This window comes from Salinisphaera orenii subsp. orenii MK-B5, from assembly GCF_003788635.1.
GTDB classification, from domain to species: Bacteria; Pseudomonadota; Gammaproteobacteria; order Nevskiales; family Salinisphaeraceae; genus Salinisphaera; species Salinisphaera orenii.
In genome coordinates, this window is the sequence record NZ_AYKH01000040.1 from 57,437 (window position 1) to 166,709 (window position 109,273).

General features: G+C 68.5%; 109 protein-coding genes (2 of these 109 cut by a window edge). 51 read left to right on the top strand and 58 right to left on the bottom strand.

Translation table 11 applies throughout. The annotated features are described in order from the left end of the window. The 3 genes from SAOR_RS13235 to SAOR_RS13245 all read left to right on the top strand — a co-directional run. Positions 1-165 carry the 3' portion of a DUF3015 family protein gene (locus tag SAOR_RS13235; protein ID WP_123631851.1) on the top strand. 222 nt of this gene lie to the left of the window's left edge, so only the last 165 of its 387 coding nucleotides appear in the window; the start codon falls outside the window, past its left edge; the stop codon is at positions 163-165. A gap of 201 nt (positions 166-366) precedes the next feature. Continuing rightward, positions 367-1,296 (top strand): histone deacetylase family protein, encoded by a 930-nt coding sequence (locus tag SAOR_RS13240; protein ID WP_123631852.1) that lies wholly within the window; start codon positions 367-369, stop codon positions 1,294-1,296. Between the two features lie 62 nt (positions 1,297-1,358). Beyond that, complete coding sequence (locus SAOR_RS13245) at positions 1,359-1,778, top strand: hypothetical protein (RefSeq protein WP_123631853.1); 420 nt, start codon at positions 1,359-1,361, stop codon at positions 1,776-1,778. Between the two features lie 12 nt (positions 1,779-1,790). On the opposite strand, the gene SAOR_RS13250 is transcribed toward SAOR_RS13245, so the two are convergent. Both SAOR_RS13250 and SAOR_RS13255 read right to left on the bottom strand, forming a co-directional pair. After that, a complete protein-coding gene (locus SAOR_RS13250; RefSeq protein WP_123631854.1) occupies positions 1,791-3,785 on the bottom strand; it encodes a TRAP transporter permease in 1,995 nt (664 codons plus the stop codon). Positions 3,786-3,888: 103 nt separating this feature from the next. After that, entirely contained in the window at positions 3,889-5,046 is a 1,158-nt protein-coding gene (locus SAOR_RS13255; protein ID WP_123631855.1) for a TAXI family TRAP transporter solute-binding subunit, read from the bottom strand. Positions 5,047-5,489: 443 nt separating this feature from the next. Between SAOR_RS13255 and SAOR_RS13260 the strand changes: the two genes are divergently transcribed. Beyond that, positions 5,490-5,771 (top strand): ComEA family DNA-binding protein, encoded by a 282-nt coding sequence (locus SAOR_RS13260; protein ID WP_123631856.1) that lies wholly within the window; start codon positions 5,490-5,492, stop codon positions 5,769-5,771. 57 nt (positions 5,772-5,828) lie between these two features. Here SAOR_RS13260 and SAOR_RS13265 read toward each other — a convergent pair whose 3' ends face one another. Both SAOR_RS13265 and SAOR_RS13270 read right to left on the bottom strand, forming a co-directional pair. Beyond that, positions 5,829-6,494: a glutathione S-transferase gene (locus tag SAOR_RS13265; RefSeq protein WP_123631857.1), complete on the bottom strand. Its 666-nt coding sequence runs from the start codon at positions 6,492-6,494 to the stop codon at positions 5,829-5,831. A 71-nt stretch (positions 6,495-6,565) separates the two neighbouring features. Further along, positions 6,566-6,886, bottom strand: coding sequence for a DUF3634 family protein (locus SAOR_RS13270; protein ID WP_185015687.1), 321 nt, complete (start codon positions 6,884-6,886; stop codon positions 6,566-6,568). Between SAOR_RS13270 and SAOR_RS13275 the strand changes: the two genes are divergently transcribed. After that, positions 6,885-7,298, top strand: coding sequence for an RNA-binding S4 domain-containing protein (locus tag SAOR_RS13275; RefSeq protein ID WP_123631859.1), 414 nt, complete (start codon positions 6,885-6,887; stop codon positions 7,296-7,298). The two genes, SAOR_RS13270 and SAOR_RS13275, sit on opposite strands and share 2 nt — an antisense overlap. A gap of 6 nt (positions 7,299-7,304) precedes the next feature. Here the strand turns inward: SAOR_RS13275 and SAOR_RS17225 are convergent, their stop codons facing one another. Continuing rightward, a complete protein-coding gene (locus SAOR_RS17225) occupies positions 7,305-7,826 on the bottom strand; it encodes a pilin (RefSeq protein ID WP_123631860.1) in 522 nt (173 codons plus the stop codon). 167 nt (positions 7,827-7,993) lie between these two features. Here SAOR_RS17225 and SAOR_RS16845 point away from each other — a divergent pair, with 167 nt between their 5' ends. Beyond that, on the top strand, positions 7,994-8,473 hold the full coding sequence (locus SAOR_RS16845; RefSeq protein WP_185015688.1) for a hypothetical protein: 480 nt from the start codon (positions 7,994-7,996) through the stop codon (positions 8,471-8,473). A gap of 10 nt (positions 8,474-8,483) precedes the next feature. Here SAOR_RS16845 and SAOR_RS13290 read toward each other — a convergent pair whose 3' ends face one another. Then, positions 8,484-9,773 carry an MgtC/SapB family protein gene (locus SAOR_RS13290; RefSeq protein WP_185015689.1) on the bottom strand — a complete coding sequence of 430 codons (1,290 nt, stop codon included), beginning with the start codon at positions 9,771-9,773 and terminating at the stop codon, positions 8,484-8,486. Between the two features lie 112 nt (positions 9,774-9,885). Between SAOR_RS13290 and SAOR_RS13295 the strand changes: the two genes are divergently transcribed. Then, positions 9,886-10,695 carry a crotonase/enoyl-CoA hydratase family protein gene (locus SAOR_RS13295; RefSeq protein ID WP_123631862.1) on the top strand — a complete coding sequence of 270 codons (810 nt, stop codon included), beginning with the start codon at positions 9,886-9,888 and terminating at the stop codon, positions 10,693-10,695. Positions 10,696-10,723: 28 nt separating this feature from the next. Next, complete coding sequence (locus SAOR_RS13300) at positions 10,724-11,755, top strand: sodium:calcium antiporter (RefSeq protein ID WP_245965478.1); 1,032 nt, start codon at positions 10,724-10,726, stop codon at positions 11,753-11,755. Between the two features lie 3 nt (positions 11,756-11,758). Here the strand turns inward: SAOR_RS13300 and SAOR_RS13305 are convergent, their stop codons facing one another. Continuing rightward, the gene (locus SAOR_RS13305; protein WP_123631864.1) at positions 11,759-12,319 is read right to left on the bottom strand and encodes a phosphoribosyltransferase family protein; all 561 of its coding nucleotides are present in this window, start codon (positions 12,317-12,319) and stop codon (positions 11,759-11,761) included. A gap of 149 nt (positions 12,320-12,468) precedes the next feature. On the opposite strand from SAOR_RS13305, the gene SAOR_RS13310 reads away from it, so the two are divergent. The 3 genes from SAOR_RS13310 to SAOR_RS13320 all read left to right on the top strand — a co-directional run bounded on the left by SAOR_RS13310 (position 12,469) and on the right by SAOR_RS13320 (position 15,488). Beyond that, positions 12,469-13,593, top strand: a complete 1,125-nt coding sequence (locus SAOR_RS13310) for a zinc-dependent alcohol dehydrogenase family protein (RefSeq protein ID WP_123589530.1) — start codon at positions 12,469-12,471, stop codon at positions 13,591-13,593. 170 nt (positions 13,594-13,763) lie between these two features. After that, complete coding sequence (locus SAOR_RS13315) at positions 13,764-14,216, top strand: plastocyanin/azurin family copper-binding protein (protein ID WP_185015690.1); 453 nt, start codon at positions 13,764-13,766, stop codon at positions 14,214-14,216. Between the two features lie 156 nt (positions 14,217-14,372). Continuing rightward, entirely contained in the window at positions 14,373-15,488 is a 1,116-nt protein-coding gene (locus tag SAOR_RS13320; protein ID WP_123631866.1) for an alkene reductase, read from the top strand. A gap of 730 nt (positions 15,489-16,218) precedes the next feature. Here the strand turns inward: SAOR_RS13320 and SAOR_RS13325 are convergent. Further along, a complete protein-coding gene (locus SAOR_RS13325; RefSeq protein WP_123631867.1) occupies positions 16,219-17,091 on the bottom strand; it encodes an AEC family transporter in 873 nt (290 codons plus the stop codon). A gap of 133 nt (positions 17,092-17,224) precedes the next feature. On the opposite strand from SAOR_RS13325, the gene hmuQ reads away from it, so the two are divergent. Next, positions 17,225-17,527, top strand: coding sequence for a heme-degrading protein HmuQ (gene hmuQ / locus SAOR_RS13330; RefSeq protein ID WP_123589525.1), 303 nt, complete (start codon positions 17,225-17,227; stop codon positions 17,525-17,527). Positions 17,528-17,913: 386 nt separating this feature from the next. On the opposite strand, the gene SAOR_RS13335 is transcribed toward hmuQ, so the two are convergent. Then, positions 17,914-18,702, bottom strand: a complete 789-nt coding sequence (locus tag SAOR_RS13335) for a DeoR/GlpR family DNA-binding transcription regulator (RefSeq protein ID WP_123631868.1) — start codon at positions 18,700-18,702, stop codon at positions 17,914-17,916. Positions 18,703-18,937: 235 nt separating this feature from the next. On the opposite strand from SAOR_RS13335, the gene SAOR_RS13340 reads away from it, so the two are divergent. Genes SAOR_RS13340 through fabG form a run of 3 tightly spaced genes read left to right on the top strand, consistent with a single transcriptional unit; the run spans position 18,938 to position 22,081 of the window. Further along, positions 18,938-20,002 carry a phosphotransferase enzyme family protein gene (locus SAOR_RS13340; protein ID WP_123631869.1) on the top strand — a complete coding sequence of 355 codons (1,065 nt, stop codon included), beginning with the start codon at positions 18,938-18,940 and terminating at the stop codon, positions 20,000-20,002. Between the two features lie 25 nt (positions 20,003-20,027). Beyond that, complete coding sequence (locus tag SAOR_RS13345; protein WP_123631870.1) at positions 20,028-21,281, top strand: class-III pyridoxal-phosphate-dependent aminotransferase; 1,254 nt, start codon at positions 20,028-20,030, stop codon at positions 21,279-21,281. A 26-nt stretch (positions 21,282-21,307) separates the two neighbouring features. Further along, positions 21,308-22,081 (top strand): 3-oxoacyl-ACP reductase FabG, encoded by a 774-nt coding sequence (fabG, locus tag SAOR_RS13350; RefSeq protein ID WP_123631871.1) that lies wholly within the window; start codon positions 21,308-21,310, stop codon positions 22,079-22,081. Positions 22,082-22,361: 280 nt separating this feature from the next. Here the strand turns inward: fabG and SAOR_RS13355 are convergent, their stop codons facing one another. The 5 genes from SAOR_RS13355 to SAOR_RS13375 all read right to left on the bottom strand — a co-directional run bounded on the left by SAOR_RS13355 (position 22,362) and on the right by SAOR_RS13375 (position 27,220). Further along, on the bottom strand, positions 22,362-23,282 hold the full coding sequence (locus SAOR_RS13355; RefSeq protein WP_123631872.1) for a DNA ligase: 921 nt from the start codon (positions 23,280-23,282) through the stop codon (positions 22,362-22,364). Positions 23,283-24,125: 843 nt separating this feature from the next. Then, positions 24,126-25,163: a proline racemase family protein gene (locus SAOR_RS13360; RefSeq protein WP_123631873.1), complete on the bottom strand. Its 1,038-nt coding sequence runs from the start codon at positions 25,161-25,163 to the stop codon at positions 24,126-24,128. A gap of 177 nt (positions 25,164-25,340) precedes the next feature. Beyond that, positions 25,341-26,498 carry an alcohol dehydrogenase catalytic domain-containing protein gene (locus SAOR_RS13365; RefSeq protein ID WP_123631874.1) on the bottom strand — a complete coding sequence of 386 codons (1,158 nt, stop codon included), beginning with the start codon at positions 26,496-26,498 and terminating at the stop codon, positions 25,341-25,343. Positions 26,499-26,614: 116 nt separating this feature from the next. Continuing rightward, complete coding sequence (locus SAOR_RS13370) at positions 26,615-26,965, bottom strand: hypothetical protein (protein ID WP_123631875.1); 351 nt, start codon at positions 26,963-26,965, stop codon at positions 26,615-26,617. A 63-nt stretch (positions 26,966-27,028) separates the two neighbouring features. Next, positions 27,029-27,220 (bottom strand): hypothetical protein, encoded by a 192-nt coding sequence (locus SAOR_RS13375; RefSeq protein WP_123631876.1) that lies wholly within the window; start codon positions 27,218-27,220, stop codon positions 27,029-27,031. A 287-nt stretch (positions 27,221-27,507) separates the two neighbouring features. Here SAOR_RS13375 and SAOR_RS13380 point away from each other — a divergent pair, with 287 nt between their 5' ends. The 3 genes from SAOR_RS13380 to SAOR_RS13390 are packed head-to-tail and all read left to right on the top strand — an operon-like array spanning position 27,508 to position 30,035. Beyond that, positions 27,508-28,731 carry a Tm-1-like ATP-binding domain-containing protein gene (locus SAOR_RS13380; RefSeq protein ID WP_123631877.1) on the top strand — a complete coding sequence of 408 codons (1,224 nt, stop codon included), beginning with the start codon at positions 27,508-27,510 and terminating at the stop codon, positions 28,729-28,731. Between the two features lie 5 nt (positions 28,732-28,736). Further along, positions 28,737-29,570, top strand: coding sequence for a phosphoenolpyruvate hydrolase family protein (locus SAOR_RS13385; RefSeq protein WP_123631878.1), 834 nt, complete (start codon positions 28,737-28,739; stop codon positions 29,568-29,570). 21 nt (positions 29,571-29,591) lie between these two features. Next, positions 29,592-30,035 (top strand): SRPBCC family protein, encoded by a 444-nt coding sequence (locus tag SAOR_RS13390; RefSeq protein ID WP_123631879.1) that lies wholly within the window; start codon positions 29,592-29,594, stop codon positions 30,033-30,035. A 202-nt stretch (positions 30,036-30,237) separates the two neighbouring features. Here the strand turns inward: SAOR_RS13390 and SAOR_RS13395 are convergent, their stop codons facing one another. Next, entirely contained in the window at positions 30,238-31,404 is a 1,167-nt protein-coding gene (locus tag SAOR_RS13395; protein ID WP_185015691.1) for an MFS transporter, read from the bottom strand. Positions 31,405-31,629: 225 nt separating this feature from the next. Between SAOR_RS13395 and SAOR_RS13400 the strand changes: the two genes are divergently transcribed. Together SAOR_RS13400 and yghU are read left to right on the top strand one after the other, a co-directional pair. Continuing rightward, on the top strand, positions 31,630-32,805 hold the full coding sequence (locus tag SAOR_RS13400) for a PQQ-dependent sugar dehydrogenase (protein ID WP_123631881.1): 1,176 nt from the start codon (positions 31,630-31,632) through the stop codon (positions 32,803-32,805). Between the two features lie 487 nt (positions 32,806-33,292). After that, a complete protein-coding gene (yghU, locus tag SAOR_RS13405) occupies positions 33,293-34,165 on the top strand; it encodes a glutathione-dependent disulfide-bond oxidoreductase (protein ID WP_123631882.1) in 873 nt (290 codons plus the stop codon). Positions 34,166-34,334: 169 nt separating this feature from the next. On the opposite strand, the gene SAOR_RS13410 is transcribed toward yghU, so the two are convergent. The 4 genes from SAOR_RS13410 to SAOR_RS13425 form a co-directional block, all read right to left on the bottom strand. After that, positions 34,335-34,925, bottom strand: coding sequence for a hypothetical protein (locus SAOR_RS13410; RefSeq protein ID WP_148077387.1), 591 nt, complete (start codon positions 34,923-34,925; stop codon positions 34,335-34,337). A 673-nt stretch (positions 34,926-35,598) separates the two neighbouring features. Beyond that, complete coding sequence (locus tag SAOR_RS13415; protein ID WP_185015692.1) at positions 35,599-36,066, bottom strand: cupin domain-containing protein; 468 nt, start codon at positions 36,064-36,066, stop codon at positions 35,599-35,601. Positions 36,067-36,481: 415 nt separating this feature from the next. Further along, the gene (locus SAOR_RS13420) at positions 36,482-37,120 is read right to left on the bottom strand and encodes a pseudouridine synthase (RefSeq protein ID WP_123631885.1); all 639 of its coding nucleotides are present in this window, start codon (positions 37,118-37,120) and stop codon (positions 36,482-36,484) included. Positions 37,121-37,382: 262 nt separating this feature from the next. Beyond that, entirely contained in the window at positions 37,383-38,282 is a 900-nt protein-coding gene (locus SAOR_RS13425; RefSeq protein WP_123631886.1) for a LysR substrate-binding domain-containing protein, read from the bottom strand. Between the two features lie 87 nt (positions 38,283-38,369). Here SAOR_RS13425 and SAOR_RS13430 point away from each other — a divergent pair, with 87 nt between their 5' ends. Next, complete coding sequence (locus SAOR_RS13430) at positions 38,370-39,308, top strand: DMT family transporter (protein ID WP_123631887.1); 939 nt, start codon at positions 38,370-38,372, stop codon at positions 39,306-39,308. 129 nt (positions 39,309-39,437) lie between these two features. Here SAOR_RS13430 and SAOR_RS13435 read toward each other — a convergent pair whose 3' ends face one another. From SAOR_RS13435 to msrB, 3 genes are all read right to left on the bottom strand, one after another. Next, on the bottom strand, positions 39,438-40,598 hold the full coding sequence (locus SAOR_RS13435; protein WP_123631888.1) for a baeRF3 domain-containing protein: 1,161 nt from the start codon (positions 40,596-40,598) through the stop codon (positions 39,438-39,440). 538 nt (positions 40,599-41,136) lie between these two features. After that, a complete protein-coding gene (gene msrA, locus SAOR_RS13440; protein ID WP_123589505.1) occupies positions 41,137-41,664 on the bottom strand; it encodes a peptide-methionine (S)-S-oxide reductase MsrA in 528 nt (175 codons plus the stop codon). After that, positions 41,664-42,110 (bottom strand): peptide-methionine (R)-S-oxide reductase MsrB, encoded by a 447-nt coding sequence (msrB, locus tag SAOR_RS13445; protein WP_123631889.1) that lies wholly within the window; start codon positions 42,108-42,110, stop codon positions 41,664-41,666. The genes msrA and msrB overlap by 1 nt, the downstream gene beginning before the upstream one ends. Positions 42,111-42,325: 215 nt before the next feature. On the opposite strand from msrB, the gene SAOR_RS13450 reads away from it, so the two are divergent. Continuing rightward, a complete protein-coding gene (locus SAOR_RS13450; RefSeq protein WP_123631890.1) occupies positions 42,326-42,922 on the top strand; it encodes a hypothetical protein in 597 nt (198 codons plus the stop codon). Here the strand turns inward: SAOR_RS13450 and SAOR_RS13455 are convergent. The 7 genes from SAOR_RS13455 to SAOR_RS13480 all read right to left on the bottom strand — a co-directional run bounded on the left by SAOR_RS13455 (position 42,919) and on the right by SAOR_RS13480 (position 50,020). Continuing rightward, positions 42,919-44,031: a hypothetical protein gene (locus SAOR_RS13455; protein ID WP_123631891.1), complete on the bottom strand. Its 1,113-nt coding sequence runs from the start codon at positions 44,029-44,031 to the stop codon at positions 42,919-42,921. The genes SAOR_RS13450 and SAOR_RS13455 overlap by 4 nt on opposite strands. After that, complete coding sequence (locus tag SAOR_RS13460; RefSeq protein WP_123631892.1) at positions 44,028-45,104, bottom strand: hypothetical protein; 1,077 nt, start codon at positions 45,102-45,104, stop codon at positions 44,028-44,030. The genes SAOR_RS13455 and SAOR_RS13460 overlap by 4 nt, the downstream gene beginning before the upstream one ends. Before the next feature lie 55 nt (positions 45,105-45,159). After that, positions 45,160-45,897 carry a hypothetical protein gene (locus SAOR_RS13465; protein WP_123631893.1) on the bottom strand — a complete coding sequence of 246 codons (738 nt, stop codon included), beginning with the start codon at positions 45,895-45,897 and terminating at the stop codon, positions 45,160-45,162. 277 nt (positions 45,898-46,174) lie between these two features. Further along, positions 46,175-46,861, bottom strand: a complete 687-nt coding sequence (locus tag SAOR_RS13470) for a YceH family protein (protein WP_184947113.1) — start codon at positions 46,859-46,861, stop codon at positions 46,175-46,177. Between the two features lie 128 nt (positions 46,862-46,989). Then, a complete protein-coding gene (locus SAOR_RS13475; RefSeq protein WP_123631894.1) occupies positions 46,990-48,588 on the bottom strand; it encodes a sodium:solute symporter family protein in 1,599 nt (532 codons plus the stop codon). A gap of 9 nt (positions 48,589-48,597) precedes the next feature. Next, positions 48,598-48,747 carry a hypothetical protein gene (locus SAOR_RS16850; RefSeq protein ID WP_185015693.1) on the bottom strand — a complete coding sequence of 50 codons (150 nt, stop codon included), beginning with the start codon at positions 48,745-48,747 and terminating at the stop codon, positions 48,598-48,600. A 52-nt stretch (positions 48,748-48,799) separates the two neighbouring features. Next, on the bottom strand, positions 48,800-50,020 hold the full coding sequence (locus SAOR_RS13480; protein WP_123631895.1) for a Zn-dependent hydrolase: 1,221 nt from the start codon (positions 50,018-50,020) through the stop codon (positions 48,800-48,802). Between the two features lie 191 nt (positions 50,021-50,211). Here SAOR_RS13480 and SAOR_RS13485 point away from each other — a divergent pair, with 191 nt between their 5' ends. Beyond that, positions 50,212-51,183 carry a LysR family transcriptional regulator gene (locus SAOR_RS13485; protein WP_123631896.1) on the top strand — a complete coding sequence of 324 codons (972 nt, stop codon included), beginning with the start codon at positions 50,212-50,214 and terminating at the stop codon, positions 51,181-51,183. A gap of 18 nt (positions 51,184-51,201) precedes the next feature. Here SAOR_RS13485 and SAOR_RS13490 read toward each other — a convergent pair whose 3' ends face one another. Beyond that, on the bottom strand, positions 51,202-51,552 hold the full coding sequence (locus tag SAOR_RS13490; RefSeq protein WP_123631897.1) for a TraR/DksA family transcriptional regulator: 351 nt from the start codon (positions 51,550-51,552) through the stop codon (positions 51,202-51,204). A 114-nt stretch (positions 51,553-51,666) separates the two neighbouring features. Between SAOR_RS13490 and SAOR_RS13495 the strand changes: the two genes are divergently transcribed. Further along, a complete protein-coding gene (locus tag SAOR_RS13495; protein WP_123631898.1) occupies positions 51,667-52,254 on the top strand; it encodes a histidine phosphatase family protein in 588 nt (195 codons plus the stop codon). An 85-nt stretch (positions 52,255-52,339) separates the two neighbouring features. Here SAOR_RS13495 and sbcB read toward each other — a convergent pair whose 3' ends face one another. The 3 genes from sbcB to SAOR_RS13510 all read right to left on the bottom strand — a co-directional run bounded on the left by sbcB (position 52,340) and on the right by SAOR_RS13510 (position 57,290). Continuing rightward, entirely contained in the window at positions 52,340-53,782 is a 1,443-nt protein-coding gene (sbcB, locus tag SAOR_RS13500) for an exodeoxyribonuclease I (RefSeq protein WP_123631899.1), read from the bottom strand. After that, positions 53,779-55,701: an ABC-F family ATP-binding cassette domain-containing protein gene (locus SAOR_RS13505; protein ID WP_123631900.1), complete on the bottom strand. Its 1,923-nt coding sequence runs from the start codon at positions 55,699-55,701 to the stop codon at positions 53,779-53,781. Before SAOR_RS13505 ends, sbcB begins: the two co-directional genes overlap by 4 nt. 266 nt (positions 55,702-55,967) lie before the next feature. Further along, positions 55,968-57,290: a DEAD/DEAH box helicase gene (locus SAOR_RS13510; protein WP_123631901.1), complete on the bottom strand. Its 1,323-nt coding sequence runs from the start codon at positions 57,288-57,290 to the stop codon at positions 55,968-55,970. Between the two features lie 302 nt (positions 57,291-57,592). Between SAOR_RS13510 and SAOR_RS13515 the strand changes: the two genes are divergently transcribed. Together SAOR_RS13515 and moaB are read left to right on the top strand one after the other, a co-directional pair. After that, positions 57,593-58,681: a CNNM domain-containing protein gene (locus tag SAOR_RS13515; RefSeq protein ID WP_123631902.1), complete on the top strand. Its 1,089-nt coding sequence runs from the start codon at positions 57,593-57,595 to the stop codon at positions 58,679-58,681. 219 nt (positions 58,682-58,900) lie between these two features. Next, on the top strand, positions 58,901-59,416 hold the full coding sequence (gene moaB / locus SAOR_RS13520) for a molybdenum cofactor biosynthesis protein B (protein WP_123631903.1): 516 nt from the start codon (positions 58,901-58,903) through the stop codon (positions 59,414-59,416). A gap of 766 nt (positions 59,417-60,182) precedes the next feature. On the opposite strand, the gene SAOR_RS13525 is transcribed toward moaB, so the two are convergent. Further along, the gene (locus SAOR_RS13525) at positions 60,183-61,151 is read right to left on the bottom strand and encodes a LysR substrate-binding domain-containing protein (protein WP_123631904.1); all 969 of its coding nucleotides are present in this window, start codon (positions 61,149-61,151) and stop codon (positions 60,183-60,185) included. Between the two features lie 168 nt (positions 61,152-61,319). On the opposite strand from SAOR_RS13525, the gene SAOR_RS13530 reads away from it, so the two are divergent. The 7 genes from SAOR_RS13530 (at position 61,320) to SAOR_RS13560 (ending at position 71,658) form a co-directional block, all read left to right on the top strand. After that, on the top strand, positions 61,320-62,471 hold the full coding sequence (locus SAOR_RS13530; RefSeq protein ID WP_123631905.1) for an acyl-CoA dehydrogenase family protein: 1,152 nt from the start codon (positions 61,320-61,322) through the stop codon (positions 62,469-62,471). Then, positions 62,468-63,550, top strand: a complete 1,083-nt coding sequence (locus SAOR_RS17230; protein WP_123631906.1) for an acyl-CoA dehydrogenase family protein — start codon at positions 62,468-62,470, stop codon at positions 63,548-63,550. The genes SAOR_RS13530 and SAOR_RS17230 overlap by 4 nt, the downstream gene beginning before the upstream one ends. 1 nt (position 63,551) lies before the next feature. Next, positions 63,552-65,711, top strand: a complete 2,160-nt coding sequence (locus tag SAOR_RS13540) for an acetate--CoA ligase family protein (protein ID WP_221179998.1) — start codon at positions 63,552-63,554, stop codon at positions 65,709-65,711. Between the two features lie 12 nt (positions 65,712-65,723). Beyond that, positions 65,724-66,461, top strand: coding sequence for an enoyl-CoA hydratase/isomerase family protein (locus tag SAOR_RS13545; protein WP_123631907.1), 738 nt, complete (start codon positions 65,724-65,726; stop codon positions 66,459-66,461). 79 nt (positions 66,462-66,540) lie between these two features. After that, positions 66,541-67,698 (top strand): TAXI family TRAP transporter solute-binding subunit, encoded by a 1,158-nt coding sequence (locus SAOR_RS13550; protein ID WP_123631908.1) that lies wholly within the window; start codon positions 66,541-66,543, stop codon positions 67,696-67,698. Positions 67,699-67,840: 142 nt separating this feature from the next. Next, a complete protein-coding gene (locus tag SAOR_RS13555; protein ID WP_123631909.1) occupies positions 67,841-69,967 on the top strand; it encodes an acetate--CoA ligase family protein in 2,127 nt (708 codons plus the stop codon). 188 nt (positions 69,968-70,155) lie between these two features. Continuing rightward, positions 70,156-71,658, top strand: a complete 1,503-nt coding sequence (locus SAOR_RS13560) for an OprO/OprP family phosphate-selective porin (RefSeq protein WP_123631910.1) — start codon at positions 70,156-70,158, stop codon at positions 71,656-71,658. Between the two features lie 96 nt (positions 71,659-71,754). Here SAOR_RS13560 and ppa read toward each other — a convergent pair whose 3' ends face one another. Together ppa and SAOR_RS13570 are read right to left on the bottom strand one after the other, a co-directional pair. Next, positions 71,755-72,288: an inorganic diphosphatase gene (ppa, locus tag SAOR_RS13565; protein WP_123631911.1), complete on the bottom strand. Its 534-nt coding sequence runs from the start codon at positions 72,286-72,288 to the stop codon at positions 71,755-71,757. Between the two features lie 93 nt (positions 72,289-72,381). Continuing rightward, positions 72,382-73,644: a 6-phosphofructokinase gene (locus tag SAOR_RS13570; RefSeq protein ID WP_123631912.1), complete on the bottom strand. Its 1,263-nt coding sequence runs from the start codon at positions 73,642-73,644 to the stop codon at positions 72,382-72,384. 170 nt (positions 73,645-73,814) lie between these two features. On the opposite strand from SAOR_RS13570, the gene SAOR_RS13575 reads away from it, so the two are divergent. After that, complete coding sequence (locus SAOR_RS13575) at positions 73,815-74,381, top strand: adenylate kinase (protein WP_123631913.1); 567 nt, start codon at positions 73,815-73,817, stop codon at positions 74,379-74,381. Between the two features lie 10 nt (positions 74,382-74,391). On the opposite strand, the gene rnd is transcribed toward SAOR_RS13575, so the two are convergent. Next, the gene (gene rnd, locus SAOR_RS13580) at positions 74,392-75,561 is read right to left on the bottom strand and encodes a ribonuclease D (protein ID WP_185015694.1); all 1,170 of its coding nucleotides are present in this window, start codon (positions 75,559-75,561) and stop codon (positions 74,392-74,394) included. Positions 75,562-75,576: 15 nt separating this feature from the next. Between rnd and SAOR_RS16855 the strand changes: the two genes are divergently transcribed. Together SAOR_RS16855 and mpl are read left to right on the top strand one after the other, a co-directional pair. Then, entirely contained in the window at positions 75,577-76,107 is a 531-nt protein-coding gene (locus tag SAOR_RS16855) for a hypothetical protein (protein ID WP_185015695.1), read from the top strand. A 5-nt stretch (positions 76,108-76,112) separates the two neighbouring features. Then, positions 76,113-77,456 (top strand): UDP-N-acetylmuramate:L-alanyl-gamma-D-glutamyl-meso-diaminopimelate ligase, encoded by a 1,344-nt coding sequence (mpl, locus tag SAOR_RS13585; RefSeq protein ID WP_123631915.1) that lies wholly within the window; start codon positions 76,113-76,115, stop codon positions 77,454-77,456. 371 nt (positions 77,457-77,827) lie between these two features. On the opposite strand, the gene SAOR_RS13590 is transcribed toward mpl, so the two are convergent. The 4 genes from SAOR_RS13590 to SAOR_RS13605 all read right to left on the bottom strand — a co-directional run bounded on the left by SAOR_RS13590 (position 77,828) and on the right by SAOR_RS13605 (position 81,852). Continuing rightward, the gene (locus SAOR_RS13590) at positions 77,828-78,235 is read right to left on the bottom strand and encodes an EF-hand domain-containing protein (protein ID WP_123631916.1); all 408 of its coding nucleotides are present in this window, start codon (positions 78,233-78,235) and stop codon (positions 77,828-77,830) included. A 164-nt stretch (positions 78,236-78,399) separates the two neighbouring features. After that, the gene (locus SAOR_RS13595; RefSeq protein WP_123631917.1) at positions 78,400-79,758 is read right to left on the bottom strand and encodes a sigma 54-interacting transcriptional regulator; all 1,359 of its coding nucleotides are present in this window, start codon (positions 79,756-79,758) and stop codon (positions 78,400-78,402) included. Continuing rightward, complete coding sequence (locus tag SAOR_RS13600; protein WP_123631918.1) at positions 79,758-80,309, bottom strand: hypothetical protein; 552 nt, start codon at positions 80,307-80,309, stop codon at positions 79,758-79,760. Before SAOR_RS13600 ends, SAOR_RS13595 begins: the two co-directional genes overlap by 1 nt. After that, positions 80,299-81,852: a HAMP domain-containing sensor histidine kinase gene (locus SAOR_RS13605; protein ID WP_123631919.1), complete on the bottom strand. Its 1,554-nt coding sequence runs from the start codon at positions 81,850-81,852 to the stop codon at positions 80,299-80,301. Before SAOR_RS13605 ends, SAOR_RS13600 begins: the two co-directional genes overlap by 11 nt. Before the next feature lie 30 nt (positions 81,853-81,882). On the opposite strand from SAOR_RS13605, the gene pmbA reads away from it, so the two are divergent. From pmbA to SAOR_RS13620, 3 genes are all read left to right on the top strand, one after another. After that, positions 81,883-83,250, top strand: a complete 1,368-nt coding sequence (gene pmbA / locus SAOR_RS13610) for a metalloprotease PmbA (RefSeq protein WP_123631920.1) — start codon at positions 81,883-81,885, stop codon at positions 83,248-83,250. 1 nt (position 83,251) lies between these two features. Beyond that, positions 83,252-83,482 (top strand): nitronate monooxygenase, encoded by a 231-nt coding sequence (locus tag SAOR_RS13615; RefSeq protein WP_123631921.1) that lies wholly within the window; start codon positions 83,252-83,254, stop codon positions 83,480-83,482. A 179-nt stretch (positions 83,483-83,661) separates the two neighbouring features. Then, positions 83,662-84,489, top strand: a complete 828-nt coding sequence (locus tag SAOR_RS13620) for an NAD(P)H-dependent flavin oxidoreductase (protein WP_281273453.1) — start codon at positions 83,662-83,664, stop codon at positions 84,487-84,489. Positions 84,490-85,028: 539 nt separating this feature from the next. Here the strand turns inward: SAOR_RS13620 and mgtE are convergent. The 14 genes from mgtE to SAOR_RS13690 all read right to left on the bottom strand — a co-directional run bounded on the left by mgtE (position 85,029) and on the right by SAOR_RS13690 (position 96,609). Then, positions 85,029-86,396 (bottom strand): magnesium transporter, encoded by a 1,368-nt coding sequence (mgtE, locus tag SAOR_RS13625; protein ID WP_123589472.1) that lies wholly within the window; start codon positions 86,394-86,396, stop codon positions 85,029-85,031. Between the two features lie 111 nt (positions 86,397-86,507). Continuing rightward, positions 86,508-88,247, bottom strand: a complete 1,740-nt coding sequence (gene ptsP, locus SAOR_RS13630; protein WP_123589471.1) for a phosphoenolpyruvate--protein phosphotransferase — start codon at positions 88,245-88,247, stop codon at positions 86,508-86,510. Positions 88,248-88,290: 43 nt separating this feature from the next. Then, positions 88,291-88,560 carry an HPr family phosphocarrier protein gene (locus SAOR_RS13635; protein ID WP_123589470.1) on the bottom strand — a complete coding sequence of 90 codons (270 nt, stop codon included), beginning with the start codon at positions 88,558-88,560 and terminating at the stop codon, positions 88,291-88,293. Positions 88,561-88,593: 33 nt separating this feature from the next. Beyond that, on the bottom strand, positions 88,594-88,995 hold the full coding sequence (locus SAOR_RS13640) for a PTS sugar transporter subunit IIA (RefSeq protein ID WP_123589469.1): 402 nt from the start codon (positions 88,993-88,995) through the stop codon (positions 88,594-88,596). A 45-nt stretch (positions 88,996-89,040) separates the two neighbouring features. Further along, positions 89,041-89,898 (bottom strand): RNase adapter RapZ, encoded by an 858-nt coding sequence (gene rapZ / locus SAOR_RS13645; RefSeq protein ID WP_123631923.1) that lies wholly within the window; start codon positions 89,896-89,898, stop codon positions 89,041-89,043. 31 nt (positions 89,899-89,929) lie between these two features. Further along, the gene (gene hprK, locus SAOR_RS13650; RefSeq protein WP_185015697.1) at positions 89,930-90,973 is read right to left on the bottom strand and encodes an HPr(Ser) kinase/phosphatase; all 1,044 of its coding nucleotides are present in this window, start codon (positions 90,971-90,973) and stop codon (positions 89,930-89,932) included. Positions 90,974-90,986: 13 nt separating this feature from the next. Next, positions 90,987-91,451: a PTS sugar transporter subunit IIA gene (locus SAOR_RS13655; protein ID WP_123589466.1), complete on the bottom strand. Its 465-nt coding sequence runs from the start codon at positions 91,449-91,451 to the stop codon at positions 90,987-90,989. Between the two features lie 30 nt (positions 91,452-91,481). Then, a complete protein-coding gene (hpf, locus tag SAOR_RS13660; protein WP_123589465.1) occupies positions 91,482-91,808 on the bottom strand; it encodes a ribosome hibernation-promoting factor, HPF/YfiA family in 327 nt (108 codons plus the stop codon). A gap of 30 nt (positions 91,809-91,838) precedes the next feature. Further along, entirely contained in the window at positions 91,839-93,299 is a 1,461-nt protein-coding gene (locus SAOR_RS13665) for an RNA polymerase factor sigma-54 (RefSeq protein ID WP_123589464.1), read from the bottom strand. Beyond that, positions 93,296-94,045 carry an LPS export ABC transporter ATP-binding protein gene (gene lptB / locus SAOR_RS13670; RefSeq protein WP_123631951.1) on the bottom strand — a complete coding sequence of 250 codons (750 nt, stop codon included), beginning with the start codon at positions 94,043-94,045 and terminating at the stop codon, positions 93,296-93,298. Before lptB ends, SAOR_RS13665 begins: the two co-directional genes overlap by 4 nt. A gap of 11 nt (positions 94,046-94,056) precedes the next feature. Further along, complete coding sequence (gene lptA / locus SAOR_RS13675) at positions 94,057-94,587, bottom strand: lipopolysaccharide transport periplasmic protein LptA (RefSeq protein WP_123589463.1); 531 nt, start codon at positions 94,585-94,587, stop codon at positions 94,057-94,059. After that, positions 94,559-95,113 (bottom strand): LPS export ABC transporter periplasmic protein LptC, encoded by a 555-nt coding sequence (gene lptC / locus SAOR_RS13680; RefSeq protein ID WP_123631925.1) that lies wholly within the window; start codon positions 95,111-95,113, stop codon positions 94,559-94,561. Before lptC ends, lptA begins: the two co-directional genes overlap by 29 nt. A 12-nt stretch (positions 95,114-95,125) precedes the next feature. Then, positions 95,126-95,635: a KdsC family phosphatase gene (locus tag SAOR_RS13685; protein WP_123631926.1), complete on the bottom strand. Its 510-nt coding sequence runs from the start codon at positions 95,633-95,635 to the stop codon at positions 95,126-95,128. Continuing rightward, complete coding sequence (locus SAOR_RS13690) at positions 95,632-96,609, bottom strand: KpsF/GutQ family sugar-phosphate isomerase (protein ID WP_123589460.1); 978 nt, start codon at positions 96,607-96,609, stop codon at positions 95,632-95,634. Before SAOR_RS13690 ends, SAOR_RS13685 begins: the two co-directional genes overlap by 4 nt. A 135-nt stretch (positions 96,610-96,744) precedes the next feature. Here SAOR_RS13690 and SAOR_RS13695 point away from each other — a divergent pair, with 135 nt between their 5' ends. From SAOR_RS13695 to SAOR_RS13745, 11 genes are all read left to right on the top strand, one after another. Then, entirely contained in the window at positions 96,745-97,689 is a 945-nt protein-coding gene (locus SAOR_RS13695) for an ABC transporter ATP-binding protein (protein WP_123631927.1), read from the top strand. Beyond that, on the top strand, positions 97,686-98,447 hold the full coding sequence (locus SAOR_RS13700; RefSeq protein ID WP_123589459.1) for an ABC transporter permease: 762 nt from the start codon (positions 97,686-97,688) through the stop codon (positions 98,445-98,447). Before SAOR_RS13695 ends, SAOR_RS13700 begins: the two co-directional genes overlap by 4 nt. A gap of 67 nt (positions 98,448-98,514) precedes the next feature. Further along, complete coding sequence (locus tag SAOR_RS13705; protein ID WP_123589458.1) at positions 98,515-98,757, top strand: BolA family protein; 243 nt, start codon at positions 98,515-98,517, stop codon at positions 98,755-98,757. A gap of 25 nt (positions 98,758-98,782) precedes the next feature. Continuing rightward, a complete protein-coding gene (gene murA / locus SAOR_RS13710) occupies positions 98,783-100,075 on the top strand; it encodes a UDP-N-acetylglucosamine 1-carboxyvinyltransferase (RefSeq protein WP_123589587.1) in 1,293 nt (430 codons plus the stop codon). Next, a complete protein-coding gene (hisG, locus tag SAOR_RS13715; RefSeq protein WP_123631928.1) occupies positions 100,072-100,716 on the top strand; it encodes an ATP phosphoribosyltransferase in 645 nt (214 codons plus the stop codon). The genes murA and hisG overlap by 4 nt, the downstream gene beginning before the upstream one ends. Continuing rightward, entirely contained in the window at positions 100,716-102,017 is a 1,302-nt protein-coding gene (gene hisD / locus SAOR_RS13720) for a histidinol dehydrogenase (protein WP_123631929.1), read from the top strand. The genes hisG and hisD overlap by 1 nt, the downstream gene beginning before the upstream one ends. Before the next feature lie 129 nt (positions 102,018-102,146). Then, entirely contained in the window at positions 102,147-102,749 is a 603-nt protein-coding gene (gene petA, locus SAOR_RS13725) for a ubiquinol-cytochrome c reductase iron-sulfur subunit (protein ID WP_123631930.1), read from the top strand. After that, on the top strand, positions 102,749-103,963 hold the full coding sequence (locus SAOR_RS13730; RefSeq protein WP_123631931.1) for a cytochrome b: 1,215 nt from the start codon (positions 102,749-102,751) through the stop codon (positions 103,961-103,963). The genes petA and SAOR_RS13730 overlap by 1 nt, the downstream gene beginning before the upstream one ends. Beyond that, the gene (locus SAOR_RS13735; RefSeq protein ID WP_123631932.1) at positions 103,960-104,703 is read left to right on the top strand and encodes a cytochrome c1; all 744 of its coding nucleotides are present in this window, start codon (positions 103,960-103,962) and stop codon (positions 104,701-104,703) included. The genes SAOR_RS13730 and SAOR_RS13735 overlap by 4 nt, the downstream gene beginning before the upstream one ends. Before the next feature lie 19 nt (positions 104,704-104,722). Beyond that, on the top strand, positions 104,723-105,352 hold the full coding sequence (locus SAOR_RS13740; protein WP_123631933.1) for a glutathione S-transferase N-terminal domain-containing protein: 630 nt from the start codon (positions 104,723-104,725) through the stop codon (positions 105,350-105,352). A gap of 25 nt (positions 105,353-105,377) precedes the next feature. Beyond that, entirely contained in the window at positions 105,378-105,797 is a 420-nt protein-coding gene (locus SAOR_RS13745; protein ID WP_123631952.1) for a ClpXP protease specificity-enhancing factor, read from the top strand. A 58-nt stretch (positions 105,798-105,855) separates the two neighbouring features. Here SAOR_RS13745 and SAOR_RS13750 read toward each other — a convergent pair whose 3' ends face one another. Genes SAOR_RS13750 through SAOR_RS13760 form a run of 3 tightly spaced genes read right to left on the bottom strand, consistent with a single transcriptional unit; the run spans position 105,856 to position 108,708 of the window. Then, on the bottom strand, positions 105,856-106,461 hold the full coding sequence (locus tag SAOR_RS13750; RefSeq protein WP_123631934.1) for a phosphoheptose isomerase: 606 nt from the start codon (positions 106,459-106,461) through the stop codon (positions 105,856-105,858). Continuing rightward, the gene (locus tag SAOR_RS13755; protein WP_221180001.1) at positions 106,451-106,804 is read right to left on the bottom strand and encodes a YraN family protein; all 354 of its coding nucleotides are present in this window, start codon (positions 106,802-106,804) and stop codon (positions 106,451-106,453) included. Before SAOR_RS13755 ends, SAOR_RS13750 begins: the two co-directional genes overlap by 11 nt. Next, positions 106,792-108,708 carry a penicillin-binding protein activator gene (locus tag SAOR_RS13760; RefSeq protein ID WP_123631936.1) on the bottom strand — a complete coding sequence of 639 codons (1,917 nt, stop codon included), beginning with the start codon at positions 108,706-108,708 and terminating at the stop codon, positions 106,792-106,794. The genes SAOR_RS13755 and SAOR_RS13760 overlap by 13 nt, the downstream gene beginning before the upstream one ends. A 94-nt stretch (positions 108,709-108,802) precedes the next feature. Here SAOR_RS13760 and rsmI point away from each other — a divergent pair, with 94 nt between their 5' ends. Continuing rightward, positions 108,803-109,273 carry the 5' portion of a 16S rRNA (cytidine(1402)-2'-O)-methyltransferase gene (rsmI, locus tag SAOR_RS13765; RefSeq protein ID WP_123631937.1) on the top strand. Its footprint extends 372 nt past the window's final position, so the window shows 471 of its 843 coding nt (coding positions 1-471); the start codon lies at positions 108,803-108,805; its stop codon lies beyond the right edge, outside the window.

Here is a 109,273-nt window from a genome sequence, read left to right on the forward strand (position 1 = left end):
GAAGCCGCCACCGGTGGCGGCGAGAACATCGATTCGCTCGCGGCCCTGCTCGGCGAGGACGATGCGAGCGATCTGGGCGCCTGGATGCAGGCCAATTACGCGGAACTCTATGGCCGCGATGCCGGTGAGCAGAATCCGGTCGATCGGATCGTGGCGGCGCGTTGATCGCTGGCGTGCGCTAGTGCGCAAGGGCGTCGCCTCGTTCCGGGGCGGCGCTTTTTTTTTTGTCGATGACCGGGAAAGCGGCGTTGTCGGGCTCGACACGGGCCGAGTGTTGCAATCCCGCAGGCCGTAGTGTTCGATGCAACGAATGTTATCCGCGAGGTCGGCGCCCGTCGCCGGCCTCGCCCCATCGGACTCTGCTGCATGACCACCGCGTATTTCAGTCACGAGGACTGCGCCCGCCACGACATGGGCGGCGGGCATCCGGAATCGCCCGGCCGGCTCGAGGCCGTCGAGAAGGGTCTCGGTGTCGTCGGCGTCGATCAACGGGTGCAGCGGCGCGTGCCCGAACCGGCGCCGTTCGAGGCCATCCGCCGCGTTCATACGGACGCTTACGTGGACGGTATCGTCGCGGCTGCTCCGGACAGTGGTATGCGTCGACTCGACGGCGATACCGCCATGAACGCCTACAGCCTGTCGGCGGCCCGGCACGCGGCCGGTGCGGTGATCGATGCCGCCGACGCCGTCATGGCGGGCGAGGTCGCCAATGCCTTCTGTGCGGTTCGCCCGCCCGGCCACCACGCCGAGCGCGACCGGGCGATGGGCTTCTGCCTGTTCGACAGCATTGCGGTGGGCGCGGCCCATGCGCTGGCGGTGCACGGTCTGTCGCGCGTGGCGATTCTGGATTTCGATGTCCACCACGGCAACGGCACCGAAGACGTGTTCACCGACGAGCCGCGGGTGCTGTTCTGCTCGAGCTACCAGAATCCGCTGTTTCCGTTCACCTCGGACACCTCGATTCCCGGGCGCCTCATCAAGACGCCGCTGCGCCCCGGGACCGGCGGTCAGGTGTTCCGGCGGGCGATCGAGCGCGACTGGCTGCCGGCGCTGGATGCCTTCCGCCCCGAGATGATCTTCGTGTCGGCGGGTTTCGATGCCCACCGCTCGGACCCGCTGGCCGACCTGCAGCTCGAGGCCGAGGATTTCGCCTGGGTGACCGAACGCATCTGTGAAGCGGCCGATCGCCACTGCGACGGACGCGTGGTGAGCACACTGGAGGGCGGTTACGCCCTGGATGCACTCGCCGCGAGCGCGGCCGTGCACGTGGAGGGTCTATGCGATGCAGGCGAGTGACGGGCCGCCCGGCGATGGCCGGGCGCCTGGACGGCGGTAGGCGCGTCGTTCGCGGCTGTCTCTTGGGTACTCTGGCCCTCGCCATCGCGGGCGCGGCGCCGATCGTGAGTGGCGCGGAAGCGACCGCGGATTCGAAGACCGGCAGCCAGGTGGGCGGCGGGGAGAACGCCGAGGGGCCCGAGGCCTCCGGCCGCCGCGAGTCCGGCGGCGACGCGGCGCGCGACCATCTCGAATTCAGCAATCAGTTCGCCAGCGAGTGCATGTATCACCGCGCCGAGCTTCGGCGCATCGCGAACACGCATCCGCAGCGCGTCATCCGCGTCACCCTGGTCAGCTATCTGGGCCAGACCCGCAGCCAGGGCGAGAGCGTCAAGCGGCTGGCCCCCGGCGCCGATCCGGCGCCGCTGGGCTGCGACGCCAGCAGCGGTCTGGAACGACGCTGGGAGATCGTCGACGCGGAATACGTCGACGACGCCGACTGAGGTGGCTCCCGCCTAGGCGGCCGCGCCGGCACGACGGCCGCGGTTGGACCAGACCACGAACGCCAGCGCCGGCAGACCGAGCACGGCTGCGATGCTCCAGAGCTGGGTCTGGGCCAGCGGCACCGGGCCGCCGCCGGGGATCGCCAGCGCGAGTCCGGCCACGATCAGGCCCAGCCGGATCGGCCACTCCAGCACGCGGTTGAGACAGAGGTTGCCGATCCCCGGCAGATAGCCCTGCATGGAACCCGCGATGAGCAGCACGCCGATCATGGCCTCGGTGAAGATGATCGCGATCTCGACCGGGCTGCCCTGGAGGATCAGCGCCGGGTTGAGCACGAACAGGAAGGGGATGAAGTAGATCACGCTGCCCAGGCGCATGGCCTGAAAGCCGGTGGCCATGGGCCGTGCGCCGGCCACGGTGGCCGCTGCGAAGGCGCCGAGGGCGACCGGCGGCGTGATGTAGCTGAGCATGCCCCAGTAGAGGATGAACAGATGCACCGAGAGCGCGTTCAGGCCGCCGCCGTTGATCAGCGCCGGTGCCAGCGCCACGGCGAGGAAGATGTAGGCAGCGGTCACCGTCATGCCGATGCCGAGCACGAAGCTCGTGGCTGCACCCATCAGGAGGAGCACCAGCGTACTGCCGCCGGCCAGATAGATCAGATCGTTGGCGATTGTGCCGGACAGGCCGGTCACCGACAGGGCACCGATCAGCAGGCCCACGCCGCAGAGTATGGAGATCAGCTCCGAGAACAGCTTGGCGGAGGCGAAGAAGAAATCCTTGACCTCGGCCCAGCCCCAGCGCTGATACGGCAGCACCTGGTTGATGATCAGCAGCAGGGCGATCGCGTAGAACGGGGCGATCGCCTCCCGGCGCAGCACGAACAGCATCCAGATCAGCAGGACGAACACGAAGATGAAGTACCAGCCTTCCTTGAGCGTCTGCTTGAGGGATGGCAGATCCTCCTGAGGCAGCCCGCGCAGGTCGTGACGCGCGGCATAGGCGTCGATCTGGATGAACAGGCCGGCGAAATACAGCACCGACGGCACCACGGCCGCGAGCGCGATCTCGCTGTAGGGGATGTTGAGAAAGCTGGCCATGATGAAGGCCGTCGCGCCCATCACCGGCGGCATGAGCACGCCGCCGGTCGACGCACAGGCCTCGACGCCGGCGGCATAGGACTTGCCGATGCCGACACGCCGCATCGCCGGGATGGAGAGCACGCCGGTGGTGAGCACGTTGGTGATCACGCTGCCGCTCATCGAGCCCATCAGGCCGCTGGAGAAGATCGATACCTTGGCCGGCCCGCCGCGAACGTGGCCGAGCAGGGCGAAGGCCAGGTTGATGAAGAACTTGCCGCCGCCGGTCTTCTGCAGCGCCACGCCGAACAGCAGAAAGCCGATCACCAGGTTGGCGAACGCCTGTAGCGGGATGCCCATGATGCTCTCGCGGCTCATGGCGTGGTAGATGGCGGTCTGGCTCCAGCTCGACGGGAAGCCCTGGATCGGCCCGGGCATCATGTCGGCGAAGATCGGATAGATGCTGGCCAGGCCGACGATGATCGCGATCGGCAGACCGCCGGCGCGCCGGGTGGCCTCGAGCACCACCGCCCAGAACACGAAGCTCATGACGGTGGCATAGCCGGGGGCGGCATATTCCCAGCCGTAGTCCACGATCGCGGTCGCGTGGTAGACGAAGAAGCCGCAGGTACCCACCGCCACGAGAAACAGAATCACGTCGTACCACGGCGGGCTCGTGCGCTCGGTGGCCCCCCATGCGGGCCAGAGCACATAGGCCAGCGGCAGCATGAGGGCGACCACCGTATAGAAGAACTGGCTCTCCACGGAGGTGATCACCGACAGGAAGCCGAGGTTCAGCAGATAGTCGAGCGTGATCAAGGTGAGCGCCAGGGCGGCCAGCCGCGGCAGCCAGGCCCAGGCACCGGCCAGCGGTCGTATGCCGGATACCTCGGCCTTGTCGCGTTCCTCAACGGGCGCATTCGTAGTCATGGACAACCTGTCAGGGGTGGGGCGGCCCGCGGGCCGCGGTCAGAAACGAAACGCGCACGGCGCGCGTAACGCGCCGTGCGCTCTGGACCGCCGGTGGTGATGGCTATTCGAAGACCACGTCCATGTCCTCGGCCTTCAGGGCCTCGGCGCGTGCTTCCATCCAGCCTTGCTTGAACGCCTCGTCGTCGCTCGGCGTGTCGCCGGCCTTGTATTCCTTCCAGGCGTCCATCAGCACGTTCTGGCGCTTGACCAGCATGTCCTGGTGCTGCTGCATCTCGTCGGTCCAGTGGCCGATCTCCTTGTAGTACTCGACCACCGCATCGTGGAAGGGGATCACCCATTCCATGTTCTGGTTGTCCAGCGCATAGCCGGCGTTGCCCGGTGCGGCGTCCTTGTACTTGTCGAAGTCCTCGATCAGCACCTTGATCAGGCTGCGCGCGGTTTCATCGTCGAGCCGATCGTTGCCGATCAGGATCGGATAGGGGTAGCTGGCGCCAACCCAGGGGTTGTCCTTGCCGTAGTCGCCGGCGGCGGCCGTGGCTTCGTGGGGCTGGAAATAGGGCGCGACGGCCTTGAGCCGCTTCCAGCCTTCCTCGTTCTCGGGGTCCAGTCGCGGCCAGACGATCCCGCGCGGGCTGGCAGCCAGCTGCTGGGCGGGCGGCGCTACGCTCATGGTGAACGAGGCGTCGGCCTGATTGGCGATGATGCCGTCGAACGAGCGACCGTAGCCGGGATAGTTGACGCGCTCGACGTCGTCCCAGGTCAGGCCGCCGAAGGCGAGAAAGGCTTCCGTGCCCTTGTTGAGCGCGTCGTCGCCGCGGATGTAGGCCACGCGCTTGCCTTCCAGGTCGGCGGGCGTCTCCACATCGACGTCGCCGGCGACCGCCACACCGAGCCCGAAGCTGGCGGTGGACGTCGCGATCACGCGGATCGGCTGCGGACCCCAGTCGCGGCCGGCGAACATCATCACGCCTTCGAATCCGTAGTAGCTCGCGATGCCGCAGGCGCACAGCGGGACGCGGCCCACGCGCAGCGGCGTCATGCGTGAGACATCGTTCTCGCCGGGCAGAATGCGGACCGAGGTGCCATACTCGTTCTGCAGGAGGTTGCCGATGGATACCATCTGCGTGTACCCGGCCGAGCCGGTGCCGTAGGCGGTCATCGCGAGAGTGTCGGGTAGCGTCACGTCTTCGGCGGCGTGAGCGTTGGTGGCGCCCACCGCGAGTGCGGAGCACGCGAGCAGGGCAGTAAGAATGCGCATCGCAATCTCCTCAGCGGGTGTTTGTATTTTGCATAGCAAAATGAAATTTTATTTTGCTTCGACGAAGTTATCGACCCCGTCGCATACTGTCAACGAAATTCACTCTAAGACTTTTGTCTTAGTGTCGGGCGTTTTTGGGCCCGGGGCAGCGGCGTACCGAATCTCGGTATTGTATTCAGCAACATAGAGTTGCTCGCCCGTGGTCGGGTTGCCTGGGTCTGCCCTGATTGGGGCTATTCCGCCGACCGTGCGGCGATGCGCGCGTTCGCCAAGCGGAAACGTAATTTTACGATGCAATATGCAGTTTTAATAATTAAGGCTATTTTGTGATTTTTAAGTAAAATTATCGTCTCGGCCTAAAGAAATTATTGGTCCCGCCGGTCTTGTACGGTCTTAACCGGCTCCCTAATCTTTCATCTCCTGCAATAAAAGGGAGACGAAAAATGAAGGCACTGATCACTGCGCTGGCCCTGCTCGCCGGCATTTATGCCGGCGCCGCACTGGCCGAGGTGAACATCAACACGGCGGGGGCCGACAAGCTCACGGAACTCACGGGCATCGGGCCCAGCAAGGCCGATGCGATCATCCGGTATCGTGAAGAAAACGGCGATTTCGAATCGGTCGATGCGCTGGATGACGTCAACGGCATCGGGGACAAGACGATCGAGGGTCTGCGGGCCAATGCGACCGCCGGCGCTGCGGGCGCCGATGAAGAGTCCATGTAGCGCGTTCGACGACGATCGTCGATTCGAAAGGCCCGCCTCGGCGCGGGCCTTTCTATGTCAGGCGTAGGCGTAGGGGCCGCCGCGTTCGAGCGCGCGCTGGTAGGCGTCCCGGGCGTGGATCCGTTCCAGGAAGGTCGCAAGTCGCGGGCAGCGCTCGGCCAGGCCACGCCGGCTTGCCGCGGCTTCCAGCGGAAAGCTCATCATGATGTCGGCCGCGGTGAAGTCGTCGCCGACGAACCAGTCGTGCTGGCGTAGCTCGTTCTCCATGTAGTCCAGATGCAGATCCAGCTGCGGTCGGATGAACTGCTTCTTCACGTTGGCGGAGATGGCCCGCGCGATCGGTCTGATCACCAACGGCGCCTTGCGCTCGACGGTATCGAAGACCAGGTGCAGCAGTAACGGCGGCATCGCCGAGCCCTCGGCGTAATGCAGCCAGTAGTCGTAGGCCAGCCGCTCCGGCGTGCCGGGTTCGGGGGCGAGCCGACCGTTGCCATGGTGGGTCACGAGATAGTCGACGATGTGTCCGGTCTCCGCGACGGTGTGGCTGTCGTCGGTGATCACCGGCGACTTGCCCAGCGGATGCACCCGCCTCAGGCTGTCGGGCGCGAGCATCGTCTTCGGATCGCGCGCATAGCGCGTGATCTCGTAGTCGAGCCCGAGTTCTTCGAGCAGCCAGAGTACGCGCTGCGAGCGCGAGTCTTCGAGGTGGTGGACTGTGATCATCGTCGCCTCTCGGTCCGATCCCGTGAAGCGCTCAAGATACGCGCGTTGGCACCGCTTTTCAGACCGGCGTCTCAGCCGCTGGCGCGCCGGCCGCCGCCGGGGCCCGGCGCGGTCGGTGGCGACCACATGTTGCGGATCGCCTGCCGGCCGCGGGTCGGGAAACTGTCGGAAAAACGCAGCCGCATATGGCGGCCGCGCCCGCGGCAGGCGATCTCGCCCCGGTCGATGCCGTGCAGGCCGGCGATGTCGCGCACGGCCGCCAGAAACGAGGCCGGCGGCCGGCCGACGAGCACGTGCACGCCGTCGGCGTCGATGCGCAGTTTGTAGAGCACGCGAAAACGGCCGAGCACGGGGTCTCTTCTGAACAGGATTCCGTGGCACAGTCTCGCCATGAGCGAGACCGATCGCAAGCAGGATGAAGCGGCTGCGCCCGTGCGCGTGGATAAGTGGCTCTGGGCTGCGCGGTTTTTCAAGACCCGGTCCCTGGCCGCGAAGGCGGTCAAGGGCGGCAAGGTGCGCATCAACGAGCACCGGGCGAAGGCGAGCACGACCGTGCGCGCCGGTGATCGTGTCGATGTCACCAAGGGCGAGACGGCGTTCGAGGTGGAGGTGACCGGCCTGTCCGACCAGCGCGGACCGGCGTCGGTGGCCGAAACACTCTACGCCGAGAGCGAAGCCAGCCGGAAGCGGCGCGAAGCGCAGTCGGCCGAGCGCCGGGCGGCGCGGCTGTCGATGCCGCGACCGACGGCGCGTCCGGACAAGAAGCAGCGTCGACAGCTGCGCCGCTTCAAGCAGGGCGAGTAGCGACGGTCAGCGGCAGCTCGCCGGCAGATAGCGTTCGGGCACACCCTCGCTCGACGGCGCGCTGCAGGTCCAGCGGATGCCGCCGGCATTGAGGCGGGCCTCGAGAAACACCAGACGGTCGTCGATCGCGCCGCCGCGGTAGCGGATCTTGATCGCCGGGGCGTCCGCGTTGCTGTAGAACCAGATGCGCCGGGTGTACTCGCCCTCGGCCGCGCCGTACTGCGAGCTGGCATCGATGCCCAGCATGCCGAGCACGGTCAGCCAGTTGCTCGAATCCGGCAGGCGTCCGTGCGCGCTGTAGTATTCGGCCACGGCGTACTTGACCGGCTGGGCCAGTCCGAGCCCTTCGGAGATGCGGGCGCGGGTGACGTAGTTGCGATAGCCGGGGATCGCGAGTGCGGCCAGCATGCCCACGACCGCGAGCACGATCATCAGTTCGATCAGTGTGAAGCCGCGGCTGGGATGCGACCCGCAGCGCGCGGGAGCGACGGCGTCATGGGCGCGCCTTGATTGCACGGTTACAGTCATCCGTGTCGTTGTTTTTCTCTCTTTCTGCGGTGTATGGTCGCCGCTGTCAAGCGCGGCACGCGAGGTGCGGGGCACGGCTGTCGGGACCTCGGTTATGGTGTGCGCGATGCGAGCCCGGCCGGGGCCGAAGGCCGCCGCGGTGGCGCGCCACAACTGCAGGAGTGTTCATGACCGACCGCATCCGTCATCGGCTTCGTCTGGGTGTCGCCGCCGCGCTGGTGATCACCGTCATCGGCACCACGGCCTGCGGCACGGTGCTCTACCCCGAGCGTCGCGGCCAGGCCGCGGGCCGCATCGATCCGGCCGTTGCGGTCCTCGACGGTATCGGCCTGCTCTTCTTCGTCGTGCCGGGCGTGATCGCCTTCGCCGTCGACTTCGCCACCGGCACGATCTATCTGCCGGGTACGGCCTCCAACACCACGCTCGACATGGACGATGCCGACGTGGTCCGGCTCGATCCGGACACGGTCGATGTCAAAGCGATCGAACGGCGCCTGGCGCAGGCAACCGGTCGCGACATCGATCTCGCCGATCCGGCGCTGCAGGCCCGCCGGCCGGACGCCACCGAGTGGCGGCCGCTGGCTGCGCTCGTGAGTGCGCCCGAGTACGCGGCGCTGACCGGCCGGCGAATGCAGGCCGCGCGCTGAACGCGGGGTTTCAGCCGCTCGCGAGCGCGGGATAGGCGATCAATACATAGAGTGCGACGCCGCCGGCCACGGCCACGCAGGCCGCACTCGCGGCGACCAGCAGACCGAGCCGCCGGCCGCCGAGCGCGAAGGCGAGCAGACTCTTGAACAGCACGCTGCTGATCGCGGCGATCACCAGCGCCCGAACCGCGGTATCCAGCGGCAAGCCGCCCTGGCCGAGCTGTGCGACCGACAGTGTGACCGCGGTCAGGTCCCCCATCGCCGCGATCGTGGCGATGGCGTAGATTCCGGCGTCGCCGATCAGGCGGTGGCCGGCGGCGCTGGCCAGCGTGATCACGATCAGCAGCACCGCGAAACGTGCCGTATCTTTGAGCCGGAACGGCGTACCCAGCTTGCGCGGGGCGCGTAGCCGGGATGTGTCGAGCCGCAGGCGCAGCAGCAGCGCCGCGGTCAGCCCCACCGCCATCATCGCGACCAGCGGGCCGGCGGCATGACGCGCCAGCGCGGGACTGGCCACGGCCGCCACCGCGATCATGCGGGGCATGCCCATGGCCTGGGCGAGAATGATGCCCACCGCCAGCAGCGGGTCGAGGCCGCGCGTACGTCGCGACAGGCGCGCGAAATGCAGAGTCAGCGCGGTCGAGGAGGCGAGCCCGCCGAACACGCCGGTGGCCAGTATGCCCCGCGCCTGGCCCAGCAGCCGCACGGCAAAGTGCCCCGCGAAGGAAATGGCGGCGACGATCACCACCAGCTGCCAGATTCGAAGCGGATTGAGCGTGTCCCACGGCCCCATCCCGCGGTCGGGCAGCAGCGGCAGCACCAGTACCGACATCATCAACAGCTTGAGCGCGGCCAGCAATTCCTCGCGGTCGAGGCGCGCCAGCCAGCGATGCAGCTCCGGCTTGAGGCCGAGGAGGGTGGCCGTGACCACGGCGCCGGCCGCCGCGACGGCCGGGGCGCCGGATGTGGCCAGCGCGGCCAGACCGTAGGTCGTGAACGCGGCCATCTCGCTGGTGATTCCGTACTCGCCGCGATCCTGGGAGGACATCACGTGGGCGGCGATCAGCATCGCCGCGATCGCGATCAAGCCCAACCCCAGCACGAGCGGGCCCATGCGCTCGGCGAGCAGGCCGGTCACGCCGCCCGCCATGCCGATGATCGCGAACGTGCGCAGGCCGGCGACCCGCTGCCCGGCATCGGCCTCGCGCTGCTGCCAGCCGCGCTCGAGGCCCACCATCAGGCCGATCGCGAGCGCGACGCCCAGATTGCGAAAGATCAGCAGCGTGGTGTCGGCGTTCATGGTGTCCCCGTGGCGCGCCCCGTCGATCCATTGTATGACGCACGAGCGCGGCCGCTGGCGGGCGCGGGCGCGAACAGGCAAAGTGGCCGGCCGGACCGCCGTCGAGCCTGCCATGTCCTCATCCGAAACGGTGCGTGTGCGCGTCGAGGCTGGTCGTGCCGAGGTGCGGCTGAATCGCCCCGAAAAGCACAACGGCATGAACCTCGCGATGCTCGCGGCCGTGACCGACTGCGCCGCGCGTCTGCGCCGCGATCGCGGCCTGCGCTCGGTGGTCATCGCCGGCAACGGCCCGTCCTTCTGCGCCGGTCTGGACTTCGCTTCGGTCATGGCCCGGCCGCTGATCGCCGTGCCCGCGCTGGCCCGGCTGTGGCTGCCCCGGATCAATCGGCTCCAGCGCTGGAGCCTGGGCTGGCGCGACATCGGCGCGCCGGTGATCGCGGCCATTCGCGGCCACTGTCTCGGGGCCGGTCTTCAGCTCGCACTCGGCGCGGACGTGCGCGTGGCCCGAGCCGACGCGCGGCTGTCGATCATGGAGACGCGCTGGGGGCTGGTCCCCGACATGGGCGGCGCGGTGCTGCTGCGTGAATTGGTGGGAATCGACACCGCCAAGGAATTGACGCTGTCCGCCCGGATCGTCGACGGCCGCGAGGCGCAGCGGCTCGGTCTGGTCACGCATCTGGCCGACGAGCCGGAAGCCCGGGCTCATGAACTGGCCGAACGGATGAGCCGGCATTCGCCCGATGCCGTGGCGGCGGGCAAGTTCCTGCTCCAGGACGCCTGGCAGGCCGGCACGGCCCGCGCCGCGGCGGCCGAGCGGTGGTGGCAGCGGCGGCTGATCGGCCGCATCAACCAGCGCATCAGCATGCGTCGCAAGGATGCATCCGACGGATCGCCGTTCCGTAGAAGACGGATCCGGCGATGACCCACACCACTTCTGGAAAGCGACACACGTGATTGGAATCGAATCCCTGGGCCTGGCGGCCGTATCGGCGGCCTTCGTCGTCTGTGCCCTCGTCATCGCGGTCGTGGGCACACGGCTGACCAACGTGGCGGACGAGCTCGCCGACCGGACGGGGCTGGGCGAGGCCGTGACCGGTGCGGTGCTGCTAGGCGCGGCGACGTCGTTGTCGGGCATCGTGCTGTCGATCACCGCGGCCGCCGGCGACCAGCCCGAGCTGGCGATGAGCAACGCGCTCGGCGGCATCGCCGCGCAGACGGTGTTTCTGGCCATGGCCGATGTGGTCTACCGGCGGGCGAATCTCGAACACGCCGCCGCCTCGATCGCCAATCTGGCGCAGGCGGCACTCCTGCTCGGCCTGCTGTCGCTACTGCTGATCGGCGCCTACAGCCCGGATGTCCACTGGTTCGGCGTGCATCCGATCACGCCGATCCTGTTCGTGGCCTACGTCTTCGGGCTGCAGCTCGTACGCAACGCGGAGGCCGCGCCGATGTGGACGCCGCGGCGCACGCATGAAACGCGCACCGACAGCCCGGAGGAGAACAACAAGGCGATGTCGCTGGTGCGCCTGTGGGGCGGTTTCTTCGTGCTGGCGGCGATCCTGGGCTTGACCGGCTACGTGCTGGAAGGCGTGGCGTCGCGCCTGGGCAATGCGACAGGCATGAGCGATACCGCGGTCGGTGTGGTGCTCACGGCGATCTCGACTTCGCTGCCGGAGCTGGTCACCTCGATCGCGGCGGTTCGCCGCGGCGCGCTGCAGCTGGCCGTCGGCGGCATCATCGGCGGCAATGCCTTCGACTGTCTGTTCGCCGCCAGCTCCGACATCGCCTATCGCGACGGCTCGATCTACCACGCGGTCTCCGGCGACACCCTGCTGTGGGTGGCGTTGTCGGTGGCGATGACGGCGGTGCTGCTGCTGGGCCTCATTCGGCGCCAGAAGCAGGGTATCGGCAACATCGGCTTCGAGAGCGCCACGCTGTTCGGGCTCTACGGTGCGGGGATCCTCATGGTCATTCGCGGCTAGGCTTCAACCCGAGTCGGTGAACACCGGCAGATGACCGAGGGCGATCACGTCCTGCCAGTTGCCGCGCTCGCCCTCGGTCAGGATCGCCGCCTCGGCTGCGATCCGGGCGTCGGCGCGCTGCACGATCGCGCGCATGGCTTCGAGCGTGGAGCCGGAGCTGATGACGTCGTCCACCAGAACGACCCGCGCCCCGGTGACCCGCGCGCGATCCTTGCCGTCCAGAAACAGCGTCTGCGTCGTGCCTGTGGTGATCGACCGGGTCTCGGCCTGGAGCGCGTCGCCCATGTACGGCTTGTAGTTCTTGCGCAGCACCACGTAGGGCATGCCGGTCGCCACGGAGAGTGCATGGATCAGCGGGATCGACTTGGCCTCGGCGGTCACGAGCACGTCGTAGTCGATCGCCGCGAGCCGCTCGGACAGCGCATCGGCGGCGGCCGTGATCAGCGACGTATCGCCGAGGACGTTGAGCACCGCGATGCGGGTGCCGGGGGCGACCTCGAACAGCGGCAGGTCGCGGGTCAGGCCGGCGATGTCGATGCGATGGGCGTGCGGGGTGGGGCTCATGATGGCGTGGGATGGCGGGCGAGGCGCGTCATTGTGCATGAGCCCGCGGCGACCCGCGAAGGACGAACGCGGCGTATACGAATGATAGATTAACCGTGCGCCGGGTCGTGCCCGGCGCACCGTCGTTGTTCCGTCGTCCAGGAGATTGCATGCAGACTCGAGCCGCCGTACTGCGCGAAATGGCCCCGCCCCGTCCCTACGACCAGTCCCGGCCGTTGACCATCGAGACCTTCGAGCTCGGTGGGCCGCAGGCCGGCGAGGTGTTGCTCAAGGTGCACGCGGCGGGCTTGTGTCACTCTGATCTGTCGACCATCGACGGCAACCGCCCGCGCCCGGTGCCGATGGTCCTCGGCCACGAGGCCGCCGGGGAGATCGTCGAGGTGGGCCCGGGCGTGACCGACTTCGCGGTCGGCGATCACGTCGTGTGCTCGTTCGTGCCCAGCTGCGGTCACTGCGCGTACTGCGCCGACGGCCGGGCGGCGCTGTGCACCCCCGGGGCCGAGGCCAACAATGCCGGCACCCTGCTCTCCGGCAGCCGCCGGCTGAGCGAGGACGGCCGGGACGTGCATCATCATCTGGGCATCTCCGGCTTCGCCGAGTATGCGGTCGTCGCGCGCGAGTCGCTGGTCAAGGTGGACCCGACCCTCGACTACGACATCGCCGCGGTGTTCGGCTGCGCCGTGCTCACCGGTGTCGGGGCCCTCATCCACACCGCGGGCCTGCGGCTCGGCCAGACCGTGCTCGTCGTCGGGCTCGGCGGCGTCGGCCTGTCCGGCGTTCTGGGGGCGATCGCCGGCGGCGCGGCGCAGGTCATCGCCGCCGACATCGACGACGACAAGCTGGGCCAGGCCAGAGCGTTGGGTGCGACCGCGACCGTCAACACCAGGGACGACACCGCGCTCGAACAGATCCGGGACCTGACCGGCGGTGGCGTCGACATCGCCGCCGAATTCGCCGGCGCGCAGGCGGCACTGGAGTTCGCCTACGCCGCGACCGCCAAGGGCGGCACCACCGTCACCGCGGGGCTGCAGCACCCGGATGCCCGCATGCAGCTGCCCGCGCTCCAGCTGGTGGCGCAGGAGCGCACACTCATGGGCTCCTATCTTGGCGGTCATGTGCCCAGGCTCGACATCCCCGAATACATTGCTCTGTATCAGGCCGGCCGCCTGCCGGTGGATCGGCTGCTGACGCATCGGCTGTCGCTGGACGAAATCAACACCGGCTTCGAGCGGCTGGCCGCGGGCGAGGCCATCCGCCAGGTCGTGCAGCTCTGAGCACCGCCGGCGTCGTCAGGTTACGTTCAGCCGGCGACGGCGAGCATCGGAATGTGGGCCGAAGCCGTAATGGGTAGGCTCACAGGCCCGATGCGCCTCGCGATCAAACGGTGTTGCAAAACGTCCGTTTTCGCTGCATGGTGCAACGACAACGAAGCAAGGAGATCCGCATGTTGAAGAAGACCCTGGCGCTCGTGATGTTCGCCGTACTGTCCGTCTCGGCGTTCGCCGCGCAGGCGAAGACGGTCGAGATCGAGGGCATGAACAGCCTGAAGTTCAGCAAGGAGAACATCACCGTCAAACCCGGCGAAGAGGTCACGATCAAGCTGACCAACACGACCGATCTGCCGGAATCGGCCATGGCCCATAACTGGATCCTGCTCGCAGCAGACGCCGATGCGCAGGCGGTTGATGAAGCCGCGGCCCAGGCCAAGGACAACGACTATGTCCCCAAGGACATGAGCGACCAGATTCTGGCGCATACCGGCCTCGTGGCGGGCGGCGAGACCGACGAGGTGACCTTCACCGCGCCGGAAGAGCCGGGCGACTATGAATACATCTGCACCTTCCCCGGCCACCTCGCGGCCGGCATGAAGGGCACGCTCACGGTCAAGGAGGGCTGATACGCCCTCGCGGCGGCCCACGCCGGCCGCCGACGCGTGACCGCGGCCCCGTCGAGCGTTCGGCGGGGCTTTCTCGTGTCCGGCATCGACGACTTGATTTTGCACAATCAAACGCCATCTCCCGGCCATCAGACGACCACGGCTTCAGGAGACCTCATGGCTTTCGATCGACTGCTTTCCCCGCTGCGCTTCGGCGCGCTCGAGTTGCCCAACCGCGTGCTCATGGCCCCGCTCACGCGGGCCCGCTGTCGGGATCAGATCCCCGGCGCGATGCAGCGCGAATACTATGCCCAGCGTGCCGGCGCCGGCATGATCATCTCGGAGGCGACCAACATCTCCGAATCCGCGCGCGGCTATGTCTTCACGCCGAGCATGTTCACCGACGAACAGGAAGCCGGCTGGAAGGGCGTGGTCGACGCCGTGCACGACGCCGGCGGCCGCATGGCGCTGCAGCTCTGGCACGTCGGCCGCGTGGGCCACGAAATGGTGCACCCGGACGGGCGCAAGCCGGTCGCGCCCAGCGCGATCCGCGGCGAAGGCGCCCAGTCCTATGTTCAGTTCGAGGACGGCAGCGAAGGCCTGCAGGACTCGGCCACGCCGCGTGCGCTCGAGACCAAGGAGATTCCCGAGGTCATCGAGGAATACCGCCAGGCTGCGCAGCGCGCCAAGCGCGCCGGCTTCGACATGGTGGAAGTGCACGCGGCCAACGCCTATCTGCTGCAGCAGTTCATGGCCACGGGTTCCAACAAGCGCACCGACGCCTACGGTGGCTCGATCGAGAACCGCGCCCGCCTGCCGCTGGAAGTCGTCGATGCCGTGGTCGAGGTCATGGGCGCCGATCGTGTCGGCATCCGCATGTCGCCGTTCATCGAGATCTTCGGCCTGACCGACGACGAGCCCAAGGCGATGGCCTTCTACATGGCCGAGCAGCTCGATAAACGCGGCCTGGCCTATCTGCATATCAACGAGCCCGACTGGGCCGGCGGCGATATCAAGCTCACCGACGAGTTCCGCCAGGCCACGCGCGAACGTTTCGCCAGCGGCGCGCTGGTCTTCTGTGGCCACTACACCGCAGAGCGCACCGAAGCGCTGATCGAGAAGGGCCTCGGCGACGGCGCGGCCTTCGGCCGGCCGTATATCGCCAACCCGGATTTGGTCGAGCGTTTTCGTGTCGGCGCCGAGCTCAACGAGCCGGATGCGGCCACCTACTACGGCGGCGACGAGAAAGGCTATACCGACTATCCAACCCTGAGCGAGCAGGCCAGCGCCTGATTCGACGCACGCGTTAGGTCTATGGCGCGCCGGCGGGTTGTAGCCCGTCGGCGCTTTTTCATGGCCGGCGATTGATCAAGGAGCGATGAGGCGACTCCAGCCGTCGTCGAACGCTCGTCGATATTCCGGTTCTCAGTGATCGTGATCATCACGTTCGCCGGGTCGATGCCGGGGTGGGCCTGCGCGATGCCCGGTATACCTCGCGTGCAATGCCTGCGTCTGGGTATCGGTCCTGCCGCCGCGCATGATCAGCGACATCATCACCCGGCCGTCTTAGCACGTCTGCAATACCAAAGCGTGCAGCGGCGATCACCGAACCAGCAGATAGCGATCGTCGGCCGGGTCATCCGGTCTCGACGACTGCGGTGCTCATGCCGTCGGTCACGGCCTTTGGCAGGCGCGCGGCTCTTGCCGCCATGCTCGCGATATCGGCGAACGGCATGGCGTTTCCTGCGTTGCTGGGTCGAGGCGAGGCGGCTCTGTTAACACGCCATGTGAACGCCGCGTGGAGACCGCACATCGTGTATGGCAAGGCACGAGTCGTCGATCGTGGCGCGCCATGATCCATACTTACAACGCCGCAGCGCGGGCTGTGCGGCCCAACCCTTCAGGCCAAGCGCTGTGGCGCGGTAATTCAGTGTGGTCGCGCAGCTGGTCCAGGATGACTGCGCGGCGCGCACGACGCGCACCACAGAGCGTGGTTCGGCCTCGCCTGAAGTGCTGATAGACCCTAGAGCACCCAGTACAGCGCCAGCGGTATAACCGCCAGCGCGACCACGTGGCCGACCGCCACGATCGCCGCGACCTGCTGCGGGGCGATCTCGAACTGCTCGGCGAGCATGTAGTTGAGCACCGCCGGCGGCAGCGCGCCGAACACGATCAGCAGGGCCGCCAGCGGCGGCTCTGGCTGGGTGATCCACACCCACGGCACGGCCACGAGCAGACCGGTCACCGGGCAGGCCAGGCCGCCCCAGAGGCCGGCCGTCCACTGGCCCGGTGCGCCGTCGGCCAGACGCACCCCGAGGGCGACCAGCATCAGCGGAATCGAGATCTCGCCGAGCATGCGAATACCCGGCTCGATCATCGCCGGCGCATGCCAGTCCATGACCATGAAAAGTACCCCCGCGAAGGTGGCGACCAGCATCGGATTGGTGAGCAGGCGTCGCAAGCGGATGGCATCGCCCAGCAGCCACAGCCCGAGGGTGAACTGCAGCAGGTTCTCGGTGACCAGCAGAACCACCGCCAGCGGCAGAGCGTCCTCGCCGAAGGCGAGAATCGCCAGCGGCAGGCCCAGATTGCCGCAGTTGTTGAACATCGCGGGGCCGATATAGATCGCCGGGTCGCGCCCGGTCGCGCGGACCCAGATCCAGGCGAGCAGTCCGGAGCCGAGCACGATCACCGCCGCGCCGACCGCCGCGATCACGAAATCGTCGCCGCCGGCCGAGCGTTCGGTGAGCGCGTGGAAGATCAGCGCCGGCGTGAAGATGATGATGTTCAGGCGATTGGCGTCGCGCAGATCGGTCGGGCGCTTGCGCCCGTAGGCGTAGGCCAGGGCGATGATGCCGAACACCGGCACCGTGATCTCCAGAATCCGAATCAGCACGTCAGCTCCCGGCGGGCCGTGGGCGGGCGATACAAGGCGGCATAGTCTAGCTGTATTGCGCAGCCAATGCCCGCCATCGACCGGCGGGCGCATGCGTATACTCGGGCGCCGTATTTCGCCACGAGAGAACGCCATGTTCATCGCCATGAACCGTTTCCGGATCAAGCCCGGCTGCGAGGAGGAATTTCTCGCCATCTGGCGCGAGCGCGACACCCATCTGCAGGACGTGCCCGGCTTTCGGCAGTTCAACCTGCTCCAGGGGGCGACCACCGACGAGCACACGCTGTTCGCCTCGCATTCCGAATGGGAATCGCGCGCGGCCTTCGAGGCCTGGACGCAGTCCGAGGCGTTTCGCAAGGCGCACGCCAACGCCGGCGCGCGCAAGGACATCTACCTCGGCCCGCCGCAGTTCGAGGGTTTCGACGTCAAGATCTAGCAGGAGGAGACGCCGCCGCGGGCCGTTCAAGCGCCCGTCGGCCGGATAACGATCGTCGCCGATGTCGAGCCGGGTGGTCGGCGGGCGCCGGACGCCTCGTACCGGCAATCATCGAGACGGGAATCAATCGCCCGATGCGATCCAGCCCGGCTGGCGCGCCGCTGGGCGCCCCCGCTTATCGTTGCGCGCCCGGCGAAGTGCGTCTCGGGAAAGGACGTTCGCCCCTGCGCCGATGCGGCGCCTCGGTGCCTCGGTGCCTCGGGCCTTTGGCCGAGCCGAGCGCAGCGGGACGCCGCTCGGCCGGGACCATGCCGTCGCTAAACGCGTTCGGGCGCCGCTGCCCGGCGCCGCGCCGAGGCATGATGGACGCCTCGGATCGACGGCCACTAGTCTGCGATATGCAGCGCCACGCCCGCGCCGTGCAACGCCTCGGCGAGCGATGCCGGTGGGGCTTGATCGCAGATCACCGTGTCGATCGCGGTCAGCGCGCATACGCATTCGAGCTTGTCGGGGCCGAACTTGGCCTGATCGACGAGCAGGGTGGTGCGCTGGGCGCGTTCGATCATCATCCGTTTTACCGCCGCGAGATCGCTGCCGACCTCGGTCGGCCCGTCCGCGGTCAGCGCGCCGCAGCTCGAAAAGCAGTGGTCGGCGTTGAATCGGGCCACGAATGCGGTGCAGAGCGCGCCGTAGCCGGCGTTTTCACGCGCATCGAAACGTCCGGGTGCGAGCAGGATCTCGAAACCCGGGTTCGCGGCCAGCGACTGGGCCATGGTGGCGCTGTTGGTGATGATCGTCAGCCGGCGGCGTTCCACCACCAGCCGGTGCGCCAGATGCAGACAGGTCGCGCTCGCATCCATCATCAGCACCTCGCCGTCGTGGACGCGGGCCGCCGCCCGGGCGGCCATGCGTCGGCGTGCGTCCCCGTTGAGCTCGCTGCGCTGGCCCAGGCTCGGCTCCCGCGCGGTATGCAGGGCGGCGGCGCCGCCGTAGGTGCGCGCGAGCAGGCCCTCGGCGGCCATGGCGTCGATATCGCGGCGAATGGTTTCGGCGGACACGTGAAAGCGCGCGGCCAGGGCGCCGATTCGTACCATCGGCTGCGAAGCCAGCAGCGCCCGGATATCCGCCCGGCGCCGGGCTCGGGGCGTGCGTTCGCGTGATTCGGTCGTGCTCATGCGCAGGGCCCGGGGCTAACGACTGTGGTTCTTGCCACATAATAGACCGAATCGCGCACTCTAATGTGGTGTGAGTCACACGAGAGTGCAAAGACGGCGCCCGTCGCCGGCGCCCTGATTATCGATAAAACATGGGGATATGGCATGACGATGCTCTGGCATGTCGATTGCTTGGTAATTTTAAAGGCCCATGAATGTGGCGATCGCCATGTCGATCTGCTATCAAGGACGTGTCATGAAGCAGCCGAGCAACGTCACCCGATCCCGAGGCGATCTTCCGGCGCCGGCGGCCGATCGCGCCTTCGATCAGTTGGACGCGGCGGCGCAACGCGCCCATCTCGATGATGTGGCACGGCGCGCGCTGGCCCGCTGGAATCTGCCGGCCGACAGCGCGCTTCGGCTACTCAGCCTGTCGGAGAACGCCACCTATCGTGTGGATGCGCCCACGCTGGAGGCTCCGGCCGCGCTGCGGGTGCACCGCACCGGCTATCACTCGCGTGCCGGCATCGAGACCGAACTGGCCTGGATGGCGGCACTGCGCGCGGAGGCCGGCATCGACACGCCGCAGGCGATCGCCGGTGCCGACGGTGGCTTCGTGCAGTGCGTGGACACGCCGGCACTGGCCGAGTCGCGTTTCGTCGATCTGTTTCATTTCATTCCCGGCGCCGAGCCCGACGAGAGCGCGCTGGCCGGCCCGTTCGAGCAGCTCGGGCGCCTGACCGCGCGGCTGCACGCGCATGCGGCGCACTGGCAGCGGCCGGACTTCTTCGAGCGTCTGGTCTGGGATTTCGACGGCTGTCTGGGCACGCGCTCGCATCTCGGCCACTGGCAGCAGGCGCCCGGGCTCGACGCGGCGGATCGCGCCGTGCTGGAGGCCACCGCCGCCTGCATCCGCGAACGGCTGGCCGGCTACGGCACCGCGCCGCAGCGCTTCGGCCTGATCCACGCCGATCTGCGCCTTGCCAATCTGCTCGTCGACGGCGACACCACCCATATCATCGATTTCGACGACTGCGGTCTGGGCTGGCATCTCTACGATCTGGCCACCGCGCTGAGCTTCATCGAGACCCGCGACGACATCGACGCGCTCGTCGCTGCCTGGCTGCGCGGCTATCGCGAGATCGGCACGCTCGACGCCACCGACGAAGCCGAGATCCCCACCTTCATCATGATGCGCCGGATGACCCTGCTCGGCTGGGTCGCCACCCATCCGAGCGCGGACATGGCCATCGAACAGGGCGAGTCGTTCGCGCGCGATACGGTGATGCTGGCCGAGCGCTACCGTGCCCGCCTCGCCTGACCGGCGCCCGCCCGAGGAGTACTGCATGACATCGGATACCAAACGCGCCTTTCTCGAACGCAGCAAACGCGTGTGGAACCCGCACAAGACCCAGGAATGGCAGAACCGCGGTGTGGATATCGTGCTCGACACGCGCGAGGGCTACTGCTTCGACGATCTCGACGGCGCGCGCCTGATCAACATGCATCTCAACGGCGGGGTCTACAACCTCGGCCACCGCAATCCGGAAGTCATCGCCGCGGTGACCGAGGCCATGCAGCATTTCGATATCGGCAATCATCACTTTCCCTCGCTGATGCGCACCGAGCTCGCCGAAGCGCTGGTCGCCACCGCGCCGCATATGGACTACGCGATCTTCGCCAGCGGCGGCGGCGAGGCGATCGATATTGCGCTGAAGACCGCGCGTCACGCCACCAGGCGTCGGCGCATCGTATCGCTGGAGAACTGCTACCACGGCCATACCGGGCTGGCGGTTCAGGCGGGCGCCCCGCGCTTTGCCGATATCTTTCTGTGCGAGCCGTCGCCGGACGAATTCACCCAGGTGCCGTTCAACGATCTGGCGGCCATGGAGGCCGCGCTCGCGGGCGGCGACGCGGCCTGCGTGATCATGGAGACGATTCCGGCCACCTACGGTTTCCCCATGCCCGAGCCCGGCTATCTCGCGGCGGTGAAGGCGCTGTGCGAGCGCTACGGCGCGCTCTATATCGCCGACGAGGTCCAGACCGGGCTCATGCGTACCGGGTCGATGTGGGCGATCACCGGCTACGGCGTCGAACCGGATCTGCTGGTGACCGGCAAGGGGCTGTCGGGCGGCATCTATCCGATCGCGGCGGTGCTCGCCCGCGCCGAGGCCGCGCCCTGGCTCAACGAGGACGGCTGGGCGCATATGTCGACCTTCGGCGGCGCGGAGATCGGCTGCGCGGCCGCGCTCAAGGTGCTCGAGATCAGCCAGCGTCCCGAGACCCGCGCCAACGTGGCGGCCCTGTCCGACTATTTCGAGCGCGCGCTCTCCGAGCTGCAGCAAAAGCACGCGGGATTCTTCACCGGCGTGCGCCGGAACGGGCTGATCATGGGCCTGGAATTCGATCACCCGCGCGGCGCCGAGCCGGTCACCCGCGCGCTCTACGAACACGGCGTCTGGGCGATCTTCTCGGCGCTCAACCCCGCGGTGCTGCAGTTCAAGGCCGGCCTGTTGATGGACGAGGCGCTCGCCGCGGACGTCATCGCCCGGCTGGATGTCGCCATCGAGGCCGCCCGCGCCGAGCTGGCCGCCGCCTGACCGATTCGTTTCAACCGGAGTCCGCCATGATTTCCTCCATCAAAGGCCGTTCGGTGCTGGTCACCGGCGCCAGTCGCGGTATCGGCAAGGGCATCGCGCAGGGGTTCGCCGCCGCCGGCGCCCGCGTGCTGATCGCCGCGCGCTCGCAGGAGGGCGCCCAGGCCGCGGTCGACGCCATCCAGGCCGAGGGCGGCATCGCCGCCGCCACGGTGGCCGACGTGACCGACCGCGACCAGCTTGTCGCCGCGGTCGATCGCGCGGTCGAACTGTACGGCGAGCTGGACGTGCTCTGTGCCAATGCCGGCATCTTTCCGGATACGAGTCTGGAGCAGATGACCGAAGCGCAGTGGGACGAGGTCGTCGATACCAACCTCAAGGGCTGCTTTCTGAGCGTGCAGGCCGCGATTCCGGCGCTCAAGAAGAGCGAGGCCGGGCGCGTGGTCGTCACCTCGTCGATCACCGGGCCGATCACCGGTTTCCCCGGCTGGACCCATTACGGTGCGAGCAAGGCCGGTCAGCTCGGCTTCATCCGCACCGCGGCGATCGAGCTCGCGAAGTACGGCATCACCGTCAACGCGGTCATGCCCGGCAACATCGTCACCGAAGGCCTCGAGGCGATGGGCGAGGACTATCTGCGCCAGATGGCCGCGGCGATCCCGCTCAAGCGCCTGGGCGGGGTGGCGGACATCGCCAACGCCGCGCTCTATTTCGCCTCGCGTGAGGCGGGCTATGTCACCGGCCAGACGCTCGTGATCGACGGCGGCCAGATCCTGCCGGAATCGTTCGAGGCGGTCGGTTAGCCAAGGCCTGTCAACGCGACATGCGAGCGCCGCCGCGTTTGAGCCGCACATCGTGTGCGGCCAGGCGCGAGTGGCCGGTCGTGGCGCCACGACGAAGACGTGTAACGCCGCGGCGCATTTAGGGGTGTTTCCTGAGCGGCCCAACCCGAAGGGCCAGGCGCTTTGGTGCGGCAATCCAGCGTCGTCGCACGCTGGCGCTGAATGCCTGCGCGGCGCGCACGACGCCCATAGTCACTTTTCAGGAAGCGCCCGGCGCGGGCTCGTGAAGCGTTAACAGGTCCTAATCGTCGGGTGCGCCGCGGGTGTCCGCTTCGGCGGCGATCTCCGGGGGCGGCCCGCCGGGCCGGCGGCGCAGAAAGCGCGCGAAGCGGGGCAGACCGTTGGCAGTCTCGCCGTTGTGGCGATAGGTGATCCAGGAACCGATCGGCGGCGGGTCGGCGCGCTGCTCGTCGGTGAAGCCGCTGCCGATGGCAAACTCGCGCCCGTCCGGCGTGACCACGTCCAGTGACCCCATCAGGCCGTCGAGCCGGCCCGCGCCGGGATTGATGCCGACGACCTTCGCCTCGGCGTCGGCGTAGGGCTTGAGTTTGAGCAGATCGTCGCTGCGACCGGCGTGATAGCGCGCGCCGCCGCGATGCAGCATCAGGCCCTCGCCGCCCCGTGCAAGTACGGCATCGAGTGCCGCGTCCAGCGCGCGACCGTCCGCGACCCTGAACTGATCGATCGCCACGACCCAGGGTTGATCGATGCGTGCGATCACCGCGCGGATCGCTGGCACGCGCGCGTCGAACGGGCCAGGATGATCCGGCAGGTCGAACACGCGATAGCTCACGTCGCGCCAGGCGGCATCGCCGGCCTCGTGGGCACGCACGATGCCGGAGACACGCGCGAAGTCGCCGCGCGCGGTCCACAGTTCGCCGTCCAGCGCGGTGTCGGGCCATCCGGCCGTGAACCAGTCGGGCGGATCGACGCGCACGCCGCCGCGGGTCAGCAGATGCTCGCCGTCCCAGTAGCCGCGCACGCCGTCGTATTTCTCGCTCACCCAGTACTCGGTCAGGTCGACGTCGCCGTCATAGGTCTCGGCGAGCGTGACGCGGGGCGGTTCGTCGGCGGCGGCCGCGCCGGCCGCCAGCAGCCCGGTGACGGCGGCCAGCAGGACGAGCGTGGCTAGCGGACGGTTCTGTATGCGACTCGACGTCATGGTCTCTGTCCCTGGGCCGTGTGGCCCGCGCGGCTGTTTTCACGGCGGCCGCTGTCGGGTGGCCGGCATGCGCTCTCTCCTGTCCTATCGGCGCGAGCGTCCGATCACTTGATGGCGGGCGCGATCTTTTCGTCCGGCACCGCGCTGGGTGGGGCGCTGGCCTGCGCACGCGGTCTCATGGACGGGATCGGGCTGCCGGCCACGGTCGACGGCCCCGCGGCGTGCGCTCGCTCCCCGCTGTGCCGGCGAGGCCGCGCCGGTCGAGCCGCGCTCGCCGGCCGGCGATGCGGGCCGGGTGACGAGACGGATGATGCATCGGCCGTGCCTGACGGACTCGCCACGCAAGACCGCGATGGGCGCGCTGTCGAACGCTCGCGTGTCATCGACGCGGCGTGCAGGTGTTCATGTCGGCGGCTTGATCCTGTGCCCGGTTCAGCTGGCCCTGATTGACGGGTAGCGCCGCCTGGTCGCGGGTACGCGTTAGCTCGCGACTTGACGCGCACGATGGGCCTTAGCATGCCGCGTGGCGGTCGCCAGCTGCGTACCGCCTATGATCAGGCGCCGGCTTGATCACGCCCCGGGGCGGTGCCGCGAGCCCGCGGCCCGGGATGGATCGGCCTCGCGGGCCGGGCTGGCGGAGCGAGATCGGTGGGGCGCCGGGCCATGGGGGGTCGGCTGATCCCGTGCCGGGCGCGCCTATCGAAGGCTCGTGCGAGCGCCGGCTGTCCGGCTGTAGCCGTACCGCGCACGGATCGGCTTCTGGAAAATCGACGGCGACAGGCGCGATCGGGAGATTGCACCGGTAGCCGAAGCGATGCGCACCGCGCCGCCGCCGATACCGCGTCAGTTTCCGGGACTCAGCACATGCCCCAGGCCGTCGAAATGCACCAGGGGATCGGCTGCGTTGGCCACGATCTCGGAGCGGGCGAGCACGAAGCTGCGGCCGGTGATGGTGTTGTTGACCACGTCCCGCGAGCCGCCCTGGCTGACGTGCGTGAATTCGCCGATGAAGCGGGTGTCGCGCAGGGACACGGTCTCCAGCCGGTCGCCGGGCTGGAGGTCGCCCTCGTGGTGCATGAGCGCGAGCCGGGCGGAGGTGCCGGTGCCGGTGGTGCTGCGGCAGATCACGCCGGGGTGGACGTAGGTCGCCGAACGCGAGCGGTAATGGCCGCCGGTGACGGTCTCCACCGGGCCGAGGAAATGCAGGAACGGCAGCGGCCCGACGTCGCCGAGCTCGTAGTGGGAGAAGCCCTTCTCCTCACGGATCGCCTCGACGATGGCGTGGGCGCAGTGCGCCAGCCGATCCTCCTCGGCGAGCGTGAGCTCGAAGCCGAGTTCGGTGGCGTCGACCAGCGCGTAGAAGCCGCCGCTGTAGGCGATGCTGTAGGTCACATCGCCCAGCAGCGGAACGTGCACGCTCGCGCGGTAGGTATCGATATAGCTCGGCAGGCCCTGGCAGGTGATGGCCTCGACCGTGCCGCGGTTCACGCGCGCCTCGATCTGCACCAGGCCCGCCGGGGACTCGAGGGTGAACTGCTGGCGGCCCTCCTGCTTCTCCACGATGCCGGCCTCGAGCAGGGCGGTCGCCGTGCAGATGGTGTTGGAGCCGGAATAGATGGGATATCCCATCACCTCCATGATGATGTAGCCGGCCGCGGCGTCCGGGTGGCAGGCCGGTACGACCAGATCCACCGACATCTCCGGAATGCCGTAGGGCTCCTCCAGCAGCAGGCGGCGCAGCCCGTCGGCGTCGTCGCGCAGGTATTCCATCTGCTGGCGTACGGTATCGCCCGGCAGCGGGTTGACCCCGCCGGTGACGATGCGGCTGACATCGCCGCCGGCGTGGGTGTCCATCAACTGGAGGGTGAGCTGTTCGTTCATCGGCCGTGGTCCCGGCAGTGGTGGTCGTGTGTCCCGGCCGTGGCGGCCGGACGGCGGTCATGGCGGTGGTCGACGCCCCGGCGGCGCGCGTTGCGGATGCGCCGATCGCACAACCGTCTGGGAGCGACGTGTTCGTTTCGGTGGCCGCGGCCCTTGGCCGACGGCGTCACGGGCGCCTCAGCCCGGCAGCGCGTAGGGCGCGCCGTGCTCGGCCCACTGGGCGTCGGGCACGATCACGATCTTGCCCAGATAGCCGCTCGAGCGCTCGACGAAGTAGCGTTCGGCGGCGTGCAGCTCCGACAACGGGAAGGCGGCGTGCAGCACCGGTCGCAGTTCGCCCGAGCGGATCCAGGCGACCAGCTGTTCGGCCTCCTCGCGGGTGCCGTGGGACACGCCGAAGATCTGGACCTGATAGAGATAGATCACCGTCCAGAGGATCTCGCTGACGTTGCCGCCGCTGGCGCCGGCGATCGACAGCCGCGGGTAGGTCGAGCGCGCGTTCATGTCGAACGTCATGGCATCGATGAAGCGCAGCGTCATCTCGCCGCCGACCAGATCCATGACGGCATCCAGCGGCGCCCCGCCCGTGGTCTCGCGCACGCGCTCGACGAAGCCGTCCATGTCGGAACGATCCAGCACCGCTTCGGCGCCGAGCGCGGTCAGGGCGTCGGCCTTGTCCGGCGTGCTCAGCGCGTAGGGAATCGCGCCGACGATGCGGCAGAGCTGGATCAGCGCCGTGCCCACACCGCCGCTGGCGCCGGTCACCAGCACCCGCTCGCCCGGGCCGACGCCGGCGGAGGTCATCATGTGGTAAGCGGTCTGGTAGGAACACATGCCCATCGCCGCCAGCTCGGCGTCGGCGAGTTCCGGGTTGGCGACGGCGTGGAACTGGTCCGAGGGCACGGCGACGTACTCGGCGAAGCCGCCATCCGCGCCGTGGCCGTAGTAGTCCGGTGTGAGATTGATGTCCCGGCGCGGGCTGGCGTAGATATTGAAATCCAGCAGGCCGCGTTCGCCGATGCGGCCCGCGTCCACGCCGTCGCCGACGGCGGCCACCCGGCCCACGATGTCCGCGCCCTGGATGCGTGGAAAGGTCAGCGTCGGCGCGCCGCCGATGGCGAACGAGGTCACGTCGCCCTTGTCCCGCGTCGGATACAGCCCCTCGCGGGCCTTGCGGTCGGTGTTGTTCTTGGCGGTGGCGGTCACCCGGACCAGGACTTCGCCCGGCGCGGGTCGGGGCACGGGCACCTGCGCGTCGTGGACCAGCGCGTCGATGCCGCCGTGGCCTGTCAGCCGCATCGCGGCCATGGTGTCCGGTACGGAGTGTTGCGCCATGTTCGCGGTTCCTGTGACGGGATTCCAAAAAAATCTGTCGCGACGATATCAAACGCCGTCCGCGGGCTCGTACAGAGACGATCAGCCCGCGGTTCGGCGCCGGGCGGGCCCGCGTGTCAGCGGGCGTCGATGACCAGTTCGCGCAGCCGGGCGGTCACGTCCTTGCGGCGCTCGAAGGCCTCGCTTTCGGCCAGCGTCACCGCCATCGCGCGATCGTGCGCCGGCACGACCGATCGCACGTGCCGCGTCTTCTGCGTCTTGTAGTCTTCGTAGGCGCCGTAGCAGTCGGCCTGGGCGCGCATCGCGACCGCCTGCGCATCCAGCGCGGTATCGGCTGCATGTGCCATGGCGGCGCCGTGGGCACACTGCCAGTACCGCGTGAAGGCCGCGTCGGCATCCGCCTCGGGCCCGCCGGCGCAGCCGGTGAGCAGGCAGAGGGCAAGCGCGGTGCCGATGAACCGACGCATGGTGTCTCCGAAAAAGGCGATCGAACCGACAGGATACGCCAGATCCGGGGCGCTGATCGGGCGTCAGTCGCGGTCGGTGGACGACGGCGTGTTCGGCGGCCTGCCGGTACGCGCGCTCTGCGTCGTCTGCGTACCGCTACCGCTGCGAAAGCGCTGATAGCGGGACCACAGCTGGCGCGCGCCGCGCTTGATCTTTTCCTGATTCTGCGGCTTGCGCAGCCAGTTGGCCGCGAAGGCGCCGATGGTGCGTTTCATGAGGGTTTCCCGATCGGTTTTGTCTATTTGGCGTCCAATATGGGTGCGACGGGCGGAACGCTCAATAGCGCATGGCCGGACGAAGTCGTGGTGGCGAAACCGAACGCCCCGGGCCGGGCTGCGCGCCGCGTTGCGGGCTGTAGCCGGCGCGCCGCGGCGCCGCCTTAGCCCGCAAGGGCCTGAGCGGGGCCACCGGCGGCCCGCGCGGGTGCCGTGTGGGTCGCGAGTTGCGTCCCGCCTGCGCCGGTAGCAGAGTTGCAGGCCGCATCCAAAAAACGAGAACAACGATGGGATACGCGCTGGTCGCGGGCACCTGCGACACCAAGGGCACGGAGCTGCGGTATGCGCGCGACTGCCTGCGTGCGGCCGGCGTCGAGACGCGCCTCGCGGACCTGGGCACGGGCGGTGCCGGCGACGAGACCGGCGCCGAGATCACGGCGGCGCAGATCGCCGCGCATCATCCCGACGGCGTCGGGGCCGTGCTCGGCCTGGACGATCGCGGTCGTGCGGTGACCGCGATGGCGCTCGCCTTCGAGCGCTTCGTCGCGGCCCGCGACGACATCGACGGCATCCTCGGTCTGGGCGGCTCCGGCGGCACCGCGCTGGTCGCCCCGGCCATGCGTGCCCTGGCCATCGGCGTGCCCAAGGTGATGGTGTCCACGGTCGCCTCCGGCGACGTCGCGCCCTACGTCGGGCCGAGCGACATCTGCATGATGTATTCGGTGACCGACGTGGCCGGCCTCAACCGCATATCGCGCGTGGTCATCGGCAACGCCGCGCACGCGCTGGCGGGCATGCTCCGGCATCCCGTGACCGCGGGCGAGGATCTCAAGCCGGCCCTGGGGCTGACGATGTTCGGTGTGACCACGCCCTGCATCACCCAGCTCACCGAGGCGCTGTCCGCCGACTACGACTGTCTGGTCTTTCATGCCACCGGCACGGGCGGCCAGTCGATGGAGAAACTGCTGGATTCCGGCGCGCTCGCCGGCGTGCTCGACATCAGCACGACCGAGGTCTGCGATCTGCTCATGGGCGGCGTGATGAGCGCCGGCGAAGGCCGGCTGGAGGCCGTCGCGCGCAGCGGGCTGCCCTATGTCGGCGCCTGCGGCGCGCTCGACATGGTCAATTTCGGCGCCGTCGATACCGTGCCGGCGCGCTACCGGGACCGGAACCTCTACGAACACAACGCCCAGGTCACGCTCATGCGGACCACGGCCGAGGAGAACCGCCGGCTGGGCGAGTGGATCGCGGCCAAGCTCAACCGCTGCGACGGGCCGGTACGCTTTCTGCTGCCCGAGGGCGGGGTCTCGGCCATCGACGCGCCGGGCCAGCCGTTCCACGATCCGGCCGCCGACGCCGCCCTGTTCGACGCCCTGGAGACGCACGTGCAGCAGACCGCGGACCGGCGGCTGCTGCGCGTGCCGCACCATATCAACGACCCCGATTTCGTGGCCGCGGCGCTGGCGGCGTTCGCCGACGTCATGCCGGCCCGGCCCCTGCGACAGGAGTGACCCAGATGCCCCGATTCGAACGCAGCGCGATCCTCGACCACCTGCGGGACAAGATCCGCCGGCGCCGGCCGATCGTCGGCGGCGGCGCCGGTACCGGCCTGTCGGCCAAGTGCGAGGAGGCCGGCGGCATCGACCTCATCGTCATCTACAACTCCGGACGCTACCGCATGGCCGGGCGCGGCTCGCTCGCCGGGCTGCTGGCCTACGGCAATGCCAACGAGATCGTGGTCGACATGGCCCGCGAGGTGTTGCCCGTGGTCGAGCGCACGCCGGTGCTGGCCGGCGTCAACGGCACCGATCCGTTCGTGTCCATGGACGCGTTTCTCACGCGTCTGCGCGACATGGGCTTCGCCGGCGTGCAGAACTTCCCCACGGTCGGGCTCATCGACGGCACCTTCCGCGCCAATCTGGAAGAGACCGGGATGGGCTACGACCGCGAGATCGACATGATCCGCCGGGCCCGCGCGCTGGACCTGCTGACCACGCCCTATGTGTTCAGCGCCGAGGACGCCCGCGCGATGACCGCGGCCGGCGCCGACGTCATCGTCTGCCACATGGGCCTGACCACCGGCGGCACCATCGGCGCCGAGACCGGCGTCGATCTGCCGGGCGCGGCCGAGCGCGTGGAGGCCTGGGCCGCGGCCGCCCGCGAGGTCCGCGACGACGTCATCGTCCTCTGCCACGGCGGCCCGATCGCCCAGCCGGCGGACGCGCAGTTCATCCTCTCGCACTGTCCCGGTTGCCACGGCTTCTACGGCGCGAGCAGCATGGAGCGGCTGCCGGTCGAGCAGGCGCTGACCGAGCAGACGCGCCGATTCGTCGATCTCGGCTTCGAATAGCCCCCAACCCCAGGAGCGAACATGGAACGCGTATTCGTCAGCCGCGTCATCGACGCCAGCGCCGACACGGTCTGGCAGGCCGTGCGCGACTTCAACGGCATGCCCGACTGGCATCCGGCGATCGCCGACAGCGAGATCGAGGACGGCCGGGCGCCCGACGCCGTGGGCTGCGTGCGCAGCTTTCATCTGGCCGACGGCAGCCACCTGCGCGAGCAGCTCACCGAACTGTCCGACGCCTATCGGATGATGCGCTACGTCATCCTCGATTCGCCCATGCCCGTGACCGGCTACGACGCCAGCCTGCAGATCCTGCCCGTGACCGAGGGCGACGCCTGCCTGGCCTGCTGGGAGGCCGAGTTCGAGGTCTCGGAGGACGACGACGGGGCCACCGTCGACACCGTGACCAACGGCGTCTTCCGGGCCGGGCTGGAGGCGCTGGCGGCGCAGCTCGAGCGGCCCGGGTGACCGCGCGCCGCCGCGGCTGAACGCCGCGGCCGTCTCCCGTACGGCCGAATCGGGCCCCGCATCGGTCCGGTTTCGATCAGGCCGGGCGTCGCGGTCGCGGGCCGCGGCGAGTACGCCACGCGGCCATTCGCATCACCGTGCCGGCGGTTCACGTTTGGCGGCGAGCGGACTGAAGCCAAGTCCATGGGCCCGGCCCGGTCGATCAGGCCGACGCGGCCCGCGCCTGGCTTCGTGCGGCGATCGTCATGCACGCGCCGGCGATCACGGCCAGCAATACACAGACGATGAGCACCACGGTCCAGCCCAGCGCACCGTAGAGCCAGACCATCGCGCTGGAGCCGAGGGTGCCGCCGGCGAAGACCGCGGCCACGAACAGCGCGTTCACCGTCCCCGACTGGCTGCGCGCGAAATGCGCGTTGAGCATCACGATCTGGGTCGCCTGCTGGAAGACCATGCCGGCGCACATCAGCACCACGCCGATCGCCAGCGCCGCGAACGCGCCGTGGATGACCCCGGCCAGCCCGAGCGTGAACAGCGCGCCGGCAGCCAGCGTCGCCCGGGGCAGGCCGCGGCTGATGCGGGTGATCGCGGGCGCGCCGAGCGACGTGACGATACCCACCGCATAGCCGCCGTAGACGACCGCGAGCATCAGCGTGCCGCCGCGTTCGTAGCCCACTTCGAAGGGCAGACAGGTCAGTATCGTTGTCAGCACGGCGAAGGCCAGCGCCAGTCCCGGATAAGACAGGGTCACCGGGTCCATCCAGGACCGCGGCGTGGCCGGCGCCGGGGCGTTGCCCGTGCCCGCGGGCGCCAGTTCGTCGGTGACCACCGGCGGTCGGCGCAGCAGCGCCACCGAGGCGAGCAGCAGCGCGGCGATGGTCAGGCTGCCGAGCTGCCAGTGCGCCAGCGCGATCGAGGCCACCGCCAGCAGCCGGCCGGCCACGCCCCCGACGATGGTGCCGGCGGTGTAGAAGGCGAGGTCGCGCGCCCGGTTGTCGGAGTCGCGCAGATTCGAGGCGCCGGTGATCACGGCCGGGATCAGCAGCGGCAGGAGCAGCACCTGCAGCCCGCGCAGCGCGAACCAGAGGCCGGGCGAACTCGCGAATGCCTGGGCGGCGAACAGGGCCGCCAACAGCACTTCCGTGACGATCACGATCCGCATCGCCCGTGCGACGGTGATCAGGCGCCCGAACAGCAGCGGCCCGGAGGTCAGCACGATGAAGGCCAGCGTCATCGGCATCGCGCCCCAGAACGGCGTCGTGTCGAAGGCCTGTTCGAGGCGCGCGGCCAGCGGCTGCGGATAGTAGATGCAGGCGGCTGCCGCGGCTCCGGCCGCGCCGAGCTTGAGGGCGTCGCGAAAAGCGGTCATGGCGCATCGGTTAGGGAGGCGGCTGGCTCCACGAGGCCGGAATCCGCCGCCGATGGCAAGCCCCGCGCCGAATGCGCGGGACGGATGACGGCGCGTGGCCGGCCGTGCGCGCGGCTTGGCCGGCAGCGACGCCACCACGGCACTTCCGGGCGCGCGCCGGGTCCAAGCCGGAGACGAAACGCCGGACCGTCGGGCCCGCGCGGCACCGCAACGGAGTGACGAGTCATGACACATCCCGCGATTACGCCTGGGTCGCGCCCCCTGCAACGGCTGGCCGCGGCATGCGTGTTCTGCCTGGCCGCCGGCGCTGCGAGCGCCGCTGCCGCCTTCGAGATCCGCGGCAGCGAGGGCACCCGGCTCGAGGCCCGCGAGATCGCGACGTTCGACGGCCCCTGGGCGATGACGTTTCTCCCGGACGCGTCGATGCTCGTCACCGAGCAGCGTGGGCGGCTGCTGCATGTGAGCCCGGCCGGCGAGACGACGCCGGTCGGCAACGTGCCCGAGGTGGCCTACGGTGGCCAGGGCGGCCTCGGGGATGTCGTCGCCGATCCGGACTTTGCGGATAACGGCCTCGTTTATCTGTCCCATGCCCGCATGGGCGCGGACGGCGACACCCGCGGCGGCGTGGTCGTGCGGGCGCGGCTGGACGTCTCGGGCGAGGCGCCGGTGCTGCGCGAGGTCACCGAGCTCTGGCGCCAGCAGCCGTTCGTCTCCGGCAGCGGTCATTTCTCGCACCGCCTCGCCTTCGGTCCGACGGACACCCCGCAGGCCGGGTATCTGTTCATCACCTCCGGCGACCGCCAGAAACAGACGCCGGCCCAGGCCATGGACGGCAATCTGGGCAAGGTCGTCCGGCTGAACACCGACGGCAGCGTGCCCGAGGACAACCCCTTCGCCGAGGCGGGCGGCGTCGCGGAACAGTTCTACAGCATCGGCCACCGCAATCTGCTGGGCATCGACTTCGACGCCGACGGCGGGCTCTGGGCGCACGAGATGGGGCCGGCCCACGGCGACGAACTCAACCGCGTGGTCGCCGGCGGCAACTACGGCTGGCCCGAGGTCTCCGAGGGCGACCACTACAGCGGCCGGTCCATCCCGGTCCACGACACCCGCGATGCCTTCGAGCCGCCGGCGGTGGCCTGGGTGCCGTCGATCGGCCCCGCGGGTCTGACCATCTACGACGGCGGGACCTTCTCCGACTGGCAGGGCGACGCCCTGATCGGCGGCCTCGTGGCCGAGGCCCTCGTGCGCGTGGCACTCGACGGCGCCGAGGCCCGCGAGGTCGAGCGCTACGAATGGGGCGAGCGCGTGCGCGAGGTCGAGCAGGGGCCCGACGGCGCGATCTGGGTGCTGGAGGACGGCGCCGGCGGTCGTCTGCTCCGGCTGATGCCGGCCGCCTGAGGGCGTTGGCATCGACGGGGTGCGTCAGGCGGGTCGGGATCGAGGCGATCGTTTTCGTGCCGCGCCCGGTCCGGTCGCCCGCGCCGGCCCGGCGGTTCCGGTTGGCCCGCTCCAGCTGGAGCCGTGCGAAGACGACGGGCTCCGCGCCAATCGTTTATGCCCGCGCCGCGCTCTCGTGTCCGCTTGGCCGAGTCGCATCCCGGCCGCGGATGCTTGAGCAGCGCCGGGCGGTTTTTCGGTCCACGCGGGATGACAACGGGCCGCGATCGTCAGGGTCGCGGTCCTCGCCGGAGAGAATCGCCGCCGGCGGCGGACTGTCGCTCGAACGATCCCGGTCGGCCCAGATCGGCGGTCGCGATCGTCGGCTGCCGCTTCAAGGCCTCGGGCGATGCAGCGCCAGCGCGTCGCGCGACCGGCGCGCACCTCTGTAGACTACAGACTCCGGCGCCCCACGGCGCCGAAGCCCATACACCGGCCGGAATCGTCCATGACCGAAGAAAGCGCCTACACCCCGCCCGCCGTCTGGACCTGGAACAAGGACAGCGGCGGCAAGTTCGCCAGCATCAACCGCCCGGTCGCCGGGCCGACACACGACGCCACGCTGCCCGTCGGCGACCATCGCTTCCAGCTCTATTCGCTGGCCACGCCCAACGGCGTCAAGGCCACGGTGATGTTCGAGGAGCTGCTGGAGGCCGGCCACGCCGGGGCCGAATATGACGCCTGGCCCATCCGCATTCAGGACGGCGAGCAGTTCTCCAGCGGATACGTGGCCATCAATCCGAACTCCAAGATTCCGGTGATGGTCGACCACGGCCACGCCGAGCCGCGGCGGGTGTTCGAGTCCGGTTCCATCCTCGTCCATCTCGCCGAGACTTTCGGCGCCTTTCTGCCCGCCGACGGGCCGATGCGCACCGAAGCCATGAACTGGCTGTTCTGGCAGATGGGCAGCGCGCCCTATCTGGGCGGCGGTTTCGGGCACTTCTACGCCTACGCCCCGGAGAAGATGGAATACCCCATCGATCGTTTCACCATGGAGGTCAAGCGCCAGCTCGACGTCCTCGACCGCCGTCTGGCCGACAGCGAATATCTAGCCGGCAGCGACTACACCATCGCCGATATCGCCACCTGGCCCTGGTACGGCGCGCTCGCACTCGGCCGGCTCTATGACGCCGGCGAATTCCTGCAGGTGCAGGAATACACCCACGTGCAGCGCTGGGCGCAGGCGATCGATGCGCGGCCGGCGGTGCGGCGCGGGCGCATGATCAACCGTCTCTGGGGCGACCCGGCGGAACAGCTGCCCGAGCGCCACGACGCCAGCGACTTCGAGCGGCGCACCGCGGACAAGCTCGACGCGGACTGACTGCGCCTGGATCGGCGCCTCTCGGCACGGACGGGATCGCCCTGGTCTTGCTCGAAATCCATCGGCCGGCCCGGACACGATGTCTTCGGCGTCCGGGTCGGCCGCCCGATGCCGGCCCGGCGGCCAACGGCGTCACGGGACTCGTCCCCATGGCGCCGTGCCGAGGGCCTCAGCCCGAGGCGAGCGCCCGCCGGCGCCGCACCAGGCCGGCAAGACCGATCAGCCCGAAGCCCAGCAGGCCCGCGGCGGGCGCCGGCACCGGGCGCGTATCCTCATCAATGACCCAACGGCCGGTGCCGGCGAAGCAGGGGTCGACGGAGTTGCCGGTGCACGGTCCGGTGCCGAAGTAGTCGCTGTTGAAGTCGGTTACCCGCCAGTCCGCTCCCTGACCATTCGAACGCACATTCTCCGCCGTATCGAATATGAACAGGCTGCCGTCGAGAAGGCCGTCGTCGCGAAACTGCAGATTCGCCTGAAGCGTCTTGGCGTCGATCACGAAGCGTGTGTTTCGCGGCGATGCATACGCGCTCAAAATCGCCGGGGTCCGGCCCGCATCGACGTTGATTTCCGCACTGATGATCGGGCTGTCGGGGTAAGGGTCGTCCACGGTGCCGGTGAACGGTTCGCCCGCGCCGCCCGGCGTATAGTTCCGGTTCAGGCTGCCCGAACGATAGGCCGCATCGGTGACGACGATCTGGCCGCCCGTGGCCTGCACGTAGGAGCCGCCCGTGCCGGCGTCGGCCTCGAAGTTGTAGACCACGTTCGCGTGCGCGCCCTGAGTCACGCAGAGTCCGACGAGTGCGGCCGCGGTCGCGCCTATGCCTTTATGCATTCCCTGTCCTTGTAGTACTGGTCGAGGTCGCTTTTTCGCAAGGCGCGTTCCAGCCGCGGCAGGACGCGCCGGGGCCGGCTTCGGGCCGGCACCGCTCATCGTGGATGTAAGGTGAGCCGACACCTATGCGGGGCGTCGCGGTGGCGCCTGCGCGCGGTCCGTGGTGGCCTCGGCACGAGCCCGGGCCGCATGGCAGGCATGACACAAGAAGGACGTCTGGGTCGTATCGTGAACCGGCTGCAGACCCGGCGGGATCGGCCGTGGAGTGTTGGTACAGGCTGGTGTCAGCTCTGATGGCGTGCGATCGAGTTTGAAGCCGCGATCGCTTGTTTCAGAGGCCCAAAGCCGGTTGTCTACGTGGCGCAATGCCTGCCGCGGATGTGCCGTTCGCCGTCGTGCGATCGGCATCGTCGAACGCCGCGGGGCTCGCCGGCGGAGCAGAGGAACGGGCGGTCAGGCCCGAGCCGGACGTCCGACCCGAGCGACAGCCGGTGGATGCAGGTCGAACGCGCGTTGTTCGGCTCGTCGACGCGTAGCGTGACGGGTTGGGTTTCGGCGTCCGGTCCGATCGGCGACTGCCGCCGTGCGCCCGAGGGCCGGGTCAGTCGTCGCTACGCGGATCGTCGGCCGGATCGAGATATTCGATCTCGAAGGGGCCGACGGCCGTGAGCTGCAACACGGCCGGCTCGTCGAGCGTCCACACCTTGTGCGCGGTATTTTTCGGCAGATGAATGAAATCGCCAGGGGCCAGGTCGGTGGGCGCCTCATCCATCTTCGTCTCGTGCTTCGCCGCGCCCGAGATCAGCGTCAAATTCTCGGTCATCGGATGGGTGTGCCAGGCCACTTTGAAGTCCGCCGGAAAGCGAAAGCGCACCACGAACGGTCCTTCGGCTCCGGGGTCGCCGGCCAGCACCTTCATCTGCGCGCCCTCGGGCAGCGAGCCCGGCCCGCTTTGCCATTCGATCCCGTCGGCGTCGGTGATCCGGAATTCGGACCCGGCGAGAGCGGGCGTTGCGGCGAGCATCGCGATGCCCAAGGCGAGGCAGACGGATCGGATAATGGAACGCATGGTCGTGATCTCCTCGTGTACTTTCGTTCTTGTTGCCGCCGCTGCAGTGGGGCGACGGTCCATTGTCGTCTTGGAGACGAGCGTAATCGAAGTAACCGTAGCGGATCACGAGGCATGCTGGCCAGGGGCAGGCTGCAGAGGTATGTCGCGCTGGCCCCTGGAATATTATCCCGAGGAGATTCGATCGCCGTACGCCTGGAGCGCCGTGTGGCGGCAGGGCGCGGCGGCTGCGATGGCAAGCGTGTCGTGAGGGCAATGGCGAGATCGAGATCCGGTGGCCCGGTTCTGTGGATGGCCTCGTCGCGGTGGGGATCGAGTGGGTGGCCGCCTCGCATCGGTAACGGCGACCGGCCCATGGGCTGTGATCGTTGCGGCCCAGGTTCGCCCAGCCGCGCGCCGCAGCGATTGCGGCTCTCTATCGGAATGCCTCGGGCGGCAGCTCGCGCCAGGCCCCGGGCGCCAGCGACCCGAGTTCCCACTGGCCGATGCGCACGCGCACGAGCCGCAGGGTGGGTGCGCCGACGGCCGCGGTCATGCGCCGGACCTGGCGGTTGCGGCCCTCTCGGATCGTGATCTCCAGCCACGTGGTCGGCACGTTCCGGCGATAGCGGATCGGCGGTTCGCGCGGCCAGAGCGCCGGCTCGGCGATCACGGCCACCTCGGCGGGGCGGGTCGGTCCGTCCTTGAGGCCGGGCCCGGCGCTCAGGGCCTCGAGCTGCTCGGCGCCGGGCGCGCCGTCGACCTGGGCCCAATAGGTCTTGGGCAGCTTGTGTTTCGGATCGGTGATGCGCGACTGCAGCCGGCCGTCGTTGCTGAGCAGCAGCAGGCCCTCGCTGTCGCGGTCGAGTCGACCGGCGGGGTAGACGCCGGGCACGTCGATATAGTCCTTGAGCGTGGTGCGCCCGTCGGCATCGCTGAACTGGGTGAGCACCCCGGCCGGCTTGTTGAAGGCGATCAGCCGCGGCGCGGCCGGCGGCGGTGTCGGCTTTCGACGGGGCGCGGGCCGGCCGCCCGGGCGCCGGCGGCGGGACGACTTGCGCGGCGATCGGCTCATGGGGCGGCGCGGTATCGAAACGATGGGTGAACCGCATTCTAGGGACGGTCAGCATTTCATGCGAGCCCGCACCACAGCGCTTGGCGCTTCGGGTTGGACCGCCCGTGAACAATCGCCCCGGGGTGCGCTGCGGTATGGGTCGTATTGATCCTGGCGGGTCACGACTGGCGACTCGCGCCTTGCCGCACACGGCGTGCGATCTTCAGCGCGGTGTGCGCATGAAGTCGGGCCCTCGTACCGGCCGCACCGCGGTGCCAGTGGCTTACCGCACCTCCGGTGCGCCCGCGAGACGGGCCGAGGCGAGTGCGTCGAAGACGATGCGACGCGGCGTCGCCCGCGTGTCGTCGGTGGTCGGCGATTCGACGAGGACGGCCGTGCAGTCGGCCAGCGCCGGCAGGCCGTCGCGGGGCGTGAGCTCGCGCATGCGCGGCGTGAGCCGGCTGCGATCGAGTATGCCGACGGCCACGCCGGCTTCCACGGCCGACTCGATGGCGGCCATGCTCGCGCTGGTGAAGGCCGGCGCCCAGGCGCGATGGGCGGCGTCGAGGGCGTTCAGGCCGAGCTGTCGGTACGGGCAGTCTGGCGGATGCAGGGCCAGGGGCAGGGGATCGCCGGCGGCCAGCACCGCGGTCGTGCCGGCGGCCCAGATCGGGCGGGTACGCCAGAGCGGCACGCCGCCCTGGGGCTCGGTTGCCGCCGTGACGGTCACGGCGATATCCAGCGCGTCCTCGTCCAGCAGGCGCCGCAGCGCGCCGCTGGATTCGGTACGGACCTGCAGACTCAGTTCCGGATGCGCACGGCGCAGTCGCGGCAGAAGATCATCCAGCAGGCGCGGCGTGTACACCTCGGGCAGCCCGAGCCGGACCACGCCGCCGACGCGGTGCGCGGCCAGCCGGTCCACCAGATCGTCGTGGGCCGCGACCACCGCGCGCGAATCGGCCTGGAGCTGCAGACCCCGGGCGGTGGGTGTCACGCCCTGACGGCCGCGTTCGAGCAGGCGCCGGTCCAGCAGTGTTTCCAGGCGTTTGATCTGCTGGCTCACCGCGCCGAGGGTGAGATGCCGGCGTTCGGCGACCGCGCGCAGCGTGCCGAGCTCGCAGGCGAGGTGGAACGTGCGCAGGAGGTCGATATCGAGCTGACGATGGACCGCACCATTTAGCATTTCTAAAGTATAACGCGAATAAATATAGATTTATATTATGCGCGGGCCGGTTCAGGATCAGCGCTCGTTTCGCTGCCGGTCCGTGTCATGCCCGTTCTGTCTTCTTCGCTCTTCGTCAGCATCGGCCTAGTGCTGTGTTGGAGTTCCGGTTTCATCGGCACGCAGATGGCCGCGGACGCCCGCCTCGAGTCGCTCGCCCTGTTCTGCTGGCGCTTCATCCTCGCGGCGTCCCTGTGCCTGATGCTGCTGCTCGCGCGTCGCCGCCGGCCGACCCGCGAGCCGGGCGCCGTGGCGCTGGAACTCGCCGCCGGCAGTCTCAACGTCGGTGGCTTTCTGCTGGGGGTCGTGCTCGCGATCGATCTGGGCGTGAGTGCGGGCGTGACCGCGCTCGTCACGGCCCTGCAGCCGCTGCTCGCCGCGCTGGTTATGAGCCGGCTGCATGGCGAGCGTATCGGCGCGGTCGGTTGGCTGGGCAGCCTGCTGGCCGCGGCCGGCGTGAGCGTCGCCGTGGGCGGTGACATGCAGGGTCTGGTTGCGGCCCCGTGGTGGGCCTATCTGCTGCCGGTGCTGTCGGCGGCGAGCCTCACGGCGGGCAGTCTGCTGTCGACCTACCGGCCGGCCGGGCTCGGGCTGGTCGAACGGCTGATGTGGCAGCTGCTGGCCGCGGCCGCGCTGTTCGCGCTGGCGAGTGCGCTGCGGACCGGGCATGCACCGGCGCTGCCGCGATTCGAGCCCGATATCTGGCGCGCGATCGCGTTCCTCGTCCTGCTGTCGAGCTTCGGCGGCTACGGGTTCTATATCGCCTGCCTGCGTCAGCGCGGTGTGACCTACACGGCGGTGATGTTCTATCTCACCCCGCCCTGCACCATGCTGTGGGCGGCGCTGCAGTTCGGCGACGGCGTGGACACGGCCGGCTGGATCGGCGGCGGGCTGGCCGCGCTGGGCGTGATGCTGGCGTTGCGCGTGGTGGGACAGCGGCGCGAGGACGCCGGGCCCGGCGCGAGCGCCGATGCGGCGGCTGGCTGAAGCCGGCGTTCGGTTGCGCTGCGGCGTATGGCCGGACGCCGCTTCGATCATCGGTCGACGGCGGCGCCGCGGGCGGCGCCGAACACACGGCCGGGACGGGGGCGCCGCCCCAGCCGTGCAGTCGCCGTTTCACTCGGGCTGCATGGCGTAGCGCAGCACCGCGGCGACGCCGGTGTCGGTGGGCATCCGGTCGCCGGGGATGAAGCGCACCTCGCCATCGGCGCGGATCACGAATTCGGCGATGGCGTCGAGCACGTCATCCGTGCGTCCGTCGCCGGCAGCGCCGCGCTCGACCCGGCCGCTGTTGCCGTCGATCGTGCCTTCGACCCGCGCCTCTTCGTCGATCAGCAGCGTCTCGATCTGGCCGATCGTGGCCGCGTAGGCGACCTTGTCCAGCGCGCTTTCGCCTTCCTGGTGGGCCTGGCGCTCCTGATAGTGCTCGATCCAGCGCTCGACCTGCGTGCGCGACGCCTGCTCGGCGATCGGCCACGTCAGCTCGCCCAGCCGGCTCTGGCGGATGGCCTCGAACGGGTCCTGATCCAGCCCCGTCTCCAGCAGATTCGGGTTGCCGCTGACCTCGCGGAACAGGCCCTGATGCTCGGAGACCATCGCCAGGATCAGCGGCCGGTTGGTGCGGCCGTTGTGATGATCGCGGATGGCCTGATCGACGGCCTGGAAATACTGCTTGAGATCCGTGCTGTCGTTGCCGCTGCGGTCGAAGTCCTTGCGGTTGGCCGAGTTCTCGGTCTTGCCCAGCGCTTCGCCCATGTCGCCCGGGACATCGCTGTGGAGGTCCACTTCGGCGATGTTCTCGCGGTCGCAGTCGTAGAGGGCGACCTCCTGGAGACTCACGCACAGCACCTGATAGCGCATCCAGTTGGAGGTCTCGCGCAGGGCCGGGCGCAGGTGGAAGGAGTCGGCCACGATGCCCAGCGCCTCGTCGGGGCTGCGCATCATGCGGCGCACGAGGAAGCGCTCGGGCGAGACGAACACCGCCAGCCCGTACTGCTGATGCGTCCAGAACACCTCGTTGGTGCCCACCGATTCGAGCTGCTCGAGCAGCTCGGCGCGCACGTACTTGTCCATCTCGCGCTCGTCCAGCGCATCCCGCACCTTCTTGATCTGATCCTTATAGAGGATGCGGTTTTCCTCGCGATAGTTGGACACCGGCGAGGTCGGCACGTAGATCGTCACACAGGGCGACTCCTCGGCCAGCGTCAGCGCGTTGATATCGCGCCATTCCAGCATCGGGGCGTTGGTTTCGTGTTCTTCGTTGTCGTTGCCACTCATAGCGGTTGTCTGAACTCCACTGACTGAAAGATTCCTGTTCCGGTCGGCTCCGGCCGTCGTGCCGCCGAGATCCCGATATTTCAAGACCGGCCGTGGTGGCGTGACGGGCCGTGCTCAGGCGCACATCGCGGTCGTGATCGGATCGGTCGACCGGCGCCGGCGGCTTCATCAAGCCGAGGCCGCCATGCTGACCGTCTCGGGCCATCGACGCTATACGGGCGTACACGGAGGCGGCGCCAGGCCCGACGGGTGGCGTGGACCGATGGTGCGGGTAAATCCGGTGGCGGGAAGTCTTTATGGGCACACGCGGCCGGACCGGAATGGCCGTCGGCCGCGGCTGCCGACCCCTGCGTGCGATGAGCGTGGCTACCCGGCCGCAGGGGATGCCGTTGCGGTGTGCAGACCGAGCGCGCGTCGTACCGGTCGCAGCGCGTCTTCGGCGGGCAGGTTTGGTCCGCCGGCTTATCCGCGTCTGACACCCGACCGCCGCCGGTCGGGTGTCAGTCGCTTTCGGACGGACGCGGTGGCTGAACGCGCGTCACGCGCTCCGTTCGCTGCGGCGGGGCAGTCGCCAGTTCGGGCGCACGAAATGACAGGTATAGCCGTTCGGAAACTTCTCCAGATAATCCTGGTGCTCCGGTTCGGCTTCCCAGAAATCGCCGGCCGGCTCGACCTCCGTCACCACCGTGCCCGGCCAGATGCCGGAGGCGTTCACATCGGCGATGGTGTCCTCGGCGATGGCCCGCTGCTCGTCGTTGGTGTAATAGATCGCCGAGCGATAGCTGCGGCCCATGTCGTTGCCCTGGCGGTTCTTCGTGGTCGGGTCGTGGATCTGGAAGAAGAACTCCAGCAGTTCGCGATAGCTGATCGTGGCCGGGTCGAACACGATCTCGATCGCCTCGGCGTGATCGCCGTGGTTGCGATAGGTGGCGTTGGGCACGTCGCCGCCGGAATACCCCACGCGGGTCGAGACCACGCCGTCGTAGCGGCGGATCAGATCCTGCATGCCCCAGAAGCATCCGCCGGCCAATATCGCTCTTTCGGTTTGGGCCCGTTCGGTCGCCATCAGATGTCCTCCACTTGATCGATGTACTCGCCGTAGCCCTGCGCTTCCATTTCATCCTTCGGGATGAAGCGCAACGACGCCGAGTTGATGCAGTAGCGCAGCCCGCCGCGGTCGGCCGGGCCATCGGGAAACACGTGCCCCAGATGGCTGTCGCCGTGCGTCGAGCGGACCTCGGTGCGGGTCATGCCGTGCGAATCGTCCTGCAGCTCGTTCACGTGGGCCGGCTCGATCGGCTTGGTGAAGCTCGGCCAGCCGCAGCCCGACTCGTACTTATCGCTCGAGGCGAACAGGGGTTCGCCGGAGACGATATCGACGTAGATGCCCGGTTCCTTGTTATTCAGGTACTCGCCGGTGCCCGGCGGCTCCGTGCCGCTTTCCTGGGTTACCCAGTATTGGTTTTTGTCCAGACGGGAGATGGCTTCGGGATCTTTTGTGTAGGCTGCCATGAGGGTCCTCGAATTTTTGCCTTGGATGAATGTATGAAGGTTGTTCGTGCAAAATCAAGCAGGTGCAGCGTACGCCCTATTCTTTGGCTATGCGCGCAAAAAATAGTCTTCAGTCTTTTAGATCGTTTCCTCGTAATGCGAGCGTCGCTTGGTGCTGGCGCTTTGACGTTGTTTGAGGTTTACTTGATTCACCAAAGATCGAAGTCGGGGGCATCGTGGTTAAGCAGATCTGGCTATTCGCACTATTGTTGTTTGTTTGTCTAAGCAGCGCTCACGCCGAATCCATGACGGCGGCGGAGCTCATAGAGAAGGCGCGGTCGCAGTCGCGCGAGATAGAAGAGCTCAAGAAGATAATGGAGAGCCCGGACCGGAATCTCCGTCTTTCCGCGTTCGAGTTGATGATGAATAGCGACAATCCGATCTATCGAGAACTCGCGATAGAGTCTGGCCTGGCCAGCACGGATAGTCTTCTTCGGTCTCAGGCGCTGAAGGCAACAGTGTTCAATATGGATGCCCTTTATATCGATCTGACTGTGGACGAGAATGCGCCAGACGAGGCGGAAGAGAAAGCAAAAGCCGCGCTTGCTGCAGGCGTGCCCAGATTGATCATTACGATTAGATCAAAGGATCAAAAGAACGACTCTATGGAAGTAGCTACGAGGTACAGTGGTAAAGCGGAGATACAGGGTGTGAACTATGTTTTCCAAACCAGTGGTGAAGCTGGAACCTTAACGCTTAAGGACGGCGCGCTCTTGCAGGGCCCCGTAGCTATGGGCGGTAACCGCTATATCGGCTCCGTAAAGCTGCGTTAGTGAAGGGCTTTGATGCTTTTAAGGGAGACGCCTTCTTCCGTCTTGGGATAAAGCACTAGACGCACCACGCGCGGCCGAGTTGGCGCGAAGCGAAGTTCGATCCGGTCGTCGGGCGAAAAAGTCAGGTTCCCGCCCCAGACGCTGCGGGCGCTATGGAATTCGTCATCGCTGGCCAGAATCAGTTCCGCCGCGCGAGGTCGTAGCGCCTCGTCGATGGATGTCGCATCGATTGAAAGACCGTTAATCACCGTGCCGGCTTCCACCCGAAAATCCAGGGTCACCGGGCCACTCAAACTGGCCGTCAGCCACGGTTTGGAGCGTGGCTCGATCGCCAGTAAATTTTCGGCTTGATGCTCGGAAGAGGCGGCGGGCGCAGACCAGGCGGATAGTGTCAGAAGCTTCTGCGCGTCTTCGGTACTAAGTCGCGCTGCTGGTTCGCCGTCTACGCCGAATGTTTTTGTGCCTCTCTCGGCCAGTGCGGCCTCGGCCCGTTCGAGCATGCGATCCATCCGCATGACGGTGCCGACCCCGGAGTTCGTGCTTACGGAGAGAAGCATGCCGATCGGCGTATTGTCGGCGGCCATCAGCAGACTGCCGCTCATGCCCTTGCGCAGTACGCCTTGGGTTGAGGTCGGGCGCACGCGGATGAACTCTCTGCGGTCGTCGTCGAGCCAGACCACGGGCTCAAAACCCAGTGAGCCGTCCCCGTTGACGAAACGTAGTGCACCCTGGGTGCTTTCCGACAAACGGGCATCGACCGCACGGCTGAATGAACCGAGGTGATGTCCGCAATCACGGCTGATGCCTCCAACGATGGTTCCCAGGCTAAGATCGTCGCCGAGCGCTATCACGTCGACGAGATTTCCCAGGTTCGGCTGCGCAGTGCCGACGTATCGGAGCGATGGCGCATCGGCCTCGGCCACGACGTGCGAAGGTAGAAGGGCAATGCAACGATCCCCGTAGTGGGCGACGAACGCCTGCCCGATTTCGAGCGGAATATCTCCGAGCTTTCGAACGACCGCTTGATCAGATGCGGCATACGATAAAGCGCACCAGAGGATCAGAAAGACGGCGAAGGCGGCGTGCCGGGCGCGGCGGATGATGCTCATTGAGGAGGATCTTTCGGCTGGCGCTGGGGACGTTGAATGAGCCGGGTCGCTTCGGCGAGCGTTGCAAGGATCGAGAGGCCGCCAAAAAGCACTAGCGTGAATATGACGAGCCAGTTGTTGTGAGTCAGGCGTGCCCAGAAAGTGGGCTGAAACACGATTCCTGCTTCGCCGAAGCGTTCGATATTTACATGATTCGAGAGGCCAAAGGCGATGACCGAAATTTGTGGCCACTGCGTAGTCATGGCTTCGTGCGTAAGCCGAATGAACCCGCTCGCTGGAGCGCTTCCATCGTCGCCCGATACCTCGACTTTGTCCCCTGGTAGCAGGTTTATGGAATCTACAAGGCTGCGACCGCTGGCTTCTTCGTTCGACGCGCTGTACACATCGATCTGTCCTTCTTCCAGTAGCGCATGGCGCGTCGTCGTCACGTCCTGCCCAATACTCAACGCGCCTCTGAATGGAAAGACGAGAGACGTCTCGGGATTTCGTGAGCGCCACACCAGCGTGATGGTTCCGGGCAGCCGGGCTTGCAGATGGCCTGAACCCATGATTTCCAAGCCTTCATTTTCAGTGGATGAATTGGGGCTGACACGCGTGATCACGCGTCCGTCGCGCAGGCTGGCGAACTGCGCCAGGTAAGTGCTTCCACCAAAATGCCCGGCATCATTGAATTCCAGTGAGAGTTGTGGCGAAACGTCGGGAGTTTTTATTGGTTGGTAGGCATGCGGGCGTGATGAGCCGCACCAATCAGCCCGCGATCGCGGGTCGTCGAGGCTTTGGTAAACGTTCGATGCTTGTTCTAATTCCTGCCCCGTACAGAGAACCGCGTCCGAGATGTCCCACCGAGTCGGCTTGTTTCCGTCAAGTTCGACGCTTACGAGACGCGTTTCTGCGCGGAGAGAAAAAGGCCAGGTACCATCCTGGAATGTGGAATAAGCCGCGAAAAGGATATAAAAAAGGCTTGACCACTGCGCTAATCTCAGACCGAAAGCGGTAAAATAAAGCCATACATTGTCGCTTGCATCAATCGGGCCGTCCGTTCTGCGTTTGAACAGGTCGCAACGCTCAGCCAAGCGGGCTCGAAGTGGCGTTTTGGCTCGCATGTGATGTTGTGAGCTGAGCGCCGGATTATTCGTCGCTTTCAGCGCGCAAGTTAGACGAACTGGTCGCTACAGAGAGCGTGGCTGGAGGCAGGGGGCGGCCATACCGTTCGCGGTCAATTCGGATCTGCAAGTCGTTGTCGAGAGGCGCGGGCAGGTCGATATGGCACCAGAAGTCGAATATTGTCGTGCGGCCATCGTGGAGTGCCTGGCAGGTTCCCGTCTTGTCTATTGTCGGCGCCGAATAGAATACGTCGGTGGCGCCGAAGCCGTTGATCATCAGGTTGATCCCCGTGGAAGTGTCGTTCCCCGGGCCGTAAGGTGGAAGATAAACGTCACCCGGATCCTGGCAGTTCCCGGATAGAACCGATATCGCCAGATGCTCTTTCTCGTATTCTTTCAGTAGATCGAGTGCGGTCGATTCGCTATAAGGGAGGTTGACGGGTTCGTTATCGATGCTCGGCGGTAGAATATAGGTATTCCGAGATATATAAACGCCGTCTCGCGATTGAACCGTAAGACACACTTCCTCACTGTTCATCGAGCCGGGCGGTCTGAGCTGTATGCCAAGGATGTCGCTGCCTGAAAGAAGACTGCCTGTCGTCAGTCCGACAACCACGAAGCCGCTGACATTGACATCGGGCTGAATGGATTCCCAGAACGGGTTGGCTTTAAGTTCCGCCTCCGCGCTGTAGGCAGCGTTCGCTAGCGTAATGGATACGAGTAGCGCGAGAATACGTGGACGGGAAATCTTCCAGCGTGTCATACCCGGACTCCCTGTGACCCCTGCTAGGATCATATGAGAAACGGATAGACAAAGCTACTTCGAAAGAAAGACTAGCGCGATCCGGCATTAGAATTCGCAATGCGGCCCGAGTGGCGCCACTGATGGGCCACGCCACCTAGCCTCGCATTCTTGCCTAACTGCGATGCGCAGCGCAGTGGCAAAGAAGTAGATATAAACAATTATGGGCCTTCGCCAGGCGCAAGAGCTCGGGCTCAAGTTCATGATTTAGTGAAGAACGCTCGCGGAGCGTACGAAATCAGCCCGTTTCGTCCAGCCGTCGCCGAAGTTCGGCATTCTCCGATTCCAGCTCGCTGACCCGAGCTTCCAGCTTCGCAATACGCTGCCGGGCAGACTCCCCATCCCCCCGACTAACCGCCGCCTTGTCGGCATGCGCGGCGACGTCGACCGGCCCGCACAGCTGGTGCATCAGCTCCGCTTCCTTGCGCCCCGGCGTGCGGGGCAGCTGCACGAGCAGGGCGCTGTCGTCGTCGCCGATCAGCTCGGCCACGGCGTCGGTGACGGCGGCGTTGTCCTCGAAGGTGTGCAGGCGGCCGCTGCGGGCGCGCAGTTCGCCGGGGGTCTGCGGGCCGCGCAGCAGCAGCAGGGTGAGCACGGCGTACTGGGCCGGCTTGAGCTGCAAGTCGTTGTAGGTGGTGTTGCACAGGCGCTGCTTGTACTTCTCCACGCCGGTGCGGAAGTTCTCCTCGATGTGGATGAGGCTGCGGTCGCGCAGCCCGCGGGCGGTGCGTTGGACTTCGGCCGGTTTGAGCGCCATGACCGGCTCGCGGGCCGATTTCTGGTTGCAGGCGTTGGTCAGTGCGTTGAGCGTGAGCGGCATCTGGTCGGGCGTGGTGACGGATTTCTCCATCAGGCTGCCGATGAGGCGCGCCTCGACGTCGGTGAGCTTGGCAAGCATGGGCGTGGCGTTGTGGGGTCTCGCCATCATGCTAACCGCAAAGGCGGGTGCCGGCGTGACGGATGGCGGCGAGGGCGGCCGATGTGCGCCGATCGGTTTCGCCGCTCGGCGCCACGGCGGGAAAACGCGCCCGGCCTTGCCCGGGCGCGCTGCGATCAGAGCCCCAGCCGCACGAAGAAGAAGCCCCAGAGGCCGAAGGCGATGACGAGCATCGCGGCCATGACCCACCAGACACGGCGGTATTCGCGGATGAGTGTGGCGCCGCTGGCGTCGCTGTCGAGGAAGCGGCCGATGGTGATCTCGGCCATGCGCTGGCCCTTCATCTCCTCGTAGCGGGCCAGTTCGTAGCTGCTCGGCCGACAGGCGTAGCACAGGGCGACGAGCGTGGCGGTGCCGAGCACGAAGGCGATCATCAGGTTGTCGATGCCCGCGGGGTAGCTGATGACGTCGTGGCGCTCCAGTTCACCGAAGACGATGAAGCTGATCGAGCCGACGAGCATGCAGGCCAGCGCCGCGGTGGCGTTGGCGCGGCGCCATGTCATGGCCGCGACGATCGTCGGCAGCCAGGCCACGGCGAAGATGGAGCCGGCGTAGATCGATATCCAGTAGATGCCGGCGGGCCGGGCGATGGCGATCACGCAGACGATCAGCGAAACCACGATCTGGGAGATGCGCCCGGCGAGCACGCTGCGCTTTTCGCTGAGCCGTTTCTCGAAGAGCTTTTCGTAGAGATCGCGTGCCAGCGCGAAGCCGGTGAGCACGAACAGCGTGGAGGCCGTGGACATGATCGAGGCCATCAGGCCCGCCAGGCCCACGCCGGCGAGCACCGGGTTGGTATGGTCCATGAAGCCGACGATCATGGCGCGATCGGCCGGCTCGATCCCGGGCTGGATAACCTGCATCGCGCCGGCCGCGAGATAGACCATCAGCTGCATGGCCGGGGCGAAGAACACGCCGACGATGGCCACCTTGAGGATGACGAAGTCGTTCTTCGCCGGGAACACGCGCGAGACCAGCGCCGGCGTGCAGGCAAAGAACAGGATCCACACCAGGAACTGGGAGATCGACCAGCCCAGGCTGCGGTCATCGGCGCCGGCCAGCGTCCAGTAGCCGGGCAGGCGCTCGCCCAGGCCGCGCAGGTTCTCGAGGCCGGCCTGATCGATGAGCATCGGCGAGATGACGAAGGCGATCGCCAGCAGCGTGAAGAACATCATGGTGTCGGTGTAGACCACGCCGTACATGCCCGACAGGCTGCAGAAGACCATCAGCGCGGCGGTGAAGGCGACGATGATGACCGGAAACGGCACGTCGATGATCTCGGCCAGCACCAGCCCGGCGCCGATGAGCTGGATGATGCCGTAGCCGAGCAGGCCGATGACCATCAGGATCAGCGCGACCACGCTGACCCATTTGTTGTTGAAGCGCCGATCGAAGAAATCCATCATCGTCCGGCATTCCATGGCCTTCATCTTGCGGCCGATCCAGACCACGGCGACGAGCGTGCCCAGCCAGGCGCCGAAGGAGCCGAGCGCGCCGATGACCAGCGGCCCCTCGCTGTAGGAGATGCCGGCGATGCCCATCAGCGTGACCGCGCTCAAGAACGTCGCCGCCAGGGTGCCGGTGATGAGTACGGTCGAGCCGCGCTCGCCCATGACGTAGAAGTCCGCGCTGTTGCGGATGAACCGGGTCAGCCCCGCGGCGACGATCACGTAGGCCGCCAGCACGAGGACGAAGATCCAGAGGGTGATATCCATGACCGGGCCTCAGCGACGGTCGGCGGTGTTCGTCTGCTTGAGCCGCCGGATCGTGGGCCGGTACTCGCGCAGCAGGATGACGGCGACGACGGCGCTGGAGATGACCGTCGTCAGCAGGGCGTTGCCGAACAGCATCAGTACGTAGGGGTTGAAGTCCATGGCGCGGGGCCTCTTGCGTGAATCGGGATGGATGCGGAGCCTGCGGCGCGCATCAGGCGCGGCCGGCGCGAGCGAGCGCGGCGTTGACCAGCACGTCCGCGCCGATACGGGCGTGCTCGGCCTCGATGGATTCGGCCTCGTGGTGGCTCAGTCCGCCCGCACAGGGGATGAAAATCATCGCCGTGGGGCAGTGGCGCGCCAGGTGGAAGGCGTCGTGGCCGGCGCCGCTGATCATGTCCTGCCACCGGCAGTCCAGCGCCCGCGCGGCCTCGCGCACGTGGCCCACGCAGGTCTCGTCGAAGGGCAGGGCGGGGCTGCGCCAGTGCGGCTCGACGGCACAGTCCACGCCGCGGCGCTCGGCGACGGCCGCGAACCGCGCGCGCAGATCGTCGATGGCGGCGTCCACCACGGCGTCGTCGGGATGGCGCAGGTCGAGGGTGAAGCGCAGGTCGGCGGCGATGGTGTTGCGCGAGCCGTGCTCGACGTGGCACTCGCCCACGGTGGCCAGCAGACCGTCGGTCTCGGCCACGCGGCGCTCGATCGTCTGCGCGAGTTCGGCCGCGGCGAACAGCGCGTCGCGGCGCGCCGGCATGGGCGTGGTGCCGGCATGGCCGGCGCGCCCGGTGACCCGCACGTCCAGCCAGCGGATGGCCTGGCCGCCGGTGACCACGCCGATCTCGACGCCGTTGGCCTCGAGCACGGGGCCCTGCTCGATATGGATTTCGAAGAAGGCGTCGAAGTCGCGTGCCAGCGGCGTGTCGCCGGCCGCGCCGACGGTGGCCAGGCTGTCGCCCAGGGTGACGCCCTCGGCGTCGGCGCGCGCCAGCGCCTCGGCCAGCGGCATCGCGCCGGTGAACGCGGACGAACCGAGCATCGCCGGCGTGAAGCGCGCGCCCTCCTCGTTGGTCCAGTTGGCGATCTCCAGCGGCGCGCGGGTGGTGATGTCGTGTTCGTTGAGGGTGCGCACGGCCTCGAGCGCGGCCAGCACGCCGAGCACGCCGTCGAAGCGCCCGCCCCGCGGCTGGGTGTCGAGGTGGCTGCCGAGGACCACCGGCGGCACGGCTTCGGCCCCCGCGCGGCGGGCGAACTGGTTGCCGACGGCGTCGTGGTGGACGGCCAGCCCGGCCGCCTCGGCCCACTGCCCGAACAGCGCGCGCCCGGCGGCGTCCGCTTCGGTCAGCGCCAGCCGGCTGCTGCCGCCGTTGGCGGTGGCACCGATCTCGGCCATGGCCATCAGGCTGTCCCACAGACGTGGGCCGTTGGTTGCGGGCATCTGGACTCCCGGTGCGGCGCGGACATCGCGCGGATCGCTGTCTCGGGGCGGCCGCCGGGCGCTCGGCCCGCGGCGATCCCGTTCCCCTGTCTCAATCTAGCGACAGGCAGGCAGGATCAGTCAAAGCATGTAATATTATCTTGATGATTAGCGGGGGTAATAATCATGGTTTGCCCGCAGCGTGACGCCGTATGAGCGACCGGCGGCACGACGCTGACGGTTCCGGCCCCGGATCCGGGCACGGTCGGCGGGCGCTGGCTGCGCGGTTGGACTGGAATCTGATCCGCACCTATGTCGTCGTCGCGCAGGAGCTCAATATCAGCCGGGCCGCCGAGCGGCTGTTCGTCACCCAGCCGGCGGTCAGCCAGGCCATCAAGCGGCTGCAGGGCCAGCTCGGTTACACGCTGATCCGGCGCCGCGGCCCGCGCATCTCGCTGACCGCGGCCGGCGAGGAGGTCTATCGGATCGCCGGCGGCGTGTTCGCCGACGTCTCCAGCCTGGAGATGCCGGCCGGCGGCGCGGCCGAGCAGATCGTCGGTCGGATCAAGCTGCTCAGCGTCAGCCGCGTGCATTCCGCGCGCTACGATCGGTTTCTCGCCGAGTTCCACCGTCGGCACCCGCGCGTCGAGCTGGAGATCGAGGTCATGCGCGGGCACGATCTGCTGGTGGCGCTGCGCCAGAACACCGCCTCGTTCGGCATCGGTCTGTGCCGCGTGCCCACGCGGCTGATCGAGCGGCGGCTGATCATCCCCCAGCGCTATGCGCTGTTCTGCGGCCGGCCGCACTCGCTCTACTCGCAGGCGCAGGTCGATGTCGAGACTCTGCTGCACGAGGATCTGGTGACCTTCACCGGCGATCAGCTCGGCGACACGCTCTCGCCGCTGACCCTGTTTCGCGAGAACCACGGTTTTCAGGGCCGGCTGGCGGCCTCGTCGTCGAATCTGGAGGAGGTCTGTCGGCTGATCCGCTGCGGCTACGGCATCGGTTTTCTGCCGGAGGACGCGTTCCGGCGCGAGGTGGAGGTCGGTGACCTGCGCCGGCTGCCGCCCGCCGAAGGCCTGGCGGATGTCGACATCCATCTGCTCTGGAACAGCGAGCGGCCGCTGCGACCGGCCGAGGTGGTCTTCCGCGACGAGCTGCTGGCCGCCTTTTCGGGTGCCTGAACCGGGCCCGGCCCGTGCCTATTCGCGCGCCGCCGCACACTCCAGACAACGCAGCGTGGTGGGGTCGTGCCACAGGCGCGCGTTGCCGATGGGCTCGTCGCAGTCGATGCAGAGGCCGAAGTCCGGACTGTCCAGACGCCGGCGCGTGGCGGCGATGCGCTGCAGCGTCTGCTGGGCGCGATTGCGCGCAGCCCGGCTCATGGCCTGGGCCTGCATGGCGTCCATCCGCGACAGCCGGCCCTGGCGCGTCTGGTCGAGCTCCACGGCGTCGTCCGCGTTGGCGCTGTCGTCGAGATAGCGCCGTGTCTCCGCCTCGAGTTCGTCCAGTCGGGCGGCCAGGCGTTCGGGAGTCGGTGGGGTTTCGCTCATGCGCACAGGGTGACGCACTTCGCAGGCCCGACAAAGTCCTGTCGTCGCGCGGGGCGGCGGCGAGCCGGCCGCTGCGCTAGGCTCGATGCATCGCCGAACAACGGGTACGGGATGATGGGTGGAATCGCTCGATCGGGGCGGATAGTCGTGCTGGCCGCGGCGGTGCTGGCGAGCGTGTTCGGCGCCGGTACGGCGGCCGCCGCCGATGCGGCCGGACTCTGGCGCGGGCTCGCGGCCGGCGAGACGGTCGCGCTCATGCGTCACGCCAGCGCGCCGGGTCTGGGGGACCCGGCGAACTTCGCGCTCGACGACTGCGACACCCAGCGCAACCTGTCCGCCGCCGGCCGCGCCGAGGCTCGCGCGATCGGCGCGCGCCTGCGCGATCACGGCATCGACCACGCGGTGGTGCGTTCCAGCCGCTGGTGCCGCTGTCTGGACACCGCGCGGCTGCTGGACGTGGGCGAGGTCGTGCCCACGCCGGCGCTCGATTCCTTCTTCGAGGATCGCGAGGCCGGTCCGGGGCAGACTCGGACCGTGCGCCGGCTGCTGGCCGATGACGCCAGCGGTCGCCCGCGCGTACTGGTCACCCATCAGGTCAACATCACCGCGCTGACCGACGTGTTCCCGGCCTCCGGCGAGATCGTGGTGGTGCGTCCCGGGCCCGAGGGCCTGGCGGTGGTGGGGCGGATCGCGCCGCCCTAGCGGAGGGCCGGCCGCGCGGCCGTTCGAGCGGCGCGATGCAGTCGGCGCTGGCGGCCGGCGCGGCGCGTGAGGGCCGCTAACGTCGCTACAGGCGGCTGCGCTGTCTGTCGCTCCAGGCCTTGAGGTCGAGCAGCAGCTGCAGGCGCTTGGGCTCGCCCTGCACGCGTTCCATCAGCCCGGCGATCACCTCGTCGTACTCGTCCAGCGTCAGGCCGCCTTCGGGCGCGAATTCGAGGCGTTTGGACAGCCAGCGATGCCAGTCGTCGCGTTCGGCCTCGGCGAGCGTGTCCGGATAGTGGCGGGCGCGGTAGCGGAACAGCAGCTCGTTGAGACGGTTGTCGGCGAAGACGATCCCGCCTTCGGCCAGTTCAGCGGCATCGGTGTGGCGGACCCGTTCGGCGAGCTTGCGGTCGGCGTCGCCCACGAAGCCGTCGTAGAGTGCGGCGTCGGCGTCGCCTTCGGGCTCGAAGGTCTGGGCGTCGAACACCGCGGCGGCCTTGGCCTCGACTTCGGCCAGCCGGTCGTGGATCGCCTTCCAGTGGCGCCGGCAGCGGGCGATGTCCAGATGCAGCCGTTCGGCCTCGGCCTCGCGCATCATCTCGAACGGGGCGAGCACCGGGCATTTGTTCAGATGCACGCCCTTGAGGGCCACCCGCGGTGCGTCCTCGGGCAGATCGGCGGCGGGGGTGAAGATGCGCTCGTGGATCTCGTCCGGCGAGAGCTCCAGCAGCGGCGCCGGGTCGACGCGCAGATCGTAGACGATGATGCAGTTCTTGTTGGACGGATGCGGGGCGATCGGCATCACCGGCGACAGGCAGCCGTTGCTCGCCGGGAATTTGGACGAGACGTGCAGCGCCGGCTTGCGGGTTTCCATATCCAGCAGCCGGCGCGCGCTGTGCTTGTCGCGATTGGCGAGGACGTAGTCGAACAGCTTCGGCTGTCTGTCGCGGATCAGCCGCGCCAGGTCGATGGTGGCGTGGACGTCGGACAGGGCGTCGTGGGCGCGTTCCTGGGCGAGCTGGTTGGCCGCGGCCAGGTCCTCCAGCCGGAAACTCGGGGCGCCGTCCTCGCGCTGCGGCCATTCGATGCCGTCGGGGCGCAGGGCGTAGGTCAGGCGCACCATGTTGATGATGTCCCAGCGCGAGCAGTCGTTCTGCCACTCGCGGGCGTACGGATCGAAGAAGTTGCGCCAGAGCGTGTGCCGGGTGACTTCGTCGTCGAAGGCCAGGTTGTTGTAGCCGACGCTGCAGGTGCCGGGCACGGCCATCTCGGCGACGATGGTCTCGATGAACTCGGGCTCGGGCACGCCCCGCTCGAGCGCGATCTGGGGCGTGATGCCGGTGATCAGCGTCGCTTCGGGATGGCCGAGCGTGTCGGCCGTGGGCTGACAGTAGAGCACCAGCGGCTCGCCGATGACGTTGAAGTCGGCGTCGGTGCGGATGCCGGCGAACTGGGCGGGCCGGTCGCGCCGCGGATCCGCGCCGAAGGTCTCGTAGTCGTGCCAGAAGAAAGTGGGCGTCCCGCTCACGAGGCCAGGCTCGCGTCGTCGTCGCGCCGTTCAGTCTCCAGCGCCTCGGCGTTTTCCATCCACTGCGCCTCGGCGGCCTCCAGCTGCTTGCGCAGCCGGCCCTGTTCCTGCGACAGCCGCGCGGCCTCGGTGCGGCTGGAGTAGACGCTGGGTTTGGCCAGTTCCTTGTCCAGGGCGGCGAGTTTCTCCTCGAGCGTGCTCATCTCGCGCTCGGCCTGTTTCATGGCGTTGCGCATCGGTTTCTCGCGGCTGCGCTGGGCGGCGGCGTCGCGCCGGCTGCGGCCGCTGTCGCTACTACCACTGCCGGCCTTGCCCGCCGCCGCCGGAGCGGTCTCGCCCTCGGTGTTGCTGCGCTGGTTGACCAGCCACTTGGCGTACTCGTTCAGGTCGCCGTCGAAGGGCGCCATGTGGCCGTCGTCCACGCGCCAGAGCTGCTCGCAGGTGGCGTCGATGAGATGGCGGTCGTGGGCGACCAGCACCACCGCGCCGTCATAGTTCTGCAGCGCGATTTCCAGCGCGTGGCGCATGTCCAGGTCGAGATGGTTGGTCGGTTCGTCGAGCAGCAGCAGGTTGGGCTTTTCGTGCACCACCAGCGCCAGGGCCAGGCGCGCCTTCTCGCCGCCGGAGAACGGGCCGATGGGGTCCAGCGCCTTGTCGCCGCGGAAGTCGAAGCCGCCGAGGAAGTCGCGGATGTGCTGCTCGCTGGCCTTCGGGTCGGCGCGCTGCAGGTGGGTGGCCGCGCTCGCCGCGTCGTCGAGCTGTTCGAGCTGATGCTGGGCGAAGTAGCCGATGTTGAGATAACGGTCGAGCTGGACCTCGCCGGCCATGGGCGCCAGTTCGCCGGCCAGCATCTTCATCACGGTCGATTTGCCGGCGCCGTTGCGTCCGAGTACGGCGATGCGGTCGCCCGGCACGATGCGCAGCTTGATGCCGGCCACCAGCGGCGTGTCGTCGTAGCCGATGGCGGCGTTGTCGACGCGTACGAGCGTTTCCGGCAGCCGGTCGGGTGTCAGGAAACGAAACGAGAACGGCGTGTCCCAGTGCGCGGCCTCGACGGTCTCCATGCGTTCGATCTGCTTGAGCTTGCTCTGCGCCTGGCGGGCCTTGGTGGCCTTGGCGCGGAAGCGATCGACAAACGCCTGCAGTTCGGCCACGCGCTTCTGCTGGGCCTCGAAGGCGGCCTGCTGCTGCAGCTTGGCCTCGGCGCGCATCTTCTCGAAGGCGGAGTAGTTGCCGTTGTAGAGGGTCGCGCGGCCGTGCTCCAGATGCAGCGTGTGGCTGGTGACGCCGTCGAGGAAGTCGCGATCGTGCGAGATGATCAGCAGCGTCGCCGGGTGCGAGGCGAGATAGCCCTGCAGCCAGAGCACGGCGTCCAGATCGAGGTGGTTCGTCGGCTCGTCCAGCAGCAGCACGTCGCAGCGGCGCATGAGCGCGGCGGCAAGGTTCAGGCGCATGCGCCAGCCGCCGGAGAAGGCGTCGATGGGCGCGCCGTGGGTCTCCGGCGAAAAGCCCAGTCCATGCAGCAGGCGGGCGGCGCGGGCGTGGGCCGCGTAGCCGTCGATCTCGGCCATGCGGCCGTGCAGCTCGGCCAGGGCGAGGCCGTCGCCCTCGGCCTCGGCGGCTTCGAGCCGGCTCTGGATGGCGCGCAGCTCGGTGTCGCCGTCGAGCACGAAATCGAGCGCGGCCTGGCGGCCGGCCGGAGCTTCCTGGCGGACGGTGGCGATGTCCAGATTGGCCGGCACGTCGACATCGCCGGTATCGGGCGACAGCTCGCCGAGCAGGAGTGCGAACAGGCTGGACTTGCCGGTGCCGTTGCGGCCGACGATGCCCATGCGCTGGCCGGCGGGGATGCGCAGGTCGAGCCCTTCGATCAGCTTTTCCGTGCCACGCCGCAGCGTGACCTGTCTGAGACTAATCATGGTGTCTATTGTAAATCAGCTACCGGGACCGATCGCGGCCGGCCCCGGTTGAATGGGGCGGCGAGGCCTTTCGGCATCGACGCCGAACGTCGCGTTGTCGACCGGCGTGTCGGGCCGTGGCCCGTCTGTCGGCCGTTGTGGCCCCCGAGACGCAGGATCGCGGCGCGTGCGGTCCGCTCGTCGCCTGCCCGGCCGCGTGCCGGGTTGCCGGATGCCGCACCGGCGCAGGCCGGCGGGCGCGATGCACCCACCGGCCTCGGCGCCCGTCAGGAGCCGGCGCCGCCGCCCGAACGGTTGCCGCTGCGGTTGTTGCGGCCGCCGCGCTTGCGTCGCCGCTGGGCACCGCGGTTCCCGGGGTTGGCGTTGCCGGGAGCGCCGCCGCCGCGTTTGGGCGTGCGATTGCCGCCGTCGTTGTTCTGACGGCGCGGCGGGCGCTCGTCGGCCTCGTCCTCGGTCTCCGTCGCGCGCAGGTCCACGCCTTCGACGGTCATGCGCTCGATGGGATTGCCGATGAGCTTCTCGATGCCCTTGAGCAGCTTGCGCTCGTCGGGGCCGACCAGTGACACCGCGGCGCCGTCGGAGCCGGCGCGGCCGGTGCGGCCGATGCGGTGGACATAGTCCTCGGGCACGTTGGGCAGCTCGTAGTTGACCACATGCGGCAGCATCTCGATGTCGATGCCGCGGGCGGCGATGTCGGTGGCCACGAGCACCCGAACGGTGCCCTTCTTGAAGCCGTCCAGCGCCTTGGTGCGCGCGTTCTGGCTCTTATTGCCGTGCAGCGCGGCGGCGGTCAGGCCGTCGGTCTCGAGCTGCTTGCTCAGGCGGTTGGCGCCGTGCTTGGTGCGCGTGAACACCAGCACCTGCGACCAGTCGCCGTCGCGGATCAGATGCGACAGCACCGCGCGCTTGCGCGGCTTCTCGACCATCACCGCCTTCTGGACGATGCGCTCGGCGGCGGCGTTGCTGCGCGGGGCGACGTCGATCTCGGCCGGCTTGTCGAGCAGGCCGGCGGCGAGCTTGCGGATCTCCTTGGAGAAGGTCGCCGAGAACAGCAGGTTCTGGCGCTTGGCCGGCAGATACTTCAGCACGCGCTTGATGTCGTGGATGAAGCCCATGTCCAGCATGCGGTCGGCCTCGTCGAGCACCAGCGTCTGGATGTCGGACAGGTCGGCGTTGCCGTTGTTGAGGTGGTCGAGCAGACGGCCGGGCGTGGCGACGACGATGTCCACGCCCTTGTTCAGGGTGGAGATCTGCGGCTGATAGCCGACGCCGCCGAAGATGACGGTGCTGCGGATCGGGCTCGAGCGGCCGTAGGTCTTGACCGATTCGTTGACCTGGGCGGCCAGCTCGCGCGTGGGCGTGAGCACGAGCACCCGCGGCTTTTTCTGATGCGTGTCGCCGAGCCGGTGAAGCAGCGGCAGCGTGAAGGCAGCGGTCTTGCCGGTGCCGGTCTGGGCGGCGGCGAGCAGGTCGCCGCCGGCGAGCACGGCCGGAATGGCGCGCTCCTGAATGGGGGTGGGCGTGTCATAGCCGGCGGCGGCGACCGCCTCGAGAAGCGACGGCGCCAGGCCGAGTTGAGCGAAGGACATGGGGGTTCCTGTTTGGCTGCGGCGAGATTCAAGGTCACGACACCGGCTGCCGCATGGCATGATGACGTGAGATTCGCAGCCGTTCGCGCAAGTCGACAGTGCTGCGGCGGCCACACCCCGAGCGGGTCAGACACGCCGTCCGGACGGACGGGTGGTAAAGGCCGGCCGCAAAGTATACCGGTCACGGCGGCGAACCGATAGGGTGCGCGAACCAATCCAGGCGAGATCTGTCACAGACGCTCGGCCAGGGGACCGTCGCCGCGGCCCCCGCGCCGCTCGATGCCTCCAGGCGATACACGACTATGGCACTGCTTTTCTTCTATCTCTTTCTGGCACTGGGTGTGTCGTTCCTGTGCTCCATCCTGGAGGCGGTCCTGCTGTCGATCACGCCGTCCTATATCAGTCTGATGGAGAACAAGGGCGGCCAGGCCGGCGCGCGCCTCAAGCGCCTGAAGGACGACGTCGACCGGCCGCTGTCGGCGCTGCTCAGCCTCAACACCATCGCGCACACGGTCGGCGCCGCCGGCGTCGGCGCCCAGACCCAGGTGGTGTTCGGCAACCAGTACGTGGCCGTGGCCTCGGCGGTCGTGACGCTGCTGATCCTGGTGCTCTCCGAGATCATCCCCAAGACCCTGGGGGCGACCTACTGGCGCGGGCTGGCCCCGTGGGCGGCGGTGATTCTGCGCGGCATGGTCATCATGCTCTATCCGCTGGTGGTGATGTCGATGGGCATCACCCGCCTGCTCACGCCCAACGAGAAGGAGCCGAGCATCAGCCGCGACGAGTTCCAGGCGATGGCCGAGCAGGGCGAGGCCGACGGCGTGTTCGCCGATCAGGAGTCCGAGATCCTGCGCAATCTGCTGCAGGCCGACTCGCTGCGGGTCAAGGATGTGCTCACGCCACGGGTCGTGGTGATCGCGTTCAAGGACAATGCCACCGTCACCGAGGTGCTGGACACGCTCGGCGAGCGGCGCATCTCGCGGCTGCCGGTGTTCTCCGACGAAACCGAGGACATCACCGGCTTCGTGCTGCTGTCGGACGTGCTCATCGAGATCGCCCGCGACCGCCACGACACGCCGCTGTCGACCCTTCGGCGCGATGTGCTGGTCGTGCCCGAGTCGCTGTCGCTGTTCGGGCTGTTCCGGAATCTGCTCACGCGTCAGCAGCAGCTGTCCGTGGTCGTGGACGAATACGGTGGCATCGTCGGTGTGGCGACCATGGAGGACATCGTCGAGACCATGCTCGGCATGGAGATCATGGACGAGGGCGACGCGGTCGAGGACATGCGTGTCATGGCGCGCCAGCGCTGGCTGCGGCGCGCCCGCCGGCTGGGCATCGTCAGCGAGGACGACGAGCGCGTCGAACAGGCCGCGGCGCAGCCGCCGGCCTGAGCCGTCGGCGGCCGCGGTCGAGCGATTCCGCCCGCTCCCGCGCGGGGAATGGAATTCACGGGACGGTCCGCTACGTGCTGTCGCGACGCGGCCGCGCCGGTGATCGATCCGTCCCGCGTGCGGCCGGCCGCATACGAGTGGCCCGGCATGTCGTCCGCGATCGCGGACCTGATAGATTGATGCGTCCGCCCGGCCGTCGATACCACCGCGAGGCCCGCCATGACCGACGCATTCCTGCCCCTGCAGATCGCCGTGCTCACGGTCTCCGACAGTCGCACGGAGGCCACCGACAAATCCGGACGGCTGCTGGCCGAGCGAATCGAGGCCGCCGGGCATCGGCTGCATGACAAGGCCATCTGCCCCGACGATGTCCACGAGATCCGGGCACGGGTGGCGCGCTGGATCGCCGACGCCGCGCCGGATGTGGTCATCACCACCGGCGGGACCGGGCTGACCGGGCGCGACGTCACGCCGCAGGCCGTCGAGGTCTTGTTCGACCGGCGCATCGACGGATTCGGCGAGATGTTCCGGGTGCTGTCCTACGAATCCATCGGCACGTCCACGCTGCAGTCGCGGGCGCTCGCCGGGGTGGCCAAGGCCACCTTCATCTTCTGCCTGCCGGGCTCGTCGGGCGCCTGCGCCGACGGCTGGGACCGGCTGATCCGGGACCAGATCGACGCTCGGACCCGGCCTTGCAATCTGCACGAGCTGCTGCCGCGACTGACCGAGCGCTAGGGTTTGTTGAGGTTTCGTCCGAGCGCCGCATTGGCGTCCGCAAATCGTGTCCGGCAAGGCGCGAGCCGCCGGCTCTGGGCCTGACACGACCCGGGCTTGCAACGCCGTCGGGCGCCCCTAGTCGATCTTTCATGGGCGGTCCAACCCTTCGCCTTCGGGACAAGCGCCCAGAAAATCAACGACACGACAGCAATCCAGCGTTGTAGCACGCTGGTGCAGAATGACTGCACGGCGCGCCCTACGCCTCGTCTTGGCGCCCATGGTCGATTTTCAAGAAGCGCTTGGCGCGGACTGGTACGAAACCTCAACAGACCCTACGCGCCATCGGTCGTGCAGTCGGGCCGCTGTCGCCGGAACTGACGGCCCATCCGAATGGGTGATCCGAGCGGCGCTGTGCGACGGTCGGGGTGCGCACGCCGGAGGCAGCGCGCGTCAACGCGCGACGTAGCCGCCGTTGGATCGAGGCCTGCGGCGCGGCGGTGCGGCTGTTGTTCCACCAGTCCATCGGCACGTCCATACGGCAGTCGTGGGCGCTCGCCGGGTGGCCCCGGTTCTCTTCCATCTTCTGCCTGCGAAGCTCGTCGGATACCTGCGCGGACGGCTCGGGCCGGCTGACCCGGAATCGGATCGACGTTCGGCCCGACCCTGCAAGCCGTCGGCTGATCCGTTGATGCGATCCGGCCGTGATCTAACCGGCAGATTGGGCCGGCGGATTAGGCCGGACGGAGCGGCGATCGGCGCAGCCGCGCCCGGCCCGCGTTTCGTCTCAGGCGGGCGCGACCGGCAGCGTCACCGCGCGGGGCGCATCGAAATCCGCGGGTCGGTAGTCGATGCCGAAACCGGCGACGGTGTCGCCGGCCTCGGCCGCGATCCAGTCACGGACCCGGGCCACGTGGGCGTCGTCGGCGCGATCCGCGCGCCAGCTCATCCAGATGTCGTCGACCCGGCGCAGCGCGGTCTCGAACGGCATGACCAGGCGGCCGTCGGCCAGCGCTTCGTGGACCAGCAGGCGCTGGGCGATGGCCACGCCGAGCCCCTCGGCCGCGGCCTGATTGGCCAGGCCCGATTCCCGGAAGGTCAGTTCGTGGGCCGGGACCAGATGCTGGGCGTCCATGATCGCCAGCCAGCTCGGCCAGTCGAGGCGGCGATAGCGGGCCCGCAAGAGGGTGTGGGCCGCGAGATTGCTTGCCGGCGGCAGCGGGTGTGTGCCGTCGCGCAGCGCCGGGCTGCACACGGGCATGACGATGTCCGGGAGGATCGGGCGGGCGTCGTGACCGGCCTGGGGGGCGTGGCCGTACTTGATCACGATGTCGGCCCGGGCCTGCTCGAACTCTTCCGGCGTGTTGGCGGTGGTCAGGTTGAGGTTGATCTCGGGGTTCGCCGCGGTGAAGCCGCGCATCCGGGGGATCAGCCAGTGCATGGCAAACGCCTGATAGGTGCAGACCACCACCGGCGTGTCGGTGGCCGCGCGCAGCCGGCGGGCGCCGTCGGCCAGCGTGTCCAGCGCGGTGGTCACCGAGGGCAGCAGGGCGCGGCCGTGATCGGTGAGCGCGATCGTGTTGGCGTGGCGCACGAACAGCGGCTTGCCGAAATAGTCCTCCAGCACGCCGACCTGACGGCTGACCGCCACCGGCGTGACGTTGAGTTCCTCCGCCGCGCGCACGAAGCTGCCGCGGCGCGCGGCGGCCTCGAAGTTGCGCAGCGGATTCAGCGGGGGCAGACGGCGTTTGCTCATGGCGCCAGCTTAACAATAAGTTTGCCCGGGCCTGATCGATTGCCGCTGTCGGGCCTGCGGGCCCGTGCCTATAGTCGGAGCGTCGGCCGTTTCGAGCCGACCGCACGTTTGCCGGCCGCCCGTGTCGGGAAGGTCGGGGCAGGGTGCAGAAGGAGGAGAGCACAGCCGATGGTTTCGTTTCGTTTCGATCCGGTCACGCTGCCGGCGTCGACGCTCGCACTTCGCGACGAGGTGCGGGCGTTTCTGGCCGAGGAGCTCGCGGCGGGGCGGTTCACGCCCCACCGCAATTCCTGGGGCACGTTCGACGCCGAATTCAGCCGCCGCTGCGGCGAGCGCGGCTTCATCGGCATGCGCTGGCCGCAGCGCTACGGCGGCCGCGAGGCCAGCGCCCTGGATCGTCACGTGGTGATCGAGGAGATGCTGGCCGCCGGCGCGCCGGTGGGCGCGCACTGGATCGCCGATCGCCAGAGCGGCAACAACATACTGGCCAACGGCTCGGAGGCGGCGCGGGCGTCGATCCTGCCGCGCATCGCCGCGGGCGAGTGCTATTTCGCGATCGGCATGAGCGAGCCGGATTCCGGCTCCGACCTGGCCTCGGTCGGCATGCGCGCCACCCGCACCGACGGGGGCTGGCGGCTCAACGGCACCAAGATCTGGACCAGCGTGGCGCATCGGGCGCACTACCTGATCGCGCTGGCCCGCACGGCGCCGCCCGGCGACGATCGGCGCGCCGGCCTGACCCAGTTCATCGTCGCCATCGACGCGGCCAACGGCGTGACCACGCGCCCCATCCACAATCTCTACGGCGCCCACGAATTCAACGAGGTGCTGTTCGAGGACACCTTCGTGCCCGACGACATGATCGTCGGCGAGATCGGCGCCGGCTGGCAGATGGTCACCGGCGAACTGGCCTTCGAGCGCAGCGGCCCGGACCGCATCCTCAGCACCTTCCAGCTGCTGCGTCAGCTGGTCGCCCGGCTGGCCGAGACCGCCGACGCCCGATCGAACGTGGCCGTGGGCCGGCTGGTCGCCCACCTGGTCACTCTGCGGCAGATGTCCTGGTCGGTGGCCGGCATGCTCGAACGCGGCGCCTCGCCGGAACTCGAGGCGTCCGTGGTCAAGGACGTGGGCACGGCCTTCGAGCAGGAGATCCCCGAGATCGCGCGGCTGCTGGTGCCCGAGCAGGCTTCGCTCACGCGCGGGGATCTCTACGGCGAGGCGCTGGCGCAGAGCGTGCTGTCGGCGCCGTGTTTCACCATCCGGGGTGGTACCCGGGAGATACTGCGCGGGATCATCGCGCGGGGGCTGGGTCTGCGATGAGCACGGTCGATCCGAACAACGACGCGGGCGGCGACGAGCTGCGCGACATGGTGCTGGACGCCGCCGGGCGGCTGTTCGCCGATCGCGTCGGCCGCGAACTCTGGCAGGCGACCGAAGCCGGCGAGTTCCCGCGCGGCGACTGGGATGCCCTGGTCGAGATGGGGCTGCCGCGGGCGCTGCGGGCCGAGGCCGACGGCGGCGCCGGTCTTGCGCTGGCCGACGGTCTCGCATTGGCCGAACTCGCCGGCCACCACGCACTGCCCCTGCCGCTGGCCGAGACCCTGGTCGGCAATCATCTGCGCGCGGGCCTCGACGGCGGCGTCGACGACGGTGTGGTCACGCTGGCGGCGGCGGACTCACGGCTGCAGCTGCGCCGGGTCGGCAACGGCTGGCGCGTGGACGGCGCGCTCGATCGCATCGCCTGGGGCCGCCACGCCGCTTACGTCATTGCCGATGGAGACGCCGACGGCGCCCCGCAGCGTGTGCTGCTGGCTGCCGACGATCTCGACTGGCGCCACGATGCCAGTCTGGCCGGCGAGCCGCGCGACAGCGCCCGGCTCGCCGACGCGCCGGTGCTGGCCGCGGCCGACTGCCCCGTACATACGCCCACCGTGCAGCACTGGGGCGCGCTGCTGCGGGCGCTGCAGGCGGCCGGGGCCATGCGTCGCGCGCTCGCGCTGGCCACCGACTACGCCAACGAACGCCGCCAGTTCGGCCGCCCGATCGCGCGTTTTCAGGCGGTCCAGCAGCAGCTCGCGGCCATGGCCGGCGAGGTGGCGACGGCCGGCACCGCCGCCGAGGCCGCCGCCCGGGCGATCGCCGCCGATCGCGACGCCGCGCTGATGATCGCCATCGGCAAGGCCCGCGTGGGCGAGGCGGCCGGCCGCAGCGCCGCGATCGCGCATCAGGTCCTGGCGGCGATGGGCTTCACGCAGGAGCACGAACTGCAGTACTTCACCCGTCGCCTGTGGTCCTGGCGCGACGAGTTCGGCGCCGAGCCCCACTGGCAGGCGATCATCGGCGAGCATGCGATCGCGGCCGGCGGCGACGGCCTCTGGCCGCTGGTAAGCGGGCTCTGACATGGGCGGATCCATTAACACCGCACACGCCGGCGACGCCGGCCGCAGCGACGATCGGCCGGCGCTGGCGCGCATGTTCGCCCCGCGCAGCGTGGCGCTGGTGGGCGTGTCCGGGCGTCCCGGCTCGACCATGGCGCGGCCGCTGACCTTTCTGGTCGAGCACGGGTTCGCCGGCGAGATCCATCCGGTCAACCCCAACTACGACGAGATCGACGGCCACCCCTGCCATCCGTCGCTGGACGCGGTGCCGGGGCCGGTCGATCTGGTGCTGGTCATGGTGCCGGCCGCGCGGGTCATCGAGGTCGTGCACCAGGCCGGGGCTGTCGGGGCGGCGGGGGTGATTGTGTTCGCCTCCGGCTTCGGCGAGACGGGCGACGCCGGTGCCGATCTGCAGACCCGGCTGCGCGATGCCGCCCGCGAGGCCGGCGTGCGCGTGCTCGGGCCCAACTGCCAGGGGCTGCTCTATGCGCCGGCCTCGCTGTGCGCGACCTTCACCTCCGCGGCCGTGCGCGCCCGCGCGCCGCGCGAGGCTGGGGTCGCCTATGTCGGCCAGAGCGGGGCCATCGGCGGCTCGATCCTGGATCTGGCCAACGAGATGGGGCTCGGCCTGACGGCCTGGGCGAGCACCGGCAATCAGGCCGATCTGGATCTGGTCGAGGTGGCCCGCGCGCTGGTCGACGACGACGCCGTGCGTGTGATCATGCTCTACGTCGAGGCCGTGGGCGACGGCGCGGCCTACACCGATCTCGCCCGCGCCGCCTTCGAACGTGGCAAGACGCTGGTGGTGCTGCGGTCGGGCCGTTCGGCCGCGGGCCAGCGCGCGGCGGCGTCCCACACCGGCGCGATGCTCGGCAACGACGCCGGCTTCCGGCTGGTCTCGCAGCGCTTCGGGGTGATCCAGGTCGAGGATCTCGACGAGCTGCTGGCGGTGGCCGCCGCACGGGCCGCGCTGGCGCCGATGCGCGGTCGACGGATCGCCGTGGTCACCACCTCCGGCGGCGCCGGCAGCCTGGCCGCGGACCGCTGCGCCGAGCACGGTCTGGCGCTGCCCGAGCTCGCCCCGGTCACGCGCGACGCGCTGGCCCCGCTGATCCCCGATTTCGGGGCGCTCGCCAATCCGGTGGACGTCACCGCCCAGATTCTGGGCAGCGACGACGCCTTCGGCGCGGTCTGCGACACGGTCGGCGCCGACGATTCGGTGGACGCGGTGCTGGTGCTGCTGACGATGGTCGTCGGCGACAACGGCCGCAAGCTGGCGCGCGATCTGGTGCGCACGGCGCAGGCGCTCGACAAGCCGATCCTGGTGGCCTGGCTCGCCGGGCACGATCTGACCGCCGAGGGCCGCGCGGAGTTGCGCGCCGCCGGCATGCCGGTGTTCGCCAGCGTCGACGGGGCGGTCCGGGCCGCGGCCCGACTGGCGCAGGCCGCGGTGATCGACGCCGCGCCGTCCAAGCCGCGTATCGACCGGGCGCGCCTGGATGCGGTGCTGGCCGGCGGGCGGCTCGACGGCGAGGCGCTGCTGGATGCGCTGACCGTGTCGCGGCCGCAGTCGTCGATCGTGAATTCGGCCGCGGCGGCGCGGGCGGCGGTTGCGGCGCTGGGCGCGCCGGCCGCGCTCAAGCTCGCCGGCGGCGGCCTCGACCACAAGTCCGACATCGGCGGTGTGCGCCTGGGCGTGAGCGCCGAGGCGGCCGAGGCCGCCTACGAGTCGCTGATGGCCGCGGCCCGGGCGAAGAACGTCCCCGTGGCCGGCGTGCAGGTGCAGTCCATGATCGAGTCCGGCGTGGAGCTGGTCATCGGCGCCACGGCGGCGGCCGAGGGCTTTCCGCCGATCGTGACCGTGGGCCTGGGCGGGGTGACCACCGAGCTCTATCGCGACACCGCCTCCGCGCTCGCGCCGATCGACGCCGACGGTGCCCGCGCCCTGCTGCGCCGGCTGCGCGCCTGGCCGCTGCTGGACGGCTTTCGCGGCGCGCCGCCGGCCGATGTCGATGCGGCCGTGGACGTGATCGTGCGGGTGTCCGAGGCGATGGCCTTCGGCGCGGGCCGCATCGGAGAGTTCGAAATCAACCCCCTGATCGTGGCCGCGGCCGGTCGCGGGGCAATGGCGGTGGACGTGCTCGTCTCGCCGCCGGCCGCGGTCGATTCCCGAGACGACTGACAGGAGCTGTTCATGGGCGATATTCACTGGGCGCGCGAGGCCGGCGTGGCGATCATCACGGTCGACTCGCCGGAGGTCAAGAACGGTCTGACCCCGGAGATGGGGCGCCGCCTCGCCGCGGTCTGCGACGAGATAGACGCCGACGAGACGATCGGTGCCGCGGTGGTGCGCGGCGCCGAGGGCACGTTCTGCTCGGGCGCGGACCGTCGCCGCTGGAATCCGGGCGCCGACCAGGCCGAGGATTCGACCTACCGCGAGTTCAGCGCGATCTACAACGCCTTCCGGCGGGTCGGCTCGCTGGCGGTGCCGACCATCGCCGCCGTTCGCGGGGCGGCGGTCGGCGCCGGCATCAACCTGATGCTGGCCACCGACCTGCGCGTGGTCGCGACCGACGCGCGCATCCTGGCGGGCTTTCTGCGCATCGGGATCCATCCGGGCGGCGGCTTCTTCACCATCGCCGGGCGGACCGCCGGGCGCGAGGCGACCTCGGCCATGGGCCTGTTCAGCGAAGAGCTGGACGGCGCCGCTGCCGAGCGCACCGGCATGGCCTGGAAGGCACTGCCGGACGCCGAGGTTGAGGACTTCGCGCTCGAGCTGGCGCGGCGTCCTGCCGCCGATCCGTCCCTGGCACGCGAGGCCGTGCGCTCGTTCCGCACGGAGCTGGGCGCCTCCGGCATGGACTGGGATGCGGCCGTGCATTTCGAGCGCGCCACCCAGATGTGGTCGCAGCGCCGGCGAAGTGAGGCCTGAACACGCGCCGGGCCGCGGTGCGATCGCCGTGGTCCGGAAATCACAAGGCCGTCAGAACAACAACGACAGGAGAAACGGCATGAAGGGAATCAAGCGAATCGGGATGGCCGCGGCGCTCGCGCTGACGGCCGGTGGCGCGATGGCGGCGGAGGGCGTGGATCTGCCCTCCACGCTGGTGATGACCGCCTACGGAACCGGCTCGACCGGCTACACGCAGATGGTGGCCGTCGGCAATCTGCTGCAGAACGAGTACGACACCGCGGTGCGTATTCTGCCCGGGGAGAACGATGTCTCGCGCATGACGCCGCTGCGCACCGGCCGGGTGCCGCTGTGTGCCTGCGGTATCTCCAGCTATTTCGCGTCGGAGGGCGTGATGATGTTCAGCGGGCCCGAATGGGGACCGCAGCCGCTGCGCGTGATCACCACCTCGACGGCCAGCTTCGGCCTCGGCCTGGCCGTGGCCGGCGATATCGACGTGGATACCCCGGCCGACCTGGAAGGCAAGCGGGTGGCCTACATCCGCGGCGCTGATGCGATCAATCTCGGCACCGAGGCGTACCTGGCCTTCGGCGGCCTGACCTGGGACGACGTCGAGCGCGTCACCTATCCGGGCTACGGGGCGTCGTTCGACGGCATCATCGCCGACCGGGCGGATGCCTCCTACGCCTCGACCACGGCGCCGCACGTCCAGCGGCTCGCGGCCAGCCCGCGGGGCATCGTCTGGCCGCGGCTCGACCCGGACGACGCCGAAGCCTGGGCGCGTCTGCAGTCGGTGGCGCCGTACTTCCAGCCGGCCGAGATCACCTCGGCCGCCGGCGACTACGGCCCCGAGCAGCCGTGGGCGGGGGCGACCTATCCCTACCCGATCCTGCTGGGTACGCCGGATCTCGACGACAAGACCGCCTACGGTCTGATCAAGGTGATGACCGAGGATCACGATCGCTACAAGGACGCGGCGCCGGGCAACGACGGCTACGCGCTGGAGCGCCAGAACATGGAATGGATCATCCCGTTCCACGACGCGGTCGTGCGCTATTACAAGGAGATCGGCGAGTGGAACGATTCGATGCAGGCGCATCAGGATGGGTTGGTCGCCCGCCAGGAGCTGCTGGCCGAGACCTGGCAGCGCTATAACGCAGGCGACCCGCCCGCCGATGCCGAGGCTTTCCGCGAGGGCTGGATGAAAACCCGGGCCCGCGCGCTGGAGGCCTCGGACATGCGGGTGGTCTTCCGCTAGGGTCGGGTGCCGCCGGACCGCGGGGCGGCGGGCCGTCGCCCCGCGCTAGCCGCGTGTCCGGTCAGGTTGCTGCGGCATCGATTTTTCGCTTTTTTTCGAGTACCGTATACAGTCGACAGAAAAAGCCAGAGGTCTGCTGCCGATGACGTCGCGTGCGCCCGATCCCCAAGCCGTACAGAACCTGCTCGAACCGAACGCGGTTGCCATCATCGGCGCGTCCGCGGAGCCGACCCGCATCGGTGGGCGGCCGGTGGACTATCTCAAGCAGGCCGGCTTCGCCGGCCCGATCTATCCGATCAACCCCAACCGCGATGTCGTCCAGGGGCTGACGGCCTATGCATCGGTGCTGGATACGCCGGAACGGCCGGATCTGGCGATCCTGGCCATCCCGGCGGCGGCGGTGGTCGATGCCGTGGCCGAATGTGGCCGACGCGGCGTGCGCGCGGCGATCATCTTCAGCGCCGGTTTCGCGGAGGTCGGCGCGGCCGGCGTCGAGGCCCAGCAGCAGCTGCTGGCCACGGCCCGGGAATACGGCGTGCGTCTGCTGGGGCCGAACTGCCTGGGCGGCATGAACATCTCGCGCGGGCTGATCGCGACGTTCTCCAGCTCGGTTCAGAGCGGCCTGCCCCAGGCCGGGCGGATCGGTTTCGTCACCCAGAGCGGGGCCTTCGGCTCGCACTGCTTCGCCCTCGCCCGGGCGCGCGGACTGGGCCTCAGCCGGCTGGTGACCACCGGCAACGAGTGCGATCTGGATGCCGCCGATTGCCTCGCCTATCTGGCCGCCGACGCCGATACCGACGTGATCGCGCTGCATCTGGAGGGCTGTCGCGACGGCGAGCGGATGAAGGCCGCGCTGGACGCGGTCCAGGCCAGCGGCAAGCCGGTGATCGCGCTCAAGGGCGGGGAATCGGACATCGGCGCGGCGGCCGCGATGTCGCATACCGCGAATCTGGCCGGCGCGGACGCGGCCTACGATGCGCTGTTCCGGCGTTATCCGGTGTATCGCGCCCACAGCATCCGCGAATTCATCGATGTCGCCCACGCGGCCGCCCGCAGCGCGCTGCCGCGCGGCAACCGGCTGGGGCTGATCACCGTCTCCGGCGGCGTCGGCATCATGATGGCGGACGCCGCCTCGCATCACGATCTCGACGTTGCGCCCATGCCGGAGGCCGCCCAGCGCGAGCTGCACGACATGTGGCCGAACGCGACCACGCGCAATCCGGTGGATACCACGGCGCAGCCGGTCTCGGACCCGGAGATGAACGCCAACTTCCAGCGCGTGATGCTGCGCGAAGGCAACTACGACGTCATCGTCAATTTCCTGTCCATGCTGCCGCTGGCGCCGGCGCTGGCGGCCAAGCTGCGCCCGCCGCTGCAGGCCCTGCGCCGCGAGTATCCGGACAACGTGCTGATGATCGCGGCCATGTGCACACCGGAGGCGCAGGCCGACTTCGAGGCCGACGGCTATCTGGTCTTCGAGGATCCGACCGCCGCCGTCGACACCGCCGCCGCCTTGACCGATCTCGGGCGTCGGCTGGCGCATTCGACGCCCTGGCAGCGGACCGCGGTCGACTGTCCGGCGCGAGTCGCTGCCGGGCAGCGCTACGCCGAGTTCGATGCGCTGGCGCTGCTCGCGGACGCCGGGGTGCCGGTCGTGCCCGCGCGCCGCGCCGCCAGCGCCGACGATGCCGCGGCGGCCGCGGCCGAAATCGGCTTTCCGGTGGTCCTCAAGATCGCGTCGCCGGACATCCTGCACAAATCCGATGCCGGTGGGGTGGCCTTGTCCCTGCAGGACGAGGCCGCGGTGCGAGCGGCCTACGATCGCGTGATGGCCAACGCGCGCGGCTACGACGCGCAGGCGCGTCTGGACGGCGTGCTGGTGGCCGCCATGCTCTCCGGCGGTGTCGAGATGGCGGTGGGGGTGCAGAACGATCCCACCTTCGGGCCGATGGTCATGGCCGGGCTGGGCGGCGTATTCATCGAGATTCTCGAAGACGTGACCTTCGAGCTCGCCCCCTTCGGCCCGGCCGAAGCGCGCGCGATGCTCCAGCGTCTGCGCGGCTATCCGCTGCTCACCGGCGCCCGCGGCGCCGCCCCCGCCGACGTCGACGCGCTGGCCGATGCCCTGGTGCGGCTGTCCGAATTCGCGGCCGCCAACGCGGCAACGCTGGCCTCGGTGGACATCAACCCGCTGCTGGTGATGCCGGCCGGTCAAGGGCTGGCGGCGGTGGACGCGGTCGTGCTCTCGAAGGACGACGCCAACGCCTGAGGCGCCGTCCCGCCGGGCGATGCGCGCAGCAAAGCCTTGTTCGACAAGGGCTTGCGGTCGCGTTCGTCTGGCGGTTCGATGCCGCGTCGTTTACTATCCCGGTTGGCGGGGCACGGCTGGCCGTGCGTGGACGCCGACGTGCAGCCTGAAAGCTGCATAAGCCAATCACTCGGGGAGCAGGGAGCATCATGCCAAGTCAACGCATTCGGGCGGGCGCCGTCCGGCTGACGGCGGCCGTCGTGCTGGCCGCGCAGCTGCCGGTCGCGGTCGCCCAGACGAGCCGGGCCGATCTGGCGGATCTCGTGCGACGCCAGGCCGCCCAGATCGAAAAACTCGAGCAGCGCGTCGAGGCGCTGGAGAGCCGCGATCGCCAGGCCGACGCCGGCGCCGGGGTACAGCCGGACTCGGGCAAGACGGCCGCCGCGCCGCAGGCGGATACCGACTCGCGTTCGGTCGCCGATCTGCAGGACGAAGTCGATGAACTCAAGGGGCGTACGGTGCAGGTCGACTGGAGCTCAGGTTCGCCGAAGTTCACCAGCGCCGACGATGAATTCACCTTTCAGCCGCTCGGACGCATCCAGTACGATTTCGGCACGACGAGCGGCTCGTCCTACGACGGCGCCGGTGTCGGCGACCGCAACATCAGCGGCACCGAGTTCCGGCGGCTGCGGCTGGGCGTGCAGGGCCAGCTCACGGATCCGATCCTGTACAAGGTCGAGCTCGACTTCGCCAACTCTGACATCGGCGTGCGCGATGCCTACATCGCCACGCAGAAGGACTTCGCGCTCGGTCAGGGCGTGGTCTATCTCGGCAACAAGTTCGCCGACCGCAGTCTCGACGGCCGCACCTCGTCCAAGTACATCTGGTTTCTCGACCGCAACGCGGTGGCCGATGCCATCAGCCCGGAATCCGGCTACTACAACATGGGTACGTCCGCGGAGTTCTACGGCGACGACGACTGGCATCTGTCGCTGGGCGTGAGCAAGGGCTCGTTCGGAGGCAGCGACAACGATTCGGACAATCTGACCGTGCTCTCGCGGGGACACTTCAATCCGCTGGTCACCGACAACAGCATGCTGCATGTCGGCGCCTGGGGGTTCTACGAGGACTTCAGTCGGGGTAAGCAGCCGGAGCTGACCGACAATCTGCGTTTCGCCTCGCACTTCAACGACAATGTCCGGGTCTACGGCGACACCGTCGAGCAGCCGGAGACCAGTACCGGCTACGGTTTCGAGCTCGCCGGTCTGACCGGGCCGGTGGCGGCGAGCGCCGAATACGGCCGGCGCGAGATCGACAGCCGGGTGGCCGCGGATACCGACTATGACGCCTACTCGGCCCAGATCGGCTATTCGCTGACCGGCGAAGCCTTCGGCTATTCGACCAAGAACGGTGTCTGGAGCGCGCCGGATATCGCCGAGCCGGTGACCGATGGCGGCTGGGGCGCCTGGCAGGTCATGGCGCGCTACGACGCGCTCGACTACGAGAACAGCGGCAACTACGCCGGCGGCACCGGCCATGGCACCACGCTGGGGCTGAGCTGGTATCTCAACAACTACACCCGCTTCATGCTCAACTGGATCAACTGGGATACCCACAACCGGGTGCCGATCGTGGGTGATCCGGGCGACCGTGAGTTCATCGGCTCGGACGACGGCAACACCGTCAGTGCGCGGGCCCAGGTGATCTTTTAGCCGGCCGGAATACCGGCCAAGAAAAAGCCACCGTCCGGCCGGACGGTGGCTTTTTCTGTCTGCAGCCCGGCCAGCAGCGGCGACCGGCCGCGGCGATCAGCCCTTGTTGTAGGCCTCGATCGACTTGTTGATCTCGGCCTTGGCCTTCTCGGCGCCTTCCCAGCCGGAGATCTTGGACCACTTGCCGTCCTCGTGGTCCTTGTAGTGCTCGAAGAAGTGGGCGATCTTGTTGCGCAGACGCTCGTCGACGTCGTCTAGATCGCGCATCGCCTTGTAGTAGTCGGTGCTGATCTTGTCGGTCGGCACGCACAGGATCTTGGCGTCCAGGCCGGATTCGTCCTCGGTGCCGAGCACGGCCACCGGGCGGCACTTGATCACCGCACCCGGCACGATCGGCTCGGGGGTGAGCACCAGCACGTCGACCGGATCGCCGTCGTCGTACAGCGTCTTCGGCACGAAGCCGTAGTTGGCCGGGTAGTGCATCGCCACGTTCATGAAGCGGTCGACCATCAGGCAGTCGGTGTCCTTGTCGACTTCGTACTTGACCGAGCTCGAGCCTTCGACGATCTCGATGATGACGTTGATTTCCTCGGGCGGATTCTTGCCCGGCGTGAGTGCTTCGTAACCCATCGGGGACCCCTTGACGAATGAATGGAGCGAAAACCGGGCGTCAGTGTAACCGATGCGTCCGGCGCCCGGCAGCAGGCGCCGGTGCGCCCCCTGCTAGATCTGGAAGTCGCGCCCCGTCTTCCGGGCGACCCCCTGATTCTTCAGGCGGGCGTACTGGGGCAGGCCGTCGGCGTAGGGCGGATAGGCCTCGCCGGCAATCAGCGGCTTGAGGTAGCGCCGCGCCGCGTCGGTGATGTGGAAGCCGTCCTCGGAGATGAACTCGCGCGGCATCATCTTCTCGACGTTGGCGACCTGGTCCAGCGGCGCCTCGCCGATCGACCATTTGTAGGGCGAGTCGGATTCGCGCACGATCGAGACCATGATCCCGGACTTGCCGGCGACCGCGTATTCCACCGCCGCGCGGCCAACCGCATAGGCCTGCTCGACGTCGGTGGCCGAGGCGATGTGGCGGGCGGCGCGCATGAGATAGTCGGCGATGGCGTAGTGATACTTGTAGCCGAGCCTGCTCTGGATGAGCCCGGCCAGCGTCGGCGCGACGCCGCCCAGCTGCTTGTGGCCGAAGGCGTCGGTCGTGCCGGCGTCGGCCATGAACTCGCCGTCGGCATTGCGTACGCCCTCCGAGGCGACGATGGTGCAGTAGCCGTGGCGCTTGACGGTGTCGTCGACCTTGGCCAGAAACTTCTCCTCGTCAAAGGCGATCTCGGGAAACAGCAGCACGTGCGGATCCTGGCCTTCGGCCTCGCTGGCCAGGCCGCCGGCGGCCGCGGTCCAGCCGGCGTGCCGGCCCATCACTTCCAGAATGAAGATCTTGGTGGAGGTCTTGCACATGCTGGCCAGATCGAAGCCGGCCTCTCGGATCGATACCGCGGTGTACTTGGCCACGCTGCCGAAGCCGGGGGAGCAGTCGGTGTGGGGCAGGTCGTTGTCCATCGTCTTGGGCACGTGGATCGCCTGGATCGGGTAGCCCATCTTCTCGGACAGCTGGCTGACCTTGAGACAGGTGTCGGCCGAGTCGCCGCCGCCGTTGTAGAAGAAGTAACCGATGTTATGCGCCTTGAACACCTCGATGAGGCGTTCATACTGCTCGCGGTTGTCCTCGAGCCCCTTGAGCTTGTAGCGGGCGCTGCCGAAGGCGCCGGCCGGCGTGTGCTTGAGGGCGGCGATCGCACCCGGGCTTTCCGCGCTGGTGTCGATCAGATCCTCGGTCAGGGCGCCGACGATGCCGTCGCGACCGGCGTAGACCGTGCCGATGGTGTCGGCGTGCTCGCGCGCGGCTTCGATGACGCCGGCAGCGGAGGCATTGATGACGGCGGTCACGCCTCCGCTCTGGGCATAAAATGCATTCTTCGGGCTCATGAATCCATCCTGGCTGATCGGGCGATGCCAAAGCATACGTGACTGGCCGGGGACGATAAAATTGACTTGCCTTATGGCAACCATTAACGTCGAGCGTCCGCTCACGCTCGGCTGGTGCAACCGAGTGTCCGTTCTGCCGTCCTGTTCAGGATGCCTTTCGCGAGGAAGAAATGCTTAAGATCGTGCTGTTGGGCCCGCCCGGGTCGGGTAAGGGAACACAAAGTGAAAAACTGGTGGCCGAGTACGGCGTGCCGCAGATCTCGACCGGCGATCTGCTTCGCAACGCGGTGGCCAACGGCACGGAGCTCGGCAACAAGGCCAAGGCCGCGATGGATGCGGGTGAACTGGTGTCCGACGACATCGTCGTCGGCATGATCCGCGAGCGTCTGGAAGAGCCCGACACCGAGAACGGCTTCATCCTCGACGGTTTCCCGCGCAGCCTGTCCCAGGCCGAGGCGCTGGACGAGCTGCTCGAGCGTCTGGGCCGGCCGCTGCAGGCGGTCGTCCACGTCAAGGTGGATCAGGAAGAGATCGTCCAACGTCTGCTCGAGCGCGGCCGTGCCGACGACAACGAGGACACGATCCGCAACCGGTTGAAGGTATTCGAGGACTCGACTGCACCGCTGGTCGCCTACTATGAGGAGCGCGGCCTGCTGTCCGCGGTTTCCGGCATGGGCGAGGTCGACGAGATCTACGCCCGCATCAAGAACGCGCTGCCGGCCGAAGCGAAAGGCTGAGGTCTTCGCCTTAGGTCGGGGTATCGAGGTCGGCGGCCGCCGCCTCGATCGCCTCGACCACCGCATCGCCGGCGACCGCCGCCCGCCAGCCGGTGAGCAGCGGGGTGTCGCGCTCGCCGTCGACCAGCCGTGCCACCTCGCGCCGGCTGGCGAGACGGGCGCTGGCGATGCCGGCGCTCTCGGCCCGCGCCTCGAGCCGCTCCATGCCCGCGCGGATCAGGGCTTTCTCCCGCGGTGACGGCGGGCCGGAGCTGTCGTCGAGCGGCTCGGCCGGGCGCGCGGTGGCGCGGGCGACGCACTCGATCAGGGCGTCGCCGTGGCGGCTCGCCGTCTTGGCCGGCAGGGCCCGGATCGCGTTCAGGGCCTCGGTATCCGCCGGCTGACGCCGGGCGATCTCCATGAGCGCGTCGTTGGCCAGAATCCATTTCCGGGGCCGATCCGTGGTCACCGCCTCGCGCTCGCGCCAGGCCGCGATTTCCGCCAGCGCCTGCTGCTGACCGCCCGCCAGCCTGTGGCGGTTCTTCAGCCGCTTCCACGCCATATCCGGCGCCGGTTCGAAGCGGGCCGGATCCTGCATGCGCGTGCAATCCTCGGCCAGCCACGCCGATCGACCGGCGGCGGCAAGGCGATCCACGAGCACGGCGTAGGCGACCGCGAGATAGCGCACGTCGTCGGCCGCATAGCCGAGCGCGCCCTCGGCCAGCGGCCGTTTGCTCCAGTCGGTGCGCGTGTGGGCCTTGGGCAGATCGATGTCGAGCAGGGCCGCGATCAGGCGGGCATAGCCCATCTGATCGTCGAAGCCCACCAGGGCCGCGGCGATCTGGGTGTCGAACACGGGCGCGGGCAGGGCGCCGAAGCGCTGATAGAGCACTTCCAGATCCTGCTCGGCGGCATGGAAGACCTTGAGCACGTCCGGGTCGAGCAGCAGCTCGGCGAGCGGCGCGAGATCGTCGATCGCGAGCACGTCCACCAGCACGATGTGTTCGGCATCCGCGAGCTGGACCAGACAGAGTCTGGGATAGTAGGTGCGTTCGCGCAGGAATTCGGTATCGATGGCGACCCAGTCACATGTGCGCAGCCGCTCGACCGATTCGGCCAGCGCCGCGGTGTCGGTGATCGTGACCACGCGTTCGGGCGGCTTCGGTATCATGCCGTGTTCCTTGTTCAGGATCGCTTTCATGGGGATGGGTCGTTGATGGTCTTTGCGCGCCGGGTGATCGAATTGATGCTCCTGCGACGTGGTCCCCAGGACATGCCCGGGGATCAGACGTCGCTCGCGGCCAGCGCCGCGGTCTATTGTATCCTGCTGGTCCTGCAGGTCGGGCTGATCACCCCGCCCGGGTATGCCGTGTTCCAGGCCGTGGTCGCCACCGCCCTGATCGCGCTCTATGTCCGCACCGTGCTGCGAATGCGCGGGCTGGGCAACCGCTTCGCCCAGACCGCGACGTCGCTGTACGCCGCAGGGGCCACGCTGACGCTGATCATGCTGGCGCCAACGCATGCGATGACGCCGTATCTCGAGGCGATCGCCCAGGCCAACGATCCCCAGCAGGTGCCGATGCCGCCGGGCTATGTCGTGCTCGCCTACGTCGCCATGGGCGTCTGGGGGCTGGCGATCTACAGCCACATCTATCGGCATGCGCTGGACAGCTCGATCTGGCTCGGCGTCGGCGCCGCGCTCGCCTTCGAGGTGCTGCTGCTCGTCGTCTTCTCCGTGCTGGGCTGAGCTGCATGCACGTTCATATCCTCGGTATCGGCGGTACCTTCATGGCCGGCGTGGCGCTGCTGGCGCGCGCGGCCGGGCATCGCGTGACCGGCTCCGACGCCGGCCTGTATCCGCCCATGAGCACTCAGCTGGCCGACGCCGGCATCGACGTCATGGACGGCTATGCCGCGGCCCATCTCGACCCTGCGCCCGACCAGGTCGTGATCGGCAATGCCATGACGCGCGGCAATCCGGCGGTCGAACACACCCTCGACGCCGGCCTGGCGTACACCTCGGGCCCGCAGTGGCTGGCCGAGAACATCCTTCGCGGGCGCTGGGTGCTGGCCGTCGCCGGCACCCACGGCAAGACCACGACCGCGAGCATGCTCGCCCACATTCTGCAGCACGCGGGGCTGGCGCCCGGTTTCCTCATCGGCGGCATCGCCCCGGACCTGGGCCGCTCGGCGGCCATGGGGTCGAGCGATTTCTTCGTGGTCGAGGCGGACGAGTACGACACCGCTTTCTTCGACAAGCGGGCCAAGTTCGTCCATTACCGCCCGCGGACGCTGGTGCTGAACAATCTGGAATTCGACCACGCCGACATCTTCGACGATCTCGAGGCCATCAAGCGGCAGTTCCATCATCTGGTCCGCACCGTGCCTGCAGGCGGCCAGATCGTGCACAACGCCTCCGAGCCCGCGCTCGACGACGTGCTCGCCCGCGGCTGCTGGACACCGACCGTCGCCTTCAATGGGGCCGTCGGCTGGCAGGCCGAGGCGATGACCGCGGCCGGCGATAGGCTCCGGATCCGTCTCGACGGGGCCGACGTCGGTGAACTGTCCTGGTCGCTCGGTGGGGCCCACAACCGCGACAACGCGCTCGCGGCGCTCGCGGCAGCGCGCCATGTGGGCGTCGCCCCCGAGGTCGGCATCGAGGCGCTGTCCGCTTTCAGCGGCGTGCGGCGGCGGCTCGAGCTGCGAGGCACGCCCGGCGGCATCGCCGTCTACGACGATTTCGCGCATCACCCGACCGCCATTCGCACGACGCTGGACGGCCTGCGCGCCGGTGCGCGGGACGGCCGCATTCTCGTGGTCTTCGAACCGCGATCGAACACCATGCGCCGCGGCGTCCACGCCGACACGCTCGCCGCGAGCTTCGAGCGTGCGGACGCCGTCTACGTCTATGCCGCGAATATCGACTGGGATGCCGATGCCGTGTTCGCCGGCCTCGGGGACCGGGTGACGCTGGCCGACGATATCGACCATCTGGTCGCCGCGGTCGTCGCCGCCGCGGCCCCGGGCGATACTGTCGTCGTGATGAGCAACGGGGGCTTCGGCGGCATTCACGAGCGTCTTCTCGACGCGCTCTGAGCGCGCTCCGCCCCGGCGTCGCCAAAACGGCGCCAAAAAAAAAGACCGCCGAAGCGGTCTTTTGAATTTCGCCCGGCCGGACCGGACCACGCCGAGGCACGAGGGGGGACCGGGAGACGCCGGCCCGACCGAGCGAAAACGATGGCAGCCGGGCTGCCGTTTTGAATTTCGCTTTGACCGGGCCGGCCCACGCCGAGGCACGAGGGGGGGACCGGGGAGATGCCGGCCCGGCAAAGCGAAAACCGATGGCCTCGTGTCCGCCGCCTTTGAATTCGCTGCGACCGAGCCGACCCACGCCGAGGCACGAGGGGGGACCGGGGAGACGTCGGCCCGGCCGAGCGAAAAAGGCTGGCAGCCACGCTGCCGAACTCCTACATACTGTCGTCCTGTTCGTTGTCCTGTTGCTCTTGCATCGACGCCATGTACTGCTTGAACTCTTCGCGCGTCACCTTGCCGTCGTCGTTCGCATCCATGTCGTCGAACTTCGCCTCCCAGGGCGTGCTCGCGACTTCCTCCGGCGACAACGCGCCGTCGGCGTCGGCATCCATGGTCGCCCAGGAGGCCGAAGCGTCTGTGCCGGTGCCGCTGGCTACGAGAGAGGTCGTTGCCAGCGGGATCGCGACGGCGATCCCGGCGATTACGGCGTAGCGTTTCTTCATGACCCGACCGTGTTTCCGATCACTTGTTGATGCTGATAGAGCAACCCCCGTGCCAATCCGAATAATATCTTTAAAAACAATGTCCTGCGACGTTTCTCTGGAGCAGGAAGGCGCCAGCACGCGCTGTGGTCTCCCGCAGCGGCACAAACCTGTTGCCGTATGGCGACAGTCAATCGCGTCGTCGCTCAAGAAATTGAAATAAAAGAAAAAATTATGTCGCCGTATGGCGACGGCTGGGGCGGAATGCCGATTCCCGCGTGTCGTCGCAGGGCAACAGGCCACGGTCAGCGCTTGTACTCGGCGGGGTCGATGTCGTGCCGGTTGAGCAGCTTGTAGAACTCGGTCCGGTTGCGATGGGCGATGCGGGCACTGCGCGAGACATTGCCCTCCGAGATGCGAAGCAGCTGGATCAGGTAGTCGCGAACGAAGGCGTCGCGGGCCTCGGCCAGTGGCTGGAGCGTCGCCGCGCGGTCGCGGCCGCCGGACTGGGTGGCCAGCGCCTTGTCGACGGCCTGCCGCGAGACCACGTGCCCCCGGGTCAGCGCGACGTTCTGTTCGACCACGTTCGACAGCTGGCGGATGTTGCCGGGCCAGTCGTGGCCGCAGAGGGCTTCCAGTGCCTCCGGTGCATAGACCTTGGCGCGGCGTTCGCTGCGCTGGGCGATGGTGTCCAGGAAATGCCGCGCCAGCGGCGCGATGTCCTCGGGGCGCTCGCGCAGGGCGGGCAGGGCGAGCGTCACGACGGCCAGGCGGTAATACAGGTCCTCGCGGAAATGGCCGGAGGCGATGGATTCGGCGAGGTTGCGATGGGTCGCCGAAATGATCCGTACATCGACGGGCAGCGCGCGCTGCGCCCCGACCGGGCGCACTTCGCGCTCCTGGAGCACGCGCAGCAGCTTGACCTGCAGGGCGAACGGCATGTCGCCGATCTCGTCGAGGAAGACGGTGCCGCCTTCGGCACTGCGGAGCAGCCCCTGCTGGGCCTGTTTGGCGTCGGTGAACGCGCCCTTCTCGTGCCCGAAGAGTTCCGACTCCAGCAGCTGCTCGGGCATGGCGCCGCAGTTGATCGCCACGAACGGGGCCCGGCCGCGCGGGCTGGCTTCGTGCAGCGTGCGTGCGAGCACTTCCTTGCCGGTGCCGGACTCGCCGGTGATCAGCACGCTGGTCTCACTGTCGGCGACCAGCCGGGCCTCGTCGAGCAGGCGATGCATCGCCGGCGAGCGCGTCACGATGCGAGACTGCCAGAGACTCTGCCAGTGGTCGCCGGCCATGCCCGCCTGTGCCAGCGCCTGGTCGACCCGCGACAGCAGCATGTCCTTGTCGATGGGTTTGGACAGGAAATCCAGCGCCCCGCGCTGGGTCGCGGTCACGGCTTCCGGGATCGTGCCGTGAGCGGTGAGCAGGATCACCGGTACCGTCGGATGCGCCTGATGCAGGCGATCGAGCAGGCCGATGCCGTCCATGCCCTCCATGCGCAGGTCGGTGATCACGCAGTCGGCGGCGAAGCGGTCGAGCGCGTTCAGGGCCGCCCTCGCGCTTTCGGCGGTCTCCACGGTATGGCCCGCACCCTCCAGCCGCAGCGCCAGCAGGCGACGCAGGCTGGGATCGTCATCGACCAGCAGGATGTTGCCCGTGCGCGCCATCAGGGCGGACTGGAGCCCAGCCGTTCCTCGATGGTCGCCATCTCGCGCAGCTTGCGTTGGGCCTCGTCGAGCTCGGCCTCGAGTTCGGCGATGCGCGCCCGGGCGTCCTCGCTGTCGTCGTCGCTCGGACTCTGCTCGGTGAGCCGGGTGTAGAAGCGTCGGTAATCCCGAAGGTACTGTCGTGCCGCAGCGTTCCAGCGCGCATCGTCGGCCTCCAGCGCGCGGCCGGCGTAGCGTGCGGCCAGATCCGGCGTGTAGCGCGTCTGTTTCGGCGCGCCGTAGGCCAGAGCCAGCCGGGCGAGGTTCCGGGCGTCGGGTGCGTCGTCGACCGCGGACCGGGCCTGCTCGACCGCCTTGGCGCGCGCTTCGGGGCTGCCCGACTGCAGCTCGTGCGCGTACAGCAGCAGGTCGATCGCGGGATCCGCGGCCTGCTCGGTCTCGTGCGCGACGTCCTCGGTCTCTGCGGACGGTCGGTGCGCGCAGCCGGCGACCAGCAGCGCGCCGAGCATCGCCGCCACGCAGAGCGTGTGCGTCCGACGTTCAGAGTGCATGACGATCGGGGATGTGCAGGCAAAACATGGCGCCTCCCTCGCGGGCGTCTTCGACATAGATTTCGCCGCCGTGGGCCTGAACGCATTCGCGCACCACCGACAGGCCGATGCCGGTGCCGCGCAGGCCGCTGTCGGCATCGGCGCCGCGCGCGCCCTGAAAGAAGGCGTCGAAGACGGCGTCGCGCTCGTTCGCGGGCACGCCCGGGCCGGCGTCGCTCACGCAGATGCGGGTGCCGGCGTCGAGCCGCTCCACGTGAACGCCGATGGTGCCGCCCGCGGGCGAGAACTTCACCGCGTTGGCGATCAGGTTGTCCATGATCAGATGCATACGGTCCCGGTCCGCCGTGATCTCGGTGACCTGTGCCGGGATCGCGACATCGAGCTGTTTCCCCTCGATCGTGAGCCGTTGACGGGCCACGATCGCCTCGGTGAGCGCGCGCAGATCGAAGCGCTCGTATTCCAGTTTAGCGTGTTGTTGCTGCCAGGCGGCGAAGTCGAGCAGGTTCTCGATCAGGCTGGCCAGTTCGAGACTGTTGCGCTGCAGGATGTCGGCGACCTCCGCCTGCGGCGTGCTCAATGGGCCGACCGTGCCGTCGCGCAACAGTTCCGCGCCCTCGCGAATACTGGCCAGCGGCGTCTTGAGTTCGTGCGACATGTGCCGGATGAACTGCTGTTTCTCGTTTTCGAGGGTGGCCAGGCGTCGCCGCATCCAGTCCAGCCGGGCGCCGAGGGTGTCCAGTTCGGCGGCCGGGGCGACCACTCGGATGCGCTCGGAGAAATCGCCGTCGCCGAGCCGGGAGACGCCGGCGGCGATCTGCTGCAGCGGCCGGGCGATCACGATCACGAAGAAGCCGGTGAGCAGCAGCGCCCCGGGGATCAGTGCGAAGACGCAGAGCAGCAGGAACAGCCGGGCATCGGCGGCGGTCGCCTGGAGGCGCGACAGCTCGCGGTCGACGAACAGATTGCCCTGCTCGGCGATCAGATCGATTTCGCGCTGCATGGCGGCGAGGCGCTCCGCGATGCCGCGCGACTGTTCCGGGTGCTCGGCGAGCTCGCGCGAGAGCATGCGCGACTCGCGCCGCAGCGCATCGAGATTCCAGTCCGGCAGCGTGTCGAGCTCGAGCGCGGCCAGCGAATCCAGTATTCGGTCGAACTCGTCCGACTGACGCGAGAAGCGGCCGACCAGATCGGGGCTTTCGAGCACGCTGAACTGGCGCGCACTGCGCTCCATGGCGGTCAGCAGCGTGCTCAGGCGCTGGCTGTAGCGGGTCATCTCCACGCCCTGCAGGACCAGCCGTTCGCTCTGGTTGTTCAGGCGGTCGACGTAGACCACGCTGAAGACGATGGCGACGATCAGCGGCAGCGCGACCAGTCCGAAACTGGTCAGCAGCAGCCCGGTGATCGAGCGCGGGCGAAAGAACAGACGGCGGCGCCGCGTCGTGTCCGGGGGCTGGGGGTCGGCGGCATCGGAGCGGGACATCGCGCCCAGCATACCGTGGCTGCATTGCGCGGCCATGCGCTGCGGGGCTAGGGTTCGCGCCATGCCACATCGATCGAGCGCGTGGGCGCGACCATGACCGACAACCGTGATCCGGATACACCGGCCGAAAGCCGCCCCCTGCCAACGGGACAGGCGCTGTGCGCCCAGCTCGAATCCCTGCTCGGACAGGCGCGCCGGCGCGGCGTCGATACCGCCGAGGCCGCGATCTCGGCCTCCCGCGCGCTGTCCGTCACCGCGCGCGACCGCGACCGCGAGTCGGTGGAATACGAGGGCGATCGCAGCGCCGAGATCACCGTCTATCGCGGCCAGCGCAGCGGCCGTGCCTCCACCACCGACCTCAGCGCCGAGGGCCTGGACGCCGCGCTCGAGCAGGCGATCACGATCGCGCGCTTCACCGAAGCCGACGACTACGCCGGGCTCGCCGATGCCGCCGAGATGGCGCGGGACTGGCCGGAACTGTCGCTGTACCATCCCTGGGCGCTGACGCCGGCCGACGCGCTCGAGCGGGCATTGACCCTGGAGACGGCCGCGCTCGATCACGATGCGCGCATCCACCAGACCGAGGGCGCGACGGTGGCCACGCAGGACGCGGTCAGCGCCTACGGCAACACGCACGGCTTCGTGGCCGCCGAACAGGCCAGCCGGCACGCGCTGTCCTGTACCGCGATAGCCCGCGAGAGCGGTGGCATGCAGCGCGAGATCGCCTTCTCGCAGGCCCGCCACGCCGACGATCTCGACGATGTCGGTGACACCGGCCGGCTGGCCGCCGAACGGGCGCTGGCGCGGCTGGGCGCGCGCACGCCGCCGACCACGCAGGCGCCCGTGCTGTTCACGCCCCGGGTGGCGCGCAGCCTGTGGGGGCATCTCGTCAGCGCGATCAGCGGCGGCGCGCTGTATCGCAACGCGAGTTTCCTCAAGGACTGCATCGATCAGCCGATCGCGGCCGCTTCGGTGTCGCTGTCCCAGCATCCGCATCGACCGCGCGGGCTGGGCAGCGCCGGCTTCGACGGCGACGGGGTCGCCACCCGCGAGCGCGCCCTGGTCGCCGCGGGCGTGCTGCGAAGCTATGTACTGTCGGCCTATACCGCGCGGCGACTCGGGTTGGCCAACACCGGCAACGCCGGGGGCGTGTTCAATCTCGACGTCGCCCCGGGCGACGAGAGTTTCGAGGCGCTGGTTGCCGGCATGGGCCGCGGACTGGTCGTCACCGAACTCATGGGCCAGGGCGTGAATCTCGTCAACGGCGATTATTCACGCGGGGCCGCCGGCTTCTGGGTCGAGAACGGCGAACGCGCCTACCCGGTGGAGAATGCCACCATCGCGGGCAACCTCGCCGACATGCTTCGCGCCGTGGAGGCGGTCGGCAACGACGTCGAGCACGCCGCCATGCTGCGTACGCCGTCGGTGCTCATCGGCGGGATGACGATCGCCGGTCGGTAGCGTGTTCGAGCGGCTCGCGCATCCGATCGTCGCGGCGCCGATCGGCAGTGTGGGCAGCGTCGATCTGACCGCGGCCGTCTGCCGTGCCGGCGCGATGGGTTCGCTCGCCATGACCTGGACCGGGCCCGAGGCGGCCGCGGCCCGGGTGCGAGCCGTACGTCTGCGCACCCGGGCGCCTTTCATCGCGAACTTCGTGCTGCATTTCGAGCCGGTAGCGCTCGATGCGGTGTAGGGCCTGTTGATGTTTCGTCCGCGTCCGCGCCAATCGCTGTTGTGCGGCAAGACGAGGCGTAGTGGGCGCCGTGCAGTCACTCTGCACAAGCGCACTAGAACGCTGGATTGCCGCACAACAGCGCTTGTCCCGAAGGGTTGGGCCGCAAATCGCGCCCGGCGGCGTTGCGAGCCTGGGTCGTGGCACGCCACGACGCGGCGGCTCGTGCCTTGCCGGACACGATTTGCGGTCTCCAACGCGGCGCGCGTACGAAACGTCAACAGACCCTAGCCGCGGGCGTGCCTGGGATCACGTTTTCGTGGGGCTGTTCGAGCGCATTGATCGCACGCGTGCACGGTGCGGGCGCGATCGCCGGGGTACAGATCGGTTCGGCCGCCGGGGCCGAGCGCGCGCTCGACGCCGGGGCGGACTTTCTCATCTGTCAGGGCGTCGAGGCCGGCGGGCATGTCCAATCCACACTCGGGCTCATGGCGCTGCTGGAGCGCACGCGGACAGTGGTCGGCGATGCGACGCCCATCGTCGCAGCCGGGGGTCTGGCCACGGGTGCGGATATCGCGGCCGTTCGTGCGCGCGGGGCGGTGGCGGCCATGCTGGGCACGCGCTTCGTGGCGACGCGCGAGAGCGCGGCCCATCCGGTCTATTGCCGTGCGCTGCTGGACGCCGATGCGCAGGACACGGCACGGACCCTGTGTTTCGACGGCGGCTGGTCCGGCGCCGTCCATCGTGTCCTGCGAAACGATACGCTCGAGGCCTGGGAGGCCGCGGGTTGCCCGCCCGCGGGATGCCGCCCGGGCGAAGGTGGGATCATCGCGTACACCGAGGCGGGTGCGCCCGTGTACCGCTACGACGACACCCCGGCCATGGTCGGCATGACGGGCCGGCCGGCCTCGGCCAGCCTGTTCGCCGGCTGCGGGGTCGGTGCGATCGATGATGTGCCCGAGGCCGGGGCGCTAGTGGCCCGTCTGGGTCGTGAGTTCCGCGCCGCCGAGCGCGTCAAAGCCCGTTGACGCGTCATACGGGCGCCGCGCTGGCGCCCGTAGGTCGTGTCCCGCGGGAGGCGCGTCGTCGATCACGGCGGGCACGGTCAAGACGTGCAACGCCGCAGGGCGCGGGGAGCGGCCTTCGGGCGGCCGGACCCGAGGGGCAGGCGCCCGGTCAAATGAATGAGGTGCGGGAATCCATCAGTGCCGCACCCTGGCGCCGAGTAACGGGGCGACACGGCACGCACTGCGTCCCGCCCTGCCGCAAGACGGCGCTCGGCGCGGGCCGTATGAGGCGTCTTGATTATGTCCGAGCCTCAGCCGGGCCCTACTATCGTTTTTGTATTCAAGTCCCGTTTACGCAGCGTCGGCGTGAACCGTCATCGCCGGCGCTGTTTCGGTGCCCTTCTGTCGGTTACCTCGCTTGGGCAAGCCAGAAAGGTGACTCGCGCATCGGCGCGAAACCCGAGCCGAGTCGCAGCTTCAGACACGCCAACGCGCCGAACGATCCTGCGTATCGGCTCCGGCTGAGCCTTATACACAATCAAGTGAAGCGTTGACCGATCCTAGTCGAGCAGGAACAGCGTGCCCAGGCCGAGGAAGGCGGAGAAGCCGATGACATCGGTGATGGTGGTCAGGACCACGGAGCCGGCAAGCGCCGGGTCGATGTTCATCTTCTTCATCGCGAGCGGGATGCCGACCCCGGCCACGGCCGCGCCGATCTGATTGATGACCAGCGCGACGGCGATGATCAGGCCGAGCACGGCGTTGCCGAACCAGACTTCGGCGATCACGCCCACCACCGCGCCCCAGAGCAGGCCGTTGATCACGGCCACGGCCAGTTCCTTGACGAGCAGGGTGCGGGCGTTGGAAAAACCGATCTGGCCCAGCGACAGGCCGCGGATCATCAGGGTCAGCGTCTGCGAGCCGCCGATGCCGCCCATGCTGGCAACGATCGGCATCAGCACGGCGAGCGCGACCACCTGCGAGAGCGTGGCCTCGAACAGGCCGACCACCTGGGCGGCCAGAAACGCCGTGAACAGGTTGGCGCCGAGCCAGACCGCGCGCCGGCGGGCGCTGCGTGCGATCGGCGCGAACACGTCCTCCTCTTCGTCGAGACCGGCCATGGTCATGATGCTGTGCTCGGCCTCGTCGCGGATGACGTCGACCACGTCATCGATGGTGATGCGCCCGACCAGACGGCCGTCCGGGTCGACCACCGGCGCCGAGATCAGGTCGAGATCCTGGAAGCGCTTGGCGACCTGAGCGGCGGGCATGTCCACGGTCAGGGCCTCGAGGTCGGTGTCCATGACCTCCGAGACGTCGCGTTCCGGGTCGAGCGTGACCAGCTTGGCCAGCGTCAGCATGCCCAGATAGCGCCCGTAGCGGGAGACGACGAACAGCGTGTTGGTGTCCTCGGGCAGCGTGCCGCGCTGGCGCAGATAGCGGCCGACCACATCGAGCGTCACGTCCGGACGCACGGTGATGGTGTCGTTGTTCATCAGACCGCCGGCGGAATCCGACGGGTAGGACATGACCGCTTCCAGGCGCTCGCGGTTCTGGACGTCCATCGAGCGCAGGACTTCCCGGGTGACCTGATCCGGCAGGTCCTCGATGAAGTCCGCCAGATCGTCGATCGGCATGCCTTCGGTGGCCGCGAGCAGGACGCTGTGGTCCATGGCCTCGATCAGCTCCGAGCGCACCTCGTCGTTGACGTGCAGCAGCGTCTCGCCGTGATCCTCCTCGGGCACGAGGCTCCAGACGACTTCGCGCTTGGCGCGCGGCACCGACTCCAGCAGCAGCGCGATCTCGGCCGGATGCAGCGCGTGCAGCATGGGCTTGAGGCGGCGCATGCGGCCGGATTCGAGCGCTTCGTCGAGATAGGCCAGCCGGGCCTCCATCTCGTTCTCTTCGGATGTGGCGGGCTCGCTCATCGCGCGCTCCGGAAGACGGGCGGATGTCTAGAAAATAGCAGAAAAATCCGGATTTTCCCGGAGTTCGAGGGTCGCCGAGGCCCGCCCGCCGGATACGTCGCCGCTATCGGGTCAGCCGACGAGGCGGTGGCTCAGGGCATCGAGGCCGTCGCGGTAGCTCTGGGCGTCGGTCAGCGCGAGTATCTCGCGCGTGGCGCGCTTCAGGTCGGCGACATCCGCGCCCATGATCGCGCGCTTGACCTCTAGGACGCTGGCCGGGTGCATCGAGAATTCGGTCAGGCCGAGGCCGAGCAGCAGGGCGGTGTAGCGTTTGTCGGAGGCCATCTCGCCGCACATGGATACGCCGATGCCGGCGGCATGCCCGGCCTCGATGGTCATGCGGATGAGCTGCAGCACGGCGGGGTGCAGCGGGTCGTAGAGATAGTTGATCTCGTCGTCCACGCGGTCCATGGCCAGGGTGTACTGGATCAGATCGTTGGTGCCCAGCGAGAAGAAATCGCAGTAGCGCGCGAGCTGGGGGGCCGCCAGGGCCGCGGCCGGCACCTCGATCATGGCGCCGACCGGCAGTTTCGGGTCGTACTCCAGACCGTCGCGGCGCAGTTCGGCCATGACCTCGTCGATGAGGTGGCGCGTCTGACGCAGCTCCTGGATGTTGGAGATCATCGGCAGCATGATCCGCAGATCGCCCTCCGCCGAGGCCCGCAGCAGTGCCCGCAGCTGCGTGCGGAACAGGTCGGTCTCCTTCAGGCACAGGCGGATCGCGCGCAGCCCGAGCGCCGGGTTGGACGAGGTCTTGGCCTCGCGGCCGATCGTCTTGTCGGCGCCGAGATCGAGCGTGCGGATCGTGACCGGCCCGTCCACCGACCGCAGCACCCGGCGATAGGCGGCCAGCTGCTCCTCCTCGCCGGGCGTCTCGTCGCGGTTCATGTACAGGAATTCGGTGCGGTAGAGGCCGATGCCCTCGGCGCCGACCTCGGCCGCATCCGCGCTGTCGTCGGGCAGCTCCACGTTGGCCATCATGTGCACGCGCACGCCGTCGGTGGAGACCGCGGTCTCGTCCTTGAGCATGCCCAGCATGCGCCGGTAGCGCTCGTCGCGCTTCTGGCGGTGCCGATAGAACTCGAGCGCGCCCGCATCCGGCGCGGCGAGCACGTGGCCGGCCTCGCCGTCGACCACGACGGTCTCGTCGTCCATGAGCATGCGCCGCGCGGCGTGCAGGCCGGCCACGGCCGGAATACGCAGGCTGCGGGCGAGAATCGCGGAATGCGACAGCGGGCCGCCGCGTTCGGTAACGAAGGCGGCCACGCCCTGCTGGTGCAGCAGGATGATGTCAGCGGGCGTGAGGTCGTCGGCGACGATCACTGGCGGCGGGGTGTCGTCGTCGGGACGGCCCGGCTCGATGCGGCGCTCCTGCTTGAGCAAGATGCGCTGGATCCGTGCGGCCACGTGGACGACGTCGTCGCGGCGGGCCCGCAGGTAGCTGTCGTCCATCTCGTCGAACACCGCGGTCAGGTGCTCGGCCTGCATCTTCATCGCCCATTCCGCGTTGCAGCGGTGATCGCGGATGAGCGTGCTCACGGTGTCGGTGAGCGCGCTGTCCTGCATCATCAGCAGGTGGGTCTCGATGAAGGCGCCGATCTCCGAGGGCGCGTTCGCGGGGATCTGTTCGCGGATGTGGGCGAGCTGCGCCCGGGCGTCGTCGAGCGCGGTCTCGAAGCGCTCGACCTCGGCATCCAGCGATTCGGGATCGACGTGATACTCCGGGATGTCGAGATCGGTGCCGTGCACGCGATGCACCGCGCCGATCGCGACCCCGCGCGAGACGCCGACGCCGGCGAGCCAGAGACTCATCGCCGGTCCGGGCGGCTGCGAGCCTGTCCGGGGCGGGGCATGCTCACTGCCCCTCGCCGAAACGGTCGCGCACGAGTTCCTCGAGCGCGTCGAGCGCGGCCTCGGCGTCCTCGCCCTCGGCGCTCACCTCGATCCGCGAGCCGCGGGCGGCGGCCAGCATCATCACGCCCATGATCGACTTGCCCGAGACCTCGCGGCCGTCCTTGGAGACCTTGATGTCGGCCTCGTACTGCGAGGCGACGGTCACGAACTTGCTGGCGGCGCGGGCGTGCAGGCCGAGCTTGTTGACGATGGCGAATTCGCGCGTGGGCATAAGCGGTTGGGTCGGTTCGTTGTTGTCGGTCGATTACGGGCTGGGGTCGGGCTGGGGACAGGGCATGACGCCGGCGCGGCCGGCCTCGATGGCCGATGCCGCGAGATCGTCCAGCGCCAGCTGCGGGTAATTGTAGACCCGCACGAGCATGGACAGATTGATGCCGGCGACGACCCGGGTGCGGTCCGGGGCGGCGGCGCGGGTGGCGATGTTGCTCGGCGTCGATCCGAAGGCGTCGGTGATGATGAGCACGCCGTCGCCGTCGTCCAGCCGGGCGAGCGCGTCCGCGGCGGCCTGGCTGCGCTCGTCCGGGTCGTCGTGGCGGTGCACTTCCAGCACCTCCGTCGGCCGCGACAGGTCGCCGATCATGCCGGTCACCGTCTCCACGAAATGGGCCCCCAGGCGGCCGTGGGTGATCAGCAGTACCCCGATCATGCGATGGCCCGGCCGGCCCCGATCATGCGCGCGCTCGCGCGCCGGTCAATGCAGTTCATTGTGTCGCACCAGCGTCTGGGCATAGGTCTGTCGCAGGCGCCGGGCCAGCTGCTCGATCAGATAGACCGAACGATGCTTGCCACCCGTGCAGCCGACGGCAATCGTGACATAAGCGCGATTCTCGCGCGCGAATTCCGGCAGCCAGCGCACCAGAAAACCGTGGATGTCGTCGAGCATGTCGTGGGTCGCCGGCTCGGCCGCCAGATGCTCGGCCACGGCCGCATCCAGCCCGGTGAGCTCGCGCAGTTCCGGAACCCAGTGCGGATTGGGCAGGCAGCGGGCGTCGAACACGAAGTCCACCGCCTGGGGCAGGCCGTACTTGAAGCCGAAGGACTGGAGCAGGATCGACAGCTCGCCGGTCCGGGTGGCGTCCACGCGATTGCGGACGATGTCCCGCAGCTGATGGATGTTGGTGTTGCTGGTGTCGATGGCGACATCGGCCTTGCCGGCGATGGGCTCCATCAGGCGCCGGTCCGCGGTGACCGCGTCGATCAGCGAGGTGTCGGCGTCGGTCAGCGGGTGCTTGCGCCGGGTCTCTGAAAACCGCCGCAGGATGGTCTCGTTGTCGGCGTGGAGATAGATCACCTCGACGTCGATGCCGCCCGCCCGGAGTTCCTCGATCCGCTTGGGGAAGGCGTCGATCTCGCCGCGCCGGGCCCGGGCGTCGATGCCCACGGCCAGGCGGTCGAAGTCCAGCCCCTGGCGCTGCAGGGTGGCCACCGAGACCTCGCCGAGCAGGCCCAGCGGCAGGTTGTCGATGCAGTAGTAGCCCAGGTCCTCGAGCATGTGGAGCGCGACGGACTTGCCGGCGCCGGCCAGGCCGCTCACCACGATCAGACGCACGCGCGCTCTCCTCGTTCGGCTGTGGTTGCGCTCATTCTAGCCCGTCTTCCGGCGGGGTCGCACGCGAGCCGGATACCGCCGGATCGTCGGTCTCCGGTTCCACGCTCATGGCCGCGCGCTGGCGGTCGGCGAACTGCCGGTCGCTCTGATGACCCTGCATGCGCAGCAGGTGATCGCGGCAGGCGGCTTCCACGAGCACCGACAGATTGTGGCCGACCGCCACGGGCAGCGTGATCTCGGGGATGTCGACGTCGAGTATGCGCCGGGTGGCGCGGGTGCCGGCCAGTCGGTCGGCGGCGGCCAGATGCGACGACTCCGGCCGCACCAGCCGGATGATGAGCCCGAGCTGCTTGCGGCGCTTGATCGCGGCCTCGCCGAACATCGCGCGGATGTTGAGCAGGCCGAGACCGCGGACTTCGAGAAAATCCTGCAGCAGGGCGGGGCAGCCGCCGTTGAGATCGTCCGGGCCCAGCAGGGCGAACTCCGGGGCGTCGTCGGCGACCAGCCGATGGCCGCGATTGACCAGTTCCAGCGCCAGCTCGCTCTTGCCCACACCGGAATCGCCGGTCAGCAGCAGGCCGATCGACAGGACCTCCAGGAACACGCCGTGCAGCGTGACCTGGCGGGCCAGCGCCTCGCCGAGGAAGTGCCGGATCCGGTAGGCCGCCTTGTGGCCGCTCTCGCGGCTCTCGAATACTGCGATCCCGGCCCCGTAGAGGGCCTCGCGCAGCGGCGCGGCCAGGGTCTGATCGTCGGCGACCACCACCAGCCGGGTCGCGCCCGTGGTCAGGCGTTCGAGCACATGGGCGTGCTGATCCGGCTCGATGGTATCGAGATAGGCGATCTCCGGCTCGCCGATGACCTGGACCTGCGGCGGATGGATGAAATTGAGATAGCCGACGATCGGTACGCGCCGGCCGTCGATGCGGGTGGCGCCCACGGTGGCGTGACCGCCGATCGTCGGGCGGGGCCAGTGCAGACCGAGCGAGGTCCGAAGCTCGGCGAAGACCGTCTCGACTGCGACGCGACGCGTCTCGAGGGTCTGGTCGAACTCGTCCTCGCCGGTCAGCGGCACGGTGTCCGGCCGGCTACTGGGTGACCGGATCGTGGGCCAGCAGGACGCGATGCAGGGTGGCGTCGTCGCCGGCGTCGCGCAGTTCGGCCAGCGCCTGATTCTCGGAGAACATCTCCGCCAGGCGTCGGAGCATGTTGAGGTGCGCCTCGGTGGACTGCTCCGGAACCAGCAGGCCGAACACGAGATCGACCGGCTGCTCGTCGTTGGACTCGAAATCCACCGGCTGCGGCAGACGCATGAAGGCACCGACGCAGTCGTCGGTGCCCTTCATGCGGGCGTGGGGAATGGCAACGCCGTCGCCGATGCCGGTGCTGCCGAGCTTCTCGCGTGCGACCAGGCCGTTGAAGATTTCGCTGGCGGTCAGATAGGGCGTGCCCTGGGTGAGAATCTCGGCCAGTTGCTCGAGCGCGCGCTTCTTGCTCTGGACATCCTCGGCAAGACGGACCCGCTCGGGGGCAACGATATCGGCAATATTCATGACGTTCCTTTCAACGATTGCGAAAAGCGGTCAACCGGCATCCAGATTGATGTGGCGGGCCTGCCGGTTGTGATGATCCTTCGCCTTCTCCTTGTGCCGCCGCGTCTGCCGGTCGAGCTTGTCGATCATGCAGTCGATCGCGGCGTACATGTCGTCCTGCGTGGACTCGGCGTGCACCGTGGCGCCGCGCAGCTGCATGGTCGCCTCGGCCTTGTGACGTACCTTCTCGACCTCGAGCACCACCTCGGCGTCGATGACATGGTCGAAATGACGCTCGATACGGCCCATCTTGGATGCGACATAGTCGTGCAAGGCATCGGTCATGTCGATGTGATGGCCGGAGATGTTCAGGTTCATCGCGTACTCCTTCTCTGCTTGGGAAGAGCGTTAGCTGGCCTGACGCCGCCGCTCGTGCGACGGCGGTATCGATAGCGCCTCGCGGTACTTGGCGACGGTGCGCCGCGCCACGCGAATGCCGTTGTCGAGCAGCAGCTCCGCGAGCTTGCTGTCGGACAGCGGTTTGCCATCGGGTTCGGATGCGACCATGCGCTTGATCATCGCCTGGATGGCGGTCGCCGAGGCGGAGCCGCCATCGGTGGTCGAGACATGGCTGGAAAAGAAATACTTGAGTTCGAAGATGCCGCGCGGCGTCTGCATGTACTTGTTGGCCGTCGCCCGCGATACGGTGGATTCGTGTATTTCGAGCTGTTCGGCCACGTCGCGCAACACCAGCGGTTTCATTGCCTCCTCGCCATACTCCAGAAAAGCGCGCTGGGCTTCAACAATGCATTGCGCGACCTGGAGCAGGGTGTCGTTGCGGCTCTTGAGGCTGTTGAGGAAGAAGCGGGCTTCCTGCAGGTGCGACTTGAGCGTGGTCTGGTCGGCGGATTTGTCCGCGCGCTTGATCAGGGCCAGATATTGGCTGTTGATGCGAAGCTTCGGCGCGATCTCGGCGTTGAGCGAGACCTGCCAGCGCGACGACTGGCGCGTGACGAACACCTCCGGCACCACATAGCCGGCCTCCTGATCGCCGAAAGCCTCGCCCGGGTGCGGTTGCAGCGTCTGCACCAGGGCGATGGCGCCGTCGAGCGCCTCGGGCTCGACATCCAGCCGCTGCGCCAGGCCGGCGCGGTCGCGCGACGCCAGGCATTCCAGCGATTCGTTCTCGACGATGGCCAGCGCCAGATCGCGGTGGGCGGTGTCCGCCGGCAGCTGGCGCAGCTGGATGGCCAGACACTCGCCGAGGCTGCGCGCGGCCACGCCCGGTGGGTCGAAGGCCTGCACCACCGCCAGCACCGATTCGATGCGGGCGGCGTCGGTCTCGTACTCGTCGGTCAGGCGTTCGAGCAGCTCCGGCCAGTCCTCGAGCAGGCCGTTGTGGTTCACCGCGTCGATCAGCTGTGCGGCGATCGAGCGCTCGCCGGCGCTGAACGAGTGCATGTCCGCCTGCCAGGTCAGATGGGTGTGCAGGTCGGGGGTGCTGGTCAGATTGGCCTGGCGGTAGTCCCAGTAGTCGTCGTCCTCGCTGCTCGGCGCGGCCGGCGCCGGGCTGCTGCTGCCGGCGTAGATGTCGTTCCAGTCGGCATCGACCGGCAGATTCTCGGGGATCTCGGCGTCGCTCCCGGCGCTGTCCTTGGTCTGGCGTTCGCCGGCGCTGTCATCCGTCGTCTGGCCGGCGTCGACCTCGCCGTGGCCGTCGTCGGCCTCGAGCATGACGTTGGTCTCGAGCGCCTCCTGGATCTCGGTCTTCAGATCCAGCGTGGACAGCTGCAGCATGCGGATGGCCTGCTGCAGCGCAGGCGTCATCGTCAGGCTTTGCGATAGGTTGAGGTTCAGCGACTGCTTCATAGTCGGAAATCCTCGCCGAGGTAGACCTCCCGTACCTTGCGATCGGCCAGTACCGCCTCGCCGGTGCCTTCGGCGATGACGGCGCCGTCGCTGAGAATGTAGGCGCGTTCGCAGATGCCCAGCGTCTCGCGCACGTTGTGATCGGTGATGAGCACGCCGATGCCGCGGTTCTTCAGATGCGTGATGATGCCGCGGATGTCGCCGATCGAGATCGGATCGATGCCGGCGAAGGGCTCGTCCAGCAGCATGAAGCGCGGTTCCGCGGCCAGCGCCCGGGCGATCTCGACCCGCCGGCGCTCGCCGCCGGACAGGTTGAGCCCCGTGGAGTCGGCGATGTGCGTGATCGAAAGCTCGTCGAGCAGCGCGGCCAGTTCGCGTTCGATGCCCGCGCGATCGAGATCGGAACGCACCTGCAGGATCGCGCGGATGTTGTCGGCCACGCTGAGCTTGCGGAACACCGAGGCTTCCTGCGGCAGATAGCCGATGCCGCGCTTGGCGCGCTTGTGCATGGGCACGCCCACCAGGCTCTGTTCGCCGAGGCTGATGCGGCCGGCGTCCGGCGAGACCAGGCCGACGATCATGTAGAAGGCGGTGGTTTTGCCGGCGCCGTTGGGCCCGAGCAGGCCGACGACCTCGCCCTGGCCGAGATCGAGACTGACGTCGCGCACCACCTCGCGGCCGCGATAGCGCTTGCTCAGGTGCGTGGCCACCAGGCGGTCGGCGGCCGCCGCGTGGCCGATGTCCATCGCCGCGCTGCTCATGAGCCGTCGCCGTCGTTCTGCGGCGTGATCGTGATCTGCACCCGCTCGCCGTCGTTCTCGCCGCGCGCGGCCTGGGTGCGCTGGGTGTCGAGGTTGTGGCGGATGACCTGGCTGGCGATGCGATCGCCGCCGCGGTTGACCACGGCGTTGCCGCGCATGACCACGGTCGAGTCGGCGTTGGTGTACTCGATACGGCTGGAATGGCCGGTGACGACGTCGTCGCCGGTGCGATCGGGCTGCTTGTCCAGTCGCGCGGGGGCGCCGTTGAGCACCGCCTTGACGTTGCCGCGATCGTTGAGCCGCGTGACGACCAGCTTGTCGCCGGTCAGCGTCAGGCCGCCGCGGGTGAGCACGACGCTGCCGGTGTAGGTGCTTGTGCCCTCCTGCTGGGACAGCTCTGCGCTGTCGGATTCGATCCGGATCGGCAACGGCTCCTGCTGCGCCCAGGCCGCACCGCCCGCCACCACGAGCGCCGCCGCCAGCCAGAGGCGGGCCCGGTCAATCCGGCGTGTAGGTGACTTGTACATTGCTCAACAGTCTCAGCTTGTCCGTATCCAGATCGACCTCCATGCCGTCGCCCTCCACCCGCTGCCCGGGCTGGGTCGCGGTCACGTGGGCCCGGGTGTCGATGCGATCGGCGTCGGGTCGGACCCAGGCGTTGTCGGTCTCGATGCGCACCATCGGCCCGTTCGGCCGAGGATGCACGGCCTCGACGCCGTCATAGAGGTAGATGTCGCGCTCACCGGCCGGTATCCGGCCGCGTGCCGCGGTGACGTCCCAGTAGGTTTTCGTGCCTGCGAGATAGTGTACGTCAATATCCCGAAGCCGCGCCGAGTCGTCCGGGAAGTGCAACGTCTGGCCCAGCCGCATGCGATAGGCCAGATCGCCCTGGGGATCCATCTGGTGCACGACCGCGTCGGTCATGTAGTAGTCGCTGTTCTCGGGCGTGCTCAGGCGCGGCGCGGTCGGTGTGCCGGGATCGGGCGAATCGGCCCACCGCAGGGCGATCACGCCGGCGGCGATCACGAGCAGAACGGCGATGACGCGCAGCATGACCGGGCCCGGCTAGTGCGCGTTGCGGGCGGCGATGATGAGTTCGCAGGCTTGCCGCACCGCTCCCTCGCCGCCCTTGCAGTCGCTGATCCAGTGCGCGGCCTCGCGCACGTCGGGCACGGCGTCGGCGACGGCCATTGCCAGCCCGGCCCGGCGCATCAGACCCAGGTCCGGCAGGTCGTCGCCCATGACCGCGGCGCGTTCGGGCGTCAGCTCGAGTTCGGCGAGCAGCGCCTCGAAGTCCATCTGCTTGTCGTGGCTGTCGAGATAGATGTAGTCGACGCCGAGCGCATGCAGACGCGCCGCGACGGCCGGCGACGGCCGGCCGCTGATCGCGGCCACGGCCACGCCGGCGGCCTGCAGCCGCTGGATGCCCAGGCCGTCGTGCACGTGCATGGTCTTGCTCTCCTCGCCGTGGCCGTGGAGATAGAGCTTGCCGTCGGTCATCACGCCGTCGACGTCGAAGACCGCCACCTCGATGGCCGCCGCGCGCCGCCGGACGTCGTCTGTCGTGTCTTTCATATGACACCTGCCCTGAGCAGATCCTGCATGTTGAGGGCGCCGATCGGGCGCTCGTCGTCGTCGACCACCATCAGCGCGCCGCCGCCGATGCGGTGAGTCTGCAGCAGCCGTACCGCCTCGGCCGCGAGCGTATCCGCGGTGACCGTCTTGGGATCGCGCGTCATGCAGTCGGCGATCGGCGCGCGTTTGATGTCGATGTCGCGATCCAGTGTGCGGCGCAGGTCGCCGTCGGTAAACAGACCGGTCAGACGCCCCGCGGCGTCCGTCACCCCGGTCATGCCCAGGCCCTTGGCGGTCATCTCGAGCAGCGCCTCGCCGACCAGGGCGTCGTCGTCGACCAGCGGCAGGGCGTCGCCGGTGTGCATGAGATCGGCCACCGTCAACAGCAGCCGCCGGCCCAGCGTGCCGCCGGGATGCGAGCGGGCGAAGTCCTCGGCGGTGAAGTGGCGCGCCTCGAGCAGGGCGATCGCCAGCGCGTCGCCCATGGCCAGCGCCGCGGTGGTGGAGGCGGTGGGCGCGAGCTCCAGCGGGCAGGCCTCGATCGCCACCGAGACGTCCAGATGCACGTCCGAGCGCCGGCCGAGCGTCGAGCGCGCATTGCCGGTCATCGCGATCAGCGGTACGGCCAGGCGCTTGAGCAGCGGCAGGATCGTGAGGATCTCGGCGGTCTCGCCCGAATAGGACAGGGCGAGCACCGTGTCCTGGGCGGTGATCATGCCCAGATCGCCGTGGCTGGCCTCGCCGGGGTGGACGAAGAACGCCGGCGTGCCGGTGGAGGCCAGCGTGGCCGCGATCTTGCCCGCGATGTGGCCGGACTTGCCCATGCCGGTGACCACCACGCGACCGCGGCATTCGAGCATGTGCTGCGCGGCGGCGGCGAAGGCCGTGTCGATGCGCGACTCGAGGGCCGCGACCGCCGTCGCCTCGATGTCGATCACACGCCGCGCGGCGCCGATGAGTTCTCGTCGATCCATCCCCGTATTCTAGCGCAGGGCAGCGCAGGGCGGATCAAACGCGGCATGATTCGTGCCAGCGCGGGATCGCTGTGGAATGCAGCGTTTGCCGCAGTACGTATAATGCGCCGCCTCGCTCGCGACAGCCCGTCCGCCATGCCCCGCGCCTCGAACGACACCGCCATCGCCATAGACCGCGTCCACAAGCGCTACGGCCGCACGCACGCGCTGCGGGGCGTGTCCTTCGATATCCGGCGCGGCGAGTACTTCGGACTCCTGGGCCCGAACGGCGCCGGCAAGTCGACGCTGATCTCCATCATCGCCGGCCTGACCCACGCCTCGGAGGGTTCGATCGCGGTGCTGGGTCACGACGTGCGCTCGGATTTCCGGGCGGCACGGCGGGCGCTCGGCGTGGTGCCTCAGGAGCTGGTCTACGATCCGTTCTTTCCGGTGCGTGATCTGCTGCGGCTGCAGGCGGGCTACTACGGCTGCGGCCGGGATTACTGGCCCTGGATCAACGAGCTGCTGGAACGGCTCGAGCTGACCGACAAGCGCGACATGTCCATGCGCGCGCTCTCCGGCGGCATGAAGCGCCGCGTGCTGATCGCCCAGGCGCTGGTGCACAAGCCCGACGTGGTCATTCTCGACGAGCCGACCGCGGGGGTGGACGTGGAGCTGCGGCGCACGCTCTGGCGTTTCACCCGCGATCTCAACGACGCCGGCCACACCATCGTGCTGACCACGCACTATCTGGAAGAGGCCGAGGAGCTGTGCGATCGCATCGCCATCCTCAATCACGGCGAACTCAAGGTGCTCGAGGACAAGCGCGCGCTGCTCGATCGCCATCCGTATCGCTTCCTGTCGCTGCAGCTGACCGGCGACGGCGGCCCGCTCCCGGCGGAGGTCGAGGCGCTGGTCGAGGATCGCCACGAGGACACGCTCGAGCTCAAGCTCGAGCAGGGCCGGCACTACATCGCCGACGTGATGGAATCGATCCGTGACGCCGGCTACCGGATCGCAGACGTGCGCACGCGCGAGCCGCATCTCGAGGACATCTTCGTGGAGCTGACCATGGACAAGCCCGACGGCCGCGCGGCATGAACTGGCGCGGCTGCTACACCCTGTTCGTCAAGGAGGTCCGGCGCTTCTACAACGTGCTGGGCCAGACCGTCGGCGCGCCGGTGATCACCGCCATGCTCTATCTGCTGGTCTTCCGGCAGGTGCTGGAGGATCGCGTCAACGTCTACGAGGGCGTGTCGTACACGGCGTTTTTGATTCCGGGGCTGATCATGATGAACGTGATCCAGAACTCGTTCGCGAACACGTCGTCGAGCATCACCCAGTCCAAGGTCATGGGCAATCTGGTCTTTCTGCTGCTCACGCCGATCTCGGCGTTCGAGTTCTATCTGGCCTACATCGGCGCCGCGCTGCTGCGGGCCACACTCGTGGCCACGGTTCTCTACGTGCTCGCCCAGCTGTTCGTGACCGTGCCGATGGCGAATCCGCTGGTGGTCGCGGCGATGCTGGTCTGTGCCGGCGGCACGCTGGCGGTCATGGGCATGATCGCGGGCATCATGGCCGACAAGTTCGAGCATCTCGCGGCCTTCCAGAATTTCTTCATCATGCCGCTGTCGTTCCTGTCGGGCGTGTTCTACTCGATCCACTCGCTGCCGGCGTTCTGGCAGACGGCCTCGCACTTCAACCCGTTCTTCTACATGATCGACGGGTTCCGGCAGGGGTTTTTCGGCGTCGGGGACGTCGATCCGCTGCGCAGTCTGGCGGTGGCGGCCGGGTTCTTCGTGCTGGTGTCGATCATCGCCATCAGCATGCTCGCCCGGGGTTACAAGATCCGCGGCTAGACGATGTGCGCGGTGGCGGCGGCGGCTCGTGCTAGCATTTCGCGCCAGCTTTGAAGGAATCGACACCATGTACAGCGCCGAGGCCATACGCGAACTCATCGAGGCCGGACTGCCGGACGCCAGCGTGGAAGTCATGGGCGACGACGGCGCCCATTTCGCCGCCCGGGTGATCAGCCCCAGCTTCGAGGGCAAGGGCATCGTCGAACAGCACCGCATGGTCTACGCCACGCTGGGCGAGCGCATGGGCGGGGAGATCCACGCCCTGTCGCTCAAGACCATGACGCCGACGCAGGCGGGTGGCGTCTCCTGAATCGCGAGGTCGCGGACAACACATGATGGATCTGCTGCGTATCGAGGGCGGGCCGCCGCTCAGCGGTAGCGTTCGCGCCTCCGGGGCGAAGAACGCGACCCTGCCGATCATGACGGCCGCGCTGCTCATCGACGAGCCGCTGTTCGTGGAGAACGTCCCGCATCTGGAGGATGTGACCACAACCAACGTGCTGCTCGCGCACATGGGCGTGTCGGTGACCATCGGCGACTACATGGTGGTCGAAGCCGATGCCTCGACCATCACCCAGTGCGTCGCGCCTTATGATCTGGTCAAGACCATGCGGGCCTCCATCCTCGTGCTCGGGCCGCTGCTGGCGCGCCACGGCGAGGCCGAGGTGTCGCTGCCCGGCGGCTGCGCGATCGGCGCGCGTCCGGTGGACATCCACCTGCGCGGGCTCGAGGCCATGGGCGCCGAGATCCGCGTCGAATCCGGCTACGTCAAGGCGAAATGCAGCCGGCTCCAGGGCGCGCGCATCGCCATGGATACCGTCACCGTCACCGGTACCGAGAATCTGATGATGGCGGCCACGCTGGCCGACGGCGTGACCGTGCTCGAGAACGCCGCCCGCGAGCCGGAGGTAGTCGATCTGGCCAAATGCCTGACCGCGATGGGCGCGGAGATCGAGGGCGCGGGCACGCCGACCATCACGATCCGCGGCAAGAAGCGCCTGCACGGTACCCGGCACCGGGTGCTGCCGGATCGCATCGAAACGGGCACCTTCCTGGTCGCCGGCGCGGCCAGTCGTGGCCGGGTCCGGGTGACCCAGACCGATCCCGAGCTCGTCGACGCGATCACGGCCAAGCTGTCGGAGGCCGGTGCGACGATCACCCAGGGCAACGACTGGGTCGAGGTCGACATGCGCGGCCGCCAGGTGCGTGCGGTCGGCCTGCGCACCGCGCCCTATCCGGGTTTTCCGACCGACATGCAGGCCCAGTTCTGCGTGCTCAATGCCGTCGCGGAGGGCGTGGGCACGGTCACCGAGACCGTGTTCGAAAACCGTTTCATGCACGTCTCCGAGCTGCAGCGCATGGGCGCGCGCATCCGCCAGGAAGGCAATACCGTGATCGTCACCGGCGTCGATCGCCTCACCGGGGCGCCGGTGATGGCCACCGATCTGCGCGCCTCGGCCTCGCTGGTGATCGCGGGGCTGGTGGCCGACGGCGAGACCGACGTCCGCCGGATCTATCACATCGACCGCGGCTACGAGTGCATCGAGGAGAAGATGGCGCAGCTCGGCGGACGCATCCAGCGCCTGCCCGATCGCGCGCCGGTCACCGCGCGGGGGATCACGGCATGAGCCAGACGGTCACGCTGGCCCTGTCCAAGGGGCGCATTCTCGACGCCACCCTGCCGCTGCTGGCCGCGGCCGGCATCGAGCCCGAGGTGGATCCGGAGACCTCGCGCAAGCTCGTGTTCGAGACCAATCACCCGGGCCTGCGGCTGCTGGTCATCCGCGCCTCCGACGTGCCGACGTTCGTGGCCTACGGCGCGGCCGATGTGGGGGTCGCCGGCAAGGACGTGCTCATCGAGCACGGCGGCGCCGATCTCTACGAGCCGCTGGATCTGGGTATCGCCCGCTGCCGGTTGATGACCGCCGGTCGGCCCGGGGCGATGGATGCGGCCAGCCACCGGCCGCTGCGCGTGGCCACGAAATACGTCGAGACCGCGCGCGCCTATTTCGCACGCCTGGGCCGTCAGGTCGAAATCATCAAACTCTATGGCTCCATGGAGCTGGCGCCGCTCGTGGGCCTGGCCGACGTCATCGTCGATCTGGTGGATACCGGCAACACGCTGCGCGCCAACGGGCTCGAGCCGTTCGAGGTGATCGAGGAGATCAGCGCCCGCCTGGTCGTGAACAAGGCCGCCCAGAAGATGAAGCACGCCCCGATCGGCGAGCTGTTGTCGCTGTTTGATCAGCGCGAGCGGCGGGCCTCGTGATGCGCCGGCTCGACAACAGCGAGGCCGGTTTCGAGGCCGCGTTCGAGCGGCTGATCGACCGGGAGACCCCGGCACAGGCCGATGTGGACGCGCGGGTGGCGGCCATCATCGCCGACGTGCGGGCCCGCGGCGACGCCGCCGTGCTCGAATACACCCGCGAACTCGATCGGCATCCGGCGCGCGAGATGGCCGCACTCGAGGTCCCGCACACCCGCTTGAAGGCCGCGCTCGACGCCATGCCCGGCGCCCAGCGCGCCGCACTGGAGGCCGCGGCCGAACGGATCACGCAGTTCGCCGAATCCCAGAAGCTCACCGATCACAGCTATGCCGACGCCCACGGCAACCGGCTGGGCCAGGTCGTGCGTCCGATCGAGCGTGCCGGCATCTATGCGCCGGGCGGCAAGGCGGCCTATCCCTCCAGCGTGCTGATGAACGCGCTGCCCGCGCGGGTCGCGGGTGTCGGCCAGGTCGTGATGGTCTCGCCGGCGCCGGAGGGCGTGGTCAACGACTGGGTGCTGGCCGCCGCGGCGTTGGCCGGGGTCGATCGCTTTTTCACGGTCGGCGGCGCCCAGGCCGTGGCCGCACTCGCCTGGGGCACCGAAACCATCCCGGGCGTCGACAAGATCGTCGGCCCGGGCAACGCCTACGTAGCCGCGGCCAAGCGCCAGGTGTTCGGTCGCGTCGGCATCGAGTCGGTGGCGGGGCCCTCGGAGGTGCTGATCCTGGCTGACGGCACGGGCGATCCCGACTGGGCCGCGCTCGATCTGTTCGCCCAGGCAGAGCATGACGAAGACGCGCGGGCTCTGCTCGTCAGCCCGGATGCCGCCCATCTGGACGCGGTCGCGGCCGCGGTCGAGCGTCTGCTGCCGGATCAGCCCCGGCGTGCGATCATCGAGGCGTCGCTGGCCCGGCACGGTGCGCTGATCCAGGTCGCCGACATGGCCGAGGCGGTGGCGTTGTCCAACCGCATCGCGCCCGAGCATCTGGAGCTCGCGGTGGATGCGCCGGGCGAACTGCTCGACGACATTCGTCATGCTGGCGCGGTCTTCATGGGTCATTACAGTCCGGAGGCCTTCGGAGACTACTGCGCCGGGCCCAATCACGTGCTGCCGACCGGGCGCACCGCGCGTTTCTCGTCGGCGCTCGGCGTCTACGATTTCCAGAAGCGGCTTTCGATCGTCGAAGCCGGCGCGCCGGGCGCCGCGAGGCTGGCGCCCGTCGCCGCCGAGCTCGCGCGCGGCGAGGGGCTGCATGCGCACGCGGCCTCCGCCGAAGCCCGGGGCGGGCGCGATCGTGGCTAAAAAGGGCGATCGTGCAGCGCGCTATGCTATACTTTTCAGATCCCTGCGTGGCCAAGTCGTGCCCGCAATCACACGAGTTGTAGTACAAGTCGAACCGGCATTCTTGCCCTGCTCGAAGAGGTTTAACGCATGAGCAATGAGGGGGTCGACGTCCGCAAGCGCCGATTTCTAACCGGCGCCACCGCAGCCGTCGGTGGCGTGGGTGCGGCCTTCGTGGCCACGCCGTTCATCAAGTCCTGGCTGCCGAGCGCGCGTGCCCGCGCCGCCGGGGCTCCGGTGGAGGTCAATATCGCCGCGCTCGACGAGGGCGCTTTGCTGAGCGTGACGTGGCGCGGCAAGCCCGTATGGGTGGTCCGGCGCACGCAGGAGATGCTCGATTCGCTGGACAACGTGGCGTCCAAGCTCGCGGATCCGGACTCCAGCGCGCCGCAGCAGCCCGCGTACTGTCAGAACAAGTACCGCGCCATCAAGGACCCGATCCTGGTCATGGTCGGCATCTGCACCCATCTGGGTTGCTCGCCGAGTTTCCGGCCGGATGCCTCGGAGTGGTCGATGGACGTGCCCGGCTTCTTCTGCCCCTGTCACGGCTCGCATTACGACATCTCCGGTCGCGTCTATGCCGGTCAGCCGGCGCCTCTGAACATGCAGGTGCCGCCGTATCGATATTCGAGTGACGAACTGATCGTGGTCGGCGAGGATCCCGCCACGGGCGGCGGCGAGGAGGCTGCGTAATGGCGAGCAAGTTCATGAACTGGGTGGACGCCCGCTTTCCGGCGACGCAGCTCTGGAACGACCACGTCGGCCAGTACTACGCGCCGAAGAACTTCAACTTCTGGTACTACTTCGGCTCGCTGGCGATGCTGGTGCTGGTCAATCAGCTGCTCACCGGCATCTGGCTGGCCATGTTCTACAAGCCGTCGGCGGCCGAGGCCTTCGGGTCCGTGGCCTACATCATGCGTGAAGTGGAGTGGGGCTGGCTCATCCGCTACATGCACTCCACCGGCGCGTCGTTCTTCTTCATCGTCGTGTATCTGCACATGTTCCGCGCGCTGCTGTACGGCTCGTACCGCAAGCCGCGCGAACTGCTGTGGATCTTCGGCTGCCTGATCTTTCTGGCGCTCATGGCCGAAGCCTTCATGGGCTATGTGTTGCCCTGGGGCAACATGTCCTACTGGGGCGCGCAGGTGATCATCTCGCTGTTCTCGGCGGTCCCGGTCGTCGGCGAGCAGCTCACCACCTGGATTCGCGGCGACTTCGTGGTCGGCGATGCGACGCTCAACCGCTTCTTCGCCCTGCATGTGGTGGCACTGCCGTTCGTGCTGGTGGGCCTGGTGATCGCGCACATCATGGCGCTGCATCACGTCGGTTCGAACAATCCGGACGGCATCGAGATCAAGGCCAACAAGGGCGCCGACGGGCATCCCGTGGACGGCATCCGCTTCCATCCGTACTACACGGTCAAGGATCTGTTCGGGGTCGGCGTATTCCTGATCCTGTTCGCCGGGGTGATCTTCTTCGCGCCGACGTTCGGCGGGCTGTTCCTCGAGGTCGACAACTTCAGCCCCGCGAATCCGTCGGTCACGCCCGAACACATCAAGCCCTCCTGGTACTTCACGCCGTTCTACGCGATGCTGCGTGCGGTGCCCAGCAAGGGTGGCGGCGTCATCGTGATGTTCTCCGCGGTGTTCATCCTGTTCTTCCTGCCATGGCTGGATCGGAGCCGGGTGAAGTCCATCCGCTACAAGGGCATCATCTTCAAGGTCGCGCTCACGCTGTTCGCCGTCTCCTTCCTGAGTCTGGCCTATCTCGGCCTGCAGGCGCCGTCGGACGGGGTCAAGCTCTCAGCGCGCATTGCGACGGTGACTTACTTCTTGTTCTTCCTGTTGATGCCCATCTACAGCAAGCTCGACAGGACCAAGCCGGTTCCGGAAAGGGTGACGGGATGAAGCGTTCGCTGTTGTTAGCACTGCTGGTGATGCTGCCGATCTCGGTGTGGGCGGCTGAGGGCAGCGTGCCGTTCGAGTTCGATCCGAATCTGGATAACCAGGCCTCTCTTCAGCGCGGCGCCAAGCTGTTCATGAACTACTGCTCGGGCTGTCACTCGCTGCAGTACATGCGCTACAACCGTATCGCCGAGGACCTCGAGATTCCCAGGGACGTGGTCGAGAACAACCTCATCATGACGGGCGGCAAGATTCACAGCACCATCCAGGGCACCATGTCCAAGGAGCAGGCGGGCGACTGGTTCGGCAAGGCGCCGCCGGATCTCTCGCTGATCGCGCGCCAGCGTGGTGCGGACTGGATCTACAGCTTTCTGCTGTCGTTCTATCTGGACGACTCGCGACCGAACGGCGTGAACAATCTGGTGATGGCGAACACCGCCATGCCGCACGTGCTGGCGCCGCTGCAGGGCTACCAGGTTCACGAGGAATCCGGCGGGCACGACGGGGAGAGCGAGGGTGGTCACGGCGACGCCGGTCCCGCACTCGAGCTCGTGCAGGAAGGCCAGCTCAACCCGGCGGAGTATCGGTCTGCGGTCGGGGATATCACCAATTTTCTGGTCTACGCCGGGGAGCCGGTCAAGCTGACGCGTGCGTCGCTCGGCTTCAAGGTGATCGTGTTCCTGATTCTGTTCACCGGTCTGGCCTACATGCTCAAGCGCGAATTCTGGCGCGACGTGCATTAGCCGCCAAGCGAGACGTCCGATGGCGAGCCGCAGCTCCACGATCACGCTCTACTCGCGTGCCGACTGCGTGCACAGCCATCGGGTCCGGCTGGTCATGGCCGAAAAGGGCGTGGCCGGCTATGAGGTCGTGGCGCTGCGCGACGACGAGGAGAGCGAGGATCTCCTCCAGCTCAACCCCTACAATACGGTGCCGACGCTGGTCGATCGCGAGCTCGTGGTCTACGACCCGCGGATCATCATCGAGTACGTCGATGAACGTTACCCACATCCGCCGCTGATGCCCGTCGACCCGGTGCTGCGGGCGCAGTATCGGCTGGCGATCTATCGCATGGAGATGGATCTCTATCCGCTCTGCGACGAGCTCGAATCCACCCCTGCGGTGGCGCGCAAGGCGCGCGGTCGCATGACCGAGCTGCTGACCACGCTGGCCGCCGAATTCTCGCCGCGGACGTACATCGGCGAGGAATTTTCGCTCGTGGACTGTACACTGGCACCGGTGCTCTGGCGTCTGAACCATTACGGTGTCGAACTGCCGAAGCATCAGCACGAACGTTTGCACAGCTACGCCCGGCGTCTGTTCGCGCGACCCGCTTTCGAGCGCAGCCTGTCGCCGATCGAAGCCCAGATGGGCACCGCCGGCGCGCCCTGAAAACCCGGGAGCTTTCATGGCCGAATTGACCTCGCGCCGCCCCTATCTCATACGCGCGCTCTACGACTGGGTGCTCGACAACGATCTGACGCCGCATCTGCTCGTGGCCGCCGACGCCGAGGGCGTCGACGTGCCGCATCAGTTCGTCACCGAGGACGGCAAGATCACGGTCAACATCAGTCCGGGCGCCGTGCGCGGCCTGTCGCTCGACAACGCCCTGATCAGCTTCTCGGCCCGGTTCTCGGGACAGAGCTACGACGTCAGCGTGCCGCCCGGTGCCGTTCTCGCGCTGTATGCGCGCGAGAACGGCGAGGGCATGCTCTTCGGCGAAGTCGAGCCGCCGACCCCGCCGGACGGCGGCCCGGATGGCGGTGACGACGCCGACGGCGAGAGTGGCGAACAGACGGCCCAGAGCAAGCGCGCGCATCTGAAGGTCGTCAAGTAGTCGCCCCGGGTCGACCGCCGGCAGCCGCGCCTCGAACGACAGCGGTACCGACGGCCGCTCAGTCCAGCAGGTGGTCCTCGATCAGCCGGCAGAGGCAGTGGATGAACAGGAGATGGATCTCCTGAATCCGCGCCGTGGTCGTGGAAACGGCGCGCAGTTCGATATCGTCCGCTGCCAGTATCGACGCCATCCGGCCACCGTCCTTGCCGGTCAGGGCGACCACGCCCATGCCGGCGTCGTGTGCCGCCGCGATCGCCTGGACGACATTGCCCGAGTTGCCGCTGGTGCTGATCGCCAGCAGCGTGTCCCCCGGCCGCCCGAGCGCCTCGATCTGGCGCGAGAACAGGCGGTCGTAGTCGTAGTCGTTGGCGATGGCGGTCAGCGTCGAGCTTTCGGTGGTCAGTGCCACGGCGGGTAGAGCCCGGCGCTCCCGCTCGAAGCGATTCACCAGCTCGGACGAGAAGTGCTGGGCGTCGCCCGCCGAGCCGCCGTTGCCGCATGACAGCACCTTGCCGCCGTGCGTCAGACAGTCGATCAGCCGGTCGGCGGCGGTGACGATGGCGGCGTCCATCGTCGCCAGGGTGTCGCGGTTGGCACGCACGCCGTCCTCGAACAGCGTGGCGATCAGGGCGGTGCGGCCGTCCGGGCCGGTCTCATTCGGCATAGAACGCGTTCTCTATCCAGTCGAGTTGATCGCTGTCGTCGACGCCGACGACGTCGAAGCGGATCGCGCAGCGGGCGAGATCGGGCTGGCGGGCGAGCAGGTCGCGCGTGGCGGTGACGATGCGCCGCTGCTTGCGCGCGGTGACGCTCGCCGCGGCGCTGCCGTAGTCGCCCCGCGAGCGGTAGCGGACTTCCACCACGATGAGCTCATCGCCCGTGCGATAGACCAGGTCCAGTTCGCCGCCGCGGGCGTTGTGGTTACGCACGACCGCACGCCAACCGCGCCGGCGCGCCGCCGCGTCGACCCGATCTTCGGCGGCCCGGCCCTTGGCTAAGGTTCCCACGGCGCAGGTTCGGATGGCTCGTTGCGGACGTCGGCCTGCGAGGGCATCTCGACGAGCTGGGGCCGGCCGCCACGAAAGACGGCCCAGGCGAGATAGCGTTCGATCCGATTGTCCGGCCTGACCGCCAGAACGCCGGTCATGCCCTCGAACGTATCGCCCGTGCGCAGGCCGCCGCTGCCGATCTGGTCGGTCAGTCGCCAGGCGTCCATGCCCATCGCGAACAGCCGCGTGTAGCGCTCGGCCGTGTCTCCGTAGCGCTCAGCGGCGGCCGCGCGACGGTCTTCGAGGAAGGCGCCTTCGCCGATGACCCAGGGCAGGTCGGCGAAGCGGACGCCGTTGAGGTCGATGTCCTCGTTGGGATCGGGGGAGCCGCTGTAGATGTGCGACGTCGAGAGCATCGGCAGCCCGGTGGCGCGATAGAAACGCAGCTGGCTGCGGATCAGGCGTGCCTGTACCGGCTGCGCGGCGGCCACGAAGATGAAGTCGGCTTCGTTGCCGGGATAGCCCGACAGTACCGACTGGATGGGGCCGCGGTGATCGTGCTGGTCGCTGTTGTAGGTCGCGTAGTCGATCACGCGCCCACCCCCGACACTGAAGCGCTCGCGGAAGGCGTCGAACACGCGACTGCCCCAGTCGCCTTCCGGCACCAGCGCGAGTGCCCGCTCGTGGCCCTCGTCCGCGGCATGCCGTGCGACCGTGCGCGCATCGTCCTCGGGTGCGAGCGCGAACTGATAGAAGCCCGGCTCCGTGATCGTCCGATCGATGCGGTTCAGGGCGACGATCGGCCGTTCCCCGGCCTGGCTGGACAGCGCCGCGACCTTCGACTTGTTCAGCGGCCCGACCAGCACACCCACATTATCCTGGCGCGCCCGGCGCAGGATCGCCTCGGCGCTCATCGTGTTCGTGTCGTAAATCAGCGGCTGCCCGGGTGCGCTGCTGTCGGTCTCGTAGGCGAACAGAAAGCCGGCGCGAATGGCCTCCGCCGCTCGGGCGAAGTCGCCGCTCAGCGGCAGCGCCAGGGCGACGGTGTCGCTGGGCGGCTCCGGCGCGGGGCCGAGGTCGGCCGGCCCGGCCTGTTCTCCCGGCTCCGCCGGCTGACTCACCACCATCGTGCTGTCGTAGTCGAAGCGTTCGGGCAGTACGCTGCGGGCCGCGGGATGCCCCGCATACTCGTTCTCCCATTCCGCCAGCGCCCGATCGCGTGCCGCGCGGTCGGCCCAGCGGCGCTGGCCAATCGCGGCGAGGGCAAGCCAACCGCGCGTGGTGGTATCGGCGTTGCGTGCGGCGCGGCTGTCCGGCCCCTGGCCGTAGGCGATCGCCTGCAGCGCCTTGTCGTAGACGCGTGCGTCGTTGGCGGCGAGCGCGGTGTCGTCAACCAGCCAGATGCCGCGCTGGACGAGTGCGTGCATGCCCGCGATGAGGTCGTTCTGGGCGAAATGCAGCTCGCCGCGCTTGAGCCACACGCGCTGGGCGATCTCCGGGTCGGTGCCGCTGCTCGGCGGCGGCAGTTCCGCCAGGGCGCGTGTCGGTGGCATGGCGGCGATACGCGCCAGCGTGCTTGCCAGTTCGTAACGGATACGCGCGTCGTCGTCGAGGCTCGACGCCTGGATGCCGTCGAGAATCTGCCGGGCCCGGGTGGCCTGGCCCGCCTGCGCGGCGTCCAGGCCGGCGGACAGACGCAGCCGCTGGCGCTCGGCCGGGTCGTCGGCCTCCGCTGCGGCTTCCATATAGAGTTCGGCGGCGCGCGCGTGGTCATCCTCCAGTTCCGCCTGGCGCGCCTGTTCCGTCGGTGAGCGGCTCGGCTGCGATGTCGGTTCGGGCCGCTGCGTCGCCGCGCAGCCGGCCAGTACGGCGGCCGCGAACAGCAGACAGAGCGCTTGGATATACGACCGGATGCTTGTCATTCGTAGAAACTCCCAGGGATTCGCGCGCCCCGTTCCCCCATGCGCGCCGGTGTCATCGGCATAATATCAGCGCCGTTCGCCATCGTGCGCCGTCATGACCGCCACGCCCGCCATGCTCTGGATCGTCGCCACCCCCATCGGGAATCTGGAGGATGTCGCCGCGCGGGCGGCCCGGGTGCTCTCGGAGGTGGCCGTGATCGCCGCCGAGGACACGCGCCACAGCGCGCGGCTGAGCGAGCATCTGGCGATCGGCACCCCGATGCTCTCGCTGCACGAGCACAACGAGGCCGAGCGTGTGCCGCAGCTGATCGGTCGTCTTCAGGCCGGCGAGGCGGTGGCTCTGATCAGCGACGCCGGCACGCCCCTGATCAGCGACCCGGGTTTCGCGCTCGTGCGGGCGGCACGGGCCGAGGGTATCGAGGTGCGCTGCGTGCCGGGCGCCTGCGCGGCGGTGGCCGCGTTGTCGGTGGCCGGGCTGCCCAGCGATCGCTTCGTCTTCGAGGGTTTTCTGCCGGCCAGGGCGGCCGGGCGTCGGGCCCGCCTCGCCGAACTGGCCGACGAGACG

What these genes read in the sequence shown, in the direction of transcription:
- SAOR_RS13240 (WP_123631852.1), top strand. Translation starts at nt 367, where the DNA reads ATGACCACCGCGTATTTCAGTCACGAGGACTGCGCCCGCCACGACATG.
- SAOR_RS13250 (WP_123631854.1), bottom strand. Translation starts at nt 3,785, where the DNA reads ATGACTACGAATGCGCCCGTTGAGGAACGCGACAAGGCCGAGGTATCC.
- SAOR_RS13255 (WP_123631855.1), bottom strand. Translation starts at nt 5,046, where the DNA reads ATGCGCATTCTTACTGCCCTGCTCGCGTGCTCCGCACTCGCGGTGGGC.
- SAOR_RS13260 (WP_123631856.1), top strand. Translation starts at nt 5,490, where the DNA reads ATGAAGGCACTGATCACTGCGCTGGCCCTGCTCGCCGGCATTTATGCC.
- SAOR_RS13265 (WP_123631857.1), bottom strand. Translation starts at nt 6,494, where the DNA reads ATGATCACAGTCCACCACCTCGAAGACTCGCGCTCGCAGCGCGTACTC.
- SAOR_RS13275 (WP_123631859.1), top strand. Translation starts at nt 6,885, where the DNA reads ATGAGCGAGACCGATCGCAAGCAGGATGAAGCGGCTGCGCCCGTGCGC.
- SAOR_RS13270 (WP_185015687.1), bottom strand. Translation starts at nt 6,886, where the DNA reads ATGGCGAGACTGTGCCACGGAATCCTGTTCAGAAGAGACCCCGTGCTC.
- SAOR_RS17225 (WP_123631860.1), bottom strand. Translation starts at nt 7,826, where the DNA reads ATGACTGTAACCGTGCAATCAAGGCGCGCCCATGACGCCGTCGCTCCC.
- SAOR_RS16845 (WP_185015688.1), top strand. Translation starts at nt 7,994, where the DNA reads ATGACCGACCGCATCCGTCATCGGCTTCGTCTGGGTGTCGCCGCCGCG.
- SAOR_RS13290 (WP_185015689.1), bottom strand. Translation starts at nt 9,773, where the DNA reads ATGAACGCCGACACCACGCTGCTGATCTTTCGCAATCTGGGCGTCGCG.
- SAOR_RS13295 (WP_123631862.1), top strand. Translation starts at nt 9,886, where the DNA reads ATGTCCTCATCCGAAACGGTGCGTGTGCGCGTCGAGGCTGGTCGTGCC.
- SAOR_RS13305 (WP_123631864.1), bottom strand. Translation starts at nt 12,319, where the DNA reads ATGAGCCCCACCCCGCACGCCCATCGCATCGACATCGCCGGCCTGACC.
- SAOR_RS13310 (WP_123589530.1), top strand. Translation starts at nt 12,469, where the DNA reads ATGCAGACTCGAGCCGCCGTACTGCGCGAAATGGCCCCGCCCCGTCCC.
- SAOR_RS13315 (WP_185015690.1), top strand. Translation starts at nt 13,764, where the DNA reads ATGTTGAAGAAGACCCTGGCGCTCGTGATGTTCGCCGTACTGTCCGTC.
- SAOR_RS13320 (WP_123631866.1), top strand. Translation starts at nt 14,373, where the DNA reads ATGGCTTTCGATCGACTGCTTTCCCCGCTGCGCTTCGGCGCGCTCGAG.
- hmuQ (WP_123589525.1), top strand. Translation starts at nt 17,225, where the DNA reads ATGTTCATCGCCATGAACCGTTTCCGGATCAAGCCCGGCTGCGAGGAG.
- SAOR_RS13335 (WP_123631868.1), bottom strand. Translation starts at nt 18,702, where the DNA reads ATGAGCACGACCGAATCACGCGAACGCACGCCCCGAGCCCGGCGCCGG.
- SAOR_RS13340 (WP_123631869.1), top strand. Translation starts at nt 18,938, where the DNA reads ATGAAGCAGCCGAGCAACGTCACCCGATCCCGAGGCGATCTTCCGGCG.
- SAOR_RS13345 (WP_123631870.1), top strand. Translation starts at nt 20,028, where the DNA reads ATGACATCGGATACCAAACGCGCCTTTCTCGAACGCAGCAAACGCGTG.
- fabG (WP_123631871.1), top strand. Translation starts at nt 21,308, where the DNA reads ATGATTTCCTCCATCAAAGGCCGTTCGGTGCTGGTCACCGGCGCCAGT.
- SAOR_RS13355 (WP_123631872.1), bottom strand. Translation starts at nt 23,282, where the DNA reads ATGACGTCGAGTCGCATACAGAACCGTCCGCTAGCCACGCTCGTCCTG.
- SAOR_RS13360 (WP_123631873.1), bottom strand. Translation starts at nt 25,163, where the DNA reads ATGAACGAACAGCTCACCCTCCAGTTGATGGACACCCACGCCGGCGGC.
- SAOR_RS13365 (WP_123631874.1), bottom strand. Translation starts at nt 26,498, where the DNA reads ATGGCGCAACACTCCGTACCGGACACCATGGCCGCGATGCGGCTGACA.
- SAOR_RS13370 (WP_123631875.1), bottom strand. Translation starts at nt 26,965, where the DNA reads ATGCGTCGGTTCATCGGCACCGCGCTTGCCCTCTGCCTGCTCACCGGC.
- SAOR_RS13375 (WP_123631876.1), bottom strand. Translation starts at nt 27,220, where the DNA reads ATGAAACGCACCATCGGCGCCTTCGCGGCCAACTGGCTGCGCAAGCCG.
- SAOR_RS13380 (WP_123631877.1), top strand. Translation starts at nt 27,508, where the DNA reads ATGGGATACGCGCTGGTCGCGGGCACCTGCGACACCAAGGGCACGGAG.
- SAOR_RS13385 (WP_123631878.1), top strand. Translation starts at nt 28,737, where the DNA reads ATGCCCCGATTCGAACGCAGCGCGATCCTCGACCACCTGCGGGACAAG.
- SAOR_RS13390 (WP_123631879.1), top strand. Translation starts at nt 29,592, where the DNA reads ATGGAACGCGTATTCGTCAGCCGCGTCATCGACGCCAGCGCCGACACG.
- SAOR_RS13395 (WP_185015691.1), bottom strand. Translation starts at nt 31,404, where the DNA reads ATGACCGCTTTTCGCGACGCCCTCAAGCTCGGCGCGGCCGGAGCCGCG.
- SAOR_RS13400 (WP_123631881.1), top strand. Translation starts at nt 31,630, where the DNA reads ATGACACATCCCGCGATTACGCCTGGGTCGCGCCCCCTGCAACGGCTG.
- yghU (WP_123631882.1), top strand. Translation starts at nt 33,293, where the DNA reads ATGACCGAAGAAAGCGCCTACACCCCGCCCGCCGTCTGGACCTGGAAC.
- SAOR_RS13415 (WP_185015692.1), bottom strand. Translation starts at nt 36,066, where the DNA reads ATGCGTTCCATTATCCGATCCGTCTGCCTCGCCTTGGGCATCGCGATG.
- SAOR_RS13420 (WP_123631885.1), bottom strand. Translation starts at nt 37,120, where the DNA reads ATGAGCCGATCGCCGCGCAAGTCGTCCCGCCGCCGGCGCCCGGGCGGC.
- SAOR_RS13425 (WP_123631886.1), bottom strand. Translation starts at nt 38,282, where the DNA reads ATGCTAAATGGTGCGGTCCATCGTCAGCTCGATATCGACCTCCTGCGC.
- SAOR_RS13430 (WP_123631887.1), top strand. Translation starts at nt 38,370, where the DNA reads ATGCCCGTTCTGTCTTCTTCGCTCTTCGTCAGCATCGGCCTAGTGCTG.
- SAOR_RS13435 (WP_123631888.1), bottom strand. Translation starts at nt 40,598, where the DNA reads ATGAGTGGCAACGACAACGAAGAACACGAAACCAACGCCCCGATGCTG.
- msrA (WP_123589505.1), bottom strand. Translation starts at nt 41,664, where the DNA reads ATGGCGACCGAACGGGCCCAAACCGAAAGAGCGATATTGGCCGGCGGA.
- msrB (WP_123631889.1), bottom strand. Translation starts at nt 42,110, where the DNA reads ATGGCAGCCTACACAAAAGATCCCGAAGCCATCTCCCGTCTGGACAAA.
- SAOR_RS13455 (WP_123631891.1), bottom strand. Translation starts at nt 44,031, where the DNA reads ATGAGCATCATCCGCCGCGCCCGGCACGCCGCCTTCGCCGTCTTTCTG.
- SAOR_RS13465 (WP_123631893.1), bottom strand. Translation starts at nt 45,897, where the DNA reads ATGACACGCTGGAAGATTTCCCGTCCACGTATTCTCGCGCTACTCGTA.
- SAOR_RS13470 (WP_184947113.1), bottom strand. Translation starts at nt 46,861, where the DNA reads ATGGCGAGACCCCACAACGCCACGCCCATGCTTGCCAAGCTCACCGAC.
- SAOR_RS13475 (WP_123631894.1), bottom strand. Translation starts at nt 48,588, where the DNA reads ATGGATATCACCCTCTGGATCTTCGTCCTCGTGCTGGCGGCCTACGTG.
- SAOR_RS16850 (WP_185015693.1), bottom strand. Translation starts at nt 48,747, where the DNA reads ATGGACTTCAACCCCTACGTACTGATGCTGTTCGGCAACGCCCTGCTG.
- SAOR_RS13480 (WP_123631895.1), bottom strand. Translation starts at nt 50,020, where the DNA reads ATGCCCGCAACCAACGGCCCACGTCTGTGGGACAGCCTGATGGCCATG.
- SAOR_RS13485 (WP_123631896.1), top strand. Translation starts at nt 50,212, where the DNA reads ATGAGCGACCGGCGGCACGACGCTGACGGTTCCGGCCCCGGATCCGGG.
- SAOR_RS13490 (WP_123631897.1), bottom strand. Translation starts at nt 51,552, where the DNA reads ATGAGCGAAACCCCACCGACTCCCGAACGCCTGGCCGCCCGACTGGAC.
- SAOR_RS13495 (WP_123631898.1), top strand. Translation starts at nt 51,667, where the DNA reads ATGGGTGGAATCGCTCGATCGGGGCGGATAGTCGTGCTGGCCGCGGCG.
- SAOR_RS13505 (WP_123631900.1), bottom strand. Translation starts at nt 55,701, where the DNA reads ATGATTAGTCTCAGACAGGTCACGCTGCGGCGTGGCACGGAAAAGCTG.
- SAOR_RS13510 (WP_123631901.1), bottom strand. Translation starts at nt 57,290, where the DNA reads ATGTCCTTCGCTCAACTCGGCCTGGCGCCGTCGCTTCTCGAGGCGGTC.
- SAOR_RS13515 (WP_123631902.1), top strand. Translation starts at nt 57,593, where the DNA reads ATGGCACTGCTTTTCTTCTATCTCTTTCTGGCACTGGGTGTGTCGTTC.
- moaB (WP_123631903.1), top strand. Translation starts at nt 58,901, where the DNA reads ATGACCGACGCATTCCTGCCCCTGCAGATCGCCGTGCTCACGGTCTCC.
- SAOR_RS13525 (WP_123631904.1), bottom strand. Translation starts at nt 61,151, where the DNA reads ATGAGCAAACGCCGTCTGCCCCCGCTGAATCCGCTGCGCAACTTCGAG.
- SAOR_RS13530 (WP_123631905.1), top strand. Translation starts at nt 61,320, where the DNA reads ATGGTTTCGTTTCGTTTCGATCCGGTCACGCTGCCGGCGTCGACGCTC.
- SAOR_RS17230 (WP_123631906.1), top strand. Translation starts at nt 62,468, where the DNA reads ATGAGCACGGTCGATCCGAACAACGACGCGGGCGGCGACGAGCTGCGC.
- SAOR_RS13540 (WP_221179998.1), top strand. Translation starts at nt 63,552, where the DNA reads ATGGGCGGATCCATTAACACCGCACACGCCGGCGACGCCGGCCGCAGC.
- SAOR_RS13545 (WP_123631907.1), top strand. Translation starts at nt 65,724, where the DNA reads ATGGGCGATATTCACTGGGCGCGCGAGGCCGGCGTGGCGATCATCACG.
- SAOR_RS13550 (WP_123631908.1), top strand. Translation starts at nt 66,541, where the DNA reads ATGAAGGGAATCAAGCGAATCGGGATGGCCGCGGCGCTCGCGCTGACG.
- SAOR_RS13555 (WP_123631909.1), top strand. Translation starts at nt 67,841, where the DNA reads ATGACGTCGCGTGCGCCCGATCCCCAAGCCGTACAGAACCTGCTCGAA.
- SAOR_RS13560 (WP_123631910.1), top strand. Translation starts at nt 70,156, where the DNA reads ATGCCAAGTCAACGCATTCGGGCGGGCGCCGTCCGGCTGACGGCGGCC.
- ppa (WP_123631911.1), bottom strand. Translation starts at nt 72,288, where the DNA reads ATGGGTTACGAAGCACTCACGCCGGGCAAGAATCCGCCCGAGGAAATC.
- SAOR_RS13570 (WP_123631912.1), bottom strand. Translation starts at nt 73,644, where the DNA reads ATGAGCCCGAAGAATGCATTTTATGCCCAGAGCGGAGGCGTGACCGCC.
- SAOR_RS13575 (WP_123631913.1), top strand. Translation starts at nt 73,815, where the DNA reads ATGCTTAAGATCGTGCTGTTGGGCCCGCCCGGGTCGGGTAAGGGAACA.
- rnd (WP_185015694.1), bottom strand. Translation starts at nt 75,561, where the DNA reads ATGAAAGCGATCCTGAACAAGGAACACGGCATGATACCGAAGCCGCCC.
- SAOR_RS16855 (WP_185015695.1), top strand. Translation starts at nt 75,577, where the DNA reads ATGGTCTTTGCGCGCCGGGTGATCGAATTGATGCTCCTGCGACGTGGT.
- mpl (WP_123631915.1), top strand. Translation starts at nt 76,113, where the DNA reads ATGCACGTTCATATCCTCGGTATCGGCGGTACCTTCATGGCCGGCGTG.
- SAOR_RS13595 (WP_123631917.1), bottom strand. Translation starts at nt 79,758, where the DNA reads ATGGCGCGCACGGGCAACATCCTGCTGGTCGATGACGATCCCAGCCTG.
- SAOR_RS13600 (WP_123631918.1), bottom strand. Translation starts at nt 80,309, where the DNA reads ATGCACTCTGAACGTCGGACGCACACGCTCTGCGTGGCGGCGATGCTC.
- SAOR_RS13605 (WP_123631919.1), bottom strand. Translation starts at nt 81,852, where the DNA reads ATGGCGCGAACCCTAGCCCCGCAGCGCATGGCCGCGCAATGCAGCCAC.
- pmbA (WP_123631920.1), top strand. Translation starts at nt 81,883, where the DNA reads ATGACCGACAACCGTGATCCGGATACACCGGCCGAAAGCCGCCCCCTG.
- mgtE (WP_123589472.1), bottom strand. Translation starts at nt 86,396, where the DNA reads ATGAGCGAGCCCGCCACATCCGAAGAGAACGAGATGGAGGCCCGGCTG.
- ptsP (WP_123589471.1), bottom strand. Translation starts at nt 88,247, where the DNA reads ATGAGTCTCTGGCTCGCCGGCGTCGGCGTCTCGCGCGGGGTCGCGATC.
- SAOR_RS13635 (WP_123589470.1), bottom strand. Translation starts at nt 88,560, where the DNA reads ATGCCCACGCGCGAATTCGCCATCGTCAACAAGCTCGGCCTGCACGCC.
- SAOR_RS13640 (WP_123589469.1), bottom strand. Translation starts at nt 88,995, where the DNA reads ATGATCGGGGTACTGCTGATCACCCACGGCCGCCTGGGGGCCCATTTC.
- SAOR_RS13655 (WP_123589466.1), bottom strand. Translation starts at nt 91,451, where the DNA reads ATGAATATTGCCGATATCGTTGCCCCCGAGCGGGTCCGTCTTGCCGAG.
- hpf (WP_123589465.1), bottom strand. Translation starts at nt 91,808, where the DNA reads ATGAACCTGAACATCTCCGGCCATCACATCGACATGACCGATGCCTTG.
- SAOR_RS13665 (WP_123589464.1), bottom strand. Translation starts at nt 93,299, where the DNA reads ATGAAGCAGTCGCTGAACCTCAACCTATCGCAAAGCCTGACGATGACG.
- lptB (WP_123631951.1), bottom strand. Translation starts at nt 94,045, where the DNA reads ATGGACATCGGCCACGCGGCGGCCGCCGACCGCCTGGTGGCCACGCAC.
- lptA (WP_123589463.1), bottom strand. Translation starts at nt 94,587, where the DNA reads ATGTACAAGTCACCTACACGCCGGATTGACCGGGCCCGCCTCTGGCTG.
- lptC (WP_123631925.1), bottom strand. Translation starts at nt 95,113, where the DNA reads ATGCTGCGCGTCATCGCCGTTCTGCTCGTGATCGCCGCCGGCGTGATC.
- SAOR_RS13685 (WP_123631926.1), bottom strand. Translation starts at nt 95,635, where the DNA reads ATGAAAGACACGACAGACGACGTCCGGCGGCGCGCGGCGGCCATCGAG.
- SAOR_RS13690 (WP_123589460.1), bottom strand. Translation starts at nt 96,609, where the DNA reads ATGGATCGACGAGAACTCATCGGCGCCGCGCGGCGTGTGATCGACATC.
- SAOR_RS13695 (WP_123631927.1), top strand. Translation starts at nt 96,745, where the DNA reads ATGCCCCGCGCCTCGAACGACACCGCCATCGCCATAGACCGCGTCCAC.
- SAOR_RS13700 (WP_123589459.1), top strand. Translation starts at nt 97,686, where the DNA reads ATGAACTGGCGCGGCTGCTACACCCTGTTCGTCAAGGAGGTCCGGCGC.
- SAOR_RS13705 (WP_123589458.1), top strand. Translation starts at nt 98,515, where the DNA reads ATGTACAGCGCCGAGGCCATACGCGAACTCATCGAGGCCGGACTGCCG.
- murA (WP_123589587.1), top strand. Translation starts at nt 98,783, where the DNA reads ATGGATCTGCTGCGTATCGAGGGCGGGCCGCCGCTCAGCGGTAGCGTT.
- hisG (WP_123631928.1), top strand. Translation starts at nt 100,072, where the DNA reads ATGAGCCAGACGGTCACGCTGGCCCTGTCCAAGGGGCGCATTCTCGAC.
- hisD (WP_123631929.1), top strand. Translation starts at nt 100,716, where the DNA reads ATGCGCCGGCTCGACAACAGCGAGGCCGGTTTCGAGGCCGCGTTCGAG.
- petA (WP_123631930.1), top strand. Translation starts at nt 102,147, where the DNA reads ATGAGCAATGAGGGGGTCGACGTCCGCAAGCGCCGATTTCTAACCGGC.
- SAOR_RS13730 (WP_123631931.1), top strand. Translation starts at nt 102,749, where the DNA reads ATGGCGAGCAAGTTCATGAACTGGGTGGACGCCCGCTTTCCGGCGACG.
- SAOR_RS13735 (WP_123631932.1), top strand. Translation starts at nt 103,960, where the DNA reads ATGAAGCGTTCGCTGTTGTTAGCACTGCTGGTGATGCTGCCGATCTCG.
- SAOR_RS13740 (WP_123631933.1), top strand. Translation starts at nt 104,723, where the DNA reads ATGGCGAGCCGCAGCTCCACGATCACGCTCTACTCGCGTGCCGACTGC.
- SAOR_RS13750 (WP_123631934.1), bottom strand. Translation starts at nt 106,461, where the DNA reads ATGCCGAATGAGACCGGCCCGGACGGCCGCACCGCCCTGATCGCCACG.
- SAOR_RS13760 (WP_123631936.1), bottom strand. Translation starts at nt 108,708, where the DNA reads ATGACAAGCATCCGGTCGTATATCCAAGCGCTCTGTCTGCTGTTCGCG.